This is a genomic window from Marinobacter sp. DUT-1, from assembly GCF_050379415.1.
Taxonomy (GTDB): domain Bacteria; phylum Pseudomonadota; class Gammaproteobacteria; order Pseudomonadales; family Oleiphilaceae; genus Marinobacter.
Genome location: NZ_JBNRLS010000001.1, coordinates 1,025,813 through 1,139,655, shown reverse-complemented (window position 1 = coordinate 1,139,655; position 113,843 = coordinate 1,025,813). Strand labels below are relative to the sequence as shown.

The following is a 113,843-nucleotide window of genomic DNA, read 5'->3' as shown; positions in this document are numbered from 1 at the left end:
GGTGATCATGCTGGCAATCCTGCTGTATGAGCATATCAGCCTGAAAAACCGCAGGGGCAGGGCGTCCGGCGAGCTCAACCACCAGGGTCTGGAGCGCAGTGTCCGGGGTGCGACTAACGATACCACGGCCGAGATCGGCGCCCTGCTGCTGTTACTGGGGCTCTCGGTCAGCATCGGCGGTGTGATCGAGCGCTCCCACATCATGCAGAGCTTCCCCCAGGCCTTCGACAGCGCCTGGTCTGCGATGTTGCTGATGGTGGTGATACTGGTCATCCTCGGTATGATCATGGACGCCTTCGGGGCCGTCATCCTGGTGACCGCCACCGTGGCCGGTATTGCCTATGCCAGCGGCATTCACCCTGTCCACTTCTGGATGGTCACCCTGGTGGCCTTCGAGCTCGGCTACCTGAGTCCGCCGGTCGCCCTGAACCATCTGCTGACCCGGCAGGTGGTGGGCGAGGCGGAAGTCACGGCAGCCCAGCAGGAAACCGGCACCTTCTACCAGCGCCACGAGCGGATCATCCTGCCGCTGATTGCCATGGGGATCTCTTTGCTGGTGGTGGCTTTTGGTCCGCTGATTTTCTACGCCTGATTCGCCGACTTCCAGACCACCTCTGGCGGTGGGGCGGTTCCGAGCCTTGACAGCGGGCTGGCGGTGAGCCAGTCCTGAAGCCTGCTGGCGAGCTTGGGGTTGCCAAGAACCCTGATTTCTCCCGATCGTACCGCCTCGTTGAGCGTTTGTTCGCAGATCCAGATACGGGTCATGGCCCTCAGGGAACTGCGCACGAGCAGATCGACCTCATGGCCCGGATCGTGAAGGCAGAGGTCGATTTCTCCATCACGCGCGACCAGCCACCAGTGCCGGGCACCTTTCGGGGCATCCGCGTATTCAAACTCCACCACCACCTGCCGATTACCGAAAACGTCTGGATTAATGTTCCGGCGCAAGTCCCACATGAGCAGGCCGGCATCCAGATCCCCATCGCTGAGGTCAGACCTGGCCCACCGGTGTCCCCAGGCACCCAGCAGCTCCACCACCGGACGAAGCTCCCGGCCCGCCTCTGTGAGTTCGTATAGGGAGTGACCCTGCTCGGCCGTTGTTCGGATCACGCCCGCCCGCTCAAGGGTTTTCAGTCGTCGGGACAACATGGTGGGCGAGATCAACGGCAGGCCCCGTTGGAGTTCGGAAAACCGGGTGCTGCCGGCGATCAGCTCACGGATGATGAGGAACGTCCATCGTTCGCACAGAAGCTGGGTAGACTGGGCTAGGGGGCAGAATTGTCCATAACTGAGCATCGCAGATCCTCCCCGCCTGGCTGAGTAAGACGACAGGAATGGCTACAGATTGTGTAGTAATTCTATCTATCGGTAATGCTAGTCTTTGATTGTTCGAAGCGCAAAAGGCGCAAGGAGGGCATCATGACTGAATCATTATTCAATCGACTCGGTGGTGTGGAAGGCATCACCAGGATTGCCAATGATGTGGTTGATAACCACGCCGCTAACAAATTGGTTGGCGTCCGGTTTGCCGACGTTGATCTGGCAAAACTCAAGCACGCGGCCGCTACTTTCTTCGTAACCGCGACGGGAGGCCCCTCCGATGCCTATCAGGGCAAGGATATGATCTCGGCACACCGTGGCATGAACATCTCTCCGGCCGAGTTCATGGCCGTTCTGGATGATGCGTTGCTGGCACTGGACAAGAATGGTGTTGGTCAGCGGGAGCAGGAGGAAGTGCTGTACGCCCTGTATGGGCTGCGGTCCCAGGTAGTGGCGGTCTGAACGAACAAGGGGTCAGATGAAAGATTTCATCTGACCCCTTTTTCATTTCGAAACTCAGCTCAGTTTCGGACCCGCTTCCACGATGGAGTCGGCCACGTCGAACTTCTTGAAGTTCTCAACGAACTGCGAAATCAGCTCCTGCGCCTTGCCATCATAGTAGTCCGGGCTGACCCAGGTCTGACGCGGGTTCAGCAGTTCGGTATCGACCCCCGGCACATGCTTGGGGATGTCCAGGTTCAGGGTATCCAGGTGCTCGGTTTCCACATCATCCAGGTCACCGTTCTGGATCGCGGCGATGATGGCGCGGGTGGTCGGGATGCTGAAACGGCTGCCTTCGCCGTAGGGACCACCGGTCCAGCCGGTGTTGACCAGGAAGACCTTGCTGCCGAACTCGTCCATGCGCTTCATCAGCAGCTCGGCGTAGACGCCGGCCGGGCGCGGGAAGAACGGTGCGCCGAAGCAGGTGGAGAAGGTGGACTTGAGCTTGGAAGAAGAGCCCATCTCGGTGGAACCTACCAGAGCGGTGTAGCCGCTCAGGAAGTGGTAGGCCGCCGCTTCACGGTTAAGGATGGACACGGGCGGCAGGACGCCGGTCATGTCGCAGGTCAGGAACACGATGTGGGACGGCTCGCCGGCACGGTTCTCGAGCACGCGCTTCTCCACGTGCTCCAGCGGGTAGGCGCAACGCGAGTTTTCGGTGAGGGAGACGTCGGTGTAATCCGGTACCCGGGTTTCCTCGTCGATCACCACGTTTTCAACGATGGCGCCGAAACGGATGGCGTCCCAGATAATCGGCTCGTTCTTCTGGCTCAGGTCGATGCACTTGGCGTAGCAGCCGCCTTCGATGTTGAACACGGTACCTGTACCCCAGCCATGCTCGTCGTCACCGATCAGGTAACGGTGCGGATCGGCGGACAGGGTGGTCTTGCCGGTGCCGGACAGGCCGAAGAACAGGCAGGTTTCGCCAGTCTCGCTGACGTTGGCGGAGCAGTGCATCGGCAGGACGTCTTTCTCTGGCAGCAGGAAGTTCTGCACAGAGAACATCGCTTTCTTCATCTCGCCGGCGTAGTGCATGCCAGCCAGCAGGACCTTGCGCTTGGCAAAGTTGATGATCACACAGCCATTGGAGTTGGTGCCGTCGCGCTCGGGTACGCATTCAAAGTTGGCGGCGTTGAGGATTTGCCATTCCTGCTTGTCGGCCTGGTTGTAGCTGTCCGGGCGGATAAACAGGTTCTGGCCGAACAGGTTCTGCCAGGCGGTTTCGGTGACCATCTTCACCGGCAGGTAATGCTCGGGGTCGGAGCCGACGTGCACGTGGGCAACGAACTGGTCCTTTTCCGCGATGTAAGCTTCCACGCGATCCCACAGGGCATCGAATTTGTCAGCGTCGAATGGACGGTTGATCGGCCCCCACTGGATATCGTCAGAGGTGCTGGGCTCCTCGACGATGTAGCGGTCCATAGGAGACCGGCCCGTACGATCACCGGTTTTCACCACCAGTGAACCGTTACAAGCCAGCTGGCCTTCGTTACGTGCCAGTGCCAGCTCGACCAGTCGTGCTGTACTCAGATCAGTATAAGTGTTGCTCACTTCGACCTCGCCCTCGGGATGTCTTCGTGATTGCCCAGGCCGTCCCCCCAAAATTGACGGAAATCTGAGCAATCGGGTCAATTCAGGCGCGCTATTATGCCAGAGACGCCGGTAAAAAACGACTGCCCTGGAAGCCGCGCCAGATGGGGCTTCCGGGCAAATATAAGTCCGCGTTCAGTGTAACGTATGACCGGTGAAAAGGTGATCAATGTCATTTCTATCGAAACGATAGTGAGCATGACAAAACTGGCAATCCATTTCGATTACGCCCTGTTCATCGAGAATGCTGTAGCACTCTTCTTTGCCAATGGCTTCCAGGGCGCCAAGGGTCCGCTCCCGGGAACAGCTGCAGCGGAACGCGACCGGCTCGGCGTCAAACAGGCGCACGGTCTCCTCGTGGAACAGGCGGTGCAGCAGGGTTTCGCTGTCCAGCTCGAGAAGCTCGTTGGCCTCGACGGTGCGGGCCAGGTGGTTGACTCGCTCCCAGAGCTCGTCGTCCGCCTCGGTGTGGCCGGGCAGGCGCTGAAGCATCAGGCCGGCGGCGCCATTCTCGTCGGCAAACAGGAACAGGCTGGTGGCAAGTTGCTCGGAGCGCTCGAAGTACTCTTCCAGGCACCCGGACAGGCTGTTTTCTTCCCGGGGCACAACGCCCTGGTAGCGTTGGCCTGTTGCCGGCGTAATGGTGATGGCCATGCGTCCCTGGCCTAGCAGCGCCTCGAAATCCTCTTCACGGATGGAGTTCGCGTCAAACCGGGCCAGACCACGGATGTAGCGGTCGTGGCTGCACTCGGCCATAAGGGTGCTGATCGGCCCGTCGCCCTGGGCCTGCAGTGACAGCGTGCCCTCGAATTTCAGGGAAGAGCTCATCAGCACGCTGGCAACCAGCGATTCCCCAAGCAGCTCTCGCACGGAATCCGGATAGGGCGCCTGGCTACCGATTTCCTGAAAGCTCTCACCCAGCTGTACCCAGGCCCCCCGCACCTGACTGTGCTCGAAGATAAAGCGTTGGAACTGGTCACGGGATGCCATGGTCTGTCTCCTGGAAATTGAATACTGGAATCGGGGTGTAGGGTTGGTGGGTCCCGCCGGAGCGGGACTCAGATACCGTGCTGTTCGCGGAAGCGCCGGATATCCCGGCGGTCCTTCTTGTTGGGCCGGCGCGCGGGAGGTAGCTGGGCCGCCTGCATGGTTTTACGTTGCCAGGCGAGTTCCTCGCGACGTTTCACGCTTTCTTCGGTTTCGTGATAGAGCTTCTGGGCCTCGGGCGCGCCCCGGCGGCGGTCACTGATGTCGTCAATGATCACCACCTTTTCCTGCCAGCCCAGGCGCAAAGTTACCTTGGCGCCGGTTTCCACGATCTTGCCGGGCTTGCTGCGTTGGCTGTTGTAGTGAACCTTGCCGCCCTCGATGGCTTCCTTGGCCAGGGAGCGCGTCTTGTAGAAACGGGCAGCCCAGAGCCATTTGTCGAGTCGTACCTTCTGTTCCTCAGCGTTGGTCGCCGTCATGTCTCCTCACCTGATGAGCGTATGGTCGAATTATAACCGGCTCACCGGTTTGATGGCAGGGGTTGGCGTTGCCGAAGTGCAGGCAGGACTTCGTTGAAATGGTGGATGCTCGGGATCTCCGGATGCCGTTCCCGCGCCGGCTGCCGACTGTCCGGCGCCAGGATGGCCAGGCATTGGCCGATGCCTGCGGTCCGGGCACTTTCAAGTACGGGGAAGCTGTCGTCCACCATCAGGGTAGCCGGAGCGGTGTAAGGAGTTACTGACTTCAGGTCCTGCCAGAACAGGGGGTCCTCTTTGGGTTTTCCCAGGTCGTGGCTGGAAACGATGCTGTCCACGAGACGATCAAGCCCGGTGCGCTCGAGCTTCAGGGCCAGCGGATCGGGGTGGCAGTTGGTCACGATCACCGAGCGCAGCCCGGCAGATTTGAGGGCTTCGAGAAAATCCGTGACATGGGGGCGGTAACCGATGCGGTCACCCACTTCGGCCTTGAGCCCGGTAATATCAACGGACAGTTTCTCGCTCCAGTAATCGGTGCAGTACCAGTTAAGGGAGCCCCGCTCGGCCATGATCATGGGGATCAGGGTGTCTTTGGCCTGCTGCGGATGCAGGTCGAACTGCTCGGCATAGCGCCGGGGCAGGTGCTCGAGCCAGAAGTGATTGTCGAAGTGCAGGTCGAGCAGGGTTCCATCCATATCGAGGAACACTGTCTCAACGGAAGACCAATCCACCATAAACAAAACAGCCTGAAGAGATTTTCTTCAGGCTGCCGGAGAATACCGGCCAAGACAAGCCGGAAAAATACGGATTCGTGGGGATCAGTTGCCCGACTGTTCTACCGTTTCCGGTTTCTTGCCGGTGCGGGTGCAGCCGAGGCAGCGTACGAAGGTGGCCTTGGCCGGGCCAACCACCAGTACTTCGCCGGCTTCACCGGCGTTGCCACCGAGAGCGGAGAATGGCAGGGACACCAGGTAAACCGCGCTGCCAATGATGGTGGTGGCCAGCAGGGCAGGGCGAACAAAGAGCGCGTCTCCGGTCATGGCCAGGGCAGACGGTGTCTCATCGACGGCCTGGGCATGGCCCACGGATGAGAAAGCCATCAGGCAGGCTGCCAGGGTGGCCATGAGTGTGCGGGAAATCTTGCGGGTCATTGTACTGTCTCCTGAACTTTGTCGGCCCTGTAGATGCTCGGTTTTGGCAATGTCGGCATGAGGGTCGGACATTTAAAGGACGACCCTATTGTAGACCGTGAGCATTAATCCTCTGTTAACTATGAATCATATTTGCGCATTTTCAAACGATTTTTCGTTGCAAAATGTGCGTTTTGGGACACTAGCGCTGGCATTTCGGGCAATAGACGGTGGAACGGTTGTTCATCCGGATTTCTTTCAGGGTGGTGCCGCACTCCTTGCACACCTCGCCGCCGCGACCGTAGACCAGCAGGGACTGGGCGAAATAGCCGGGTTTGCCGTCACTGTTCACGAAATCCCGAAGGGTCGTACCGCCCATCAGGATGGCGGCACTGAGGGTTTCCCGGATGGCTTCGGCGAGCCGGTGGTAGCGGTCCGGGCTGATGCGGCCGGCTTTGCGTTTCGGGTGGATACCAGCCTTGAACAGGGCCTCGTTGGCGTAGATGTTGCCCACACCCACCACCACGTGATTGTCCATGATGAAGGACTTCACCGGTGTCTGTCTGCCCCGGGACAGTCGGAACAGCAGGGGGCCGCTGAATTCCGGCGACAGTGGCTCCGGACCCAGATTGGCGATCAACGGATGGCTGGCGGCGGTTTCGGTCCAGAGCCAGCAGCCGAAGCGCCGGGGATCGTTGAAACGCAGGATCACGCCGGAGGCCAGGGTCAGATCAATATGATCATGGCTTTGGGGCGGGGCGTTGTCGGTGATGACCCGCAGGCTGCCGGACATGCCCAGATGGACAATGACGGTGCCGCCATCGAGGTTGATAAACAGGTACTTGGCGCGCCGGTCCACACTGCGGATTACCTGGCCGGTCAGGCGCTCGGCCAGGTCCTCCGGAACCGGCCACCGCAGCCTGCCATTGCGAACGGTGACTTCGGTGATGGTCTGGCCTTCACAATGGGGGGCAATGCCCTGGCGGGTGGTTTCAACTTCGGGTAATTCGGGCACGCAGGGCGGTCTCCGGTGGTCTGCAACGGGCATGGTTACCAAACAGGGCAGACAAGTGTAATCAGTAACAAATTTTCGGCCAAATTCGGTTGTTGCAGCGAACAGCTGTACGCTAAAGTTGTGGTGTTGGTTTGTTTCCCCTTCGAGTGTTTGCGAAATACCCTGATGTATCGCCCGCCGAACGGCTGCAAGCCGCGGATCTGAATTTGAGGAAATACTATGTGGTTCAACGGTCTTCTTGACCTCTCGGTGCCGCAACTGATTCTGGTTGCCCTGGCCCTGACGCACGTCACCATCGTGAGCGTGACGCTTTATCTACACCGCCATTCCGCCCACAATTCGCTGGACCTGCATCCGGCACTGGCGCATTTTTTCCGGTTCTGGTTGTGGTTGACCACCGCCCAGAACACCAAGGAGTGGACGGCGATTCATCGCAAGCATCACGCCAAGTGTGAAACCGAGGAAGACCCCCACAGCCCGGTGGTCCTGGGCATTCGGAAAGTGCTCCTCGAGGGCGCCGAGCTCTACGCCGAGGCGGCAACCCCCGAGACCCTGCAACGCTATGGCCAGCGCACGCCGGAAGACTGGGTCGAACGCAAGCTCTATACCCCTCATAAGCACTGGGGCATCATCCTCATGGCCGCGCTCAACCTTATGCTGTTCGGGGTGCATGGCATCTGGATCTGGGCGTTACAAATGCTCTGGATCCCGGTCTGGGCGGCCGGCGTCGTCAATGGCATCGGCCATTACCTGGGCTACCGCAACTTCGAGTGTGCAGACAATGCCCGCAACATCTCACCGATCGGCATCCTGATCGGCGGCGAAGAGCTGCACAACAACCACCACACCTACCCGAACTCATCCAAGCTGTCACGGCGCTGGTACGAGGTGGACATTGGCTGGGGGTACATTCGCCTGTTCCAGCTGTTCGGTCTGGCCAAGCCCAAGGGTTACCGCCCCATCGCCCATTACGTGCCGGGCAAGCAGGACGTGGATGTGGAAACCGTGATGGCGATTGCCAATAACCGCTTCGACATCATGCGCCAGTACCGCAAGCGGGTGATGGAGCCGGTCCTGCGCCAGCAAAAGGCGCTGATGGATGACGAAATCCGCCCGCGCTACCGCAAGCTCAAGCGCCTGCTGTCACGGGAAGCCACGCTGATCCAGCCCCGGGAGAAAGAGCACCTGGAAACCGTGCTGGAGCGGCATGAGATTCTCAGACAGATTTATGAAAAGAGTCATGAGCTCCAGGCTCTGTGGCGCCAGCGCGGGCTCAAGCCCCAGGAAAAACTGCAGGCACTGATGGACTGGTGCAAGGAGGCGGAAGCCAGTGGCATCCGCTACCTGGAAGATTTTGCCGCGCATCTGCGGGCCTACTCACTGCGGCCGGCAGCCTAAGCACGGCGTTGAACAAGGGGTCAGATGAAAGCGTTCATCTGACCCCTTTTTCGTTCACTCCCCGGACACCCGAAACAGGCAATAGGTCACCTGCCCAGCCGTTTTCTGCCGATGCAGTTGCCAGCCTCCCGGCACCGCCGGCATTGCCAACTCACTTTCGTACTCGACATACACCCAGCCTCCGGGTTTCACCCATTGCTGCGACTCCAGCAGCGGAAACAGTCTTTCCAGCCAGCCCTGCCGGAAGGGCGGGTCCATGAACACAATGTCGAAGGGTGGGCGCTGGCGGTGTGCCAGGTAGGTTTCGACGGTCTGGCAGATGACTTCGCCCTTATCCGATTTCAGCAAACGCAGGTTATCCCGCAGGGCCCGCGCGAGTACCGGGGTGTGATCCACCAGTGTCGTGGCACCCGCTCCCCGTGAGAGGGCTTCCAGGCCGAGGGCGCCGGAACCGGCGAAGAGATCCAGACAGTCCGCGCCCGCAAGGTGATAGTTCAGCCAGTTGAACAGAGTTTCCCGGGTTCGGGCCGGTGTGGGCCGCACGCCGCCGGCATCGGGGAATCGGAGCTTCCGGCTGCGCCAGTCACCGCCGATGATGCGCAGCTCGCCGCTACCGCTCTGAGCGTCGGGTTTGCGGGGCTGTGGGCCAGGTTTGCGACGGGCTGTTCTGCGTTGGGCCATGGGGTGCTCCGGGGTGCTGGGCAAGGTGTTTCGGTGCGCCGTTATGGTACCGGAAAGCCGCTCCCCTGTGGATAAGCCGGCGGCCCCTCACTTAAACCAAGCAGTCTGCTAGAATGTCGGCTTTGTTTTCGCCCGCCCATTTCCAGACAGATGGTAGAACTATGACGGCAGAGTGGATTTCAATCGGCCTTTTGGCCCTCCTGGTGCTCTTCTTTGTGGTGGACATCGCCGGTAACCGCAAGCGGGTACCCCGGCCGAAGCCTGTTCCCCAGCGCAAGCCGGAGGTAGCCAGGGGGCCGGCCCCGGCCGAAGAGCCCGAGGCGAAGAGTTCCGCCGAAGCCGAGGCTCCGGCAGCGCCGGAGACCCCTGCCGAGGCCCCTGCGGAAGAGAAACCGGTGGAAGCGCCTGCTCCGGCGGCGCCCGAGCCGGAACCGGAGCCGCAGGTCAGCGTGCTCGAGCGGATCAGGCAGGGCCTGGGCAAGACCCGCGCCAGCCTGACCGGTGGTCTTGCGGACCTGTTCTCTGTCGGCAAGAAGATTGACGAGGATCTGCTCGAGGAAATCGAGACTACCCTGCTGATGGCCGACGTCGGTGTGACCGCCACCTCCGAAATAATCGATTCGCTGACCGACAAGCTTGAGCGCAATCAGCTCAAAGACGGTGAGGCGCTGCGCAAGGCATTGCGGGATGAGTTGCACGGCCTGCTGAAGGATGTCACCAAGCCCCTGGAGATCGATGTGGGCAAGCAGCCCTATGTGATTCTCATGGTCGGTGTGAACGGCGTGGGCAAAACCACCACCATCGGCAAGCTCACCAAGAAATTCCAGGCCGATGGCAAGTCGGTCATGCTGGCTGCGGGCGATACCTTCCGGGCCGCGGCGGTCGAGCAGCTGCAGGTCTGGGGCGAGCGCAATAACGTGCCGGTCGTTGCCCAGGAAACAGGCTCCGACAGCGCCTCGGTGATCTTCGATGCGATCCAGTCCGCCCAGTCCCGCGGCACGGATGTGGTTATTGCCGATACCGCCGGTCGTCTCCAGAACAAAGAAAACCTTATGAACGAACTGGCCAAGGTCGTTCGGGTCATGAAGAAGCTGGACGAATCCGCCCCCCACGAAGTGATGCTGGTGCTGGATGCCGGCACCGGCCAGAATGCCCTCAGCCAGGCCCAGGTATTCCAGCAGGCCGTAGGGGTTTCCGGTATTACCTTGACGAAACTGGACGGCACTGCAAAAGGCGGTATCGTATTCGCCATTGCCCGTCAGTTGCAGCTGCCGATCCGCTTTATCGGTGTGGGCGAGCAGGCCGAAGACCTGCGCAGTTTCGATGCCGAGACCTTTGTCGACGCGCTGTTTGACTGAGGCCGCATTCTACCCGGAGCAGTAGTCACCGATGATCGAGTTTCGCCAGGTCACCAAACGCTATGACAGCGACCACACGGCGCTGGCGCAGGTCAATTTCAGCCTGAACCGGGGTGAGCTGGCCTTCCTGACCGGCCACTCCGGGGCCGGCAAGAGTACCCTGCTCAAGCTGATCATGGTGATGGAGCGGCCCAGTGCCGGGGAAGTGGTGGTTGGTGGTCAGCTCCTCAACCGCCTGCCGCGCCGGCAGATTCCCTACATCCGCCGCCATATCGGTGTGGTGTTCCAGAACCACCAGTTGTTGTTTGATCGCACCGTCTTCGACAACGTGGCCATGCCTCTTGAGGTGATGGGCGCGTCCCCCCGGGATATCGGCCGCCGCGTGCGGGCGGCGCTGGATAAGGTGGGCCTGCTCAACAAGGAAAAGATGAATCCGATGCAGCTGTCCGGCGGTGAACAGCAACGGGTTGGCATTGCCCGTGCAGTGGTGAACAAGCCTCCGGTGCTGTTGGCGGACGAGCCCACGGGTAACCTGGATCCGGAGCTTTCCGCCGATATCATGAACCTCTTTACCCGGTTCAGTCAGGTGGGCGTGACCGTGCTGATCGCCACCCACGACATCGGCCTGGTGAATGAAATGGACCGCCGCACCCTCACGCTTGATCACGGCCGTCTGATTGCCGGCGGCAGCTCGCCCCTGCAGGGTGCGCCGGGAGGTGTCAGTGGCCACTGACTCACGTCGGAAAGTCGATACTGCCCGGGGTGCCAAAACGGGGCGCTCCCCCTGGAAGGAGCAGGCCCGGAGTTACTTTGATCACCACCGCAAGGTGTCCAGGGACAGTGCGCGCCGTTTGTGGAAGACGCCGGTGGGAACCGGGATGACCTGGACGGTTATGGGTGTCGCCCTGGCATTGCCGGTGGCATTGCTGCTGTTGCTGACCAGTTTGCAGGGCGTGAGTGCTGGCTGGGAGAGCAGTGCCCGGGTCACCGCCTATCTCCAGCTGGAGGTGCCGCTTGAGGATGCCAGGGCTCTGGTGGATGAGATCCGCACCGACAGCCGCATTTCAGACATTGAACTCGTGGACCGGGAGCAGGCGCTGGCGGAATTCCGCGCCAATTCGGGCCTGGAAGATGCCCTGGACTATCTTGAAGAGAACCCCCTGCCGCACACCCTGCTGATCACGCCGGACGAGCGTAGCCGCTCGGCCACCGGGGTGGAGGCGCTGGTCACGTTTGTCCGGGGCCTGGAAGGGGTTGAGCGGGTCCAGGTCGACCTGGGTTGGTTGCAACGGCTCAATGCCATGACCGACCTGCTGGCCCGGGCAGTCTGGGCGCTGGCGATCCTGTTGGCAGCGGCGGTGATCCTGGTCATCGGCAACACGGTGAGGCTGGCGATCGAGAGCCGCCGGGACGAAATCCTGGTGGCCAAGCTGGTCGGCGGCACCGATGCCTTCGTTCGCCGGCCGTTTCTTTATACCGGTGCCTGGTATGGCCTGGGTGGCGGAGTAGTCGCATGGATCCTGCTGCAACTTTCGCTCTGGTGGCTCAGTGGTCCCATCGAACGGCTGGCCGGCCTGTACCGGAGTGACTTTGCCCTGGTCGGTCTTGGTCTTGATGGGGTACTGGCGTTGATTATTGTGGCAATGCTGCTAGGCTGGCTTGGCGCATGGGTCGCGGTGAAGCGTCATCTGGATGACATAGAGCCCGGCGATATTGCCGGTGGATGACCCGGAACGGTGATCCGGGTCGCGGGAAAACCGTATTGAAAACACAGCTTGCGCTGACGTAGTTTGAGAATCAGCGAAAGCAACAGTGAATTTTCCAGATAGTTGATTTAGAACGTTTTACTGGAGAGTTCGGGAACTTATCAAGTTCTTGGCGGTCTAATTTTTAGTTGCTATATTTGCAGGTCGTCAGGTTCGGAGGTAACTGAATGGGTACGAGTTTACAACTGGTTGACAGACTGGTTCCGGGTGCCAATCTCGAGTCTTATATTCAGGCTGCGAGTCGCATCCCAGTGCTCTCAGCGGACGAGGAAAAGGAGCTGGCGGAACGGCTCCATTATGAAGGCGACGTGGAAGCCGCCCGTCAGCTTGTACTCTCTCATCTTCGTTTTGTGATTCACATTGCCCGCAGCTATTCCGGCTACGGGCTGGCCCAGGCCGACCTGATTCAGGAAGGCAACGTCGGGCTGATGAAGGCCGTCAAGCGCTTCAATCCCGAATACGGGGTGCGCCTGGTTTCTTTCGCGGTGCACTGGATCAAGGCCGAAATTCACGAGTTCATTCTGCGTAACTGGCGGATCGTGAAGGTGGCCACCACCAAGGCCCAGCGCAAGCTGTTCTTCAATCTGCGCAGCCAGAAGAAGAAGCTGGCCTGGCTGAGTCATGACGAGCTTAACGCGGTGGCGGCAGACCTGGGTGTGGAACCGCGGGTTGTCCGGGAAATGGAGGGCCGGCTGGCTTCCCAGGACACGGCTTTCGATGGTCCGATGGACGATGATGACGACAAGGCCTATCAGGCACCGGCGCACTATCTGGAAGATCGCCGCAGTGATCCGGCGACCCAGTTGGAGAATGCGGACTGGTCCGAGGATTCCAATGGTCGCCTGATGCAGGCTCTGGAAAGCCTGGATGAGCGTAGTCAGGACATTCTGCGCGAGCGCTGGTTGTCCGAGAGCAAGTCCACGCTGCATGAGTTGGCGGACAAGTATGGGGTATCCGCAGAGCGGATTCGCCAGCTTGAGAAGAATGCCATGAAGAAGATCAAGGTGAAGATGGCTGAAGCGGCCTGATTGGGTTTCGCCAAGCGATTGAAAAAACGCCACCACCGTTCGCGGTTGGTGGCGTTTTTGTTTGTATAATGGCTGGCATTGGCGGGCTGCAAAAGTCATTTGGGAGGGGCTTTCCAGAACACGCTGTGAATACGTCCCTGTACGCTCGGCTCCGCCATCCATGGCTCCGCACGGTTCTGGAAAGCCCCTCCCAAATGCCTTTCGCGACACAGCTGTGAGTACAAGAAATGACAAATCAACATCCTCGAATTGCTTTCCTTGGCATCGGCCTGATGGGCGCGCCCATGACGCGGAACCTGCTGGACGCGGGTTTTCCGATGACGCTTTGGAATCGCACCGCCAGTAAGTGTGAGCCGTTTGCCGGGGAGGCGACGATTGCGGAAACGCCGGCTGACGCGGTTCGCGAGGCGGACATTGTGATCACTATGCTGGAGAACGGTGACGTAGTTGAGGACGTGCTGGTCGGGCAGGGCGCCATTGAGGCGCTGAAGTCCGGTGCGCTGGTGATCGATATGAGCTCGGTTCAGCCCTCTCTGGCCCGTCGGCACGCGGAACTGGCGCGGGAGCAGGGCGCCGTTTATGTGGATGCGCCGGTTTCCGGTGGTACCTTGGGAGCGGCCGAGGCGCGGTTGAGTATCATGGCTGGTGGCTCGGAGGCGGATGTTGAGCGGGCGCGGCCAGTGTTCGAGGCCATGGGCAAATGTACCCGCATCGGGCCGGTAGGTGCCGGGCAGTTGGCGAAGCTGGCGAATCAGGCGATTGTGGGCATCACCATCGGGGCGGTGTCCGAGGCGCTGTTGCTGGCGGCCAAGGGTGGGGCCGATCCGGCGGCGGTTCGGGAGGCGCTGATGGGTGGCTTTGCCGGTAGCCGGATTCTGGAGCTGCATGGGCAGCGGATGATTGACCGGGATTTTGCACCGGGTGCGCCGTCGAGGATTCAGCTCAAGGATCTGCGCATGATTCTGGATGAGGCAAGGGCGGAAGGTTTGACCCTGCCGCTGTCCCAGCAGGTGCATAATGAGTATCTGTCCCTGGTGGCCAATGGCCACAGTGATGTCGATCACAGCGGTCTGCTGCTGGAACTGGAACACCTGAACGGAACCCTGATGGGTTCTCTTGGTCGAGGCCCCAAGGAGTAAGCGTTATGCCCCGTTTTGCCGCGAATCTGTCGATGCTTTTTACCGAAGTGGATTTCATGGAGCGTTTTGCCAAAGCCCGGGAGGCCGGCTTTGAAGGTGTGGAATATCTGTTTCCCTATGCCTTCCCCGCAGCAGATATCGCCCGGGAACTGGAGGTCAATAACCTGACCCAGGTGCTGTTCAATCTGCCGCCGGGGGATTGGGATGCTGGTGAGCGGGGCATTGCCTGCCTGCCGGACCGGGTAGATGAATTCCGGGAAGGTGTCGGCCGGGCGATCGAATATGCCGAGGCACTGGGTTGTCGACAGGTGAATTGCCTGGCGGGGCTCAAGCCCGCAGACCTCGATGAGGAGACGGCATGGAAAACCCTGGTTGCCAATGTCCGCTACGCGGCCGAAAAGCTGGATGCCGAGGGGATCACGCTGTGCCTGGAGGCCATCAATTCCCGGGTGGACATGCCCGGGTTCTTCCTGGATACCTCGGGCAAGGTGCTGGCCCTCATCGAGGAAGTGGAGATGGACAATGTGCGCCTGCAGTACGATCTTTACCATATGCAGATCATGGAGGGCGACCTGATCCGGACCATGGAATGCCTGCTGCCGTGGATTGGTCACATCCAGTTTGCCGACAATCCGGGCCGTCACGAGCCGGGTACCGGGGAGATTAACTTTTCGAATGTTTTCGCGGCGATTGATCGTCTGGACTACGATGGCTGGGTAAGTGCGGAGTACCGGCCTTCCGGGGAAACGGGGGCGTCGCTGGCGTGGTTCTCTGGCCCGGTGTGACCGTCGCCTAAGGCGACACCCTCTTACAAGATCGTAACTGGCCGGACTTTAGTCTTCTCCGTAACCTTACAGTTAATGTTATCCGCTATCAGGAGGGGAACCGGTGAAAGCACTGGTAATCGAAGACGATAAGGACGTAGCCAATTACCTGGTAAAGGGACTGAAAGAATCCGATTTCGTTGTGGATCATGCCGCCGATGGTAAGGAAGGCATGATGATGGCGGCCAGTGAAGATTACGACATCATGATCGTCGACCGGATGCTGCCGGGAATGGATGGTCTGTCCATCATCAAAACCGTCCGCGCCACTGGCAACCAGACCCCGGTGCTCATTCTCAGCGCCCTGGGCGACGTGGATGACCGGGTAGAAGGGCTGCGTGGAGGTGGTGATGACTACCTGACCAAGCCGTTCTCCTTTACGGAACTGCTGGCCCGGATCGAGTCCCTGATCCGTCGCCATCGCCAGGCCGCCGAGACCGAGACCGTATTGCGGGTCGCGGATCTTGAGATGGATCTGCTCGCCCGCACCGTCAAACGTGCCGGCAAGAATATTGACGTGCAGCCGCGGGAATTCCGGTTGCTGGAATACTTGATGCGCAATGCCGGGCAGGTGGTGACCCGGACCATGCTGCTCGAAAAAGTCTGGGATTATCATTTTGATCCCCAGACCAACGTGATCGACGTTCACATCAGCCGCCTGCGCGCCAAGATCGACAAGGAATTCGATACACCCTTGCTGCAAACCATCCGGGGTGCAGGATACATGCTGCGTGAAACTGCTTAGTCAGCTAAGAACCTCTACCTTCCAGCTTGCCCTGCTGTACATGGTGGTTTTTGCCACCTCGGTATTCCTGTTACTGGCCTTCATTTATTGGCGTACAGCGGGCTTTATGACTGCCCAGACCGACCAGACCATTGAGGCGGAAATCGCCGGTCTGGCGGAGCAGTACCGGGGCCGTGGTGTGAATGGCCTGATTACCATCATCCGGGAGCGGGTTGCCCGGGACCCCAATGCCAAATCCATCTATCTGCTGACCACCGATGACTTCCTCAAGCTGGCCGGCAACATTGAGGCCTGGCCGGAAGGCAGCCGTTCGGAGAGCGGCTGGATCAATTTCACCCTGAACGAATCCGTGGGCTGGACCGGCCCGGAGCGGCTGGCCCGTGCCCGGATTTTCGAGGTCCAGGGCGGTTTGCGCCTGCTGGTCGGCCGGGATGTGGATGAGCTGACCAACCTCAAGCGGGTGATCGAAACCGCCATCAACTGGGGCATGGGCATCACCCTGGCTCTGGCCCTGCTTGGCGGCTTCCTGATGAGCCGCAGTACCACCCGAAGGATCGAGGTGATCAACAACACCTCCCGCCGGATCATGAACGGCCACCTGTCCCTGCGCATACCCACCCGGGGTACCGACGACGATTTCGACCAGCTGGCGGAAAACCTCAACCAGATGCTGGACCGGATCGTGTACCTGATGGAGGGGATCCGCCACGTCTCCGACAGCATTGCCCATGACTTGCGGACGCCACTGACCCGCCTCCGCAACCAGCTGGAAAACACCCTGATCACGGTGAACGACGAGGAAGCGCGGGAGCATGTCGGCCAGGCGGTCGCCGAGGCGGACCAGTTGCTGGCCACCTTTAACGCCCTGCTGCGGATTGCCCGCCTGGAAACCCGGGGCAATGCCGCCGACATGAAGGTGGTCTCCCTGGACGAGCTGGTGTCCGATGCCTGTGAGCTCTACGAAGCGCTGGCGGAAGACAAGGAACAGGATTTCGAGCAATCCCTGGCCAAGGGCGTGATGATCGAGGGGGATCGGGACCTGCTGTTCCAGATGATCAGCAACCTGATCGATAACGCCATCAAGTACACGCCGGAAAAAGGCCGGATCGGTATTGTGGTCAAGCGTGAAGGCAACGAGGCAATCTTCGAGGTTCAGGACAGCGGCATCGGTATTCCCGATGATGAAAAGGATCAGGTCTTTCAGCGTTTCTACCGGGTCGGCAAGAGCCGGTCACTGCCCGGTAACGGCCTCGGTCTGAGCCTGGTCAGTGCGGTTGCTGAAATCCATCAGGGGCGTATCGTTCTGAGTGACACATACCCGGGAGAGGAATCACCGGGGCTGACCGTAACGGTCCGGATGCCGGCTTTTACTGCCGCCCGAAGACGGATCAAGGCGACCCAGGCAGAATCGGGGGAAGCTGCCGGTGCGGAGACCAAGGCACCGGCAGAAACATCAGGCCACTGATTACTGGCTGGCACGGAACCGGTTGAAGCGGTCGCGGACCGGACCGATCACTGCATTCGCCCGGCTCTCGACGTCATGCGCCAGGTGCTCGAACTGCGAGCGCCGGCGATCCACCTTCGCCTGAATGCTGTCCCACTCGCCTTCCCAGTGCTTCTGTTCGGCGAACATGAAGGCTGCCAGATTGTGGCGATTGATCTTGCTGGTCACGCCCAGCTGCTCGAGCCTGTAACCCAAGGTATCGACGCCATTGAGTGCCAGCTGCATGAGCTTCTGTGTATTCATGGTCGGATCTCCGTCAGTATCCAATCGATCGAAAATGCTATTCCTGAACGCTAACGCCGTTGCTCTAGGCTGTGCAACCTAATTTGGACCTGGTCAAAGCCTGTCAAAAAGGTAATTCGCTGGCCACAGCGGGGTAATGTGATGTGTGGAGAATGGGTATTGTAGACAGGAAGGAGCGGTAGCAACCGCTTGCTTCTCCCTCCAGCACAGCGCTAGCCTTAACCCCGTTCTTACGGGGTTTTTTTATGGCCGCTTCCCGGGCCAGGGCAACAGAGGAATCACACCCAAATGAATCAGGCATCCGGTAACGGCGGTGCCCGGCCGCGCTATATCACGCCGGAGGGCGAACAGGCGCTCCGCAAGGAACTGCAATACCTCTGGAAGGAGAAACGTCCGCAGGTGACCCAGGCTGTACGAGAGGCTGCTGCCCTTGGCGATCGCTCGGAAAACGCCGAGTATATCTATGGCAAGAAACAGTTGCGCGAGATCGACCGGAGGGTTCGTTTTCTCAGCAAGCGCCTGGAAGAAGTGACCGTTGTGGATCGGCTTCCTGAGCAACGGGACAAAGTGTTCTTCGGCGCCTGGGTAACTGTTGAGGATGAGGACGGCAAGGAACAGACCTTCCGACTGGTGGGCGCGGACGAGTTTGATTTAAGCAAAGGCTATCTCAGCATCAATTCACCCATGGCCCGTGCGTTGATTGGTAAATGTCTTGATGACGAGGTCATCGTCAGGACTCCGGAGGGTGAAACCTCATGGTTTATCACACAGATACGCTATAACTTGACCCCTTAAGTTTTATCGACTCCTTACCGATGCTACTCTTCGCTTCAAGACTTGTACTCGAACCTTGAGACTCGGGCGTGCAGGAATAACCATTAAGAATGACAAGGAGAGCCCCGGGAGTGCTCAGGGTAGTTATCTTCGCTTTGTTGCTTGCCGCTCACGACGTCCTTGCGCAGGCAGAGGTCAGTTCAGAAGCTGAAATCAAGGCGGCGTATCTATACAACTTCACTCGCTTTGTCGAGTGGAAGACGCCACCTGAAACGTCGAACCTTTCCCTTTGTGTACTTGATGACAAAGAGGTTTGGGACGCTATTCAGCCAATTCGCGGTCGCAGCGCGCAGGGACGCACCATTTCCCTCTCTTTTATTGATCAGATCGAGCAGTCTGATGCCTGCCAGGTTATGTTCGTAAACTCCTCGGCTCCTCGTGAACTGTCTGAAATTGCGAAGCGCGCTATCAGCAAGGGCATCCTGACCGTCAGCGACATGAAGGGGTTTATTGATAGCGGTGGTGTCATTGGTTACGTCAAGCAGGGCAACGTCATCAAATTCGAGATCAATCTAAAGGCTGCCAAGGATGCCGGGCTGCTGATAAATTCCCGCTTGCTTGAACTTGCCGTTAGGGTGCTCCGATGACCACTTTGAATTACTGGCGGTCTCTGCCTCTCAAGGCCAAGCTGTTACTTCTGACTCTGTCCGTTAGCTGCCTTGGAATCTTTCTTGTGTGTATCAGTCTGGTGGTCGTCGAACATCAGGTATACAAGAAGCAGCTCGAATCTGAACTCAACACAGTCGCAAGTATTCTGGCGGAGCAGTCGGCGGCGGCGGTGCTCTTTAGGGATCGCAACCAACTGAGCACTATCATTGCCAGCCTCGACCAGATCGGAACCATCGAGCAGGTGTGCATCTATGACGCCGACGGGGGTGTGTTAAGTGCCTTTGAGGACGAAGCAGAAGAGGTCTGTCCGTCCCTGTCTGCTGCGCCGGCTGACGGGTTTTCAGAAGATTATTACTCCATGATGCGGCCGATTCTCATCGAAGGGGAGGCTGTCGGTTTTTTCTTTCTGAAATCCCGGCTCGAAGTTCTGCGTCAACATATCCGCACATTCATTTTCTTTGTGCTGGTTATTTCAATAACGATTATTTCCATTCTTGTGATGATCGCGTTCAGACTGCAGCGTCTGGTTTCACAACCGATTCAGGAGCTTTCTGACGCAGTTGAAACCATCGGCCGGGAAGAGGATTACTCTGTCCGGGTCAGGGTCGCGGGCGATGATGAGCTGGGCCGGCTGGGCATGGCTTTCAATGACATGATCGGTACAATTCAGCAACAGAATCAGCGTATTACTCGTAGCAAGTATGAGTTGGAGCGTGTTGTTGAAACCCGCACATCGCAATTACGCCTTGCAAACAGCGAGCTGGAGGCCTTCAGTTATTCTGTGTCCCATGACTTGAGGCAACCGCTGCGCGCAATTGAGGGATTTGGTCTGGCGCTGGAAGAAGACTGCGCCGATCAGTTGGACGCTACCGGCAAGGATTACCTGCAACGGATACGAGCGGCCACGACGCGGATGGGAAGTCTGATCGACGGTTTGTTGATACTTTCCCGTGTAAGCCGGAAACAGCTCGATGTTGATGTTATCGATCTTTCGACAATGCTCAAGGAGATTGTTGAGGAGCTGAAGGAAGTTGACGAAACAAAGCGCTCGCTTGTCGAGATCGAGGACGGTATCTACGTGGCTGGTGATGAGAGGTTACTTCGTGTGGCTTTCCAGAACCTGCTCCAGAACGCCTGGAAATATTCCTCGCGGCAGCCGGAGCGTCAAATCCGGGTCTCCGCTGAGCGCCAATCCGACACAGTTACCATCCAGATCGATGACAATGGTGTAGGCTTTGATATGAAATACGCGGATAAACTGTTTGTTTCCTTCAATCGTTTGCATTCACCGAGCGATTTCCCCGGGTCCGGTCTTGGGCTTGCAACGGTTTACCGTATCGTCAATCGCCATGCAGGAAGCGTTCGCGCGCAATCTGAAGTAAATAAAGGCGCCTCTTTTTTCGTAGAATTGCCGAGAAGTACAAGCAATCCAGGGTTCCAGTCGAAGCATTGATGGACGGCAAGGAAGGATGGGCAGGAGCCGTCACACTTGTCTTCAATGGGTTAAGAAAGCGGATTTATATTGAATGGATAGAAGATCGATCGTGTTGGTGGAGGATAACCCGGATGATCAGTTTCTTGCGGTGAGAGCACTCTCGGGAATTGTAAATAAAACCGCGATTCACGTGTTGCACGATGGACAGGAAGCATTGGATTGTTTGCTTGGTTCTGACAGCGGCCCCCCCACAATTGATCTCGACTCGATTGCAGTCATCCTCCTGGATATCAAACTGCCCAAAATCAATGGCCTGGAAGTGCTCAAAGCGTTACGGTCATCAACCAATACCCGGTGGATACCAGTCGTCATGATAACGTCGACAGATGAACCACATGAACTTGCCGACGCATACCGCTTCGGGGCAAGCAGCTACCTTACCAAACCGATTGATTACGGAGAGTTCAAGGAGCGCATGGAAGTGTTGGCAAACTATTGGTTGAACGTCAATTCACTTCCTTCAGTCGAGTCAGGTGAATGCCATGAGTGAGACGGTGTTGAAAGCGGTAACGAACCCGTCGCTTCGGATCCTCCTGGTGGAGGATAGCGAGGACGATGCAGTGCTCCTGATGCGAGCATTACGCATAGGGGGCCTTGAGGCGGAATACCGGGTGGTGGATAGCGAGGCCTCGATACAGGAGGCTCTTCAGGAAAGTATCTGGGACATCGTTATTACAGACCACGTGTTACCCGGGTTTACTTCATTTTCCGTTCTTCAGCTTGCAAGGCAGGCCTGCCCTGACTTGCCCGTTATTATCGTCTCCGGCCTGATTGGCGAAGATGAGGCAGTGCGGGCAATGAAGGGCGGCGCCCAGGATTACATCATGAAGGGGAACACCGCCCGGTTGATCCCCGCGATCCAGAGAGAATTGCAGGAAGCCCAGGTCCGCAGGGAGAAACGTAGTGCCGAGTCGACACTCGAGCATCTGGCGTATCACGACAGTCTCACCGGACTGGTAAACCGGCGGGAGTTCGAGCGCCGGCTGTCACTGACCATCGATGAGACGCGCAGTACCGGGGAAAACCATACCCTGCTCTTTCTTGATCTCGACCAGTTCAAAGTGGTGAACGATACTTGCGGGCACTTTGCTGGCGATGAGCTGCTGAAACAGCTTTCAGCCCGTATGAAACGGATCGTCCGGGTGGATGACATCTTTGCCAGGCTTGGAGGCGATGAGTTTGGCATTCTGCTGCGCGGTTGTGATGTTTTTCATGCCAGAGAGATTGCTGAAAAACTCTGCGAAGAGGTGCGGGAATACCGGTTTATCTGGGAGAAAAAGATCTTTTCGATTTCACTCAGTATCGGCATGGCCCAGATAATCCCCCAAACCCGGTCGTCAGGCGAGGCACTGAGTCAGGCTGATCTCGCCTGTTATACGGCCAAGGACCGGGGGCGTGACAATGTCCAGCTTTTCCAGGCCAGCGATCAGGACATGCGTCGCAGACAAAGCGACATGGATTGGTTCGGGCGTTTGCAGGAGGCGCTTCGGTCAGACGTAAACCATTTCGTTCTGTATTACCAGCAAATGCAGGCTCTTTCCGGGAGTAGCAGCGGCAGTTTCCACACAGAATTTCTGGTGCGCCTGAAGTACGATGGCGACCTGGTACCACCGGGTGCATTCATCCCGGGCGCCGAGCGCTTCGGTCTGATGCCCAGGATTGATCGGCGCGTGATTGAGCTGGCCTTCGATGCCGTCAGAGCCAGTAACTTCAGTCAGGAAAATGGTAATACGTATTTTATTAACCTTTCGGGCAGCTCCCTGAGCGATGCAGGGCTCTATCGTTATATCCGGGACAAGGCCTTGGAGTATGGCATCAGGCCGTCCAGTATCTGTTTCGAGATCACGGAAACCACAGCCATCTCCAACCTCAACGAGACTATCGGTTTTATCGATAAACTGCGCGCCGACGGATTCAAATTCGCCCTGGATGATTTTGGTTCGGGAATGAGCTCCTTTTCCTATCTGAAGGCATTGCCCATCGATTACCTGAAAATCGACGGTGGTTTTGTCCGAAACATGCTGGAAGATCCGGTTGACCACGGGATTGTGGATGCCTGTAACCGGATTGCCCACGCAGCCGGCTTGCAGACGATTGCCGAGTTTGTGGAAAACGACGCTATCAAGGATGCCCTGACAGACCTGGGCATCGATTATGCTCAAGGTTATGGCATCAGGAAGCCTATGCCACTGCCACTTGTTGAACGCTGACCAAAGCCGTCGAATAAGGAACCTGTAGCAGTGGTATTCGAATGCGGTGATCTGATCCTTGAGTATCTGGAGAAGTTGGAAGTCGAATACGTTTTCGGTGTTCCGGGGGGAAGTATAGAGCCATTCTATAACGCCCTGGCGAGAAGCCGCCGACGAGGGACTATTCGCCCGGTGACTGCCCGGCACGAGACAGGCGCGGCCTTTATGGCGGATGGTTATGCCCGCGCTTCCGGAAGACTTGGGGTAGTGTGTTCCACAGCAGGCCCGGGGGCCACCAACCTGATCACGGGCGTCGCTGCGGCTTATGCCGACAACGTGCCGGTACTGGTAATCACTGCACAAACTGCTTTGAAGCGCTTTGGCCAGGGATCGCTACAGGAGAGCTCCTGTACAAGTATCGACACTCTGCGCATGCTGGCTGAGTGCACCCGGTACAACTCGCTCGTCTCTCACCCCGATCAGCTCGAACCGAAACTCCTTCAGGCGATCAGCCTTGCATTCGGACCGCGGCCGGGCCCGGTGCACCTGTCAATTCCCAACGATGTGATGAGACATCGTTTGACCCGGGAAGGGGCACCCTGCACGATGAATCCTGTGATTGCACAGGTAGGGGCGCCGCCTGAAACGGCGCTGAGCGAAGCCCTCACGTTGGTCCGTGACGCCCGGAATGTGACCGTAGTGCTTGGTGAGAGGGCGCAAGCGTCTGTGAAGGATTGGGTGAGGTTGGCTGAATACAGAGGTTGGAATCTGGTGACCACTCCCCGTGCCAAAGGGCTGATCAACAGTTACCACCCGCTGAACAAGGGGGTCTTCGGTTTCGCTGGTCATGAAAGCGCGACCCGGGTGTTGAGCGCTGAGTGCGCTGAACGGGTTGTGCTGGTCGGCAGTGGCTTGGACGAAGTGACGACATCAGGCTGGAATCCCGATGGCATGATGAACGAGAGACTCATTCACGTTTCCGATCATCCTGATCATTTGTACCGCTCGGCATTCGCAGCCTCTACCTTGCTGGGGGATCCGGGAGTCGTCGCAAGACGATTGCTGGAATCCATGAAAGAGGAAGCGCAATGCCGTCAGAGCGTTTCCATTAGCGCTGAGGAACTTCCTGCATTTATTGCGCCCGAGCTTCGTACTGGTTGTTTGACCCGGCAGGGGTGTGTGAAACCCCAAGCGCTGATGACGCATTTGTCCGATATTTGTCCGGACAATGCTCATGTTCTGTTTGATAGCGGAAACAGTTATCTCTGGGGCATACATCACTGGAACACCGGTGCTCGGGATAACACCAGGGTTCATGGGCAACCCTTTTATATCGGCATCGGTTTTTCCTCCATGGGATGGGCCATTGGCGCTTCCATAGGCGTAGCGGAGGCGGTCCGGGGTGCGCCGGTGATCTGCTTCACAGGCGATGGCAGTTACCTGATGGCGGGGCAGGAGCTGACCACTGCGTTGCAGGAGAATCTCAATGTGCTGCTGGTTGTGCTCAATGATTCGGCCCTGGGTATGGTTCGACACGGCCAGGCAATCGGGGGAGGAGAAGCAATCGCGAATGAGTTGCCGGTCATCGACTATGCTGCAATGGTCGCGGCAATGGGGATTGAGTCCTATCGCATTGCGTCAATGGAGTCGCTGTTGGAATTGGATATCAAGAGCATCCTGGGGCGCCCGGGGCCATGTTTGCTGGATATAGCGATTGATCCAGACGAGATTCCGCCAATGGGGGCACGCATCAAAGTGCTCACGGGCGCAAACTGATACAGGTGATTGATGAGTTCTGAATATAAATATCACTCGAAATTCTGGCTGGAGGAGCCTGAGCCAGATAATCCGTTTGCAGCGAAGTCCTGCTACTGCCAGGGCTACGATGTCTATGGTCAGATCCTGAAAAACGCAGGATGGTTCGAGTACCTTCTGGTGATGTTTCGCGGTGAAAGACCCTCGACTTCGTGTACCCGGCTTCTGGAAACGCTCGCCATTGCGTTGGCCAACCCTGGTCCGCGTGAAGCCAGTGTCCGCGCGGCGATGAACGCAGGAGTAGCGGGAACCAATCACAGTTCTGCGCTGATGGCCGCACTGGCGGTCGGTGCAGGCCAGTATGGTGGTGCACAGGAGGTGGTTGAGTGTGTGAACGCCTGGAAGTCGTGCGGGACGGATTTTGATAGCTGGGTGCGAGCGCTTACCGATCCTGAAAAACGGGAACACGCGGACATCTGGCTTCCGATGGAGCATGCGCCGGGATTCGATCCGAACGGAGATGTCACTCCCACACCGGTCAGACAGGTCTTGAATCAGCTTTCGGAGCTAGGTCCGGGCGACGGAGCACTCCGTTGGCTCAAAGAACACCGGGAAGATCTCGAGCGGCTTGTCGGATATCCCCTGGCAATGAGTGGTGTCGCTGCCGCCGCCTTAGTAGACCTCAGGCTCAATGCCGATCAGGCAAGTATGTTGTACCTCATTCTGCGCCTGCCCGGAGCCGCCGCCCACGCGATAGAGCAGGGCGAGATGGGCTGGAAAAAGTTCCCGTATTACGGCCCCGGTGTCGAGTTGGAACCTTCCGCTGATAGCCGGCCCAATGCGAGTTCAGAGGCTGGAGGTTGTCGTGACGCATAAACGTTTGCTTGAAACCGAAACACGTTGGCGTACCCGTGTAGGGAAAGCATTTCTTTCAGATCGCATCGTTCTCCACGGCGAGGACCTGCATCGGGACCTTGGCGATTCGGAATGGATTCGGTTGTATCTGCACGCAATACTGGGCCGGGATCCTGGGGAGCGTGTTGCCGACCTGCTGGGATCATACTGGGTGTCAACTGCATATCCGGATCCGTCTATCTGGCCCAATCATGTTACGGCATTGGCAGCGAGTGCCCGCTCAACTGCGTCATTATCGCTGATGGCTGGGCTGAGCGTTTCGGAAGCCTCTATCTATGGACGACGGCCCGAAGTGAGGGCGCTGGATTTCTTTTATCGGGCTGGGGAGTACTGTGACGGTGGGGGCACGCTTGAGGACTTCGTGGAGCGCGAAAAGTCCTCAGGCCGCACCTTGTACGGCTATGGGCGCCCACTAGCTAAAACGGATGAACGTATTCCGTTCATGATGAACAAAGCTCGGGAATACGGCTTTGCCGATGGGCGTTATCTGAAGATGTCTTTTGATGTCTATGAGTATCTGAACGCCCGCTATGGCTTTTCGATGAATATTGCCGCGCTGCACGCGGGTCTGGCAGCCGATATTGGCCTTAACTGCCGGCAGTACCAGTTATTTATGACGCCTTGCTTTCTCACTGGCATGGTTCCTTGTTATCAGGAGGCGATTGCGAGACCGGAGGGGAGTTTTTTCCCTGTCCGGTGCGAGAGTGTGGAGTATGAGGGGCCGCCCAAGCGCGACTGGTTTGACACCAACGGGAGCATTACCTAGAAACGGTAACTGACCTCGCCGATAACCTGTCTTCCCGCAAGCGGGAAGTCACCCGGCACGGCAGGACTGGGTTCAGCGAAGGGGCTGGGTGAACGCGCATCGTCATCCAGCAGGTTGCGCACGATTAGCGAAACATTGAGTTCCCTCCAGACTCTATTGCCCAGAATCGTCAGGTCAATGGTTGTGTAATCGTCGACAGGATCCCTGTCATCACCTGGCCGGCGATATTGTTCACCAACCCAATTAATTTGAGTATTGATCTGCCAGTCTGCGATGGTCTCCCATTCCAGGCGGGCATATACCTGATGTTCCGGTGCATCGCCAACCCGGGCGTCAGTGTTGCGTTCCTCGGCGCGTTGAAATGCATAATTCCCGACCATCGAGAGTGAGTCCGTTATGGCTTTGCGGAGCTCGAATTCCCCACCGTACCCCCGACGCTCACCGGAGTTCTCGTAGCGTGTGGCTACCGGACCCTCAATCGGCTCTGCGTTAATCAGGTCGTCAATTCGGTAATAGAACAGGTTAATCCCATAGGAAAGATCTGAGTCCACAGCATGAGACAGCCCTATTTCATAGGTATCGATGGATTCTGGTTCCAGGTCTGGATTGCCTTCGGTGACGGGGTTATTGGACACATACAGCTCGTTCAGTGATGGCGCTCTGAAAGCACGACCATAAAGGAACTTGGTCGTGATCTTGTCGCTGGTTGCCCATATGAGCGCCGCACGAGGGTTTATCGTGTTGCCAAAGTCAGTGAAGTGGTCAAAGCGAAATCCGCTTACCAGTTGCCAGTTCTGTCTGAATTGCCATTCGTCCTGAATGAAAGCGTAGTAGTTACGTCTGCTTTCCTCTGGCATCCAAACCTGGTCGGGATCTGAGGACACATCGACTACGGAATCCTTGGGTGTGAAGTCGTCATTGTAATTTTTACGTTCAGTCACTTCCTCGAGGCTGGCCCATAAGGCGCCAATTCCCGAGAGAATGCGGTGGTTCCCGGTGGGGTTATAGGTGGAGTTGATCTCAGCACGCCATTGCCGCTCATCGTATCCGGGATTGCCAATGAGTCCGGAGGGGAAAGCACCGTCAAAGGCGCCGGGCGGGAACAGGTAAATATCCCCTTCCGGCTCCTGGGTTACGTTGAAATAGCTGAGTCTGGCCGCGATGTCGAGCCCGTCAGCCACGTCGAGCCAGTTGTAGGTGAAATCGCTGTTGATGCGCTTGGAGGCGAAACGACCACGTGGATCCAGCGCCTGCGCGACACCGGGCCCCGTGCCGATGTTTGATCGGTCCTGCAGTCCCGCACGGAATGTCCATTGTTCTGCATTGGCTTCAACCCGGGCCTCAACCTGATCTACAGAAGTGTTCACCGGACCGGGAGCAAGGGAAGCCGAGGTGCCGAACTGTTGGTCAACCTGCGTTTGGGCATCTTCCTCAATGGTTCTATCCCAGCCGTCCGTTGTCTGATATTCCAGTGAAAGGCTCAGATCAATCTCATTCAGCTGTCCTGCCGTTTCGACCCATCCACCTGCGGTATCAAATTCCCCCGCACGAACACCCGCTTCTGTAGCATCGATGTCTCTGGCGTTTTTGGTGATGATATTTATGACACCAGCGTAGGCATCTGCACCGTATAGGGCCGACCCCGGGCCCCGGATCACCTCGATACGACGGATAGCCTTGATCGGCATGCCTCCCCAGGCATTCCCCCGATTGCCGAACATCGCTGTTGTTACGGGTATCCCGTTAACAAGCATAAGGGCCTGTGGATTGAAGCTGGAAGTAATGCCCCGGAAGATGTATTTCGGTGAATAGGTCTGGTCCGAATAGTTAACGTGCAACCCCGGAACGGTCTCGAGCACCTGGTCGAGATCGTTTGCTCCCATGGCCCGGATCTCCTCTTCACTGATAACAGAGGTGATGGCGGCCGCTTTGTCCAGAGGCGTTTCCGTGCCCGAGGCAATGGAAACAACGCGGATTTGGCTTAGCTGTTCGAGTGAGAGATCCCAAAGATCATTTGCCGGAGACGGCGATTCCGCATGCACAGGTGCCACCGCAAAAGACATCAGAATGGGCCAGACCTTTCGAGCGAAATCACCCGCAGACAGGAATTGAAAGACGTCTCTCATCAATGCTCCCCGTTGAGGGGAATTTGTGTTTTTGCTGCGCCTGGATGCAATTGGTTAGGGTCCTTACCGAAGCCTGAAATCTCGTCTAGTTTACGATTTTCACTTATAAAAATGCAGTCTAGTTTGAGAAAGTCGTTGGACAAGAACTGAAACGATGTTTATTTCTTGAGCTTTGTAAGCACGTCACAAAAATGACACCTGAGCGGCGGTTAACATGATGGTCGTGAGAGTTGACTGAAAATCGTCATCAAGGACCTGGGCAGGGACAATCAGATGAAATGGATTAGCGGCCTGATGATCATGGGTTGGTTGGCTTTCGGCACCCAATGGGCATTAGCGGAATCGGACGGGGCCGAAGGTTTTCAATATGAAGAACGTTCCACTATTGAAACCATCCCCCTGCGTTCCATCGAGGAGGATGCTCTGGCCAACACGGTTGTCGAAGGGGGATTGGCGGCGCCTGCCGAGGGTGTGGCAGTCAAGCCCCGCTCCGACGATGACTTCTATCTGGACCCGCTGTCCCTTCAGCCCCGGGATGAACGGACCGATCTGGGGCGCTCGGAAATTCCGGTGGATATCCGGTTCAGTAATCCCAAGTCCGTACCGGGCCAGACCCACAGCAATAACTACGTGATCCGGCCACCGGCAAATCGCACTTACGATACCCTCAACACCAACCTGATTGGCCGCTGAGGGGCGATCCCTCAGGCGGCGGCCACACCGCTCATTTCGGACTTGCCGAGGACCTTCTCGTAGAAGAATGTCAGAGCCTGCCGAGCCTGGTTCAGGCGCGCCCGGGAAACCCGCATACCTTCACTGAGATAGCTGAGAAACTGCTGCTGATCCTCGTTTTCAAGAGCCTCGGGGTCCTTGGAGTCGTGGAACAGTACGAAACGGGTAATCCAGTGCAGGTAGGTTTGTTCTGCGCGTTGGTTGAGCTGCTGCTCCCGGATGGCAGCGGTCAGACGACGGACGAGGTCCGGCTGAGATTGCTCCAGTGCCTGGGTGATTGTCATGGGTAAAACTCTTCCGCTTGGGATCGTTGTTGTTATGTTGGACGCATCTTATGACAATCTTTTGAACGTCGCAAAAAATTCCTTTTACGGTTTGTAAGGGGCGATTACAAATCGCCCCAGGCCCTTGAACAACGGGTTATTTCAGTGTCTCAAGCTTGTCCACATACTGCTGCATGGCATCTTCCTTCGACATGCCCTTGAGCTTGTCCCAGGCGTCATACTTGGCGCGGCCGACAAAATCCATCATGCCCGGGCGGTTACCGGAGACATCGCCCTCGGTGGCCTGCTTGTACAGGGCGTAGAATTCCAGCTTCATCTCGTTGGAGGGTTTGAAATCGCCTTCGGCGGTCTGGATGTAGTTCACCGCGTCATCGAACTTGGCTTTGAGGTCACTCATGGGGTTCTCCTTGGTTTTGGTCGTTATGTCCTGAGGTGGATGCTGGGAGTATAGACAGTGGGCCCGGGGGCGTCATTGACTGAACCGTCTACGCTCTTTGGAAGCGTGGTCATCTTGTTAGGCAATATGCGCTCAAAAAAACCTATGTGTTCTCAGGGGGTTCCTGGAGCCACATAAAGTTGACTGCTCCGAACACGTTGGATGACCTAGTTCGGCAGCGGTGGTCTCTCAAAATCTCTTAACAAAAGCGAACATTCGAGTCAGGGTTTTCCTCCAGAGCCTCCAAGCTAATCACGGCCATTTCATCTGATCTGATTGGCGGAGCAAATTGCAGACGCTGAATGATTACATGGCAGAGATGGCCATGCTCGGCTAAGCTATTGTTTTATTGATTTATGTGTAGCGCGATTGATGGTTCAAAGTCAGTAATAATGATGCAGTCAAATTTCTGCAATGATAAAGCGCGCTGCCTAATTGCTGTTAAAAACAAAGAGAGGTCTTTCCCATCAAATTACTCGACTATAAAAGAGAAATAATATCAGCGCTTTTGGGGGCTTCCTTGGCAGGCTTAGCCTCACTTGGCGTGGGAATGTATAGCCTGACAAAATCGTTTGAGTATACGCAGAACAAAGAGATCCTATACAGCATTCGAAAGGATGTGGAGTACCTGCGTCGAATTGAGTCCGAGATTGACGAGAACATAAATTCTTTACTCCACGAAAATTATGAAGTCGCCATCGAGTTTGGCGAGCCTTTCGACATGATCGAAGTTATGTCTGAGTCCCCCTCTGAAGATGAGGAGGAAATGACACCTCGGCAAAAACAGATCATGAGTCAAATGATGGGTATCGCAGTTCCAATTCTGAAACTTGAGGCTCCTCGAGAGTTTCTGGTCGTAGATGCTTGGGAGGTCGGTTTCCCAGAGACGAGTAATATTGAGTTCGATTTGCTGAAACAGATAAATGACTACTACAGATCAGTGAAGCGAGTAAACACGACCGTTGAACGCTTAATGGATATGGGCCAAGGGCGTGCCGTCAGCCAAGGCTTTGCAGAGACTCTGACAGTTCATGCAAAAACTCACAACGATGTAGTTGATGATCTTAAAAGCAGGAATTTTGTTTCTCTTAAGAACAAAATTTCCGAGGAAAAAGCCAGGCTGACAAAAATTCGGAGTCGATTGGTTGAAGAGGCAGGGAATTTTTAACAAACCGCAGCAGTACGCGGCCTATGGCCGCCGGACGCCCTTTCCATGGCTCCTTCGTCGCCATTCCACGTTAACCAGAGAAAAGGAGATTGGGTGCTCGTGCTCAAAGGAAAAAAGCTCACTGTTTTCGGGTATTTCTTGGCCGGTGCCATCGTAGCTCTAAGCGGTTGCGCTGACGATAAGAAGGCGGAGTTGAAGCAGAAACTGGCGGACCACATGGTTTTTGCGTGCAAGTCCACCGAGGAATTCAAAAATCCCGTGACTGGATACTCATATTTTGTATTCAAATATAATGAAAACAATCAATATATTACCGCCGGTCATCTCGTCGATTCTCAAGATCAAGATGCCGCTGGAGTCGGGTATATTTATGATGTTCAAAAAGTTCAAAAAAACAGCACCGAAATCTCCTTTGGCCTTAAAAATAGCCGTGAGGATTATTTCGACTTTAGATTAGATAGACAGAGTATGGTACTCACTGTAATGACACCGAACTTCGGCATGAGCTACCTGAAATATAATTGCGATCAGCTAAGTGAGGCAGAGTTTCAGAACTTCCTCAAAGAAAAACGAACCGAGCTCGACGAACTCTTCGAGCAAAGGAAAATTTAGATTTGGTTTTTGGATTGGTTAACAATTGCAGGCACGGCGACGCCCATTACATTGCGCCTTCGGCTCCACTCCGTGGGCGCGCATGCTGCAGGCGATAAAGTCACAGGGATGGTGAGTATGCGCTTTGCGAACATTTTGGGTCTTCTTGTCGTTGGCTTCAGCGGTAATGCATACGCGCGGGGCGGAGTTGGCGGTGATCCAAGCGTACTATTCGGGGTGGTGATTCTGTTTGGAATTGGCGGTCTAGGAATGTGGCTCCATAAAACCTACCCAAATCTATTTCCAACTCTTGGTGGACTGGTCATCTTGCTCGTGGTTAGTCAGTTCCTTGCTGGCGTTCTTATTGCGCTGGGAATTGTCGCGCAGAGCCACATCGTCCACGCAATGGTAATCATTGCATTGGCGTTCGTTTTTGGGCCAGCAGTGTGGTCTAAAATTCAGAACAAGCCTTGAACGACTTTAACAATTCGCATCAGTACGCGGCCGGGTGGCCGCCGGACGTCCCTGACGGGCCGCTGTGCTCCGCTACGTGGCCCCCCTGCTCCCGCGGCATCAATGTGCAACATTGATGCCGCGGGAGCAGGGGGAGTCCATATCATTCGTTATGACGGAAGAGGTATCCGAGTGAGTGTGCTTTTTGTAATAGGTGCTGGAGCTAGTTATGGAAACCCTGACTGTAAACCGTATCCGCCTCCCTTGGGTCCTCGCCTCTATTCTGAGTTGAAGTTGGAGTCACAAGTTGCGAGAGAGCTTGATGAAGAAGTAGTAAAGATTCTGGAAACTGGTGATTTTGAGTCCGGCATGGAGCTTTTATGGGAAAGAGAACCAGTAAAGATAACGCCATTGCAGATTGATTTGGCAAAGTATTTTACAAAGTTCAAAGCTGGTAGTGAAAATTACTACAACCAACTAATCAAAATAATAAAAAAATCAAAAAAGAAACCGGTTATATCCACCACAAATTATGATTTGTTGTTAGAGCAGTGCATTAATGATAACGGTTACTATATAACCTATGGTGGGCTTCCAGTTGAGTTAGACAACATTTCCTTATTAAAAATACACGGCTCATGCAACTTCCTTCCTGATATGAAACCCGATCAAATTCAGGGGGTTGGATTTGTAGTCCCCAAGGAGGGGGGAGGAATTTTAAAAGCCAACATTAAGCCAGCAAGTGCAGATGAGTCCCGATCATTCTGTGAAAGATCAGACTCGATCGCACCCGCAATTGCGGTTTACTCAAAAGGAAAGCAGGTCCTGCATTGTGGTGATTTTGTCAAAGAAGTACAGGAGCAGTGGGCTAAAGAGGTAAATCGAGCTTCAAAAATTTTTGTTATAGGACTAAGAGTTGTCGAACATGACAGGCACATTTGGGATACGCTTGCGGGTTGCAACACGTGGCTTGGATATGTGGGTTTAAAAGAAGACTGTACGGATTTTTTGAGCTGGGCTGAAAAGCATGGAAGGAATAATGCATTTGCCCTAGCAAATAGCTTCGAGGAGTCTCTGCCCGTTATCGAGAGACGCCTAAAGTCATAACAATTCGCGTAGGGTGGACGTCCCTGACGGGCCGCCGCTTCGCTCCGCGGTGGGTATAAATATGGACATGAAGAAGAAATTGGGCCCCGAACCCGATGCATTCGGAAAAGACCCTTTAGGATATAGCATGCTGGGTTGGCACAAATGGGCGCTCGCCCAGGAAATTAATGGTTTTCCAGTTGATCTCCTCAAAGGCCCTACCAGCAAGGATTTGAAGTCACCTGTCCTATGGCTATCGCATACTCAAGCACTGAGCACCGCAGCAATCTCTTTGATTCAAAACCCTCCTGAATTCGAGAGTCTTCCAGAGGATATGCGAGGTGTAGCCCACTGCCAATATCACGCTGTGGCTCTAATGCTAGTTGGATACGGCTTGGAGAGTTGCCTTAAAGCAATGATTATCATAAGGATGGGAGTCGATGCCTACGAAGAAAAGGAAAGGAAACATCGGCATCATAACTTAAGCCGCTTGGCTGACTTCATTCCGGACCTGACGACGCGCGAGAAAGCTGTGCTAGATGGTTTAACCCATTTCACCATGTGGGCTGGACGCTATCCTGACCCTGGATTTGGGGACGTGAGCAAGGCAGAAACTGTGTTCAAAATTTCGGAAGAATTTGAGATTAGCGCCAAAGATCTTTTTGAGGTATCTGCGAAGGTTTCGGCGCACACACTAGTCGTTCTGTCAGAAGCGGCGACCGAAAATTAGGTCCAACAAGGTGGTCAACGGGACGCCAACTGCGCTGCGCTCAGTTGGCGCCCATTACCACTGGCCTTATCGTCCAACCCGAATATCCGCTTTGCGACCTCACCGAACGATAAATTGCTGGCACCAATAGTATGCTCTGGGGTGTCAAATGCTAGTTACTCTTTTAGTGGTACAAAACACTTGGTCCCTTTACGTTGGGCTTGGGAGCACGGAGCTCGAGGCTGGACTAGGGAAAAGCGCGAGAAATTTGCGAACGATCCTGTAAATCATTGGCCCGTTGAAGCGAGTTTGAATCGATGCAAGGGAGCGAGAGGACTGGGTAGCTGGCTGTCACCATCCGGGAGATGTCAGTACGTAGCGCGATTCTTCAGAATCACGAAAAAGTATCGACTAATACTTTCGAGCTCAGAAGAGCAGATGTTTCGCGAGTACGAGTCGTCACTGCCCACCGAATGAACCAGATGTGAATAAATCTTAGTCCGGTTTTAACCCCCCACAGCGCCAAATCTCGATAGGGTGGTTTCAAGCAATCGCAAGACATCAGAGGCGATTGCCCGTTAAGGCGAAAGGAAACCAACCTCAAAGGGAGACGCGCAATGAGCTACAAAGCACGTTTTGCGTATGCCACGGTTCTGACCGCAGCGGTTGCGACGGCCCCGGCGGTGTGGGCGCAGGAAAGCGTCAGCCGTGATCCGGCCGGGCCCTACATCAGTGGTAGTTACGGTGGTTACAAGTCCCACGGCGGTGAGTTCGAGGATGAGAACGATCTGCTGGGTGTTGCGCTGGGCTACCAGTTCACGCCCTTCTTTGCCCTCGAGGCGGAGTACATCGATTTCGGTAACTTCGGCGAGGATGATGTGGATGCCAAGCTCAAGGGCGCGGGACTCAGTGCGGTCGGGCGATTGCCACTGACCGACAGCTTCGGGGTCTACGGCAAGGCCGGTGCGTTCGTCTCCGCCCTGGATGTGGATGCGTTCGACGAGAGCGAGACCTACGACGAGGTCAGTCCCTTTGTCGGCGCCGGTGTGGACTTCCGGGTGACGCCAAAGCTGACGGCGTTCGCGGAATACAATCGCTACAACGTCGATGTTGACGAGGATGACTTCAACGGCCAGGTCACCAATGATGGACCGGAGTTTGATACCGGCCGGGTCGGTCTGAAATATCAGTTCTGATGGTGAAAGGCCTCGGCCAGGGATGGCTGAGCCCCTCTTGTTCTCCACATCAAAAGTGTCAGAAAAATATACAGCTCGATGCCGCCAGCATCCCCGATGATTTTACTTCGGGAAAGCTTTCAGGCGCTTAGAGAGCTGGCACTGAATATGCTGAACTTTTACGGTCCCCCGATCCTATCCCCGGGAGGTGGTCGTTATGGTTCGGCGCTTCTTTTCTTTTCCCCGCCACGCCCGCTCTTTGACGTGTGCTACTGGATTGTTCCTCACCCTGTTTCTGGTGCTGGCCCTTTTACCATTGCGTGCGTCTGGCGCCGAGCTACTGGTGTCTCTCTCATCGGATCGAAGCTCGCCCCAGAGCCTTGAGACAGCGCCGCTACAGGACCAGGTCTATATTTTTGTGGGCGATGCCAATGCGGTGGATCAGGTTCGCTTCTATCTGGACGGTACACTTGTCAAGACTGAAAACCGCGTTCCCTGGGACTTTGCCGGCACTACTCCGGATGATCTGGCCTATGCCTACGACACCCGTAACCTGGTGGATGGCAACTACCAGGTCAGTGCCGAGCTTTACCAGGGTGGTTCGGTGGTACAGACCCTTCAGGGGTTGATGCAGGTTGCCAACCAGCCGCCACCGGAGCCGGGGGGTGAGGCCGGGCAGCTGCATACCGGTTGGCAAGGCAATCCTTCCGGATCGCTGGCAGTGATGTGGTTCTCGCCGCTTGCGGGAACTCCGGCTACGGTGAGCTACCGCCGGGCTGGTGAGAGTGCCTGGGCGCAGGCCAGTGGTACGGTCAGTCACTCCACAGCGGATGGTCAGTATCTGTTGGTCAACCTTGAGGGACTGCTTGCGGATACGCGTTATGAGTTTCGTGCAGCGCTGGCTCCGGACGTTTGGAGTCGGGTATACGAGAGTTATACCGCACCTGCACCGGGGCCCGCGGACTTTGATGCAATTTTTGTTGCCGATACCGGCCTGGTCGGTCGTCTTGACGGGCTGGCCACCGGTACAGAGCAGGTGATTCTGGAGATTGCCCTGCGCAATCCGCGGTTGGTGCTTTTGGGCGGTGACTACGCCTATTTCAATACCGATAAGCGCTATGTCACTCTCGAGCGTTCCATTGCCGCCTGGTTTGACCAGATGTCGGCAATCGCCAGTCAAAGCCCGATGATGCCGACCTATGGCAACCATGAAGTGCTGTTGGGGGAGGGCTTTGACACCTGGGTTAATTACTTTGTGACGCCCGAAGGCTGGAATGGTCGTCGGATGTACAGCTTTGATGCCGGTGAGGCTCATTTTGTATCGATCTTCGGACTGAATGAGTACGAGCAGCTTCCGCAGGATGCGCTGGACTGGTTGAGCGCCGATCTGGCAGCTGCCAGAGGCCGGGGCCAACGCTGGCTGGTACCTTATCTGCACGCGGCCCCATTCTCGGAGGGCACCAATCATTCCTCTGCCCTGCCACTTCGTGACCAGCTCGGGCCGATCTTTGAGGCTGCGGGTGTCCAGGTGGTACTCACTGCCCACGATCAGTCCTATGAACGAACCTATCCGCTGGTCAATGTGCCTGCCACGAACACGCCTACGTCAGACAATCGCCATTGTTATGGTCCAGAGGATGGTGTGAGCTGGCTGAAGGTTGCCCCCGGTGGCAAGCTGAGCAATATCTCTCTCGACTTCTCGCCCTGGCGTACGTCCGAGCCGCCTGCGTGGACGGTGTTCCGGAATAATACCCTGCACCATTTTGCCCACCTTTCGGTAACGGCCACGGGCACGTTCGATGTGGATGTGTTCGGAGTTGAAGGCGATGGTTCTGTGCCGCTGCAGATAGACCGGGTCAGGTATTCGTTCAATGGCTGTGCGCCGGAGATGGTGGCGCAGCCTCGGCAGGTTGCATTGCTTGCCGAGCCGGGTGAGGTGGTCTCTGAAAGTCTGAATGTAACCGGTGGCGATGGCGCTGCACTTGATTTTGACATCAGCCAGGTCCCGGGCTGGTTGTCGCTTTCTCAGGTCTCAGGAGTGACGCCGGCAAGTATAGAGTTAGTGGCAGATGCCTCCGGTTTGGCGGTCGGTGAGTACCGCGGCATCTTGCAGATCACTGCCGGGGAAGACAATGCCACCTGGGTGCCGGTGGTGTTGCGGGTTGGCGCTTCCAGTTATGGTCTCTGGGTGTCAAACAGCCCCGAGCGGACGGGAGCCGTTCCCCTGGAAGGCGCCATATTGCAGGGTGAACAATACATTTTCACCAGTCCGGATACCGACGTTAGCCAGGTGCGTTTTTACATGGACGATCCGACCGGTACCGGCGTTGTCACCAAAACCGAGAATGTACCCCCGTTCGATCTGGCCGGCACTGCCGCCGATGATACCGCTTATCCCTATGACACCGGGACGCTGGCGGATGGTGGCCATGAACTGGGCGCCCGCCTCACAATTTCCGGGGGGCTTGAGGTTCTGGTGTCGGCCGGATTCATGGTGGCCAATGATGTCCCGCAGCTGGATGCCACCCCGGGCAGCGTTCTGTTCGGACTAACGCCGCCTCAGTCACTGGCTCAGCAGGATGTCCTGGTACAGATGACCGATGGCAGTAACCCGAACTACAGCGCGCGCAGCACGGCGGCCTGGCTGGGCGTCGAGCCCCTTGCCGGAGTGCTACCTGAAACGCTTGTGCTGACCGCCGATGCCTCGGCGCTTTCCCCCGGCCAGTACCAGGCGGATGTAGTGATTGAAGCAGGGACCGGAGAGCAACTGAGTGTCCCGGTCAGTCTCGTCTATGACCAACCCTCGCTCTACTCCCTGGCGGTATCCCTGGCGGCGGACCGGAGCAACCCGGTGCCGCTTGACGGCTCAAGCCTGAGCGGTGAGGTGTACATCTTTGTGCCTGACCTCGACGGCATGAAGAGGGTGGCGTTCTATCTGGATGATCCGGACCGACTGGGCAGCCCGATCAAGGTGGAAAACCGTGCCCCCTGGGATTTCGCGGGCACGGTTACCAAGCCTCCGCGTGATGCATACGGATTCAGCCTTGAGGGATTGGCAGGCCAGCACGTTATTACCGCGGTGATCACGGACGCTGGTGGCGACGAAGTAGTGCATGGAGTATTTGACGTCAGTCCCTGACGGGACTGACGTACGAGGGCTGTTACTGTACGTTCTCCAGCTCACCAAACCGGTCAGCAAACAACGCAGACGACAGATACCGCTCCGCCGAATCCGGCAGCACCACCACGATGTTCTTGCCCCGGTGCTCCGGCTGCTTGCTGACGCGAATCGCGGCGGCTACGGCGGCACCACAGGAAATCCCGCACAGGATGCCTTCTTCCTGCATGAGTCGATGAGCCATGTCCATGGCTTCTTCATTGGTTATTGCTTCCACCTGATCCACCAGATCCAGATCCAGGTTTTTGGGTACGAAGCCGGCGCCGATGCCCTGGATTTTATGGGGGGCAGGCTTGGGCTCCTCGCCATTCAGGGTTTGGGTGATGATCGGGGAATCGGTGGGCTCCACGGCGACCACGGTGATGTCCTTGCCCTTGGTGCCCTTGATGTAGCGAGCCACACCGGTGAGCGTACCACCTGTGCCGACCCCTGAGACGAAAATGTCCACTTCGCCGTCGGTGTCGTTCCAGATTTCCGGGCCGGTGGTGTCCTCATGGATACGGGGGTTGGCCGGATTCTGGAACTGCTGGGGCAGGAAGTGGTTGTCCGGGTCGGACGCGAAGATTTCCTCGGCCTTGGCGATGGCGCCGGGCATGCCTTTGGCCGGCTCGGTCAGCACCAGTTCGGCGCCCAGGGCCTTGAGTACCTTACGGCGTTCCAGGCTCATGGACGCGGGCATGGTCAGGATCAGCTTGTAGCCACGGGCGGCGGCGACGAAGGCCAGGGCGATGCCGGTGTTGCCGCTGGTGGGCTCGACGATGGTCATGCCGGGTTTCAGGGTGCCGCGTTTCTCTGCATCCCAGATCATGGCCGCACCGATCCGGCACTTTACCGAGTAGGCCGGGTTGCGGCCCTCGATCTTGGCCCAGATGGTGGCGCCGTCACTGACGCGGTTGAGTTTGACGAGCGGCGTGTTGCCGATGGACAGGGAGTTGTCCTGATAGATTCGTGCCATGGCGTTATCCTCCTTTTTGAGGCCATCATAGCACCGGATCGCCAGCCGTGGGGCCAGTGCCGCCCGTCCTTTTTTCAGCCCAGTTCGCTATTGAGCCAGGCCGAGAGCTGGGCGCCGGGCATGGCACCGCTCTTGCGGGCAATTTCGTGCCCGCCCCGGAACAGGATCAGGGTGGGAATGCTGCGAATGCCATACTGGCTGGAAGCTTGCGGAGCCTGTTCGGTGTTGAGCTTGGCAAAGGCGACTTTACCGGCCCAGTTGCGGGCCGCCTGCTCGAACTCCGGTGCCATGGCTTTGCACGGGCCGCACCAGCTGGCCCAGAAGTCGACCAGCACGGGCAGGTCGGACTGGCCGGTAAAGCCGGCCATGGAGGCATCATCAAGATTGGCCACATCGCCATTGAGCAATGGCTTCTTGCAGGCACCACAGTTGGGCTTGTCTCCCAGGCGGGCGGCCGGTACGCGGTTGGTCCTCAGGCAATGGGGGCACTTGATCTGGAGTGGATCAGACATCGGGTACTCCTCGGAAAGTGGGTCTGATTACCAGATAGTTCCGCCGGTGCCTGAATTCAAGCCCGGCTCATTGATTGACGTCGCGCCCGGTGTAATAGGAAAAGTCCGGCTTCTGAGGATGGTGCTGGTCGTCGGTCATATAGGCGGAAGTCAGTACGAACTCGGCGGTGGCCCGGTTGCAGGCCACGGGAATGTTCCACAGGGCGGCAATGCGCAGCAGGGCCTTGATGTCCGGGTCGTGGGGCTGGGGTTCCAGCGGATCCCAGAAAAACACCAGCAGGTCGATCTCGCCCTCTGCAATCTTGGCGCCTATCTGTTGGTCGCCGCCCAGCGGGCCGCTCAGCAGGCAGTTGAGATCGTCCCGCCCGAGGCTCTCCCGCAACAGCCGACCGGTGGTGCCGGTGGCATAGAGGCGCAGGGGAGCCAGCCTGGTCCGGTTTTCGTTTGCCCAGTCCACCAGCTCCTTCTTCTTGTTGTCGTGCGCCACAAGGGCGACGGATTTTACGGCCATTTGCGGTAAAGTCTCCTGTTATGAATCAAGGTTGGCAGTCAGTGTTCCACAGCCTGACGCCAGACGAAATAGGAAAGAAGGTTTATGAGCACCACGCAGTTTGACTGGCAACACACTCCGGCGGCGGTTTGGCGCCGCCACCGCTCGGGTCTGCGGGCGATCCGGCGGCTGGACCCGATCAGCTGGAGCGATCTCAAGGGCATCGACCGGCAGAAGCAGGCGCTGGCCCGCAATACCGAACGCTTCCTGGCCGGTGAGCCCTCCAACAACGCGCTGCTCTGGGGCTCCCGGGGCACCGGCAAGTCGTCGTTGATCAAGGCCCTGTTGAACCGGTATCGGGATCAGGGGCTCCGTATGATCGAGGTGGACAAGGACGACCTGGTGAACCTGCCCGAGATCGTCGATGACATCTGTGATCTGCCGTTTCGGTTCGTCATCTTCTGCGACGACCTGTCGTTCGATGTCGGTGAATCCGGCTACAAGGCCCTGAAGAGTGTGCTGGAAGGCTCCCTGGAGTTGCCGCCGGAAAACGTCCGGGTGTACGCCACTTCCAATCGCCGGCACCTGATGCCGGAGTTTATGAGCGACAATCTCAAGAGCGAGGTACGGGACGGCGAACTGCATCCGGCGGAGGCGATCGAGGAGCAGGTGTCGCTCGCGGACCGGTTCGGCCTGCAGCTGTCGTTCTATCCGTTCGCGAAAGATGTCTATCTGGAGGCCATCGACGCCCTGTTTCCGGAAGTGCAGGACCGGGATGCCCTGCACCTGGAAGCCATCCGCTTTGCCACCGGCAAAGGCGTGCGCAACGGGCGTACCGCCCAGCAGTTTTTCCGGCAGGTGGCCGGAGACAGCCGGTTCCGCTGAGCTACTGCCGCCTGGCCATCTTGATGAAGTGGTGATGGACGATACGGATGCCCAGGAACACCAGGGCCATGACTACAGGGATGGCAATGCCCAACACCAGGGTCTTGTTGAAGGCTACGCCGCTGTCGTAAAGCGCGTCCAGTCCCAGTTTCAGCAGGCCGATCAGGTAGTAGGAGATAGCCACCACGGAGAAGCCTTCCACGGTGTGCTGCATCATCAGCTGGATACGTGACCGGCGGTCCATGGAACTGAGCAGCTGCTGATTCTGGCTCTGGATGGCCAGCTCCACCCGGGTGCGCATCATGTCCGAGGCCCGGTCCACGCGCCGGCTGAGATCTTCAACCCGCTCGCTTACGGCCTCGCAGGTTTTCACCGCCGGCGTCAGCCGCCGGGTCATGAATTCGGTCATGGTCAGGTGGCCGGAAAGCTCGTCTTCCCGCAACTCCTCCAGTCGGGTCAGCACCAGGCGATGGTAGGCCCGGGTGGCAGAGAAGCGGAAGGTGGAATGGGCACGGAAGGCCTCGATCCGGGCGGCGATGTTACTCAGCTCACTCAGCAGCTTCTGCTCGTCCACGTCCTGGTTGTCGGCCAGGGCCTGGGTGATGATTGCCAGCTTCTGGTCCATGTCGTTCAGGGACGGGGTGATTTCCCGGGCCACGGGCAGGGCCAGCAGGGACATCAGCCGGTAGGTCTCGATCTCCATCAGGCGCTGAGTGAGGCGGCCCAGCTGGCTGTTGGACATGTGGTGGTTCTGGACCATGAACCGACCGAAGCCGTCACTGTGCAGCTTGAAGGTGCCCCAGATCCTGGCCGCGCCTTCCTGGGGGCTGCTACCCACCAGGCGCAGGCCCTCGAAATGCTGGCGGACAAAGGCAAGGTCGCTGGCGGCATCGTGGGATGACGGGCGGATGTCCACGTGGAAGGCGGCAATCACGGTGCCTGCCAACTGCTCCAGCCAGCCCTCGGGCAACGGTGTGATCCCGGTCTCGGTGAAAGGATCGGCACTGCTTTCGGCCAGATTGGTAAACGTGTAGGAGGCGAACTCCATGTGCATTTCCCGGCGCACCTTCAGGGTGCCGAAGGTCTGCTCGAAACAGCCAACCTCCTCTTCGGGAACCGGGTAGCCCAGCAGTCGGTGGAGTTCCTGCAGGTGCCGGAACTGCTCCCGGCGCTGCTCCGGTGTGGTCAGGATGGCCATCTGGGTCACCCGCGCCGGCGTAGGCAGTACCTGAAAGGGCCGGGAATGGAGTTCGTTGTACAGGTCATCCCGCAGGGGATGGATGTCGAGATGTTCCAGTCGTGTGCTCACAGCAGAATCCGGGCTTATCTGGGCTTGACCGGGATGATAACCCGGAAACGCACCCCGTCAATGCCACCATGGTTCTCATTGGCAGCTTCGACCCGGCCACCATGGTACTCGGCAATCAGTCGCACGATCAGCAGACCCTGCCCCAGGTGGCCCTCGCCGCTGCCTGCCCGGTGGGATACAAAGGCGCCGAAAATGTCGGCAGAGCCATCCTCCGGCAAGGCCGAGCCCTGGTTGAACACGGACAGTTCCAGGTGTTCCGGTTGCTGTGTCAGGGCGACCTCGATCAATCCATGCTCGGGGGTGAAGTCCCGGGCGTTGTCCACCAGCTTGTCCAGCAATTGCACCATATGTTCCGGGGAACCGGTCAGGTTACAGCCGTGTTCCGGGCCCACGTATCGAATCTGGTGGGTGCTGTCCAGGCCCTGGTAGGCGGCCGTGGCGCCGGCGGCCACTTCGGCCAGGTCAAAGGGTTCCCTGTCAGCCTGGTCGAAGCTCTGTTCCAGTCGTGCCGCTTCGCTCATGCCGTGGAGGATCTGGCGCAGACGTTCCGTGGCGTTTGAAGCGCGCTCCAGGTACTGCTGGCGCTCCGCCTCGGACTGGGCATGGGCGAGATTTTCCAGGGAGGAGCGCACGATCGCGACGGGGGTCTTCAGCTCGTGGGACAGTCGGCGGGAAAAACTTTCCAGATAGCGGTTATAGCCATGCAGCCTTTCCACCATTTGGGCAAAGTGTGCCTGCAGCTGGCCCAGTTCATCGCGGCTACTGGTCTCGGGGAGGGTACCGGTGATCCGGCCGTCCTCGTCCACGGTGGCGCTCACCAGCCGCTGCAGGCGGGCAATGCGCCAGGACAGCCAGCTGGCGTAGCCAAGCAGAACCAGGGTCAGGGCAACGATGATCAGGGTGCTGCGGGCAATCACCGAGCCCAGGGTAGAGCCGGAAAGGGTCAGCAACTGGTCCAGGGATTGTTCCAGAATGAGGGTCCGGTCCCCGAAAACCGGCTTGGTGACCAGCAGCCATCGGCTGTCATCCGGGTGCCGGAAAAGGCCCTGTTCCGGCAGGGAGCGGGCCTCCAGCTGGCGGGCCTGGTCAGGGAGGACCCCGGGCTCCGGTTGGTAGATCTGGATCAGGTAACGCAGGACGTTGAGGCTGATCTGTTCCAGGACCTGCACGGGACTGAGGCTGTCGAATTCCGGTGACAAATTATTACCGTGCTTGCGGGCTTCGGCAATCACCCAGCCGGCCGGCTCGACAATCCGGGCCTGCTGGCCCGGATCGAGCTGCTGTTCCAGCCGGCGTTCCAGCGCGGGGCGTGGCCCGACCAGTACCGGTAGTGGCTCGAGTGACGTCGCCAATGGGGTTTCCCCGTCACGGTGCGCAGAGAAACCCAGCCGGCTGTTTTCCGGTGGTTGCGGTAACTGGAGCTCCAGCTGCCAGCCCTCGCCGTGCTCTTGCCATGCGCCTTTCACACGGTAATCCGGGCGCGGTTCCCGGCTGTCCGTCTGGCCATAGAGCTCGCCGGGTGCCGACGGTCGAATCAGCCAGGCCTGGTGCCCCGGTGACTGGTCCACCGCTGTGGCTGGTGTCTGTAGCCAGAGTTTCAGGTAATCGTGAGGTTGTTCAGGCATCGCGGGGCTGAAGAACCGGGGCTGGCGCCCGCTCAGGCGGATCAGCAGATACAGGTATTGGCCATTGCTGGCTGCCTGCCACCGGAGTTGCAGTCCGTTGTCGGTCCGGGTGCCTTGCCAGGGCTGGGACGCGGCAGAGTCGTCGTAACCGGGCCATTCGGAACCGTAGCCATCCGCTGTGAACGGTTGAGTCAGGGGTGCAACATAGATGACCGGCGTTTTGGCGGGGATTGCCGGCTCGCCCAGCAGCCGGTCTCCGGCCAGCTCCGCCAGTTGATCGGCGCGGGAGTCCAGTTGTCGGATAGCCTGTTCCCGCAGTGCCGTATCCAGTTCGAGCACGAATTTCAGGCCCGCCCAGGGAATCAGTAGCATCAGCAGGCTGGCAACAAGAAGCTGGCGCTTGAGACTCAAGGGTCAGACCTCATGGGCGTTCCAGCGATAGCCCATGCCGTAGGCGGTCTGGATGCCGTCGAACTGGTCATCCACCTGCTGGAATTTGCGGCGGATGCGCTTGATGTGGGACGTCACGGTGTTGTCATCGAGCACGGTGCTGGCGGCGTCCATCAGCTGATCCCGGCTGCGGACATGGCCGGGGTGACGGACCAGTGAGTGCAGCATCCAGAATTCGGTGACGGTCAGGTCAATGGGCTGGTCGTTCCAGGCTACGGTCATCCGGTCCACGTTCAGGGTGAGCCGGCCCCGCCGGAGCAGCTCATCCGGTTTCTGCAACGCTTCGGCCCAGGCATCGGCCCGGCGCAGGAGTGCGGTGATCCGGGCCAGCAGATGATCGATGCTCATGTCCTTGGTGACATAGTCATCGGCGCCCAGCCGCAGTCCATGAACCGTGTCGATGTCGCTGTCCCGGGCCGTCAGGAAGATGATCGGCAGGGTCATCGACAGCTGCCTGAGATCCTGGCACAGCAGGAAACCGCCTTCCGGCTCATCGCCAAGCCCGACATCAATGATGGCAAGATCCGGCAATTCCTGGTGCAGCGCCTGAAAAGCCGAAGTCCGGTCCCCGTAGGCTGAGACCCGGTAGCCTCGGCGCTCGAAGGCGGCCCGGTAATTGTCCCGGATCGCCGGTTCGTCTTCGATCAGCACAAGGTGTTTCTTCATGGTCATCGACCGGTTGCCTGAATGGAGTTCCTATTTAACCATGGCAACCGGCCAGAACAAGGTCCAGGGGCCTGTTGCCACAATTGATCATTATTCGTCGTCGTATTGTCGCACTCTGCCACGGCCTGAACCTTTCGGGTTGGTGAAATAGCGGTCATCCACGGAATTGATCGGGAAAGGACCTTGTGATGATGCTATCAACGACCCTGCTCAGACTTTCAGTGCCGGCAAAAACCACAACCCGGGCCCGGCTACGCCGGTTCATGGAGGGCATTACTCTTTGGCTGGCGTTTCTGTTGCTTCTGTTCGTTCAGCCCCTTTACGCCGAAGCGAATGTGGCCGACGAACTCCAACCGGGGCTGCTGCATTTTACCGATAGCCGGGGCAATTGGCAGGCGCCCGCGCTGGTGCTTGAAAGTGACTTTGATGTCACGGTCAGCGGACTGATTTCCGACACCCGCCTAACCCGGCGCTTCCGCAACACCAGTGACGACTGGCGCGAAGGCGTCTTTGTGTTCCCACTGCCAGAGAAAGCGAGCGTTTATGCCCTGGCCATGACGGTGGGTGAGCGTACGATTATCGGCGAAGTACGGCCGAAAGAGCAGGCCCGACACGAGTATGCGGAGGCGCGGGACAGCGGCCGGCAGGCTGCGACGGTGGAGCAGCAGCGCCCCAATCTGTTCACTTCCCGGGTAGCCAATATCCCGCCCGGGGAAGACATCACCATCGAGTTGCGCTATCAGCAACCGGTGGATTACCGGAACGGTCAGTTCTCGTTGCGACTGCCCACCACACTGACACCGCGATACATGCCCGGGCCACTGCTGCCGACGGGCGAGGTCTCTGGCTGGAGCGAGGGCTGGGCAATTGCCACCAGGGACGTGCCGGATGCCGATGCCATCAGTCCGTTCACGGTGCGACCGGAGGACGTTTCCGCCGATAGCCACCGGGCCCGGATCAGCGTGTCTCTCAATGCCGGACTGGAACTGGCGGACGTCACCAGCCCCGGCCACGACCTGGAAACCCGGGCCGATGGCCGGCAGGTCCATGTGTCGCCGTCGGAAGGGACAGTGCTGATGAACCGGGACTTCGTGCTCCGCTGGCGCCCCGTTCGTGGCAGTGAGCCGGTGGCAGCGGTCTTCCACGAGCAGTTCGGCGGCGAGGATTACCTGATGACCATGGTGGTGCCCGGGGCCGCTCCGGATCAGACCTTGCCCCGGGAACTGGTGTTCGTGATCGATACCTCCGGTTCCATGGCCGGCGAATCGATACGCCAGGCGAGGCAGGCGCTCGGGCGGGGTCTTGATACCCTCTCCAGCGAAGACCGGTTCAATGTCATCCAGTTCAATTCACAACCCCATGCCCTGTTCATGGCGCCGGTGCCGGCCAATGGCAATAACCTGGCCCGCGCCCGTCGTTATGTCAGCCGGTTACAGGCCGAGGGGGGTACGGAGATGAGCTCGGCCCTGTCGCTGGCGCTCAGCGGTGACCGCGTCGACGGAACAGAGGATGCCGCACGGGTCCGGCAGGTGGTATTCATCACCGATGGTGCCGTGGGCAACGAGGCGGAGCTGTTCCGGCAGATTCACGAGCAGTTGGGCAACCGGCGTCTGTTCACCGTCGGGATCGGTTCGGCCCCCAACATGCACTTCATGCGGGAGGCGGCCCGTTGGGGGAGGGGTACCTATACCGCCGTCAGCAATCCGTCGGATCTCGGTGGCCCGTTGGAGGCCCTGTTCTCGGCCATGGAAGCGCCGATGCTGACAGGGCTTCGGACCGAATGGCCGGCGGCCGGGGCGGAAGTCTACCCGGAACGCCCGGGCGACCTGTTCCGGGGTGAACCGCTGGTCCAGGTCGTTCGCGGTGTGCCGCCGGAGGGGCAGCTATCGATAACCGGCCTGGCACCGGATGGCAGGCGCTGGGAGCGTAAACTGGACCTTCGGCAGTCTGCCGGGGGTGCCGGGCTGCACCGGCGTTGGGCCCGCGCCAAGATTGACAGCCTGCTGGACCGGGCCAGGGTTCAGGGCGAGCAGCCGGACCAGAAGCAGATTGTCCGGCTGGCGATGGCCCACAGCCTGATGTCGCCATTTACCAGCTTCGTGGCGGTGGACAGCACACCGGTGCGCTCGGGCGATGATCCGTTATTCGCTGACAGCGTGCCTACCCTGTTGCCGGCCGGTACCTCGGCCGGAATGTTGCGATATCCCCAGACGGCCACAATTTCACCGCTACTCATTGCCTTGGCGCTGGTCGGCTTGATGTTCAGTGGCGCGATCGTGCTCCTGCGCGGGAGGGTAGCGTTGTGAGCCGGATCCTTTTGTTGCTGCTCAGTTCGTCCGCCACCTTGCTGGTGTTCGGGCTGTGGATTCCCATCAAGGCGGTGGTCGCCCAGGAACTGCTGGCACTTGCCTGGGCGGAAAGCCAGGCCCGGCAGACCGAAACCCGACCCTGGCCCTGGGCGGACACCTGGCCGGTGGCCAGGATGGCGCTGCCGGAACTGGACCGGTCCATGATTGTGCTGGAGGGTGCCCACGGCGAGAGCCTGGCCTTCGGTCCGGGCCGGGTGCTTGGCGGGTTGCCCGGTGAGGGCCCGGTCATCATTGCCGGCCACCGGGATACCCACTTCCGGCAGCTCAACGAGCTGGCGCCGGGAAGCGATATTCGCCTGCAGGGAAAGGATGGCCAGTGGCAGGACTACCGGGTTGAGGCTTCCCGGGTGGTGGACAGTCGCCGGGAGCAGATTGACACCCAGCGCCTGTCCCCTGACACGCTGCTGCTGGTGACATGCTACCCGTTCGAGAGCCTGGATGCCGGCGGGCCGCTGCGTTATGTGGTAACAGCAAGGCGCCAGGCCCCGGCACCGGGTAACTCGCTGGAACAAATTGATACTGTTGCAGGGCTATAGCCTTGGCGTACACTTGTGCGCCAGTTTTATGTAACAGAGAAGCTGTACCTGATGGGTGTTTTGAGAAAGCTGTTGGCGTGGCTGAGCGTGCCGGTAATCAGCCTGTTTGCAATGGTCCTGTACCTTGCCCGCCCGTTCAATCCGGATAACAACCGTATGCTGGGGTGGGTTGTCGCCCGCTTTGGACGCTGTATCCTGGGCATGGAACGCCCGGTGGAAGGCCGGGAGAACATGCCCCGGGATCGGCCCACCGTGGTGATCGCCAATCACCAGCATAACGATGACCTGTTCGTCATGGGGGATCTGCTTCCTCCCCGGACGGTCACCGTCGGCAAATCCTCTCTGGTCTGGTTGCCGTTTTTCGGTCAGGTATTCTGGCTCGGGGGCAATGTCATCCTGAACCGGGGCCGATCCAGGAAAGCCATAGCGGCGATGCAGCTGGTTGGCGAAACCATCGCCCACGACCGGAAAAGCCTGTGGGTGTTCCCCGAAGGTACCCGTAGCCATGGCAAGGGGCTGGGCAGCTTCAAGAAGGGTGCCTTTTATGCCGCGATTGCCTCCGGTGCCCCCATTACGATGGTCTGCGCCAGTGAATACGCCGACAAGACCTGCGGCCTGCTGGGGCGCCGTGAACCGGTGGCCATTCGCATCCTCCCTCCGATCGAAACAACGGATCTCAAGCCCGAGGATGTGCCCGAGCTGATCGAGCGCTGCCGGTCCCGGATGGCCGAAGCCATTACCTCCATCACGCCCGCCTCTGGTGCCGGAAGTGCTTGAAGCACCGCAGGAAACAGGGCAGTCTTTGCGTGGACTGACCGTTTCTTGAAGCATCCTCAGGGAGAGGCGAGAGATGAACCTGATATATTTTCTGATTATTGGTGGTGTGGCCGGCTGGCTGGCCGGGCTGATCATGAAAGGGCGTGGCTTTGGTGTACTGGCCAACATTGGTATCGGTATTGTCGGCTCGTTTATTGGTGGCTTCCTGTTCGGGCTTCTGCAGTTGGCGGCCCACGGCGCTCTCGGCCGGCTGGTGACGGCGACCGTGGGGGCCGTTCTGTTGCTGGCCATCGTTAACAAGATCAAGAAGGGTTAAGCATGATTGTCCCGGTAACCGGTGTCTTTGCCGCTGTAATCGGTTTGCTCCTGCTGGTGCTTTCGGCCCAGGTGGTGAGGTTCCGGCTCAAGTACCGCAAGGGCCTTGGCGTTACCGAGGACCGGGCTTTCGAAGCGGCGGTTCGCGCCCATGCGAATCTGGTTGAGTATGCGCCTCTGGGTTTGCTGATGCTGGGGCTTGCGGAACTCAATGGTGTGCCCAGTGGTTTCGTGTACTGGACCGGCATGGCCCTGGTGGTGGGGCGAATCCTGCACGCCTGGGGCATGATCAATGGCCATGGGGGGCCTCACCCGGCCCGGATGATCGGCATCATCCTGACCTGGCTGGCCATTCTGGTGGCATCATTGCTGTTGTTCTGGAACGTCTGGCAGGTATACGGCGGCTGATCCGTCAAAAAGCAAGCGGGGGCCCATGGCCCCCGTTTTCCGTTGTGGCATGGTCTCCCGGGATTACAGGGCCTGGGCCATTTCCTGGGTCAGGTATTCCAGTTCCACGCGCCGGTTGGCGGAGTGATCCTCGAGAGTGGCCAGCGGCCGGGTTGATCCCCAGTGTGCCAGCTGGATCTGGTTTTCGCCCACGCCTTCCCGGATCAGGATCCGGGCGGTGGTGCTGGCCCGCAATCGGGACAGGAACTGGTTGTAATCCTCAGTGCCGAAGTTGTCGGCATGGCCATGGATTCGTACTTTCAACCCCGGATATTGCCGGAGGTAGGCGGCGTGCCGGCGGATGATCTCCAGATCATCATGGTCCAGAGAATGCTTGTTGAAACCGAAATGAAATTTCATTCGATGAGGTCGTTGCCCCGCAGTGGTGGCCATCGCCGCCGTAAAACCTGATGCCAGCGCCGCTTTGGCCAGCAGTTCCGGGTTGTCCAAAACGAGTACGGTCATGTGCAGTTTCCTTGGTTCCAGTATCCGGTTTTTGTTGTTATTCCTGTTCACTATTGGCGGTGGCAGGAATAACGGCAATTGGCGAAAGGTCGATAGGACGCGGGTGCATCGTCTGGCTGCCACCGATTTAATGTCATTTATATGACTCAGGTGTGACAGTGTCCCGCACCGGCTCCGCTATCTGTGGGGCTGTCCACATTTCTCGGCTTAAGCCGGTGTAACCGTCGCCACAAGACCTATTACACCGGGAAATGCGGGCAGGGCTGTGGTAAAAAAGCAGATTTTCAGGGACAGAATATGATGAATTGTGACCGCCGATGCTGATTATCCCTGCCGAGAACGCCGTTAACTGGAAACGCCCGCCCCTGGTTACTCTGGGGCTGATGTTCGCCTGCCTGCTGGTTTTCCTGTTTTACCAGGGCGGAGACAGCCGCAAGATCGAGCAGGCGGTTGAACAGTATCTATCCCACGATCTCCAGGAGCTGGAAGCGCCGGTCTACGAGGATTACCTGCAACGGCAGATCCAGTTCCGGGGTGAGGAAGAACGTGTCTATGACCTTCGGGAATTCCAGCAGCTGCAGGAGGAGAACGCAGACTTCTGGATCGCCATCAGCCTGATGATGGACCGCGACTTCTACCACTACCTGCTGGAGAACCGCGATATCCTCTGGGCACCGTCGCAGCGGGCATACTGGCTGGATCAGCGGACCGCGATCGAGCGGGACTTCATCAGCCAGCTCAGTGCCCAACAGCTGGGCCTGGTGCCCGCCGATCTCAAACCCTATACCCTGATTACGTACCAGTTCCTGCATGGTGGCTGGGGCCATATCATCGGTAACCTGCTGTTCCTGTTCCTGCTCGGCTTCACGGTGGAGAAGGCGCTGGGCCCGGGGCGGTTTCTGGTGGCCTACGTGGTGTGTGGTGCCATTTCCGGCCTGGTGTTCACGGCCTTTTCCGCGGGAAGCCCGCTCCCCCTGGTAGGGGCTTCGGGGTCGATCTCGGGTCTGATGGGCATGTACGTTGCCATCTACGGTTTGCAGAAGATCCGGTTTTTCTATTTTCTCGGCGTGTACTTCAACTATTTCCGGGCACCGGCGCTGGCCATGCTGCCGGTCTGGCTGGGCAAGGAAATCTACGATTACTGGTTCGCCGGAGCGACCGGTGTCGCCTACATGGCCCACGCCGGCGGCCTGGTAGCGGGGGCCGGCCTGGTCTGGCTGTTCGGACGCAGCTGGCTGCATGTGCGGGAGGAATTCTTCGAGCCGGAGGAAGCCGAACAGGATGCCCGCTTTACCACCAGCTATGCCCAGGCCATGGCGAGCCTGGGCCGGATGGAATTCGATCTGGCCCGCCGGCAGTTTGAGGCCCTGCGCCAGCATTATCCGGATCGGCCCATCTTGCTGGAGCACCTGTACCAGCTGGCCAAGCTGAGGCCGGACCTGCCCGCCTACCGGGACCGTACCCGGGAACTGATGGAAGATGCCCTTAGCCGGCGTCAGCCAGAGCAGATGGTTGAAGTATGGGAGGAATATCTCGGCAAGGGCGAGCATCACCAGCCGTTGGCCGCCGAGGACCACAACCGGGTGCTGTTTACCAGCTTGAAACAGCAGAATTTCAAGGCCGCCGAGAAGGCGTTCGAACGGTTGCGGGCGACGGGAGATGAATTGCTGACGTCAGAGGCCTGCCGGCTGCTGGTAAGCGAGTTCGAGAAGCGGGAGATGGAGCCGAAGGCGCGGCATTATCGGCAGTTGCTGACCTGAGCGGAGGGGCTGGCGGTGAAAACGGGGTCAGAAGAAAGCGTTCTTCTGACCCCTACGTCAGACCAACCTCGCGAGTTCGTCTCCAAACCGGGGTCAGATGAATGCTTTCATCTGACCCCAACTTCACGTTCATCCCTCACTCCGTTACAGCAAAGCTCGCCTTCGGCCCCTTCAGCGGCTCCTGCTTCTCCGCCTGTTCCAGATACGTCCCGATTTGCCCATGCAGCGGATGACTCGGGCACTTTTTCTGGATAAACGTCAGGAAGGCCGTCGCCTTCTCCCACTGTTGCAGGCCGTTGGCCAGGATTTGCGCCACCAGCAGATACGCCGGGGCCAGCTGGTCGCTGTCCGGGAACCGTTTGTGGAAATCCTGGAGCAGGCGCAGGGCGGGTTTGAAGCGGCCACGGTGATACATGGCGCGAGCGCAGCGGACAGACAGCTCCGGGTCCTCAAGCCGGAAGGTGGGTTCGGCCTCCTGCAGCAGGGAAACCAGTTTGGCAATGCTCTCGCCGTCGTTGCTGTTCGCCAGCCAGTTGAGAATCCGGGCATGATAACGATGCAGCTCTGGCACATCCTTGCGGGCCATCAGCAGCTTGTACAGCTGGGCGATTCTCAGAGCATTTTCCGGGTCCCGTTTCAAGGCTTCCCTGAGCATGGACTGCACCCGGTCGTAATTGCCGTCCTTGAGGTTCATGTCGATATCGGCATCAAAGCGGGCGCTCCTGTCCCGACTCTGCGCCTGGGCAAGGGTCTCACCATCCTGAACGTCTGCCGCAAAACCCAGCTCCTCCTGGTACTGGAACAGCAGGTAACCGAGCATATGGAACAAGATCAGGGTGAAGGTACTGTTCAGGAAGCCGGCCAGGGGCTGGGAGAACCATAGCGGGAAGTGGTTCAGGGCGAAATCCTGTGCGGCACCGGAGGCCAGGGTGAGCAGGATCAGATAGCCGTAGAGCAGGAAGTAGGGTGTCCCGATGCGGGAAATCAGCAGAGCCAGGTTCATGGGATTCACGGCCGCCCCCACCGAGCGTTCCATGGCCAGAACCATGATGCTGGCGGGCAGGGCCAGCACGACAAAGGCGATGGCCAGCATTCCCAGGATTGGGCCGCCGAGCATGGCCGCGGCCCCGACGAGACCACCCATCACCACGAACACCAGAAGTTGCAGAACCACGATATCAAAGCCGCTGCCGGTAAAGGCTACGGCCACAGGCGGTGGTTTCATGTGGCCTTCGGCGGTGTGATTGATCACAGCGTAGGTATACTTGAACAGAGCCAGGGCGAGCACAATCCAGATCAGGATGCCGATCAGGTTTGCCGGGGCGATTACCGGCACCAGGGTGCAGATGGCAATCACGATCAGCGGATCACTGTGGAACGGGTAGCGGAAAAACGCGCCGATCCGGTTCCAGAACGGGACCGCCTCGGTGGCCGCACCGAGGTAGCGCATCGCCTTGCTGCAATGCGGACAGAGCGCCTTGCGCTGGCGGGTATCGGCATCGGGCATGCAGCGGCTGCAGTAGTGGATCTGGCATTCGCCGCAGTGCCATTTGGCGGGTTCACCGGGGTGGTAGTGGCAATCGTGTTTCACAGCGGGTCGGGTTCCTGGTCCGTCAGAGTCAGGCGGGTCATGATGACAGAACTGAACGGGCCGCGCAGCTACCTGGTTAACAGGTAGACTGTCAGCTCACACTCTCCGTATTGAACGGAAGACATTCGGGTCCGGAGGAGTCTTGCAACACGATAACCTGCAACAGCCGGCTGATTCCGTTGGCGGGCATCAGCCCTACCGCTGGCGCGACATCTTTCTGCTGGCACTCAAGCACAAACCGCGTCTGGTGCGCGCCAACCTGCTGGCGATCCTGGCAACGGTCATGGCCGTACCGGTGCCCCTGTTGCTGCCGGTACTGGTGGACGAGGTTCTGCTGGACGAAGCCGGGCCGGTACTTCCGGTCATGGATGCCATCCTGCCTGCCGCGTGGCAGGAGCCTGTGGTCTACATTGGGTTGATGGTGGTGGCAGCGCTGCTGCTCCGGTCCGCCGCACTGTTCTTCAATGTCCTGCAATCCCGGGAATTTTCCAAGGTTTCCAAGGATGTCGTGTTCCGCATGCGCTCCCGGCTGCTGGGCCGGCTCCAGCGTGTGGCCATGTCGGAGTATGAGACCCGTGGTTCCGGGGCCATCAGTAGCCACTTCATCACCGATCTGGACACCATGGACCAGTTCCTCGGTACCACCATCAGCCGGTTCCTGGTGGCCAGCCTGACCGTAATCGGTACCGCTGTTGTATTGCTGTGGGTGCACTGGCAACTGGCGTTGCTGATTCTACTGTTCAACCCGCTGGTAATCTTCGCCACCATCCTGATCGGCAAGCAGGTCAAGGAGCTCAAGCGTCGGGAGAACAGCGCCTACGAGGAATTCCAGGGCGACCTGACCGAAACCCTGGACGCCATTCACCAGCTCCGGGCGGCCAACCGGGAAAAACACTACCTGCGACTGTTGATCGACCGGGCGCGGGTGGTCCGGGATCATGCCATTCGCTTCCAGTGGCGAAGTGATGCGGCCACCCGGGCCAGTTTTGCCCTGTTCCAGTTCGGTGTGGACGTGTTCCGGGCCGCGGCGATGGTCACGGTTCTACTCAGCGACCTGAGCATCGGCATGATGTTCGCCATCTTCGGCTACCTGTGGTTCATGCTCACTCCGGTCCAGGAAATGCTGAACATGCAATACGCCTGGTTCGCCGCCAACGCTGCCCTGGGGCGCATTAACCGTTTGCTGGAACTAAAGGAGGAGCCGCGCTATCCCGCACTGGAGGACCCGTTCCGTGGCCACCACACGGTAAGCCTGACGCTGCGGGATATTCATTTCGGTTATGACGACGAGCAGGTGTTGCAGGGCATTAACCTCCATCTTGATGCCGGTGAAAAAGTGGCGGTGGTCGGTGCCAGCGGTGGTGGCAAATCCACCCTGGTGCAGATCATCCTCGGCATGTACACGCCGCAGCAGGGTGAGGTGCTGATCAACGATGTGCCGGTGCAGCGGATCGGGCTGCCGAGGCTGCGGGAACATGTGGCCACCGTGCTGCAGCATCCTGCCCTCTTCAACGACACCGTCCGGCAGAATCTCACCCTGGGCCGGGACAAGCCGGATGCCGAGCTGTGGGAGGCGTTGCGTATTGCCCAGCTCGACACCATGGTGGCGGCCATGCCCAAGCAGCTGGATACCGTGATCGGCCGTCAGGGTGTCCGCTTGTCAGGGGGGCAGCGCCAGCGCCTGGCCATTGCCCGGATGGTACTGTCCGATCCGTCGCTGGTGATTCTGGACGAGGCCACCTCGGCGCTGGATGCCGAGACCGAATATCAGCTGCATCGGGACCTGGAGGGTTTTCTCAGGCAACGGACCACCCTGATCATCGCGCATCGGCTCAGTGCCGTGAAACAGGCGGATCGTGCCTGCGTGTTCGAGGATGGCCGAATCATCGAGGAGGGGCGGCATGAGGAGCTGATTGCCCGGGAAGGTATCTATGCCCAGCTGTACGGGGAGCGCCAGACCTGAGATCCGGGCCGGCGGTGAGCCTGTTCTTTCTCTGCAACTTTCGGTGTCGACCTTGGTCTGATATTCACGGAAGTGATCCCGAACATTCACCGGCCATCGGTTGAAGTCCTGCCAATAGCTGCAATAGTTAAAGGTGACTTCACAATGCCGTGCCTTGTCATCACCCTGTTTGGTCTGTCGCGGAGCGCGTTCTTGCAAGCAGTATGATGAAAGGGCTCCCGAGAAGCCTTCCGGAATGTTCGGATAACGACGAAAAGGAGGCACCACATGTCGAATGAAAGTCTTGGAAAAGACAGCCTGAATAGCCTTTCCGCCCTGGATGCGGGTGGCAAGACCTTCCATTACTACAGCCTGCCCGAGGCAGCCAAAACCCTGGGCGATCTCAACCGCCTGCCGTTCTCCCTAAAGGTCTTGATGGAGAACCTGCTGCGTAACGAGGATGGCCTCACGGTCGACCGGTCCCACATCGATGCCATGATGCAGTGGCTCAAGGATCGCAGATCCGATACCGAGATCCAGTTCCGTCCGGCCCGTGTGCTGATGCAGGACTTCACCGGGGTGCCCGGTGTGGTCGATCTGGCGGCCATGCGTGAAGCGGTCAAAAAGGCCGGCAAGGATCCGGCGTTGATCAACCCTCTGTCGCCGGTGGACCTGGTGATCGATCACTCGGTGATGGTGGACAAGTTTGGTGATGCGTCCTCGTTCAAGGATAACGTGGCCATCGAGATGGAGCGCAACCAGGAGCGATACGAGTTCCTGCGCTGGGGCCAGCAGGCCTTCGACAACTTCCGGGTGGTGCCACCGGGTACCGGTATCTGTCACCAGGTGAACCTGGAGTACCTGGGCAAGACCGTCTGGCAGAAAGACATGGACGGCAAGACCATCGCCTATCCGGACACCCTGGTGGGGACTGACTCCCACACCACCATGATTAACGGCCTGGGCATCCTGGGCTGGGGTGTTGGCGGTATCGAAGCCGAAGCCGCCATGCTCGGTCAGCCGGTTTCCATGCTGATTCCCGAGGTGATCGGTTTCAAGATTACCGGCAAGTTGCGGGAGGGCATCACCGCAACGGATCTCGTGCTTACCGTCACCGAAATGTTGCGCAAGAAAGGTGTGGTGGGCAAGTTCGTCGAATTTTACGGCGATGGCCTGAAAGACATGCCGGTGGCGGACCGGGCCACCATTGCCAACATGGCCCCGGAATACGGTGCCACCTGTGGTTTCTTCCCCGTGGATGAGCAGACCCTCACCTACATGCGCCTGACCGGTCGCGATGACGCCCAGCTGGAGCTGGTGGAAGCCTACGCCAAGGCCCAGGGCCTGTGGCGCGAGCCGGGCCATGAGCCGGTGTATACCGATACTCTGGAATTGGATATGGGCGATGTCGAGGCCAGTCTGGCCGGCCCCAAGCGTCCTCAGGATCGGGTCGCCCTGAAAAACATGAAAGCCTCCTTCGAACTGCTGATGGAAACCGCCGAGGGGCCCGCCGAAAACAGGGAAGCCAACCTGGAATCTGAAGGTGGCGGTACCGCTGTGGGTGCGCAGGATGCCTATTTTGAACATCCGGCCAGTCAGCCCTTGCACATGAACGGGGAAAAGAGTCGCCTGGACCCGGGCGCCGTGGTGATTGCCGCGATTACCTCCTGCACCAACACCTCCAACCCCAGCGTGATGATGGCCGCCGGCCTGATCGCGAAAAAAGCGGTGGAGAAGGGGCTGAGCACCAAGCCCTGGGTGAAGACCTCGCTGGCCCCGGGTTCCAAGGTGGTTACCGACTATCTGGCGGTGGCCGGTCTGCAGGAAGATCTGGACAGGCTCGGCTTCAACCTGGTGGGCTACGGTTGCACAACCTGTATCGGCAACTCCGGTCCGCTCCCGGAGGAAGTGGAGAAGGCCATTACGGATGGTGACCTGACGGTCGCGTCGGTGCTCTCCGGTAACCGCAACTTCGAGGGCCGGGTGCATCCGCTGGTGAAAACCAACTGGCTGGCGTCGCCGCCGCTGGTAGTGGCTTACGCGCTGGCCGGTAACGTACGCGTCGACCTGAGCAAGGACGCGCTGGGTAACGACAAGGACGGCAACCCGGTCTATCTGAAAGACCTGTGGCCGAGCCAGAAGGAAATCGCGGAGGCCGTGGAGCAGGTGAAAACCGACATGTTCCGCAAGGAATATGGCGAGGTGTTTGAGGGCGACGAGACCTGGAAGTCCATCAAGGTGCCCGAGAGCAAGGTGTACGAGTGGTCCGACAAGTCCACCTATATCCAGCATCCGCCGTTCTTCGAGGGTATGGGCGAACAACCGGATCCTATTGAGGATGTCCGGGATGCCAATATCCTGGCGCTGCTGGGTGACTCGGTGACCACCGATCACATCTCACCGGCCGGTTCCTTCAAGCCGGACACTCCGGCCGGCAAATACCTGCAGGAGCATGGTGTGGAGCCGAAAGATTTCAACTCTTACGGCTCCCGTCGGGGTAACCACGAAGTGATGATGCGCGGCACCTTCGCCAACGTGCGCATCAGGAACGAGATGCTCGATGGCGTGGAAGGCGGATTCACCAAGTTCGTGCCCACCGGCGAGCAGATGGCCATCTACGATGCCGCCATGAAATACCAGGAAAGCGGCACGCCGCTGGTGGTCGTTGCCGGCAAGGAGTACGGTACCGGCTCGAGCCGCGACTGGGCGGCGAAAGGTACCCGCCTGCTCGGGGTCAAAGCCGTGGTGGCGGAATCCTACGAACGCATCCACCGCTCCAACCTGATCGGCATGGGGGTAATGCCTCTGCAGTTCCCGGAAGGTGTGGACCGCAAGAGCCTGAAGCTCACCGGTGAGGAAACCATCAGCATCGAGGGTCTGTCCGGCGACATCAAACCGGGCCAGAGCCTGAAGATGACGGTGAAGTACAAGGATGGCTCTACCGACAGCTGTGAACTCAAGTCGCGGATTGATACCGCGAATGAGGCGGTGTACTTCAAGCATGGGGGGATCCTGCACTACGTGGTGCGTGAGATGCTGAAGACCGCCTGACGGAGTGAAAGTGGGGTCAGATGAAGGCCTTCATCTGACCCCATCTTCACCCCGTGTTTTACCCTTCGATTTCAGGTAAGCTGGCGCCCTTCCCGACAACCCGTTGAACGAAGACAAGGTCCCATGGCTGAATCCTCCCGAGACGACATCAAGGCCAAACTCAACCTCGAAACCTCCCGCATCAACTGGCACGAACTCCAGACCTACTTTGCCCGGGGGCAGGTCGTGCGCGTGGCGCCGGAGCTGGATTTGCTGGAGGTTGCCGCCGAACTCACCGCCGATAACAAGGCGCAGTTCGAGCAGTGGATGCAGAAAGGGCAGGTGGGGGATGTAGCCCCTGACGTAGCCCGGACCTGGTACGATCGCAATGCCGAGCTCTGGGCCGTGGTTGTGGCGCCCTGGGTGCTGGTACAGGACCGCTCGGGCCACGTACTGCACTAAGCCTGAGTCTTTCAGCCATTCCCGCATCCCGCCCGGGACGTTTCCCCCTTATTCCAGCTTGAGGACACCATGCTCACCGGAGCCCTGCTGATACTGGCACCGTTGTTTCTCGGTTTTGCCATTCCCCTGGCCAATCGCCGGCTGATGACGTTTATCCATTACACCGTCGAGACCCTCGTGTATTTCATCCTGGCGTTACTGGGCCTGGGACTGGGTCAGATGGAGGGGTTGGCGGCCCAGTTGGGCAACATGGCGGTACAGGTCACCGCCCTGGTCGCTTTGCTGTTCGTGGCCAACATGCTCGGCCTGTGGCTGTTTCACCGTTGGCAGCCGATGCAGGTCGAGCAGGATGACAGCGAAGGGCGGCCCGGGTATCGGCGCCTGTTCCTGGCAGGGTTGAAGCCCTTGGTGGCGGTGATTGCCGGCCTGGTTGCCGGTTATTTTCTGCTGCCGGCCCTGCCCATGACCGACCAGGTGGCCACCTGGGCACTGATGCTCCTGCTGTTCCTGATCGGTCTGCAGCTGCGCAATGCCGGGCTGTCCCTGCACAAGCTGTTGATGAACCGGCAAGGGCTGGGCATGGCGTTGTCCGTGATGGCCAGCTCCCTGGTCGCCGGGGTAACGCTGATACCGGTCCTCGGACTGCCTTGGCATGATGTGCTGGCTCTGGCTTCGGGATTTGGCTGGTACTCCCTGTCGGGTATCGTCATCGGTGATGCTCTCGGCCCGGCCTGGGGTGGGGTGGCCTTTCTCAACGATGTGCTGCGGGAGATCATCGCACTGGCGATCATTCCCCTGTTGATCGCGGCCCGCCCGGCGATGGCCATCGGCTATGGTGGCGCAACAGCCATGGACTTCACGTTGCCGGTGATTCGCAGTAGCGGGGGGCTGGCGTGTGTGCCGGTGGCCATCGCTTCGGGGTTCCTGCTTTCATTCTTCTCGCCCGTGCTCATGGGCGTGTTCCTGTCGCTCGGATAAGGTCGACTGCCAACGGATTGCTAACAGGGATTTTACCGCTGTAATGGCAGACAGTAAGATGAGAACCTATAAGAATATGAGCAAAGTGTAATTTTCTGGTCCGGAGTTTCTGATGCACCGCCGCCACTTTCTGGGAGCCTCTCTGGCAGCCGGTTTTGCCGCCCTGGGGCTCAGTGGTTGCGGTACTGCCCGCCCGCTCCGATTCGGAATTCACCCATGGATCGGCTATGAGCCACTGTACCTTGCCGAGGAGTTCGGCTGGCTTCCCTCTTCCGTGACGCTGGCAAAAGGGCAATCGGCACTGGACTCCATGGAGCTCCTGGAATCCGGTGACATTGACGGCGCCGCACTGACTCTGGATGAGGCCATTCGGGTGCATGTTCAGGGCACCGAATTGCTGGTGGTGGGGGTAACGAATGTTTCCGTGGGCGCCGATGTGCTGGTGGTGAAGCCGGAGATCGAAAACCTTGATCAGTTGCGAGGGCGTCGGATTGGAGCGGAAATGTCTAGCGTTTCCGGCACCTTACTGTTGAATCTTCTGGATAGGGCCGGCATTGCAAGGGATAAGGTGACGATAGTCGATCTCCCGATGGATGAGCATTTATCCGCCTGGAGGCGGGGAGATCTGGACGCCGTCGCCTGCTATGAGCCGACTGCATCAACCATCGTTGGCCTTGGCGGTGTGAGGCTCTTCGACAGCAGCCAATTGCCCGAGACAATCTTTGACGTGCTTGTGGTGACGCGGGCATTCGCCGCGTCGGGAGAAGTGGCTGTTCGTGCTTTACTGGAGGCGCATTTTGCCGGCCTCCGCCACCTTGTGCGAAACCAGTATGACTCCATCTACCGGGTCGCTACCCGACAGGGCACCTCGCCGGCGGCCGTCAGGTCCGCGCTGGCCTCGGTCATGTTGCCGGACCTGGCCTCGAATCAGCGGTACCTGGCGAAGAATGGCCGGATCGAACGGGTTGCCCGCAAGCTCTCGCGGATGCTGGCCCGGGAGGGGCAGATTGCCCGGGCGCTGGAAGTGACCCGTTTTGCCAGCAGTGACTTCCTGCCCAGGAGTGGTTCGTGAGGAAGTGCCTCATCGGGTGCCTCGCGCTCGTCACTCTGTCATTGTCCTTCTCCGGGACCGTCATTGCACAGGGCGTTCAGGAACTGAGGTTTGGCGTCTATGCCTATCGGCCCGAAGCCATTATCCAGGAGCGATATCAACCTCTGACAGATTATCTGTCCGGAAGGATCGGGGTCCCTGTAAAGCTCGAGGTGCTTGATCATGAAAGGATGCGCAGTGCTCTGGTCTCAAACCAGCTGGATTTCTTCCTCACCAACCCCAGCCAGTTTCTGATCATCCGCAGCGAACGCAGCCTTTCCGGCGTATTGGCGACCCTGGTGCGCAGGGAGGGCGAGGTCGCAACGGCGAGCCTTGGCGGCGTGATTTTTACGACAGCCGGTCAGGACGACATCACCAGCCTGGCGGATGTCCAGGACAGGACGATTGCCTCGCCCGGGCGCCATTTTCTGGGCGGCTTCCAGGCCCAGGCGCTGGAATTGAGGGAGGCCGGCGTAGATGTGTTCAGAGACAACCGGATCAAGCTGGTTCGAAGCCATGACCGGGTGATACGGTCGGTGCTCCGGGGAGACGCTGAGATTGGCTTTGTGAGGACCGGTATCCTCGAGGAGTTGGCGGAGGACGATCCTTCTTTGCTGGACCGTATCAAGATCCTCAATCGTCAGAATCTGGTTGGCTTTCCCTATGTTGTCTCCACACGTCTGTATCCGGAATGGCCGGTTGTCGCTCTGCCCCATGTGGACAGCAACATTGTCCGCCGGGTGGCGTCGGCTCTGTTCGCGATCGAGGAGGATTATCCGGCGGCACTGAGTGCCGGTATTGCCGGTTTCGCCCCGCCCGCCGACTACCAGCCTGTGGAATACCTGGCCCGGGAACTACGGGTTGAACCCTATGACCAGATACCGAGTCTGACCTGGCCGGAGCTGGTTCGACAATACTGGGGCTGGTTGGCCGCCATTGCGATCCTGGTTTTGTTACTGACCGGTTCCATGTTCTGGTTGGGCCGGAAGAGACGGCAGCTGGCGGCCGAGCAGCAGCGACTGCGCCGCCTGATCCTGAGCTGGCCTCAACCCATGTTGATGCTCCGCGATGGCACCTATGTAGACAGCAATCGCGCTGCTCTGGAGCTGCTGGGGTTTGCCGTACCACAATCGATCCTCGGCAAGGACATTGCCGCGTTCTCGCCGCGGATGCAGCCGGATGGCGAAGTTTCGCGGCAAAAAATGCAAAAGCTTCTGAGTCGGGTGCGCCGGAATGAGGTGGTGCAGGTCGAGTGGGCGTTCCGGCGTTCTGACGGCTCGCAAATCTGGGTCGATATGACGCTGGCGCCGGTTCATGAAAAGGGCGATATACAGCCCTATGTCCTGTGTTCCTGGTATGACGTCACGGACCGAAAGGAAGCCGAGCAGCGCCTGCGTCTGGCGGCCAGTGTGTTTGATCATGCCCGTGAAGCCATTTTCATCACCGACCTCCATGGTTCGGTGATCGACGTCAACGATGCCTATGTGGAGATTACCGGCCGGACCCGTACCAGCACGATTGGTGGCCTGCCACCATTGCCTCTGGAGGAGGGGGCCGGAGTGTTCTCCAGCGCCCGGAGAAACGGCTTCTGGTCCGGCGAGTTTGTCAGCAAGCGTCACAATGGTGAGCGTTTTAACATGGCGTTGACGATCAGCGGGGTCAGGAACGAACAGGGTGCCATCAGCCACTTCATGGGCATTTTCTCTGACATCACACAGCTCAAGGCTCATGAGAAGGAATTGCGCACCATGGCGCATTACGATGCGCTGACCCATCTGCCGAACCGGGTACTGTTTGCCGACCGGATGAGCCAGTTCATGGCCCAGGCCCGGCGCCAGGGGGATTCATTGGCAGTGGTCTACATTGATCTGGACCAGTTCAAGCCGGTCAACGATGCCTTTGGCCACAAGGCAGGTGACGAGCTATTGATTGAGGTGGCCGCCCGTATGCGAGCCGAGTTGAGGGAAGAGGACACCCTGGCTCGAATCGGAGGCGATGAATTTGCGGCGCTGGTTGTGAATATCGAGGAACCGGCCGTGCTGACAAGTCTGCTGGCACGACTGCTGCGTGCCGTCTCGGTACCGGTCCTGGTGGCGGGTCACCGGGTACAGGTATCAGCAAGTATTGGTTATGCCCTTTACCCCCAGGCTCAGGAGCTGGACGGTGATCAGTTACTGCGTCAGGCTGACCAGGCCATGTACGAGGCCAAAAAGCAGGGACGTAACCGTTACTGCGGGTTCGATGCGGGTTCCTGATCTCCGTTCACAAGCCGGGACACTGGCCGCCAGGCGAGCGCCTTGTTCCATTGGTCAACCAGCCGACGGATGGAGCTGAGGGTATCCAGGGTGGTCTCGCCATCGGTGGTGGCGATCTCCCGACGGACGATCATGGCTAGCAGCTCTGATTTCAGCTGATGGTAGATTGTCTCCTCCTCGTCCATGGTGCCCGGCAGAGGCTCATCTGCAGCCACCAGAGTTCGCAGGGTGCCGATGTACCGCTCCAGGGATTCGGACAGCCGGACCATGCCTGGCTGGTCCTGGGCCTCCTTGAGTTTCAGCAGTTCCGCCGCCAGGTCTGTGGCTTCCATCAGGTACCGGCAGGTGCGGATGCTCAGGGTCAGGGCATCCACGGTTGAGGGGTGCATCTTTTCGGCCCGGACTCTCGAGACGTAATCGACGATGGCCGTGTTCAGGCTCCGGCAGGCGTCCGCCTTGGGCTGGATCTGTGCCGGCCTCAGGTCTTCCCGGTCCAGGCAGACCCTGAGCAGCCCCCGGATCAGGCCGATCAGGCGCTTCATTTCCTCATCCACCGCGGCGACCGCCAGTTCCGGCGTGGCTACCAGGGTGTTATCCAGGTGCCGTGGCTCGGCGTTATCCTCTTCCTTGCTGCGGAACAGCCGTCCCAGAAAGCGGGCAAAGTGGGGCGTAAACGGCAGCATCAGCAGTGCCCCGAGGACATTGAACAGGGTGTGGAACAGAGCCAGGGACACCGCGACATTGGCGTCCAGCTCAAGCCAGCGGGCCATCAGGGCCACGACCCAGAGCATGACCGGCAGAATGAGCAGGGCGATGACGCCGGTTGCTGCGTTGAAAAGAATGTGACCGATGGCCAGGCGTCGGGCATTGGCGGTGGCCTTAAGGGCGGACAGGGCAGCAGTGGACGTGGACCCCAGGTTGGCGCCGATCACGGCGGCAGCAGCGCTGTTCAACGGGATCAGCCCGCCGGCGGCCGCGGTCAGGACGATGGCCAGGGCCGCGCTGGAGGACTGGGTCAGCACCGTGGCCAGAAAGCCGATCAGGATGAACATCGGCAATCCGTAGCCCATATCCACCAGGGTCTGGCTGTCGATTCCCACGGTCAGGGATTCCAGCGACGTTTTCAGGATCGACAGGCCCAGGAAAAACAGGGCGAAGCCGGCCAGCGCCTGGCCCAGTGCCTCGCTACGGGTGTTATTGGTGGCCAGCTTGAGCCCCATGCCGAGACTCAGCAGGGGCAGGGCAAAGGCCTCGATATTGAAGCCGAAACCCACGAGGCTCACCAGCCAGGCGGTCATGGTGGTTCCGATGTTCGAGCCGAAAATGACCCCCAGGGACTGGGAGAGCCCAAGCAGGCCGGCGTTCACGAAGCCGATGGTGGCGACCGTAACCGCGCCGGAGGACTGCACGATACCGGTGATCAGAAAACCCGCCGCCAGGCCTCGCAGGGGTGTCTTGGTCCAGCTTCCCAACAAGTGACGGAGGTGGCGTCCGGCGGCATTCTTCAAGCCATCGGTCATCATCTCCATGGCCAGCAGGAACAGTGCCAGCCCGCCGAGAATCTGGAAGACGGTCGCGGTCATCGCTCGGGGAAGAAAGTCCGGAGGCTGTTGGCATAGGTCTGCGTCAGAACCTGGTCCAGCGGCAAGTCCTTGACCTCGGCGATCTTCTCGGCCACAAAGGGCAGATAGAACGGCGCATTTTCCCGGCCCCGGTAAGGCACCGGCGTCAGGAACGGGGCATCGGTTTCCAGCAGGATCTGTTCAATGGGCGCCATGCGCACGATATCCCGTACGTTCTCTGCCTTGTTGAAGGTGGTGATGCCGTTGAAGCCCAGGCACCAGTCCTGATCCAGAGCATAGCGGGCCAGGCCCGGGCCGGAAGTGAAGCTGTGAATGACGCCACGGCGTTTCAGGGTGGTCTCGAACTCCTTGAGGATGGTGATGGTGTCCTCGTCCGCTTCACGACTGTGGATTACTACCGGCCGGTCGGTGTCACAGGCAATCTGCAGTTGACGGCGGAAGACGTCCCGCTGCACCTGGCGGTCGGCGTTGTCGTAGAAATAATCCAGGCCGATCTCACCCACCGCCACGATCTTGTCGTCAACGGCGTGGGCGCGGATCTCTTCCTCCACCGAACCGGTGTAGGTTTCCGCCTCATGCGGGTGGATCCCCTGGGTGCCGTAGACCCAGGGTGCGACCTGGCTCAGTTCCCGGACTTTGGGCAGGTTCTCCGGTGACACCGCGATGGTGATCACGCGTTCAATGTTCACCCTCTGGCTCTGCTCCAGGGTTTCCTCCAGTGGGCGGTCCTTGAGGTAATCCAGGTGACAGTGGGTTTCGATGATCGGGTGATCGAAAACCGGAATCTCACGACGTTTCTTGCTCATTGCTTTGACTGAACTCCATCGCAACCTCTGGTCTGGCTGCTATTCTGGGAACTTGATCCCGCAAGTTTACCAGTTTGTGCGATTGTTAACCTGTTTCGGACTATGACTATGGGAAAGGCTTTTATGGATGTATCGGCGTTCGCCAATGCCTGGTGTTTTGATCCCGACAGGCCCCGGTTCCGGGACTACCCCACGTTGCTGGACGATGACGGGGAGATCCCCGCCCTGGAAGCCAGCCTGGAGGAGATCGGCGAATATCAGCGCCGGCTCTGGGCCAATCGCAAGCGGGCTCTTCTGGTGGTGGTTCACGGGCCCGACACCAGCGGCAAGGACAGCCTGATCCGTACCCTCGCCACCTATGCCGATCCTGCTGGCTTCCATGCCTGGTCGTTCAGCCGGCCGCAAGGGGCGGAAGTCCGCCATGATTTTCTATGGCGGGTCACGCCCTACCTGCCGGGTCTGGGCGAGATGGTCGCGTTCAACCGGAGTCATCACGAAGCGGTCATTGCCGAGCGGGTCTGGCCGGTCCATGCCGCGGACAGTTACAACTGGGATAACCGCTACCAGTCCATCTGTAATTTCGAGCGCCACCTGGTGCAGGAGGGCACGAAAATCCTGAAAATCTGGCAGAACCTGTCTGAAGACGAGCACCGCCGGCGCCTGCTCAAACGCCTGGACAAGCCCCGCAAGCGTTGGAAATTCGATAAATCCGATATTGATGGCTGGGCCAGACGGGCGGAGTATGGGGCCTTTGCCGAGCAGGCGGTGGCGGCAACCCATACCCGGGAAGCACCCTGGTTTGTGGTTCCCGGAGACCGGAAACCCCAGGCCCGGGCGATTGTGGCCGCTATGCTGGCGGAACAGCTCAAGCAACTGGCCCCGGACTATCCGGCGGAAGATGACGCGGTGCTCAAGGAATACCGGCAATTGTTGGCCAAGAACGGGGTCAGCTGAAAATAACGGACGCGGAGGCGTGCATGCACATTGTAGTAGTCGGTGGTGGTGTGGTCGGAGTAACCACAGCCTGGGAATTGAACCGTCGGGGCCACCAGGTAACGGTTATCGAGCGCCATGATATTGCCGGCAATGAAACCAGCAAGGGCAACGCTGCCCAGCGCTCCTACGGGGTGGTTTACCCGTGGGCGGACCCCTCGATGGTGTTCAAGGCATTGCCATGGCTGTTCAAACAGGACGGTCCTTTGAAGCTGCGGATGCCGCCATCGGTGGAAGCGGTGAAGTTCATGTTTGCCACCCTCCGCTATGCCTGGTCGCCGGGCCTGTTCGGTCTGAACCGGCGGGCCATGCTGCGTTTGGGCATTCACAGCCGGGAGCGCTTCCTGAAGCTGGAGGAAGAGCTGGACCTCGACTTTGACGGTGACCATAAGGGGCTGCTCCATCTTGCCAGCACGCCGGAGGCGTTGGAGGGGTATCGCGCCGTACATGACTTGCTGACCGAGCTTGGTATCCCGTCGCGACTGCTCACACCGGAACAGGTACGGGAAGTGGAGCCCGGCATGGTCGGCGGTGGGCCTCTGTACGGTGCTCTGAGCTACGAAACCGACGGCACCGGCGACTGCCACCTGTTTTCCCGGGCTCTGGCGGGGGCCTGCGAGGAGAAGGGGGTGAAATTCCGCTACAACGTTGAAGTGGATAACCTGATCGCCGATGAACACCGGGTGGATGCGCTCGCCCTGCGCAATGCCGATGGCGAGCGGGAGATCCTCAAGGCGGACGCCTTTGTGATAAGTGCCGGTTGCTGGTCACCGACACTGGTGCGGCCTCTCGGACTGGATCTGCCCATCTACCCGATCAAGGGCTACAGCATCACTGTGCCGCTAAAGAATCAGGAACACGGGCCGGTCAGCACCATCCACGATGACAACTACAAGGTGGTCTCCACCCGGCTGGGCGACCGGTTGCGGGCCACCGGATTTGTGGAGCTGGCGGACTTCAACCGGGACATTCCGGAAGCCCGTATTGCCACCATTCGCAAATCGGTGGAATCCCGCTATCCCGGTTGTGCCGACCTGGACGCGGCAGAGACCTGGACCGGCTTCCGGCCCATGACCCCGGACGGCCCGGCCATCATTGGCCGGGGCCCGAGAGAGAACCTTTATCTGAACACCGGCCACGGCACCTTCGGTTGGACTCTGTCCGCTGGCAGCGCCGACGTCATTGCCCGGGTGATTGACGGCGAAGCTTCACCGGTCAACCTGGACGCGTTCCGGCCGGGACGCTTTCAAGAGTAGGGTTATTTCTTCCTGAGGATCCGTTCGATGTTGCCGCACAGGGTGTGGACGAATCCGATGTCCCGCTCCGACAGCAGTGGCAGGCGTTCGAACACCCATTGCGACAGCTTGCCTTCCGGGGGCGTACCGACCTCGGGCAACAGGTGCTCAAGGCGTTCCCGCAGGGCGCCCAAACCGGCCTCGGCGGGTGCGGGCTTGACGCTTTCTGCTGCGCCGCTGACGGACAGCCCTGACATCTCCCAGGCATAGAGCATGACCGACTGGGCCAGATTCAGGGAGGGATAGGCCACCTTCATCGGAATGCCGGTGAGCAGGTCGCACAGGGCCAGTTCCTCATTGGCCAGGCCCCGGTCCTCGCGCCCAAACACCAGGGCGGCGGCGGCCACGGAATCGCCCTTGTCAGTCAGCACCGTGCGCAAGCGGTCCGGGGTGTGCCAGTCCTGGCGGTTGTGACGGGGCTTGGCGGAGGTGCCCATCAGCAGGTCTACGGAGTTTCGCACTGCCGCCAGATCAGGGAAAATGCGTGCGTTATCAAGAATATGATCGCTGCCGTGGGCCAGCCAGTGGGCTTCCGGACGGGTGTGCAGGTCGGAATTCACCAGCCACAGTTCGCCGAACCCCATGGTACACAGGGCACGGGCAGCCGCTCCGACGTTTTCAGGAACCTTGGGTTCGACAAGTACAAAGGCCAGTTGCATGACATTTCCTCCGGCCGCGAGTTTACACGAGCCGACCACATCTTTTTATAGCCGATGGCAGGCGTTGAACGACTGGCTTGCAGGCCACGCAGAATTCTGGCGGCCGGCACCGTTCATGGAGCCGGCCCCGGCCTGGGCACAGGCGCGTCCAGAGCTGTCGGCCTGGCTTGAGGGCCTCAGTGATGAGGACTGCGATTACTACGAACAGCACCTGAGCGAGTTTGCGAGGCGGATCAGTGGCTGGCTTCCGGGCCTGGCCGATTATGAGCAGAGAATAGCGGTACCGGTTCTCTCTCCCTCCCCGGAAACCGTGGCCGGGACAACCCTGCCGGAGGTGGCTGCCACCGACATGCCCGGTCGCAAGCGGCTGCAGGCGGGGGCGTTCGCGGCTTCAGTGATCCCCTTGAACCGACCAGTGCTGGACTGGTGTTGCGGCAAGGGTCACCTGTCACGGACCCTGGCACGGCAATGCCCGGAACCGGTGCAGGGCTTCGAGTGGGACCCGGCGTTGGTGGATGACGGCAACCGGCTGGCCCGCCAGTTTGCCGATGACGTGACCCTGCATTGCCAGGACGTGATGGCGCAAGACCTGTCCTGGCCGGCCGGCAGCCATGGCGTGGCCCTGCATGCCTGTGGTGACCTGCATCGCCAGCTGATCCGCCGGGGTAGCGCCGCCTGCGCACCGCGCCTGAGCCTGTCGCCCTGTTGCTACCACCTGACCGCTCACTCTGAGTATCAACTCCTCTCCGTGCAGGCGAAGGCACACCCGCAGGCACTCAGGCTGACCCGGAATGATCTGAGGTTGGCAGTTCAGGAAACCGTTACCGCCCCTGCCGGGGTGCGGGCGCAGACCGCGCTGGTCAGCCAGTGGCGACTGGGGTTTGACGCCCTGCAAAGGCATGTGCAGGGCTCTGACCAATACCTTCCGGTGCCCTCCCATCCGCCCCGGTTGGTGAATGAGGGTTTTGAAGCCTTCTGCCGATGGGCGGCCCGGAAAAAACAGCTGGAATTGCCCGATCGGGTGGACTGGGACCATTGGCTGTATGCGGGCCGGCAGCGGTTCGGACAGGTACGCCGCCATGAATTGTTACGTCACCTGTTCCGCCGGCCTCTGGAGCTCTGGCTGGTACTGGATTATGCCGTGGCCCTGGAAGAACAGGGTTACCGGGTGCGGCTGGGGAGCTTCTGTGACCGCTCACTGACTCCGCGTAACCTGCTGCTGGATGCGGTCAGGGTTTGCGATACTCCACCCGCTCCACGCAACCGTCCCTGAAGTACACATAGGTGAGTTCATACAGCGCGCCGTAATAGCGGGTCTGGTAGATCCAGACCTCCCGCGGGCTGGTGTGCACTTCCGGGGGATTGCCAAACGCCCGCCGGACGTGGTCCCGGGTCATGCCCTGCACCACTTGCTCCCGGACCAGGTACCGTCGCAGATCCGTGGAGTTGATGAAGCGACAGGTAGAGGCCTCCTCGGGCAGTTCGGTCTTCTTGTCCTCAAGCCCGGAATCCCTGCTGGCCGGCTCGGGCAGGTTCTGGTTGATACTACCGCCGATCCGATTGTCCTGGATCTCGATTGCCCGGGCATCACTGCCGCAGGGCTGGTCCGAGAAGGTCACCGAGCCGTTGCTTTCGCATCGGTAGACCTCGGCCAGGGCACTGCCGGGAAGGGCCATCAACAGGATTGTCAGTGCCAGAGCGCGATTCATGTTGTTGTCGCCAGTGATGATTTCGTTGATACCAAAAAGAAAGGCGCCCGCAGGCGCCTTTCGTCCGTTCCGGCGTCGCGTTAGCGGCGAATCTGGATACGGGCTTCAACGCGACGGTTGGCTGCACGGCCTTCCGCGGTATCGTTGGAGGCAATGGGCGCTTCCTCACCATAACCCGTGGCGTTCACACGTTCCGGATCCACACCCAGTGGGCCTGTCAGGCGTTCGGCAACGGCTTCCGCGCGACGCTGTGACAGGAGCTGGTTGTAGTCGGCGTCACCTACCCTGTCAGTGTGACCGGCAATCTCAACGATGGTTTCCGGGTTCTCCTCGAGGAAATCGGCCACGCGGCTGATTTCAGCATCGTAGGCATTGCCGATCACCGAGCTGTTGGTGGGGAACCGCACTTCGATCTCGAAAGTTTCGATGGTCTCGACCACACCCACACAGCCGGTAGCATCCACTTCCGCGCCAGCGACGGTGTTCGGGCACTGGTCCTTGCTGTTCACAACGCCATCGTTGTCGCTGTCCAGCTCACAGCCACGGGCGTCAACCTCTGCGCCTCGAGGCGTGTTCGGACAGTCATCCCGGGCATCGGCCACGCCGTCCATATCCGCATCCGGCTCACAGCCGGTGCTGTCCACAACTGCGCCCGCAGTAGTTCCAGGGCACTGGTCGCTGCTATCGGGTACGCCGTCGTTGTCGCTGTCGGCTGGCGCGGCTTCACCAACGGTGCGGTTGAACGCAAAGCTGATACCGAGGGACACCATGGTGTCGAAGGTGCTTTCGTCAATGCCGTGGAACTCGCGCAGATCGCCGCGCAGGGAAATATTGTCGCTGACGTTGTAGCGAACACCGGCCCCGACATTCACCCGGGATTCGTCGTGGTTGCTGCCAGAGGTACGGGGAGCTGCTGCATCCTCCCCAAAATCAGCATGACCTGCGCCGAGGGACACATATGGGTTCCAGGCCTGATCCTGACCTGCGAAATAGTACGTGCCATCCAGTCGGATCTCATCGAAATCGGAAGATCCCGGAGCGCCCTTGCGATCGGCATCGGCACGGGAGTACACGGCCTCAACAGCCCAGTGGGGGGTGAAGCGATATTCTGCGCCCACTCCAAAGGTACCGGTTTCGCTCAGGTCCCGCTTGTCATCGAAATACTGGAAGCCGGCGAAAGGGTTGAGATAGATGGTTTCCTGGCGCTCTTCTGCCAGCGCCGGTGTGGCCAGGCTGGCGGTGAGGGCGGCTAAAGCTATCGGGCGCATGACGTTCATGCTGAACCTCCTGTTCGGTCGTCGTTCTTGCTACTGCTTTCTTGCAGAAAATTAGGGCTTTACCTGAAAACTAGGCCAGTAAGACAAAAAAGACAAAGAAATGAAACATTTTGTTACCGCCGCAATTGTACGGGGTTACGGTGTGGGCAGGATGGTGGATCAGGCCAATGTGGTGAAGTACAGGTGCGCGCTTCTCTTGCTGAAGCTCAACGTGTCACCGTTATCGAAGCGGACTTCGAACGAGCTTTCGTCTTCACCGACAACACTGCCAGCCCCGAAAATGGCATGGCTCACCCGCTGACTGTGCCAGACCGGCGCCTGCCGATCATCGGTTGCCTGCGCGGTGCCTTCGAGAGTGACACCTTCCCGCTGGGCATAGCGCTGGCTGACTGGGGTAAGTGGTGCCTCCAGCCTGATGGGTGAAGTGGTCCGGCCGTCAGAGTCCAGATGCTGCCCCAGTTCCTCCGAGAGCTCGAAACAGCACTCCTCCACAAACCGACTGGGCCCCTGGTCGCCATCGAGATGGGGGCGTTTGCTGACCGGCCGGCTGATCAGATGCAGGAACTCCCGCGTCCGGGTCATGGCCACGTACAACAACCGGCGCTCACTCTCCAGGAACGCCCGGGCATCGTCGTTGGACCGGGGGGAATAGGGCAGGTACTTCTCTTGCAGGCCGGGAATGATCACCACCGGCCATTCCAGCCCCTTGGTCCGGTGAATGGTTGACAGCAGCACGCCGCCTTCCTTGTTCTCACCGGCCTGCTGTTTCAGGGTTTTCAAATGCGTCAACGCCCCCTCGGCATCCACATCCAGGCCCTTCAGGTACTGCCGGAACCCCTGCACGGTATCGATCCGCTCCTCGGCACTCTCATGGGTCAGCGCCAGGCTGCGGATGCCCTCGTACAGGTCGGTGTGCTCGGCATAGACACTGATCAGCCCCGCCACCGGCCCCTTGAACCCGGACAGCTGGCCCAGCACCTCGCCCAGCTTGCGCAGCTTGCGGGCAGGCATAGGCGCCAGGGCATCGAAATCCATGGCCAGAATCCGCTCATGCCAGGCCTCGCCGAAACCGGCCAGAAACTGCGCCAGATTCTCCAGCTCCGGCTCCTTCAGCCCGACATGGGGAAACCGCAGCAATAACCGGGCGAGCTCCAGCCGATCCGCATCCGGCAAGTGCGTCAGCTTCCCGGTCACTATCATCAGCAGTGCAGTAATGGCCTGGACCTCGCGGCTGAACAGCGCCCCCTTGCCGGCATCGATCCGGTAGGGGATCTGCCTTGCCAGCAGCTTCAGCTCGATTGGCACACTCTGACTCCAGACCCGGAACAGAATCGCTGTCGCCGACAGAGACTCTTCGGATTGGTTCTTCAGAATCTGCAGCACCTGGTCGCTGTCACTCTCCACCCGGTGCAGATGGATGGCGGTGTTCGGCGTCGACGGATGGGAGTGGCAAAGCACATCCTTGCGACCGGTGTTGTGACAGATCAGATGATTGGCCAGCAGCGCCACCCGATGGCCATAACGGAAGGTATAGCTCAGCGTCTGCTCCAGCGGACTCTCGAACTCATCACTGAATCGCTTGAGAATAAACTCCGGCTTCGCGCCCCGGAACTCATAGATCGTCTGGTCCGGATCCCCCACCACCGTCACCCGCGCCCGGTCACCGGCGACATAGCGCAGCAGCAGGTGCTGGATCTCATTGGTATCCTGGTACTCATCCACCAGAATCAGATCCATCTTGTTGCCCACCAAACGCTGCAGCGGCGGATTCTGGTGAATCGCCATCACCGGCTCATACAACATATCGGCATAACTGATCCGGCTCTGGGACTTACGCCATTGCTCGAAGCTGTGGAACAGATCGATCAGGTACCGGTGTTTGTCCGAATACCCCAACTCCTCGAACACAATCTCCGCCGGCGACAGCGTCGTCTTCACCAGGTCAATAAAGCCGGTGGCCGTCTCCACAAAATCCTTCTTGTTGCGCCGGATTTCATCCGCCAGATCCTCCGGCGCCAACCGCCGCGTCAGCTGCCAGGCCTGAAAACTGATCTCCTGCTCGGTCAGAATCTTGTCCGAAAACCCTGGCAGATAACCTTCCCGCACAAACCGCTTGTACAGCCGCAGCCCCATGGCGTGATACGTCCGGATCTCCGGCAACGCCAGCCCCGACTGATGACACACCTCCTGCAATTTACGCCCGAAATCCACCCGGGCACTGCGGTTGAACATCAGCACCAGCATCCGGTCCGGATCATGCCCCTGTTCCAGCAAATACCGGATCCGCCAGGCCAATGTCGACGTCTTGCCACTGCCCGCCACGGCGGTAATCACCGAATGCTCGTAGCCGGCGGTAATAATCGCCCGCTGCTCATCGGTCAGAAAATCCGGCAGGTTGGATGTGTCAGGAATTTGGGGGTTGGTCGGCATGGCCGGTATTGTACTGGGCAACTGGTAGTGCGGATACCGGTCCCGCATAATTGAAAACAATTGTTGATGCCTCACGGCCTATGACTCACAGGCATGACAGTGAGTTGGGAGAGCCCCTTCCAAAACTGTGCGGAGCCATGGATGGCGGAGCTCAAGCGCCACATGGACGTGCCGCCAGGAGCGGGTTTTGGAAGGGGCTCTCCCAACTTACTGCCCCCGCAACCAGAAGGTCTAAGAAAGATGGAAATGTCAGAACCAGTAAACGTCCTGGGCGAAAAACTGGAAACCTGCGGCACCGACCCCGAAACCGGCTTCTACCGCGACGGCTGCTGCAACGTAGGCCCCGATGACCTCGGCCTCCACGCCATCTGCGCCGTCGTCACCGACGCCTTCCTCGAATTCTCCAAAGCCCAGGGCAACGACCTCAGCACCCCCAGACCGGAATTCGGCTTCCCCGGTCTGAAAGCCGGCGACAACTGGTGCCTCTGCGCCGCCCGCTGGCAGGAAGCGTTCGAAGCCGGTTGCGCCCCCAGAGTCCGGCTCCGGGCGACCCACCAGGCCGCCCTCGAAAAATGCGACCTGAACAACCTCAAAGCCCACGCCGCAGACCTCAACTGATGACCCGGTCCGCCGGTGACAAAGCCAAAGGGCGTCAAGCCTGGTGTTCGCTGGTTGAGCACCTTGGCGCCCTCGGCGAGCGAAGACTGGTCCTCGTCGAGGGCGACCGTGACCGTGCGCTGGCATGGCTTCAACAAACCCTGCCCGAACTCCACCAGTCACCCGGTATCTGGACCGGCCCCAGTGATGACAATCCCTCGCCAGGCCTCACTCCGGTACCGCCAGCAAAAGCCAGAGACTGGCTGGGCCGCGAACTGGCAGTAGTTGTCTGGGACGGCTGGCAGGGTAACCCGCCGGATGGCCTGGCAGCGATTACCGGCACCCTCAAGGCCGGGGGCCTGTTGTTCTGGCTGATGCCGCCGCTGGCCGACTGGGACCAGTTTGCGGATCCCGACTACCGGCGCACCGGCCTCGACAACGCCGAGCATCACCCATTTGCTTGCCGCATGGTCTCCATTCTCGGCAACGATCCCGGCGTGATTCGGATTGACGCCCAAGATCCCGGGCGTACCCGGACACCGACACTGCAGGCGCCAGACAACCCCTTCACCGTGGCTACCACCCATGACCAGCAGCGCCTGATTGAACAATTGATCCACTTCGGCCAGGGCCGGCGCCGGCGCCCTCTCGTGGTCACCGCAGACCGGGGCCGCGGTAAATCCGCGGCGCTGGGTATCGCCGCTGCCAGACTGTTACAACAGGGCCGCAAGCACATTCTGGTGACAGCACCCACCCGCGAGAGCGTTGATACCCTGTTCCACCACGCCCGGCAAACCCTCGGGAACGATCTGGCAGCTGACGATGGCAACGGCCTCGTCACCCGGACCGGGGCCCAACTGCGTTTCCTGCCGGTGCAGGAATTGCTGGCCGGGAGACCGGCGGCCGAAGTGGTCCTGGTCGACGAGGCGGCAGCGATCCCGCCCCAGGTTCTCGAGGCTATCCTGCTGGGATGGCCGAGGGTGGCGTTCTGTTCCACAGTCCATGGCTACGAAGGCGCAGGCCGCGGCTTTGCCATCCGGTTCCGCTCCGTGCTGGACCGCAAAACCCCGCATTGGCAATCCGCCACCCTGACCGAGCCAGTGCGCTGGGCCGCGGGGGATCCACTGGAGGCGCTGGCCTCCAATCTGTTCCTGCTATCCGCTTCCGGCATGGTCCGGGACGATGCCCGGGTTCCGACCAAAGCCATCCGGATTGATCGGTGGTGCCCCGCCGACGCGCCGGAGCCCGAACTCGCCGAGGCGTTTGGCCTTCTGGTTGACGCCCACTACCGGACCACCCCGACCGATCTTCGCCAGTGGCTGGATGATCCGTCTGCGGTCAGCTGGTGCGCCTGGCACGAAGGCCACATCGTCGGGGTGCTCTGGGGCGCCATTGAGGGCGGACTGAGCGCGGAACTGTCACAGAACGTTACGCGGGGGCAGCGTCGTATCCGGGGCCATCTACTGGCCCAGTCTCTCGCTTCCCACAGTGGATTTCCGGAAGCCTCAACCCAGAAAACCCTCCGGGTAGTCCGGGTTGCCGTTGCCAGTCCGGCTCGCCGCAGTGGTATCGGCAAACGCCTGGTGGCAGCGGCTCGGGACTGGGTGGCAGAGCAGCAGTTGGATAGCCTGGGCACCAGCTTTGGTGGCAGCCCGGAGTTGCTCGCCTTCTGGCAGTCCTGCGGGCTGAGCGTAGTTCGCGTCGGGTTCCAACGGGAGCATACCAGTGGTGAGTATCCGCTGCAGATGCTGAGCGGATCGAGTCCCCAGGGAGTCGAGCTGGTCGATCGACTGAGGGGGCGGCTGGCCCGGCACTGGCTGACACTGGTCCCGCGGCACTGGTGCGGAATGCCCGCGGAACTGCTGGCGGCCATCAGCGACGACCTTCCGGCAACCCGCATCCTGAATGATGATGACCGGCGTGATCTGGACAACTTTGGCCACGGACACAGGGGCTTTGATCTTTGCCTTCCGGTACTCCGGGAGCTCGGGCAGGTACCGGGCGTCATGAACTGGCTGAGGACGCGACAAGACCTGGCCCTGTGGACAGCAGCGGTGCTTCAGGGCCGCTCCTGGGCTGATGCGCAGGCCGCCGGCTTGTGTCGCGGCCAGAGGGACGGCGAGGACCGACTGCGCGCACTGGTGCGGGAACTCCTGGAGAACGGGCCGGAGATGTGACCCGCTCGATTTAATTCCCGCCGTGCCCTGCGCAGAATAGGCCCACATTTCAAAACAGAGATTGTTGATATGGCCAAGGGATCCGGCTCCTTCCACGCACTGTTCCTGCCTCTTTTGCTCTCGCTGCTGGTGTCGGGATGTGCCACCCGGGATGAACCCAGCAACCTCGCCCGGGAAACGGCCACCGAGACCGCTACGCCGCTGATTCGGGCAGCGGCAGCCGGCAACCTTGAGGACGTCAAAACCCTGGCAGAAGCCGGCCACTCACTCAATACCCTGACCGAGCGGGGCTCCCCCCTGATGGCGGCCGTGCGCGCCGGACGTGACCGGGTGGCCTGGTACCTGCTCAGTGAGGGAGCGGATCCGGATCTTACCGCGCCGGGTGAGTCGACGCCCCTGATGGTCGCGGCCGGTGACGGCAGTCGTCGGCTGGTCCAGCTGCTGCTCTCGGCCGGTGCCAGTGTCAATGCGGTGGATGAACGAGGGTATACGCCGGTGATCCGGGCGGCCGAGCAGGGCAATCTGTCCGTGGTCAAGGTGTTGCTGGCCGCCGGGGCAAACGTCAATGTCAGTCAGGGGGGGAAATCGTTGCTGATGAAAATTGTCGGCAGCGGGGACCTGCTGACGGCGGAAATGCTGCTGGCGGCCGGCGCCGACGTCAACTACCGGGCCGAAGACGGAAGTACCGCCCTGAGCCGGGCCCGGGCCATCAACAGCCGGGATCTGGAGATGTTGCTGGTCCAGGCCGGAGCTCGGCCGTAGTTCCTTACTGCAACTGCATCGGGTCGGTTTCGTCGTCCCACTCCGGTTTAAAGTGGGCGGCCACGACATCCTCTGGTACATCGGCCACCGAGGCATGGGACCAGACCGGCTTCTGGTCCCTGTCCACCATTCTGGCCCGGATGCCTTCGGGAAGGTCCGGGCGCCGGCTACACTCAAGAGCCATGGCCAGTTCCATCCGGAACACGTCTTTCAGGGACATCTGCTGGGCTTTCTTGAGCTGGGTCCACACCAGCCAGGCGGAGACCGGGCAGCCGCCGCGCAGGTTGTCGATGCAGGCGCGCCACCAGTCACTGTCAATGTCCGACCCAAGCAGTTGATCCACCACGGCGGGCAGTTCCTCACCGGCACTGAGGCGTGAAATTGCCTGTTCGTGCTGTTCCAGGTTGCTTGCTGGCAGCGCCCGGTAATCCGGTGCAGGCATCTGGTTGAGCAGTCGGAACAACCGGTTGTCATCGGCAGCGGCCTCGCCGGTCCAGTGCTGTTCCTGCAACCGGGAGAGCAGGGTGTCCCGGTCTTCAGGCAGCAATGCCATATCCGCCAGGCCTACCCGCAGGGTATCGGTAACGTTGAGCCGGGCACCGGTCAGTCCCATGAACAGGCCCAGGCGTCCCGGCAGGCGGTTGAGGAACCAGCTGGCCCCGACATCCGGAAACAGGCCGATGGAGATCTCCGGCATGGCCAGAGTGAGGTCTGGCGTCACCAGTCGGTAACGGCAGGCGGACAGCAGGCCCAGGCCGCCACCCATGACCACGCCATGACCGATGCCGACAACCGGCTTGGGGAACCGGTGCAGGCTGTAATCCAGCCGGTATTCCCGGGTAAAGAAGCGGGAGGGGGCTTCATCGTCACCGTGACCGGTCATGGCGTCATAGAGCAGGCGGATGTTGCCGCCGGCGCAGAAGGCCCGGTCACTGGCCCCTTGCAGCACCACCAGGCAGATCCTGTCATCCGTTGCCCAGCGATCCAGGGCATTCTGGGTCTGCTCCACCATGGCTTCGCTCAGGGCGTTGAGGGTGCCGGGCGAGTTCAGGGTGAGCAAGCCAAGAAAGCCTTCACGGCAGGGTAGTTCCTGGACCTCTACGGACATGGGGTGTGTCTCCGGGTTGGATAAAACAGAAATCTGGGTATTCTACGTTGTCGTACTTTCCCACTAACCCGCGAGTGCGGTAAAGGGGACGATTGTCGAAATGAGCGCCTTGATCTATCACATTTGAGCCAGGCGCGCTCTGTGCTATAAGTGCATTACAGTCGAGTTTTAATAACACCTGACGGCATTTTCACGCCGACAACGATGAGAGGGTAGTAACTATGAAATTCAAGAACTTCGCGATTGCAGGACTGATGTCTGCTGCTGTTGCCCTGCCGACCCTGGCCTCTGCCGCAGGCGACGTTGAGGCTGGCAAGGCCAAGGCTGCCGTCTGTGCCGCATGCCACGGCCAGAACGGTATGGCCCAGATCCCGACCTATCCGAACCTTGCCGGACAGAACGAGCAGTATCTGGTGTCTGCACTCAAGGCGTACAAGAACAAGCAGCGTTCCGGTGGCCAGGCTGCCATCATGCAAGGCCAGGCTGCAGCCCTGAGCGATGAGGATATCGCCAACCTGGCAGCTTACTACGCCAGCCTGCCGGCAGGTGGTCAGTAAGCTCCGGCTTGATGTCAGTGGGGCCGCTCAGGCAGCCCCACTGACAATACGGTAACAGGGCTGGTAGGCCTGAAGACCGGGCAGCTTCATCCGGTTCTGGGCCACAAATTGCTCCAGCATGGCTTCCAGAGGCTTGATCAGCGAGGGATCCCCGGCGATCTCGAACGGCCCTTTCTCCTGAATCTGGCGAATCCCGCTTTCCTTCACATTTCCCGTGACGATCCCGCTGAATGCCTTGCGCAGGTTTGCCGCAATCATGTGCACGGGCTGGTCCCGGTGCAGTTCCAGTGACCGCATGCTGTCGTGGTTGGGCTCGAAAGGCAGCTGAAACACCGGATCGATCTTCAGCATCCAGTTGAAGTAGTAGGCGTCCTGCATGGCGCGGCGGAACGTCTCCACCTCTTTCATGCCCTTCCTCATGGCCTGGGCGACGCGGGCCGGATCATCAATGATGATCTCGTATTTGCTGGCGGCCTCGTCACCAAGGGCGTTGCGGATGAACTTGTCGATCATCTCGAAGTATTCCGCGTTTTCCTTCTCGCCGGTGAAAATGACCGGGAACGGCAGGTCTGAATTGTCCGGATGCAGGAGGATGCCGAGCAGGTACAGGATTTCCTCGGCGGTACCTACGCCGCCCGGGAAGACAATCACACCGTGGCCGCAGCGCACGAAGGCCTCGAGGCGCTTTTCGATATCCGGCATGATCACCAGTTCATTGACGATCGGGTTCGGTGCCTCGGCACCGATGATGGCCGGCTCAGTGATGCCCACATAGCGGCCATTCTTCACCCGCTGCTTGGCATGGCCGATGGTGGCGCCTTTCATCGGTCCCTTCATGGCGCCGGGGCCGCAGCCGGTAATAATGCTCAGCCCGCGCAGGCCCAGCTGGTGGCCGACTTCCTTGCTGTACTGGTACTCCGCCTGGCTGATGGAGTGGCCACCCCAACAAACGACCATATCCGGTTGGCGCCCGGCTTCCAGTACGCCGGCGTTGCGCAGGATGTGAAACACCAGGTTAGTGATGTCTTCGGGATTATCCCGGCGGAACCCGGCAATGGTCTGGGGAATGGAGTGGGTGTACACGATATCCCGGAGCACGGAGAACAGGTGCTCGCGGATGGCCCGCAGCATTTGGCCATCGACAAAGGCATAACCGGGGGCGTTGACCAACTCCAGCTTCAAGCCGCGGGGCTGGGGCACCAATCTCACATCGAAATCGGCGTGGGCCTCCATCAGGGCCTTACAGTTGTCGGTCTCCACGCCGGTGTTCAACACCGCAAGGGCGCACTGGCGGAACAGCTGGTATAGACCGCCCTCGCTCCGGTCCTTGAGCCGGTTGACTTCATGATTGGAGAGGATTTCAAGGGCGCCCTCCGGGGAAACCAGGGCGTTGTTCGTGGGTTCTGTCATTTAATGGTGAAACTCCTGAAGGTTTCGGCAATGCCGGATTTTGAGGCACTCTGACAAAACGGTACACTAAGCGCTTTCCTCTTTGTACGCCACCCGACAATACTCCGATCTATGAAATTACTGATACGTCCCGCTCCGGAAGTTGCCATTAAGAGTAAGCCCGTTCGTCGGCAGCAGATGAAACAACTCCGCCAGAACATTCGCAAACTCCTGGCCCGACTCGATCACGAGATCGTCGTGGAGGGCAGCTGGGATCGGGTGGACGTGGAGGTTCCGGATGATCGGGGTCTCTATGGCCCGGTTATTGACGCCCTGTTGCGCATCCCGGGCATTTCCAGCATTCAGGAAATCGCGGTGTATCCCTTCCGGTCCCTGGAAGATATCGGTGAGAAAGCCGTCGCGGCCTTTGCTGGCCGCCTGGATGGCAAGACCTTCGCTGTGCGAGCCAAACGTCTGGGCACCCACGACTTCCGGTCCATCGATATCGAGCGCTCGGTGGGGGCGGCACTGTGCAAAGCTTTCGATACCGCCGGTGTCGATCTGAAATCACCGCAGGTGGAGGTACGGATCGAAGTCAAGGAGGACGGTTTTCACATCGCCCGACGCAAGCATCAGGGACTGGGCGGCTACCCGCTGGGTTCGGTGGAAAGCGTTATGACCCTGATCTCGGGTGGCTACGACTCCTCCGTGGCGGCCTACCTGATGATGCGCCGTGGCCTGCGCAGCCATTTTCTGTTCTTTAACCTCGGTGGCACTGCCCATGAGGTCGGTGTTCGCCAGGTGGTGCATTACCTGTGGGAGCGCTATGGCGCCTCCCACAACGTGAAGTTCATTTCCGTGCCGTTCGAAGGCGTGGTGGCCGAGATCATGCGCTCGGTGAACAACCGCCACTGGGGCGTGGTGCTCAAGCGTCAGATGCTCAAGGCGGCGGCCGAAATTGCCCGTGAGCTCAACGTCGCCGGGCTGGTGATGGGGGATGCGGTGGCCCAGGTGTCCAGTCAGACCCTGTCAAACCTGAACGTGGTGGACCGGGCCAGTGACGAAGTGGTGCTGCGGCCGCTGATCGCCATGGACAAGCAGGAAATCATCCGCATTGCCCATGACATCGGCACCGAGTCCTTCGCCCGCAACATGCCGGAATACTGTGGCGTGATCTCCCAGAAGCCGGCAACCCGCGCCAAGCTGCACCGGGTCGAGGCCGATGAGGCGAACATGGACGCCGGGGTACTGGTCCGGGCAGTCGAGGAGCGGACCGAAACCCCGGTCAACCGTCTGCTGGAGACGACGGTCACGCCGGAAGAAGTGGAACTGGTGGAAACGCCGGCGGTGAACGACGTCATCATCGACGTGCGCCATCCGACGGAAGAGGAACGGTCACCGCTGGACCTGACCAACAACCAGGTCCTGAAGATCCCGTTCTATGAACTTAATCAGCAGATTGAGGAACTGCCGCAGAATCGTCAGTACCTGCTGTACTGCGACCGCGGCACCATGAGCCGGATGCACGCCGGCCACCTGAAGGCCGAGGGGCACGACAATGTCAAGGTTTATGCCCCGGCCTCGTAATTGGTGAGTCTCAGCCTTCCAGTCCCCTGAAGAACTGCTGCACGTTGGTGCTCAGGGCCTCAAGGTCGTAGCCGCCCTCCTGCACAATCAGCGTGGGCAGGCCCAGCCGGCGGATGTGGGTGCTTAGCCGGTGGAAACCTTCCGAGGATACCGATACCTTGGCCTGGGGGTCGTTCTTGTAGATGTCAAAGCCCAGGGTGAGGATCAGGGCATCAGGCTGGAACAGCTTGATGGCGGCCAGGGCCTCGTCCACTTTGGCGAAGAAATCCTCCTCACTGGAGCCATGGGGCATGGGCATGTTGATGTTGTAGCCGTAGCCTTCGCCCTCGCCACGCTCGTCCTCGAAGCCGCTTACCACCGGGTAGAAGTTGGTGGGGTCGCCATGGATGGAGATGTAAAGGACATCGCTTCGGTCATAGAAAATTTCCTGGATACCCTGGCCATGGTGCATATCGGTATCAAAGATGACGATTTTCGGGAACCGGGATTTCATGTGTTCGGCGGCAATGGCAGCGTTGTTCAGGTAGCAAAAACCACCGGCCGCGTCCCGGCGAGCGTGATGTCCGGGCGGTCGGCATACCGCATAGGACGTCCTGTCGCCGGCAATCAGTGCATCGGCCGCACCCAGGGCGCTCTGGGCTGACCAGTAAGCTGCGTGCCAGGTGTGTTCACCAATCGGACAGCTGCCATCGGCCTGGTAGCGGGCCGCCTCGGCGAGAATACCGGTCAGGTGATTGGGAGAGCGGACGAAAATGTTCGAGATCACCTCGTCACCCCAGTCATCCATCTGTTTCCACCGGCGGTGGGCGGACTCCAGAAAGCGGAGGTAGCCCAGATCATGAACCTTCGATATCGGGCCGGCACCCTGGTCCGCCGGTTGCAGAACCGAAATACCCATCTCCTTCAGGCCGTCCAGCATTTGACCGGTACGATCAGGCACTTCCTGCGGCTGACGCATCTGCCCACGAGTAAAGTAGGTCTGGGGAATATGCTGATCCTGTGCGGGATGGAAAAACGCTTTCATTGTCCGGCCTCCTGGGATGGTAATGCTCCGAGTATAGGCACAGTCGGAGGATGTTCAAAAGCCCGCCCTTGACTTTACAGGCTACGCTACAACACTCACTATGAAAGACATGAGCCACTGACGCAATGCCGTCCCGGAAGGGGCGCCGCCAAATACCGAAAGAGGAGCCGAGATGATCGAGTCACCCCTGTTGGAAAAGCTGACTGGCTACATTGGCGGTCGCTGGACAGACAACGCCGAAGGTAACACTTTTGATGTCTACAATCCGGCAACCGGCGAAGTCATCGCACAAGTACCGTCAATGCCGGAGCGGGATGTCGAGGCTGCCGTGGCCGCCGGCAAGGCGGCGCTGAAGCTCACCACCCCCTACTCCATCGAGACCCGCAGAAAGTGGCTGGAAGACATTCGGGACAGTCTGAAGGAAAACCGCGAGGAAATCGGCCGTATTCTCTGCATGGAACACGGCAAACCGTGGAAAGAGGGTCAGGGCGAAGTGGATTACGCCGCGGGCTTCTTCGATTACTGCGCCAAGCACATCCAGGCCCTCGATGCCCACACCATCCCCGAGAAGCCCAAGGACTGCACCTGGACCGTGCACTACCGGCCGGTTGGGGTGACCGGCCTGATTACGCCGTGGAACTTCCCCATCGGCATGATCGCCAAGAAGCTGTCCGCGGCCTTGGCGGCCGGCTGCCCGTCCGTGATCAAGCCGGCCAGCGAAACCCCGCTGACCATGATTGCCCTGTTCAGCCTGATGGACAAACTGGACCTGCCGGACGGCATGGTCAACCTGGTGATGGGCAAGGCCAGCGTGATCGGCAAGGTTCTGTGTGAAAGCCCGGACGTGCCCATGCTCAGCTTCACCGGCTCCACCGAAGTGGGCCGCAAGCTCATCGTCGACACCGCCGACCAGGTCAAGAAACTGGCTCTGGAGCTGGGTGGTAACGCGCCGTTCATCGTGTTCGAAGACGCCGACCTGGACGCCGCAGCCGATAACCTGATCGCCAACAAATTCCGGGGCGGTGGCCAGACCTGCGTGTGCGCCAACCGTATCTTCGTCCACGAGAAAGTGGCCGACGCTTTTGGCGAGAAACTGGCAGAGCGCGTGAACAAGATGACCGTTGGCGACGGCATGAATGAAGGCGTCGATATCGGCCCGCTCATCAACAAACAGGGCTTCGACAAGGTCAAACGCCACCTGGACGACGCCCTGGAAAAGGGTGCGAGCCTGGTGGCCGGCAAGCAGCCGAGTGAGCTTGGTGACGGCCTGTTCTTCCCGCCCACAGTGGTGCTCGGTGTCAACCGGGAGATGTGCTGCTACCAGGAAGAAACCTTCGGTCCGCTGGTTCCGATGGCCCTGTTCCGCACCGAAGAGGAAGTCATCGACGCCGGTAACGACACCGAATTCGGCCTGGCGTCCTACGTCTTCACCGCCGACGCCGACCGCGCCCAGCGCGTGGCCGCCGGCCTCCGTTTTGGCCACGTCGGCTGGAACACAGGCACCGGCCCGACCCCGGAAGCGCCATTCGGTGGCATGAAGGCATCCGGTATCGGTCGTGAGGGTGGTCTGGAAGGCCTGTTCGAGTTTGTGGAGCCGCAAACCGTGCCGCGGGGTTTCTGATTCCGCTAGCTCTCTGATTCTGAGATGTCGCACGGGGGAGGTTCCCCTTCAGGACACGCTACGAGCACATCCATGTGCGCTTGACTGTGGCCATCCCTGGCCACAGACAGTCCTGAAGGGGAATCTCCCCCGCGCTCTTTCTGACTGACGGAGAGGGCTTTTCCGGCGGCTCTCACTTGTACAACCACCTTCCAGTTAAAGAGGGCTATCCCAAGCCCCGACAACCCCTGTTATCTCCTGTTATACTCCCAAGCCTGTTTATTTAACCAGTAGCGAACCGAATCTCTATGGACGTCTCCCACATCATCGATCCCCTGAACGATGCCCAGCGTGAAGCTGTCACCGCCCAGAACGACCACCTGCTCGTATTGGCCGGCGCCGGCAGTGGCAAAACCCGGGTACTGGTGCACCGGATTGCCTGGCTGATGACCGTGGACCGGGTGCCACCGACGGCCATCCTGGCGGTGACCTTTACCAACAAGGCAGCGAAGGAGATGCGCTACCGGGTCGAGCAGATGATGCAGATCCCGACCCGGGGGCTGTGGATCGGAACCTTCCACGGAATTGCCCACCGGTTGCTGCGAGCCCACTGGCAGGATGCCGGCCTGCCGGAGAACTTCCAGGTACTGGACAGTGACGATCAGCTGCGGCTGATCAAGCGGGTGATGCGGGAGAACCAGATCGACGAGAGTCGCTGGCCACCGAAGCAGGCCCAGTGGTTTATCAACAGCCAGAAGGATGAAGGCCTGCGGGCGGACCATATCCAGGAGAATCCCGGCGACCACTTCACCTCCACCATGCTGAAGATCTACCGCCAGTACGAGAAGCTGTGCCAGCAGGGTGGGCTGGTGGACTTCGGCGAATTGTTGCTGCGTTCCCATGAACTCTGGCTGTACAAGCCTGAGCTTCTGGCTCATTACCAGCAGCGCTTCCAGCATATGCTGGTGGACGAATTCCAGGACACCAACACCATCCAGTATGCCTGGCTGCAAGTGTTGGCCAGCAACCGCGTGCCTTTGACCATTGTGGGAGACGACGACCAGTCCATCTACGGCTGGCGCGGTGCGAAAATCGAGAACATCCAGCAGTACCAGCGGGACTTCCCCAACGCCCGGCTGGTGCGTCTGGAACAGAATTACCGATCCACCCAAACCATCCTCAAGGCCGCCAACTCGGTGATCGCGAACAACCAGGGGCGTCTTGGCAAGGAACTGTGGACCGATGGGCCCGAGGGTGAGCCGATCAGCCTGTATGCTGCGTTCAACGAGCAGGACGAGGCCAACTATATCGCCGATTCCATCAGTGCCTGGGTGGACGAGGGTAACCTGCGCAGTGAGGCCGCGATCCTCTACCGTTCCAATGCCCAGTCCCGGGTGTTGGAAGAAGCGTTGATGCGCCAGGGCATTCCGTACCGGGTCTATGGTGGTCTGCGTTTCTACGACCGCCAGGAAATCCGCAACGCCCTGGCCTATCTGCGCTTGGTGCATTACCACCGGGATGATGCCGCTTTCGAACGGGTGGTGAATGTGCCTACTCGCGGTATCGGTGCCAAGAGCCTGGCGGAACTGCGGGAATACGCGACCGAACAGGGCATCTCCCTGTGGGAGTCCGCCGAGCGCCTGCTGGCGGCGGGTCAGGTTAAGGGACGGGCGAAAACCGGTTTGCAGTCGTTCCTCGACATCATCAATGGCCTGTCCGAGATGGTGGACCATGCCTCCCTGCAGGGCCTGATGAAACAGGCGATCGAGGTCAGCGGGCTGAAGGACTATCACGCCAGCGAGAAGGGCGAGAAAGGCCAGGCCCGGGTGGAGAACCTGGAGGAACTGGTCAGCGCTCTGTCGGACTTCGAGGTGGAAGAGGGCGTGGATCCGCTGGCGGAATTCATCGCCCAGGCCGCCCTGGATGCCGGTGAATCCCAGGCGGACGGCCATGAGGACAGCGTGCAGCTGATGACTTTGCATTCCGCCAAGGGCCTGGAATTTCCGCTTGTGTTCATGGCCGGTGTGGAGGAGGGCCTGTTCCCCCACAGCATGTCCCTGGAAGAGCCGGGCCGGATGGAAGAGGAGCGCCGCCTGTCCTATGTCGGTATCACCCGGGCCATGAAAAAGCTGGTGCTCACGTACGCCGAGTCCCGGCGGTTGTATGGTCAGGAGAAATTCCACGCACTGTCCCGGTTCGTGCGCGAGATCCCGGGCGACTGCCTGCAGGAAGTCCGCCTGCGAAACACCGTGACCCGCCCGGCCTTGGTGGAACGCCCCAACGAAAGCCTGTTCAGCCAGGATTCAGCCCAGCAGGCCGGGTTCAGCCTTGGGCAGCGGGTTCGGCACCCGAAGTTTGGTGAGGGGATCGTGATGAACTGCGAGGGCAGCGGGCACCATACCCGGGTGCAGGTGAACTTTGATGATGGCGCCAAGTGGCTGGTGTTGGCTTATGCGCCGCTGGAGGCTTGCTGAGGTTTTTTTGGGGGGGTAGCAGAGGGCTGGTGAGGCTTTCCGGCATGAAAAAGGGGTCAGAAGAAAGCGTTCTTCTGACCCCACTTTCGGGTCTGACTCCGCGGTAAAAACGGGGTCAGATGAAAGCCTTCATCTGACCCCTTGGGTTTCTCCGAGCTTGGGGCAGGTGCCGGGTAGGCCTTTCCAAAACTGTGCGGAGCCATGGATGGCGGAGCTCAAGCGTCACATGGACGTGCCGCAAGGAGCGTGTTTTGGAAAGGCCTACCCGGCACCTGCCTTCCCCCACATCCAGAATGTCTACATCAGCACCGCGTAAATCACCCCCGCCAACACAATTCGATAGATCACATACGGCCACATCCCCACCGTGTTCAGCCACTTCAGGAAGAAGTGAATGGCAGTAATGGCCATCAGGAACGACGTCACTCCACCAATCAGAAATCCACTCCAGTCTACCATCACATCGGAAGTAGCGACTTCCAGCAGCTTCACTGCCGAAGCCAATACGATGATGGGAATGGCCAGCAGGAAGGAGAACCGGGAGGCGGTCTCCCGGGTCATTCCCAGGAACAGGCCGGCGGTGATGGTGACGCCGGAGCGGGAGGTGCCGGGTACCAGGGCCATGGCCTGGGCGATGCCCACCAGGACTGCATCTTTCCAGTTGAGCTTGTCCAGGGTGCGTTGGCGTTTGGGCAGCCAGTCGGCGATACCGAGCAGGATGCCGAATACCAGGGTGGTTACAAAGATCACCGAGGCGCCCCGGAGTTCGTTGTCGATCATGTCCAGCAAGGCCAGTCCGGCCAGGCCCGCCGGGATGGTGCCGATCACCAGGTACCAGGCCAGGGCACCCTGGCCGACAAGCCTGCGCTGAGCCACGGAGATCAGTCCGTCCCGGGCGATGCCGAACACGTCCCGCCGGAAGTAGAGTACCACTGCCAGGAGCGTGCCCACGTGAACTGACAGGTCGAACCCCACGCCCTGATCGGTCCAGCCGAAGAACGCCGGGGTCAGGATCAGGTGGGCGGAGCTGGAAATGGGCAGGAATTCGGTCAGTCCCTGGAGAAGGCCAAGGAACAGGGCCTGGAAAAGATCCATTCTGTGGGTTCCGTTCGGTTCAGTGCTTCAAATGTGGGCGGAATATTAGCAGGGCGGGGGTGGGCTGAACAGATTACCGGGCTGATACCAGCGTCGGGCAACGATGCTCCGGCGCTGGCATCCGTGTTTCACTCAGGGAAATGGTCCCGGGTCTTGTTGGCGATGCGCACCAGAACCAGCATCAGCGGCACCTCCACCAGCACCCCGACCACCGTTGCCAGCGCAGCCCCGGACTGCAGGCCGAACAGGGCGATAGCCGCAGCGACGGCGAGCTCGAAGAAGTTACTGGCACCAATCATGGCGCCGGGTGCGGCAATGCAGTGGCGCACTTTCCACAGCCGGGCCCAACCATAGGCCAGGAAGAAGATCAGGAAGGTCTGCACGATCAGCGGTACGGCAATCAGCGCAATGTGCAACGGATTGTTCAGGATTACCTCGCCCTGGAAGGCGAACAGCAGCACCAGGGTGACGATCAGCGCCCCCGGCGTAACCGGCCCCAGCCGCTTCATGAACACCCCGTCGTACCAGCGCTGGCCATGGCGGGCAATCAGGGTGCGGCGGGTCAGGTAGCCAGCGGTAAGCGGAATGACGATGTACAGCACCACCGACAGCAGCACCGTATCCCAGGGCACCTGAATGTCAGAGATGCCCAGCAGAAACACCACAATCGGCGCGAAGGCAAACAGCATGATGATGTCGTTCAGGGACACCTGCACCAGGGTGTAGGCGGCATCGCCCTTGGTAAGATAACTCCAGACAAACACCATGGCGGTGCAGGGCGCGGCGCCCAACAGGATCGCGCCGGCCAGATACTCGCTCGCCAGCTGTGGCGAAATCAGCGGCTCGAACACCACGGTCAGGAAAAACCAGGCAATCGCAAACATGGTGAACGGCTTGATCAACCAGTTCACAGTAGTAGTGATGGCCAGACCTTTTGGTTCTTTGCGAACACCGACAACGGCACTGAAATCGATCTGCGCCATCATCGGAAAAATCATCGCCCAGATCAGGATGGCGATGGGGATGGACACCTGGGCGTATTCGAAGCGGGACAGGGTTTCCGGCACCGACGGCGCCAGTTGCCCCAGCGCCACGCCGGCCACAATCGCCAGTGCCACCCATACCGACAGGTAGCGTTCGAAAATCCCCATGCCGCCGGATGAAGCTTCAGCGGTCAGTTCGTTACTGCTCATGGCGCATCCTTAAATGGAACGTTGGTTCACGCGCTTGGACAAGGCCTCCGCGCTTTCCTTGCGCTCGGAATAGCGGTCGGTCAGGTAATCACTGCGGTCCCGCACCAGCAGGGTGAACTTTACCAGCTCTTCCATGACATCCACGATGCGGTCGTAGTAGGGCGAGGGCTTCATGCGGTTGTTGTCGTCGAATTCCATGAACGCCTTGGGCACCGACGACTGGTTCGGAATGGTGACCATGCGCATCCACCTGCCCAGAACTCGCAACTGGTTGACCGCATTGAACGACTGGGAACCCCCGCACACCTGCATCACAGCCAGGGTCTTGCCCTGCGTCGGCCGAACCGCGCCCAGCGACAGGGGAATCCAGTCGATCTGGGTTTTCATGATCCCGGTCATGGCCCCGTGGCGTTCCGGGGAGCACCACACCATGCCCTCACTCCATTGCACCAGCTCCCGCAGCTCCTGAACCTTGGGGTGGGAGGCGTCCTCGGCATCGGCCAGGGGCAGGCCACGAGGATTGAAGACCCGGGTTTCCGCGCCCATGGCCTCAAGCAAGCGGGCCGCTTCTTCCACCGCCAGGCGGCTGAAGGAGCGCTCACGGAGGGAGCCATACAGCAACAGAATTCGTGGCGGATGTGAAGATGACGTTGCCTCAAACAGTCGGTCCGTAGTGGGGGCGCTGAACAGTTCCGGATCGATGTTGGGGAGGTCTTGGATGTTCATTTTGTTGGCGGATTCCTTTACTCAGGGCGATGTTGCACATAGTATGCACAAAAATAGATATACATAAAATCAAATATGCGGAATGTGAGATATGAAGCGCCGTGTTTTGTTCGTCTGTACCGCCAACAGCGCCCGCTCGCTGATGGCGGAAGCCCTGCTTCGGCACATGGCCGGTGACCGGTTCGAGGTGGCCAGTGCCGGTACTGAGCCTTCCCGGCCTCACCCTCTGGCACTACAGGTGTTGCAGGAAGCGGGTATTCCCACCGACGGGCTGTACAGCAAGTCGCTGGCGGAGTTGCAGGGTCAGGACTGGGATTACGTGATTACCCTGTGTGAAAAGGCCGCCCGGGAGTGCACGTTGGTGGCTTCCGGAGCCCAGCAGATTGCCTGGGACTTCCCGGACCCTGCCGAAGCTAACCGCCACGCCACTTTTGCCCTGACCCTCAAGGAACTGAAAGAGCGCATCGGCCTGTTCACCCTGGTTCACCAGAAAGAAACCGGCCTGAAGCAGGCAAGCTACAACCCGGTGACCATGTTCAAGGCGATGGGAGATGAGCTTCGCCTGGCTGCGCTGTTGCTGATCAAGGACCAGGAAAAACTCTGCGTGTGCGAACTGACCGAGGCCTTTGAGGTGTCCCAGCCAAAAGTCAGCCGCCATCTGGCCTCACTCCGGGATGCCGGCCTGCTGGAAACGGAGCGCCGGGGCCAGTGGGTTTATTATTACCTTAATCCGCGACTGCCAGAGTGGATTGCGCAGGTTCTGGATGAAACCGCACGGAACAATGCGGCACTGATCGAGCAGCCGCTGGCCAGATTACAGGCCATGGCGGATCGGCCGGTAGTGCAGTGCCCCTGACTATCCACGCACAGATTAGCCAACGCGCAAGGAGAACATCATGAGCAAGATCAAGGTAGGAATTAACGGATTCGGCCGAATTGGCCGGTTGGCGTTGCGTGCGGCCTGGGAGTGGCCGGACATGGAATTTGTCGCCATCAACGACCCGGGCGCTGATGCCGGGACCCTGGCGCACCTGCTCAATTTTGACAGTATTCATGGCCGCTGGAGCCATGAGGCAGCTGCCGACGGCAAGGACATGGTTATCGAGGGTCAGCGTATCCGGGTGACCCATAACAAGGGCATCGATGAGACCGACTGGTCCGGTTGCGATCTCGTGATCGAGGCCAGTGGCGTTAACAAGAAGGTCAGTGTCCTGCAGGCCTATCTGGATCAGGGCGTGAAGCGGGTTGTGGTCACTGCGCCGGTCAAGGAAGCGGGGGCCAAGAACATCGTGGTAGGCGTGAACGACGACATCTTTGATCCGGCCAATGATCGGATCGTGACCGCCGCCTCGTGCACCACCAACTGCCTGGCACCGGTGGTCAAGGTGATTCACGAAAAACTGGGTATCAAGCACGGCTCCATCACCACCATCCACAGCCTGACCAATACCCAGACCATCATCGATGCGCCCCACAAGGACCTGCGTCGGGCCAGGGCCTGTGGCAGTTCCCTGATTCCCACCACCACCGGATCGGCCACCGCCATCATCGAGATTTTCCCGGAACTGAAAGGCCGGCTGGATGGCCATGCGGTGCGGGTGCCGTTGACCAATGCCTCACTCACCGACTGCGTGTTCGAGGTTAATCAGGCCACCGATAGGGAGACTGTCAACGAGCTGCTGAAAGAGGCGGCGGAAGGCGAGCTGAGGGGCATCCTCGGTTACGAGGAGCGTCCACTGGTGTCCATCGATTACAAGACCGATCCGCGCTCGTCCATCGTGGATGCCTTGTCCACCATGGTGGTCAACGGCACCCAGGTGAAGATCTATGCCTGGTATGACAACGAGTGGGGTTACGCCAACCGCACCGCGGAACTGGCGCGCAGGGTAGGTTCTGCGTGATATGACGGCCGCAATTCGACAGTATCTGGTCATCACCGGTAACTACTGGGCGTTTACCCTGACGGATGGGGCCCTTCGGATGCTGGTCGTGCTGCACTTCCATCAGCTCGGCTACTCGCCGCTGGAAATCGCCCTGTTGTTCATCTTCTACGAGTTCTTCGGGGTGGTGACCAACCTGGTCGGTGGCTACCTGGGGGCCCGCATGGGCCTGAACCGCACCATGAATACCGGGCTGTTCCTGCAGATTGTTGCTCTGGCCATGCTGGCGGTGCCGGCGGCCATGCTCACGGTACCGTGGGTAATGGCGGCGCAGGCGTTGTCCGGCATTGCCAAGGATCTGAACAAGATGTCCGCCAAGAGCGGCATCAAATTGCTGGTCCCGGACGAGCAGCAGGGCACCCTGTACAAGTGGGTGGCCATTCTGACGGGCTCCAAGAACACCCTGAAAGGAGTGGGTTTCTTCCTTGGCGGTGTGCTGCTGATGGCGGCCGGCTTCAAGGGCGCGGTGATCCTCATGGCGGTGGTGCTGGGGCTAGTGTGGCTGGCCAGCCTGTTCCTGCTCAAGCAGGAACTGGGCAAGAGCAAGGCAAAACCGAAGTTCACCGATATCCTGTCCAAGAGCCGGGCGATCAACGTGCTCTCTGGCGCACGGATGTTCCTGTTCGGCGCCCGGGATGTATGGTTTGTAGTGGCTCTCCCGGTCTACCTGCACACGGTGTTCGGCTGGGACTTCTGGAAAGTGGGCGGCTTTATGGCCACCTGGATTATCGGCTATGGCTTTATCCAGGCCCTTGCGCCGCGCATCACCGGGAACAGGGAAGGCAAACAGCCTGCCGTGCTCTGGGCTGCGGCCCTGGCGCTGATTCCCGCAGCAATCGCCATGGGCCTGACGGCGGGCTGGTCACCGCAGGTTGTCATTGTTGGTGGCCTGCTGTTATTTGGCGTGCTGTTTGCCGTCAACTCTTCCCTGCACAGCTATCTCATTGTTAGCTATGCCCGTGGCGATGGCGTGTCGCTGGATGTGGGTTTCTATTACATGTCGAATGCTGCCGGGCGTTTGCTGGGCACCATTCTGTCCGGCTGGGTGTATCAGGCCTACGGATTGGAGGCATGCCTGTGGATATCGTCCGGTCTGGTGGCCACGGCTGCGCTGCTATCCATGATGTTGCCCGAGCGGCGGCCAGTGGCAGTCTGAGCGGGCCTCAGAACCGAATGGCCAGCCCTGCGGCGGCTTCCACCTGCAGGTAGCCGCTGCTTTCGAATCTGAGTTCGCAGCCACCTGAGCAGAACGCGGAACCTCCGGAATTCAGAGCTGTATAAATGCCGCGCAGATCCAGCCGCAGGCGCAGTTGTTCAGTCAGAAAAAACTGATAGCCACCACCGAGGGACAGGGCGGCCCGGTGGTGAGTTTCGTACCCCGAATCGTCCGGTTCGAGCCGGGTAACGCCGAACACACCAGAGACAAAACCGCCGTGATTCTGGCCACCCGGGAAATACAGCCCGCCGAACTGGAGTTGGTAGATTGTAAGGTCGATGGAATCCACGCCCGGCGCGAACAGACCATTGTCCAGTCTGGCCGAGGTGCTCTGCCGCCCGAAATAGAGTTCTCCCTGTTTTCCGGCCTCTGCAAGATCAAAATTGAACACCAGCCCCTGGCTGGCGGAATCCCGGAAGTCGATCTGGTCTGAAGTGCTGGCGCCGGCGGTCTCGATATCCACCGAACTGCTCATACGAAAACCTGCAAATGGCGCAAGGCTCACGTCCGCTAATCCCGGAGTCGGTGTCAGGCTCAATGCGAAGAGGACAGCTATGGGAGTTCGGAGATTCATGCGGTTGCTCCGGTGCTGGGTGGCTGGTGGTTGTGTAGATTCCGTGTAACGATATTACCACTTCAAATCACCAGGCCTTGCCAATCATTTGCCAGGCACCAAAGTAGCATGGGCGAAACAACCTCCGTGAAGCTAGGCTTGGTCCATCGCTCGCATAAAAGACAACAAGAATGATCGACCTGCTAAGACGCTATCCCTTACCTGTTATTGTGCTGGCTCAGCTGTTCGGCACCTCGCTCTGGTTCAGTATCAATGGCGTCTGGTTGTCGCTGTCTGCGGAACTGGGCCTGACGGAAACCGATCTGGGCCGGCTGACGCTGGCGGTTCAGGCGGGGTTTATCGCCGGTACCCTGACCATCGCTGTGACCGGTCTGGCGGACCGCTTTGGTGCGAGCCGGATCTTTGCCCTGTCGAGCCTGTTGGGTGCCCTGGTCAATGGTGGGTTTGTTTTCGCCGCCGGTTGGCCACCACTCGATTTCCTCCTGCGGTTCGCCACCGGTCTTTGTCTCGCCGGCATCTATCCCCTGGGTATGAAAATGGTCATCGCCTGGACCCCAAAATACGCCGGTGCCGCACTGGCCTGGCTGGTGGGCATGCTCACTCTCGGTACGGCACTGCCACACCTGATGCGCGGTGCAACGCTCGGCATGCCCTGGGAGTGGCCGTTGATGGCGGCGTCCTGCCTCGCTCTGGCCGGAGGGCTGCTGGTGTTCCTGCTGGGCGACGGGCCGCACCTGCCGAAAAGCAGTGGCCGGCTGCCCCTCAGCCAGGGGCTGGCGGCGCTGCGGATACCGAGGTTCCGGGCGGTGGCCGGTGGCTACTTCGGCCATATGTGGGAGCTTTACGCCTTCTGGACACTGACACCCTTGCTCATTGGCCGGGAACTGCAGCGTCTGGGGCAGGGTGAGGCATTGGTTCCCTGGCTGTCGTTCGCGGTGATCGGCATTGGCGCTGCGGGCTGCGTCGGTGGCGGCCGGCTTAGCCGAACCCTGGGCAGCGAATGGGTGGCCCGGCGGGCGCTGATGGTGTCCGGGGCTTTTTGCCTTCTGTATCCCTGGTTGAACGGGCTGGCCCCGGTCTTGCTGATCGGGTTGCTGGTTGTCTGGGGGATTGCGGTGGTGGCAGATTCGCCACAGTTTTCGGCACTGGCGGCGGCAACGGCACCGAAGGAATCGGTGGGTTCTTCGCTGGCGGTAATGAATGCGGTCGGCTTTGGGCTGACCCTGCCCGCCATCTGGCTGACCAGCGGATTATGGGGCCAGTTGGATGTCTGGGTGGTTCTGCTGCTGGTGCCCGGGCCAGTGCTCGGGCTGTGGTCGCTGTCCAGAGCGCTACCTGACGCTAAGTCTGGTTAATGGGCGTGACCCTGATGAAGCACGATATGTCCAAACCGAGAGTGCTAGTGCTGTCCGGTTACGACGCCGCCAGTCATAAGCGCTGGCGTGAGCAACTGGCGGCACTGTTGCCGGAATTCCACTGGCACGGCCTGGCATTGCCTCCGAGGTTCTTCCGCTGGCGTATCCGGGGCAATCCACTGAGCTGGCTGAATGAGCCGCTCCTGCAGGAACACTGGGATCTGATTATCGCTACCTCCATGGTGGATCTGGCCACCCTGCGCGGTCTGCACCCGCGTCTGGCAAGTACGCCCTGCCTGCTGTACATGCACGAAAACCAGTTCGCCTTTCCGGTATCGAGTGGCCAGAACCGCAGTGCCGATCCACAGATGGTGAACCTTTACAGCGCGCTTTCTGCCGATTGTGTGGTGTTCAACAGTGGCTGGAATCGGGACAGTTTTCTGGATGGTGTCGATACTTTCGTCCAAAAACTGCCTGACAGAGTGCCCGAAGGGCTGATCGAAACTTTGCGTGGTAAGTCCCGGGTGATACCGGTACCGATTGAGGACCGTCTGTTTGCCGATGATCGTGGCGTGAACTGGGCCCGGCCCCACCTGCTCTGGAACCATCGCTGGGAATATGACAAGGGCCCAGATCGCCTGTTGAAACTCCTGCAGGTTCTCGACAGGCGATCCATTCCGTTTCGGCTCAGTGTTGTCGGCGAGAGTTTCCGGAAGCATCCACCGGCATTTGGCCAGATTCGTGAGGCGTTTGGTGACCGGATAGAACAGTGGGGATTCCTCGAAAGCCGGGGTGATTATGACCGGTTGCTCAGCATGGCGGATATGGTTGTCTCTACGGCTCTGCATGATTTTCAGGGGCTGTCGATGCTGGAGGCCATGGCATCCGGGTGTGTGCCCCTGGCCCCCGACCGGCTGGCCTACCCGGAATATGTGCCGGACATCTGCCGATACCAGAGTCACGAACAGGCCGCCGACGCGGAAGCGGAAGCCGCTGCAAACTGCCTGGAACAGCTGATTCGATGCCAGCCAAAAGCCTGCAGGCCGGATGCCTGGCGGGCATCGGTGCTGGCAGTTCAATACCGCTCTCTCTTTGATGACCTGATCCATGCCGGGAAGAGCGACCTTACTTTTTCATCAGGGCTTTGATAGACTTCGCGCCCTCTTTTCGGCTGATGCCTGATTTTCATCAAAGATACTGAAACCAGACTGTGACGATCCTTCCACCCTAGTAGTCAGACTTCCCTTCCCTCTCGATAGTGCAGCAAGGCTTGGGCATCCAGCCGGTGCGCGGTCATCGGCCACGTGTATTCGTTACGCTCGATATCTTGCTCGTGGAACAGCGATTGTCATGGCTTTTCTCCAGACTCTGGCTTCACAGGAATCGGCCTGGTGTCTGTTGCCCGGCTTTTGAAACCTTTAATCGGATTACACGAATATGCTCAGCAGTATACGAAACAACTGGTTCTCCAATGTTCGGGGCGATCTGCTCGCCGGTATCGTTGTGGCCCTCGCCCTGATCCCGGAGGCCATCGCCTTTTCCATCATTGCAGGTGTGGACCCGAAAGTGGGGCTTTATGCTTCCTTCTGTATTGCTGTGGTCATTGCGTTCGTGGGCGGTCGCCCAGGGATGATTTCAGCTGCCACCGGCGCCATGGCGTTGCTGATGGTCACGCTGGTGAAAGAGCATGGCCTCGAGTACCTGCTCGCCGCGACCCTGCTCACGGGGGTGTTCCAGATTATTGCAGGCTACCTCAAGCTCGGGGCACTGATGCGCTTTGTCTCCCGCTCGGTGGTGACCGGGTTCGTCAACGCTCTGGCGATCCTGATCTTCATGGCCCAGCTGCCCGAACTGACCAATGTCACCTGGCATGTCTACGCCATGACCGCTGCGGGTCTGGCGATCATCTACCTGTTCCCGCTGGTTCCGGTGGTCGGCAAGGTCCTGCCGTCACCGCTGGTGTGCATCATCTCTCTCACCGCCGTTGCCATGATCCTGGGTCTGGATATCCGCACCGTCGGCGATATGGGTGAATTGCCGGACACTCTGCCGGTGTTCCTGTGGCCGGATGTGCCGCTCAACCTCGAGACGCTGATGATTATCCTGCCGTATTCCCTGGGGCTTGCCGTGGTCGGCCTGCTGGAATCCATGATGACCGCGACCATCGTGGACGACCTGACCGACACCACCAGCGACCGTAATCGCGAATGCAAGGGCCAGGGTGTGGCCAACATCGGTGCCGGGCTACTCGGTGGCATGGCCGGTTGCGCGATGATTGGTCAGTCCATCATCAACATCAAGTCCGGCGGTCGTACCCGGCTCTCCACCTTTACCGCCGGTGCTTTCCTGTTGGTGATGGTACTGGTGCTGGACCAGTGGCTGGTCCAGATACCCATGGCGGCGCTGGTGGCGGTGATGATCATGGTGTCGATCGGTACCTTCAGTTGGGAGTCCATCAGAAATCTCCGGGAACACCCGCTCTCAACCAACATCGTCATGGTGGTTACCGTGATCGTGGTGGTGGCGACTCACAACCTCGCCTTCGGTGTACTGGCTGGCGTGCTCCTGGCCGCCCTGTTCTTCGCCAACAAGGTGGGTCATTACATGCTGGTGACGTCGGACTATGACCAGGCGTCCGATACCCGACGTTACAACGTGGTGGGTCAGGTGTTCTTCAGCTCTTCCGAAAAGTTCATTGAATCCTTTGACTTCAAGGAAGCTGTCGACAATGTGGTGATCGACCTGAGCCGGGCTCATTTCTGGGATATAACGGCCGTGGGTGCACTGGACAAGGCGGTCGTCAAGTTCCGCCGGGAAGGTGCCGATGTCGAGGTGGTTGGCCTGAATGAGGCCAGTGCCACCATCGTCGACCGTTTCGGTGTACACGACAAGCCTGATGCTGTGGATCAGTTGATGGCTCACTGACCAGGGGCTGGTCGACCCATCGAACGCCTGGCCGCTTGCGGCAGTGAGAAGCCCTGCCTAGACTCATGACTGTTGGACGGTTATGACAGGGAGAAGTGGCCATGGCGTTCCAGACCCTTGATGGCAACGAAGCTGTGGCCTCGGTGGCCTATCGCCTGAGTGAGACCATTGCCATCTATCCGATCACCCCGGCGTCGGTGATGGGAGAACACGCTGATGACTGGGCGGCTCTTGGCCGGCCCAATCTCTGGGGGCAGGTTCCCAGCGTGGTGGAAATGCAGTCCGAAGCTGGCGCCGCCGGGGCCGTGCACGGGGCCCTGCAGTCGGGTTCGCTGGTGACCACCTTCACCGCCTCCCAGGGGCTGCTGTTGATGCTGCCCAACCTGTTCAAGATAGCCGGCGAGCTCTCGCCGTTCTGCATGCACATTGCCGCCCGCAGTGTTGCCACCCATGCCCTGTCGATCTTCTGCGACCATTCCGACGTGATGACCGCCCGCGGCACCGGTTTCGGGCTGCTGGCCTCCGGGTCAGTTCAGGAAGCCCAGGATCTCGCTGCCATCGGTCACGCGGTCACCCTGGAGGCACGGGTGCCGGTGATGCATTTCTTTGACGGCTTCCGGACCTCCCATGAGATTTCCAAGATTGCCGCCCTGAGCGATGAGCAACTGCAGGGCCTGGTGTCCCATGAAGGGGTGGATGCCCATCGGGCGCGCCGCATGACCCCGGACCGGCCGGTGGTCCGGGGCACCTCCCAGAATCCCGATGCCTTTTTCCAGTCCCGGGAGGCCACAAACCCGTTTTACCAGGCTTTCCCGGAGAAGCTGGAAGCGGTGATGGAGCGGTTCGCCGAGGTCACTGGGCGGCGGTACCAGCTGTTCGATTATGTGGGTCATCCCGAGGCGGAACGGGTGGTCATCCTGATGGGGTCCGGGGCGGAGTGCGCCCATGAAACGGTGGACTGGCTGCTTGAGCAGGGGGAGAAGGTGGGTGTGCTCAAGGTGCGCCTGTTCCGGCCCTTTGCCACCGACCGTTTCCTGGCCGCGCTGCCCGACACCGTGGAGCATCTGGCGGTACTGGACCGGACCAAAGAGCCCGGGGCCCAGGGCGAGCCGCTGTTGCTGGAGGTCAGCGGGGCACTGATGGAAGCCTGGAGTCGGGGCGAGCGGCAGACCCTGCCCCGGGTGATCGGAGGCCGGTACGGTCTGTCTTCCCGTGAATTCACCCCGGCGATGGTGAGCGCCATTTTCGACGAGCTGAAGGCGGAGGGGCCGAAAACGCGTTTCACCCTCGGTGTTCGTGACGATGTTACCCGATTGTCGCTGGAGGTGGATGAAGAACTGGATATCGAATCGCCGAAAACCCGCCGGGCCCTGTTCTTCGGGCTGGGGGCCGACGGCACTGTCAGCAGCAACAAGGCCAGCATCAAGATCCTGGGCGAGGGCACGGACCTGTTTGCCCAGGGGCATTTTGTCTATGACTCCAAGAAATCCGGGGCCACCACGGTTTCCCATTTACGGTTTGGCCCCTTGCCAATCCGTTCCAGTTACCAGATCCGCAAGGCCCAGTTTGTGGCCATTCATGCACCCCAGTTCCTCGAGCGCTTCGATGTCCTTGAGCACGCTGCTGACGGCGCAACGGTACTGCTGAATGTTCCCTGGTCAAAGGATGAGACCTGGGACCGTTTGTCGGTCGAAGTCCAGCGGGTGCTGGTGGAGCGCAAGGCCCGCCTGTACGTGATTGACGCAGCGGAAGTTGCGGAGAAAGCGGGGCTGGAGCGGCGCATCAACACAGTGATGCAGGTGTGCTTCTTCGCCCTGGCCGACATTCTGCCGAAGGACGAGGCAATCGCCCGCATCAAGGACGCCATCCGCGAGACCTGGGGTCGTCGCGGGCCGGAGGTGGTTCGCCGCAACGTGGAGGCGGTGGATTCCGCACTGGACAATCTGCATGAAGTGCCGGTGCCGGACGAGGCAACAGCCACACGCCCCCGGCCGCCCAGGGTGCCGGAGGATGCGCCGGACTTCGTACAGAAAGTCACTCGGCTATTGATGGACGGCCAGGGTGACAAGCTGCCCGTGAGCGCCTTCCCGCCGGATGGCACCTGGCCCAGCGGGACCAGCCAGTACGAGAAGCGCAGCATCGCCCAGGAGATTCCGATCTGGGAGTCCGATCTGTGCGTGCAATGTAACTTCTGCGCGATGATCTGTCCCCATACCGCCATCACCAGCAAGGTCTTCGACCCGGAGGCGGCGCGAAATGGTCCGGAAACCTTCGAGACTGTTCCCGAAACCCACACGGCGGAACTGGAAGGCCTGGACTACCGTATTCAGGTGGCGCCGGAGGACTGCACGGGTTGTGGCCTGTGTGTGGAAGTATGTCCTGCCAGGGACCGCACACAGCCCAAGCGCAAGGCCATCAACATGCAGCCTATGGAGGCGCATCGCGAGGCGGAGGCGGAAAACCTGAAGTTCCTGCGCAGCTTGCCGGATGTTCCCAGGGACCGTATTCCCCGGGATTTCAAATCGCTGCCGTTGTTGATCCCGTTGTTCGAATACTCCGGCGCTTGCGCCGGCTGTGGCGAGACGCCCTACATCCGCCTGCTCACCCAGTTACTGGGTGACCGTCTGCTGCTTGCCAATGCCACCGGTTGTTCCTCCATTTATGGCGGCAACCTGCCCACCACACCGTATACGGTGAATGCCGACGGCCGGGGGCCGACCTGGAACAATTCGCTGTTCGAGGACGCGGCGGAACTGGGTCTGGGAATGCGTCTTGGGCTGGACAAGCTGGTGGGACGGGCCCGACAGTTGCTGGATGGCATGAGCGAACGTTTGCCTCAAGAACTTTACAACGACCTGACCGGCCCCTGTGCCACCCTTGACGAGTCGGCCATGGCGGCACGGCGCAAGGCGGTCTCAAGATTGCGGGACTGGCTGGCCGACCAACAGGGGCCGGAGGCGCAGGAACTGGCCAGTCTGGCCGATGAGCTGTGCCCGAAGAGCGTATGGGTCATTGGTGGTGATGGCTGGGCCTATGACATCGGTTATGGCGGCCTGGATCATGCCCTGGCTTCCGGCCAGAACCTCAAGCTGCTGGTGCTGGATACCGAGGTGTATTCCAACACCGGGGGCCAGCAATCCAAGGCCACGCCCATGGGCGCGATTGCCAAGTTTGCGGCTGCCGGCAAGGAAACCCGCAAGAAAGACCTGGGCTTGCTGGCCATGAGTTATGGCCACGTTTACGTGGCCCAGATTGCTATGCAGTCCCACAGTAACCAAACCACCAAAGCCCTGCAGGAGGCTGAAAGCTTCGATGGCCCCGCGCTGATCATTGCCCACAGTCCGTGCATCGCCCATGGCTACGACCTGGTGCACTCACCGGCACAGCAAAAGCGGGCGGTGGACAGCTGGGCCTGGCCGATCTACCGCTTCGATCCCCGGCGCATTGACCAGGGCCTGCCGCCCCTGCAGCTGGATTCGGTGCGTCAGAAAGTCCCGATGAAAACCTACATGCAAGAGGAAGCCCGCTTCCGCATGTTGGAACTGCGGGACCCGGAAAGGTATGAAAAGCTGGTCGCCGCCGCCACTGAGGCAGCGCAGGACCAGCGGGAACTCTACAAGCAGCTGGCGGGCATCCATTTCGAGCCTCACGAACATCCGGAATCCGGACAGGGGGAGGGCAAACCACATGACTGAGCTGACAACCCGATGGCTCGGGCTGAATCTGCGCTCGCCCCTGGTGGTGGGTGCCAGCCCGCTGACCGATGATCTTGATGCCTTGAAAGCGTGTGTCGATGCCGGCGCCGGTGCCGTGGTGATGCATTCGCTGTTCGAAGAGCAGCTGGTGGCGGAGCAGATGGCGGCCCATCGCTTCATCGATTCCCGGATCAACATGGACGCCGAGGCGTCCTCGTTTTTTCCAGGATCGGAGATGTTCGAGATGGGCTCCGGCAGTTACCTCAAACGTCTGGAACTATTGCAGGGCGCGCTGAATGTGCCCGTGGTTGCCTCGCTTAATGGCGTTTCCCCTGGCGGCTGGGTCCAGCATGCGGGGGAATTGGAAAGCGCCGGTGCGTCGGCCATCGAGCTCAACCTCTACGATCTGGCCACGGATCCTGCCGATACCGCCGCGACACTGGAACAGCGCCAGCTGGAAGTGGTGCGCTCGGTGGTCGAGCAGGTCAACATCCCCGTCAGCGTCAAACTGTCGCCTTTCTATTCCGCACTACCGGCCTTTGTGGCCGGCGTGGAAGCCGCCGGAGCCCGGGGATTGGTGTTGTTCAATCGATTCTATCAGCCGGATATGGATCTGGATGAGCTGGCATTGAGCCGGGACGTGGTGTTGTCGTCCAGCGCTGAACTGCCGTTGCGGCTACATGGAATTGCCATGCTGTTTGGCCGAACCGGACTAGAAATGGCCGTTTCGGGTGGGGTCCACCGTGGGGACGATGCGGCAAAAGCGATCCTGTCGGGCGCCACGGCCGTTCAGGTGGTCTCGGCCTTGCTGGCTGAAGGGCCCGAGGCTCTGGCCAGGATCACTGAGGAGATGCAGAACAGACTGTCGGCAATGGGCTACGACTCACTGACCGAAGCCCGGGGCGTTCTTTCCCTGGAAAATGCTCCGAACGCTCAAACGTGGGAACGATTGAACTACGCCCGTCTGTTACACGGCTGGCAATGACGGTCAAAGGCCCTGCTCGGGCACTTCCCGGATCCGGCCATGCTCATCGATCGCCACGTAGACAAACAGCCCCTCGGTAACTTTTCTGGGGTTCTTGGCGGTGCGGTCCAGGGTCCAGACTTCCACATTGATCTTCATGGAGCTGCGGCCGATATCCACCAGTTCACAGTAACAGCCAACCTGGGAGCCCACCCGCAACGGCGACAGAAACTCCATCCGGTCCATGGCCACGGTGGCATTGCGGCCCTGGGAAATCCTGCCTGCCATGGTGGCGGCGGCCAGATCCATCTGTTTTACCAGCCAACCTGCAAACACGTCGCCGTTGGCGTTGGTGTCGGCGGGAAGGGGGATTACCTGGATCGTGAGTTCGCCCCGGGGGGCGGGTTTGTCATCGTCAAAAGCCGTCATGGAGTCTGCCTTTATAGGTACTGGAATTGTTTTAACCCCGCATGTTAATGGCCTGAACGCGGGCTGCAAGAAAATTTGTGAGTTGGCGACTATATTTCAAAGGCTGTAACAAAGTTGTCACAGAGTGCCCCTAGGATGCAGTCATCGGTAAAGCACATCCGACACAACGTCCTAACCAAATAATGGAGACTTGACGTGATGAAACTGAACAAAGCATTCGCCACTGTTGCGCTGGCTGGCTCCGTAGCCGCCATGTCCGCACCGGCCATGGCCCGTGACACCATCAGCATCGTGGGTTCCTCCACTGTTTACCCGTTCGCTACCGTGGTGGCCGAGCGTTTCGGCACCAAGACCGACTTCGCCACCCCCAAGCTGGAGTCAACCGGTTCCGGCGGCGGCATGAAGCTGTTCTGCCAGGGTATCGGTACCCAGCACCCGGACATCACCAATGCTTCCCGTCGTATGAAGCCGTCCGAATTCGACATGTGCCAGAGCAATGGCGTCAAGGATATCACCGAGTTCCGTATCGGTTCTGATGGCATCGTGATTGCGAGCTCCAAAGAAGCGCAGAACCTGGATCTCACTCTGGAGCAGCTGTTCCTGGCCCTGGGCAAGGAAGTGCCGAACCCGGAAAACCAGAAGGAGCTGATCCCGAACCCGTACAAGAAGTGGAGCGAGATCGATTCTGACCTGCCGAACGTTGCCATTCGTGTGATGGGTCCGCCTCCGACTTCCGGTACCCGTGACTCCTTCAATGAGCTGGCCCTGCAGGGTGGCTGTGAAGATCTGCCCGCCGTCGCCGACATGAGCGAGGACGACATGGAAGCGGTTTGCCAGAGCATCCGCGAAGATGGCGCCTTCATCGAAGCGGGCGAGAACGACAACCTGATCGTGCAGAAGCTGATCGACGACGAAGGCATGTACGGCGTCTTCGGCTACAGCTTCCTGGAAGAGAACGCTGACCGTCTGCAGGCGGCGACTCTGAACGGCAAGGTGCCGACTGCTGAAGGTATCGCTGCTGATGAGTATCCGGTTGCCCGCTCCCTGTTCTTCTACGTGAAGAAGGCCCACGTCGGCGTTATCCCGGGTATGTCCGAGTACGTTGAAGAGTTTGTCAGCCCGGCGGCCATGGGCCAGAACGGCTACCTGAAGAGCGTTGGCCTGATCGTTCCGCCGCGTGACGCTCTGATGGACCTGCAGGACAAGGCAGCCAACATGCCGAACCTGCAGAAAGAAGAGCTTATGTAAGCCAGTTACACAGTCAAGTAGCTGACAAGGGTGCGAGTCCTCACGGGCTCGCACCCTTTCGTACGTAAAAAGTACCAAGTGCGAAACTCATTCTGAATCTTTACACTTGTTGCCTATTTGAAGCGTCAGACAGGATAATCCATGCAACCTGCCAATCTCCTTCTACTGACCCTGGTCCTGGCCGTCGTCGCATACGGTCTGGGCTATGCCCGGTCCCGGGCGCTGGCGATGCCCCTGGGCGGGATACGTCATCTCAAGTCCCTGCCATTCTATTATGGTGCCCGGGCAGCGCTATGGTGCGGCATCCCCGCGCTGGTCGTGCTGGCATTGTGGGCGGCATTCCAGGGTAAGGTCATTCAGATGCTGGTGATCGGCTCCCTGCCGCCGGAAATGATTCCCGCGGATGAAGGCAGTGCCAGTCTGCTTTTGAGCAAAATCAGCAACGTGGCCAGTGGTGCATTGCCTCCCGGGTTCGTTGAGGCGCCGATTGCAGAGGCGGCCGAGCGCTTGAAGGCGTTGCGGGACCAGAGTCGGCTGCTGATGACGGCCCTGGTGATTTCGGTGGCGGTGCTGGCCGGCTTTCTGGGCTGGCTGCGAATTCGGCCGAGGATCAACGCCCGGGAACAAGTGGAGTCCATTCTCAAGTGGGTATTCTTTGCCTGCGCCGCGCTGGCCATTCTTACGACTCTCGGCATCATCTTCTCGGTTGCTTTCGAGACTTTCCGGTTCTTTGAAAAGATCTCGTTTTTCGAGTTTTTCTTCGGTACCAGTTGGAGCCCCCAAACAGCTCTGAGGGCAGACCAGATCGCTGCCGAGGGTGCATTCGGCATGATTCCGCTGTTTACTGGCACTCTGCTGATTTCCGCGATTGCCATGGTAGTGGCGGTTCCGGTGGGGCTGCTCTCGGCCATTTACCTGTCAGAGTATGCCAACAAACGGGTGCGCAGCATCGTCAAGCCGCTCCTTGAGATGCTTGCTGGCATCCCCACCGTTGTTTATGGCTTCTTTGCAGCACTGACCGTGGCCCCGTTCATCAGTGATCTGGCAGCTTCCCTGGGTATTGAAGCGTCGTCCCAGAGCGCCCTGGCCGCCGGTGGGGTAATGGGCATCATGATCATTCCTTTCGTGTCCTCGCTCTCGGATGACGTGATCAATGCGGTGCCACAGTCCCTGCGGGATGGCTCCCTGGCCCTGGGTGCCACCCAGTCGGAAACCATGAAGAAGGTCATTTTCCCGGCGGCGCTGCCGGGCATCATGGGCGGCATTCTGCTGGCAGTGTCCCGTGCCATTGGCGAAACCATGATCGTGGTGATGGCAGCCGGCCTGGCGGCCAACCTGACCGCCAATCCCCTGGAAACCGTCACCACGGTGACCGTGCAGATCGTGACGTTGCTCACCGGTGACCAGGAATTCGACAGTGCCAAGACGCTGGCCGCCTTTGCCTTGGGCGCCATGCTGTTCCTGGCGACGCTGTTGCTTAATGTGGTTGCCCTGAAAATCGTACGCAAATATCGGGAACAGTATGACTGACCAACGCTCTCAGGCGGAGATCGTCCGCCAGTCCCTCAAGCGCCGCTATCGCAAGGAACGTCGGTTCCGGGCCTATGGCATCGCGGCAATCGCGGTAGCTCTCGCCGCCCTGGTGATCCTGTTTACCGACATCATCGGCAAGGGCTATACCGGGTTCATGAAGACGACCCTGACGATGGAAGTCCAGATTGATGGCGAAATGATGTACCTGGACGATGCCACCGACGAGCGCCAACTGAAAATGGCGGATTTCGTCGAGCCTCTCGTTCAGGCTTTGATCCGGGAGATTCCATCCGCAACGGAAACCGATCGGGATGCGGTGCGCGATCTCATCAATCCGTACGCCTCGGTGACGCTGAGGGATCGACTGAAGGAAAATCCGGAGTGGCTGAACACCACCCGGACCATGACGTTCCTGGCCCATACGGACGTGGATGTCTACGCCAAGCACGCTGGCGACGAGGCCTATTCCATCAAGCTGAGCGAACAGCAGCAGGCATGGGTGGATCAGTTGCAGGAAGACGGTGTGGTGGAGACCTCGTTCAACGATGTCTTTTTCCAGAACGGTGACTCCCGGGACCCTTCCAAAGCCGGTATTCTTGGCGCCGTGGTGGGTTCCCTGCTGACCATGTTCGTGACTCTGATCCTGTCGTTCCCGATCGGTGTGGCGGCAGCCATCTATCTGGAAGAGTTCGCGCCCCAGAACAAGCTCACCGATTTCATCGAGGTGAACATCAACAACCTGGCGGCGGTACCGTCCATTATCTTCGGCCTGCTGGGTCTGGCCGTATTTATCAACCTGTTCGGCATGCCCCGTTCGGTGCCGGTGGTGGGTGGTCTGGTGCTGACATTGATGACCCTGCCGACCATCATCATTTCGAGCCGGGCGGCGATCAAGAGTGTGCCGCCGTCGATTCGCGAGGCCGCAGAAGGCATCGGCGCTTCCAAGATGCAGGTAGTCCTGCACCACGTGTTGCCACTGGCCATGCCGGGAATGCTGACCGGCTCCATCATCGGCATGGCCCAGGCGCTGGGCGAGACCGCGCCGCTGCTGCTGATCGGCATGGTGGCGTTCATCGTGGATGTACCGGATGGCTTCTTTGACTCGGCCACGGTGCTGCCGGTGCAGGTCTTCCTGTGGGCGGGTAGTCCGGAACTGGCCTTTATCGAACGCGCGTCTGCAGCGATTATGGTGCTGCTGACCTTCCTGATCAGTATGAATGCATTGGCCATCTGGCTGCGTAAGCGTCTTGAGCGCCGGTGGTAAGGAGAATTTCCATGAATACCCTGAATACAACGGTAACCAGTGAAGCTGAAATGCCAGAAGAAAATGTTGTTCCTGTCCAGGAAGAGAAGCCGGCGGAAACCGTGATCGAGGAGGGCAAGACAGTGGGCCGTCCCTTCTCGGACGACGCCAAGTTCAAGCTACGCAATGTCGAGGTGTTCTACGGCCAGGACCGCGCTATCAAGAACATCAGCCTGGACATCGCCCGCAATGAGGTGATTGCCTTTATCGGCCCGTCCGGCTGCGGCAAGTCCACCTTCCTGCGCTGCCTGAACCGGATGAACGACAGTATTGATATCTGTCGGGTCAAGGGCTCGCTGCATCTGGATGACAATGACATCTACGATCCCAAGCGGGATGTGGTGGAGCTGCGTGCCCGGGTGGGTATGGTGTTCCAGAAACCCAACCCGTTTCCGAAATCGATCTACGACAACGTTGCCTATGGCCCCCGTATCCACGGCCTTGCCAACCGGAAGTCGGATCTGGACGAGATCGTCGAGAACAGCCTGCGTAAAGCGGGCCTGTGGGAAGAGGTCAAGGATCGCCTGGATGCCACCGCGACCGGTATGTCCGGTGGCCAGCAGCAGCGTCTCTGCATTGCCCGTGCCATTGCGGTCAGCCCGGAGGTTGTCCTGATGGACGAGCCTTGCTCGGCACTGGACCCCATCGCCACAGCCAAGGTCGAAGAGCTGATCGCCGAGCTGTCAGAGAGCTACACGATCGTGATCGTGACCCATTCCATGCAGCAGGCGGCCCGGGTGTCCCATCGCACGGCCTACTTCCATCTCGGCCATCTGGTGGAAGTGAACGAGACCAACAAGGTATTTACCTCGCCGGAACATGAACTGACCGAGTCCTACATCACCGGTCGCTTCGGCTGATTCCGGATCTGGGGAATTTTGGAGAAAGATAGTATGCCTACAAAGAAGGATGATGTTTACGGGGATCATATCTCCCACAAGTTCAATGACGAGCTCATGGAGCTCAAGACCGAATTCCTGAAAATGGGTGGTATGGTCGAAGCCCAGGTGGAGAATGCCATCCAGGCCCTGGTGGACGGCGACGGCCACCTTGCCGAGCAGATCCGCGCCAAGGACAAGCAAGTGGACAAGATGGAGATGGATCTGGATGAGGAAGCGACCCTGATCATCGCCCGTCGCCAGCCCACAGCCCGGGACCTGCGACTGGTCATATCCGTGATCAAGATGGTGGCCGACCTGGAGCGGGTCGGCGATGAAGCCAAGAAGATCGCCAAGCTCGCGATCAAGCTTTCCGAGGAGGGCCAGGCGCCGCGGGGCTACGTGGAGGTGCGTCACATCGGCACCCATGTCCTCGGCATGCTGCACGACTCCCTGGATGCCTTCGCCCGGCTTGATTCCGAGCAGGCGCTGCGCATCATGAAGGAAGACAAGCGCGTGGATGAAGAGTACCAGGCTGCGGCCCGGACTCTGCTGACCTTCATGATGGAAGACACCCGTAACATCTCGCGCTGCATGTCCGTGATGTGGGTGCTACGAGCCCTCGAGCGGGTAGGGGATCACGCCTGCAACATCGCCGAGAACGTGATCTTCATGGTCAAGGGCGAGGACGTGCGCCACACGCCGGTGGAAGAAGCCGAGCGGGTGGTTGGTCGCTGACTCGGGGTTTGCTCCCAGGTCGGGGTCAGATGAAGGCCTTCATCTGACCCCTTTTTCATGCTCAAGCCTCGGGATTTGCCGCCAGGTTGGGGTCAGAAGAAAGCCTTCTTCTGACCCCGTCTTCACGCTTCTTACCCCGGCTTCATGTCACCCCTCAGGCCTGCTTCATCTTATCGGTATACGGCGGCCAGCCAAACGGCTTGCCGGCCAGCAGGTGCAGGTGGATATGGAACACCGTCTGCCCGGCATTCTCCCCGCAGTTCATAACCGTCCGGTAGCCATCCTCGGCAAAGCCCATTTCCTTGGCCAGCTTGCCGGCCACGTAATACAGGTGCCCTACCAGTTCCCGATCACCTTCCTCGATGTCATTGATGGAGGCAATCGCCTTCTTCGGGATTACCAGCAGGTGCACCGGCGCCTGGGGGTTGATGTCTTTGAACGCCAGGCTGATGTCGTCTTCGTACACGATGTCCGCGGGGATTTCGCGGTTGATGATCTTGGAGAAAATCGTCTCTGCCATGGTGACTCCTTGTTTGTTTTCAGTAGTGATCGTTTAAAGCTGGCCCAGGCCCGGTAGCCGTTCGGTAAGCTGCTTGAGGACCGCTGGCAACTGGTCGTCTATGCCCATGGCGTAACGGGCGACCCGATTGCGGGCAAAGGGCAGGGCGCGGGCAGTGCCCAGGCCCAGGTTGCGCAGCAGGTGGACCGGTGGAATACGATTGCTGAACAGATGGTAGAACAGATCCATGGTCATCATCATCCGCCGGTTGGCTGGGCGGCGTTCCTGCTCGTAGCGGGCGAGCCAGTGCGGATTGGCGGGATCACCATCGGCACGGACCGCTTCCCGAATCATGGCCTGGAGGCTCTGGGCGTCCTGGAATCCGAGGTTCACGCCCTGACCTGCCAGCGGGTTGATGGTATGGGCTGCATCGCCCGCCAGAACCTTTCTCCCGGAAAAATAATGCTTGGCGTGCTGACGGGCAATGGGAAAGCTGGCCCGCGCATCAATGTGGGTCAGTAGCGGCAGATCTTCGGGGAAAGCACTCTGGATCTCGGCCCTCAGGGCCTCGTCGTCCAGGCTTTTCAGGTGTGCCAGCTGCTCGGGTGAATCGTACCAGACCAGTGACGCCCAGCTCTCCCCGGGGAAGGCCTCACCGGCACTGTGCAGTGGCAGGAAGGCCCGGGGCCCGGATGGGTAGAAGCCCTGCCAGGTGATGTCCTCCACTGTACCTCGATAACGCACCGAAATGACCATGGCTTGCTGGCCGTACTGGTCCCGGGTGACACCGATCCCGGCCATATCACGGATGCGGGACTGGGCACCATCGGCACCGATCACCAGTCTGGCGCTCAGCATCTGGCCATCTTCCAGTGTGATAGTCGCCTGTTCCTCATCCTGGGTCACACTGGCAACACCGGAGCCCGCCAGGATGGTCACGCCCGGCTCGCCCCTGGCAGCCTGCCAGAGCGCTTGCTGAGTGACGGAATTTTCCACGATATGCCCCAGGTGCGGAGCACCCAGATCCATGGCGTCGAAGGTTACTTCCGTCAACCGGCGAGGCACCAGTCTGCTGAGGGGGTGCGGGGTTTCGTCCCAGACCGCCAGGCGACGGTAGGGTGTGGCTCGCATGTCCAGAATGCGGGACCAGGCGCCCAGGCTGTCCAGGTAGCGTTCGCTACCAACACTCAGGGCCGATACGCGGATATCGGGGGCTGTTCGGGGGGTGAATTCGGGCGCGGAAGCCCGGTCGATCATGGCGACCGAAAGGCCCTCCCGGCCGAGTCCGGTGGCAAGTGCAGCACCGACCATGCCGGCGCCGACAATGACAATATCAAATGCTTGAGTCATAGCGGGTTCCTGTCTGATGCCGTCAGTTTACGCGATGGAGGCATTCAGACAAGCGACCCGGATCAACCCGGGGTCGGGTTGTCAGTAGCCGGCGGCTCCGGACACCCGTTTTTCATCCAGCTCACGGTGCCGGCGGCGTTTCACCAGCCAGGCTGGTTTGCGGGCGCCGGGTTTTACGAAGCCCTGGTTCAGTACCATCGGCTGAACCATATTCAGGAAGTCCGAGGTCTTCATATGCACTGATTCGGTATGGCTGCCGGCTGCGAAGGCCAGCTCTGGCTGTTCCGTCAGGGATTCGGCGCAATAGACGGTCATGCCGAACAGGTTGCCAAACGGTGGCATGGCACCCACTTCGCAGTCCGGGAAGCGATCCTGGAATTCCTGTTCATCGGCCAGGTCGACAAAATCGGTATCGAGAATCTGTGACAGGCGGTCCCAGCGGATACGCCAGGTGGCGGGCATCACCAGCATGGCCATCTTGCCATCGAGCTCGATGATGACGGTCTTGACGACGCGGTCGCCTGCGATCTTGACGTGGTGGGCCAGTTCCTGGGCCGTGAACGCCGGGGGGTGAGACAGGCACATGTATTCCACACCTGCCTGGTCGAGGTAATCCTTCAACTGCTGTACCGGCATAGCGACAACCTCCTACCAGCAATGACAGCGTCCCGGAGCCGTTGAACGTTGAGGAACCTGGCTCCGCCGGGGTTCGGCAAGGTGCCGCTTCAACACCTTGCCTTTACTGCTCATCTTAGTTGAGGTTACGCAGTTTGCGAGTAACCGGATGTATCAATTGCGATACGGTTCACTCGGTTTTATAAAGATGAACGTCGCGCTGGGGGAACGGAATGCTGATGCCCTCCGCGTCGAAGGCCTTCTTGACGTTCTCCTGCATATCCCAGTAATACGGCCACAAGTCGTCGGTCTTCACCCATACCCGGAACATCAGATCAACCGAGCTCTCGCCGAGGCCTGCAACACAGATGCGGGGAGCTGGCTCGACCAGGCTGCGCTCGTCCTCTTCCATCAACCGTTTCAGGATGGATTTGGCCTTATCGATGTCATCGCCATAACCAATTCCGAACGTCATATCACACCGGCGCTTATCATAGATGCTGACATTGACAAGGGTGGCATTGGACAGGCTGCCATTCGGGATGACGATTCGGCGGTTATCGAACGTGTTGACGATGGTGTAGAGGATACTGATTTCATCAACGGCGCCCAGGTAACCCTCGGCTTCAATGGTGTCACCCACCTTGAAGGGCTTGAAAATAAGGATCAGTACACCACCGGCAAAGTTAGCCAGGCTCCCCTGAAGGGCCAGGCCGACCGCCAGACCGGCAGCACCGATAACGGCGATGAAGGACGTGGTGGCAATGCCCACCATGGAAGCCACGGAGATCAGCAGAAGGATCTTGAGGATTGCCCCGATCAGCCCGCAGAGGAACTTGTTGAGGGTGGGATCTTTCTGGCCGAGCTTGTTATCAAGAATCGCTATGAACTTGTTGATCAACCACATGCCGATCACCAGGGTGATGATCGCCAGCACCACCTTGGGGGCATACGTCATCACCAGGGCCAGTGCCTGGTCGAGCAGTTCGGATGCGCGCCCGTTGGCGCCAATGAGGTCTTCCATCAAGGGACTCCTTGTTCCTTAGAGTTTTTCAGAGTGAGTTCAGGCTTCGAAAAAAGCTGATAAAACCGGTACCTTCCAGCGTTGGTTATAGCAGACATTTTCGTCAGGCGTATAACAGCTAGAGGGTCCGGTGGGTCTGGTGTTTTACGCAGACCGCGCCAGGCTGGCTTGCTCGATGATGACCTCGGGGCCTCCACGGACAAGAATCCGCCCCTCTTTCTGGCTGAGTTGGTAATCGTACATGGGGTCGTAATAGTCGGTCAGGAGCGCTTCGATCCAGGCATCGTGGCCGTGCAGGTCGCCTTGCTGCTCCTGGGTCGAAAGGGCGGTTTCCATCAGAGCCCGGAGTTGCTTGTGGCGCTCGCCGCCGAGGCGTTTGCGGATGCGGTCCATGGCGGACAACAGGTAGTCGCGGAAGTTCAGCCAGCCCGCCGCTTCGCCGTCCCGGGCTACGTAGTCGGCATGCATGTCTTCCACATAGTCCTTGCGGATGATGGCGATACGCTCTTCCATCGGCTGTTCCAGAACCAGGAGGGGCGCGCTGGCCATACGTTCCCGCAGGCTTTCCGGCAGCGCACAGCGGCCGATGAGGCGGCTCTCGTCCTCCAGGTAAATCGGTCCGCCGATCAGGTGGTGGGCCCTGAGCATGGCCACCGACAGGCGGTTTTCGAAATCGATCTGGGAAGGCTGGGGTGTGACCCGGCGGCCGAAACTCGAGCCACGATGGTTGGCCAGACCCTCGAGATCCACCGGGTTGGGCAGTTGGTGCAACACCCGGGTCTTGCCGGTACCGGTACGCCCGCTCAGCACCCGGAACTCGCTCTTTTCGATCAGTTCCTCGAGGCTGTCGATCAGGAACCGGCGGAGGGCCTTGTAGCCGCCCTTGACCAGTGGGTAGTCGATGCCTGATTCCTTAATCCATTGCTGGGTCAGGCGCGAGCGTAATCCGCCACGGAAACAGAACAGGTAACCGTCCGGATGGCGGGCAACAAACCGTTTCCAGGCCTCGATGCGCTGGGCCTTGATATCGCCGGAGACCAGCTGGTGGCCCAGTTCAATGGCCTTGTCCTGGCCCTTTTCCTTGTAGCAGATCCCGACCCGGTGCCGTTCCTCATCGTTCATCAGTGGGGCATTCTCGGCACTGGGAAAGCTGCCCCTGGCAAACTCCACCGGTGCCCGGACATCCATCAGCGGCACGTCGTTGAGGAATAGGGACAGGTAGTCGTCGGTGTCGGATCGGGTCGCCATTTCACGGACCTGGAGGTTGAAAATGTGAGGCGAGAGTATAACGGATCCGGTGTCTTTCTGCCCATTGGGCGCTGCCGCTGGACCTTCGGGCGGGTACAATACCCGACCTTTTGGATCCGGAACTGGAGGGAGGATGTCACCGGAACGGTTGAA

Annotated in this window: 104 protein-coding genes (2 of these 104 running past the window's edge); 65 read left to right on the top strand and 39 right to left on the bottom strand. The window is 59.6% G+C overall.

The features are described from left to right. Positions 1-592: the final stretch of a TRAP transporter large permease subunit gene (locus ACQUTG_RS05230; protein WP_428918362.1), read on the top strand. The gene continues 1,472 nt to the left of window position 1, outside the view; only the last 592 of its 2,064 coding nucleotides appear in the window; the start codon falls outside the window, past its left edge; it ends in the stop codon at positions 590-592. Here the strand turns inward: ACQUTG_RS05230 and ACQUTG_RS05225 are convergent. Next, positions 583-1,296 (bottom strand): winged helix-turn-helix transcriptional regulator, encoded by a 714-nt coding sequence (locus ACQUTG_RS05225; protein ID WP_428918361.1) that lies wholly within the window; start codon positions 1,294-1,296, stop codon positions 583-585. The two genes, ACQUTG_RS05230 and ACQUTG_RS05225, sit on opposite strands and share 10 nt — an antisense overlap. Positions 1,297-1,419: 123 nt before the next feature. On the opposite strand from ACQUTG_RS05225, the gene ACQUTG_RS05220 reads away from it, so the two are divergent. Continuing rightward, entirely contained in the window at positions 1,420-1,782 is a 363-nt protein-coding gene (locus ACQUTG_RS05220) for a group I truncated hemoglobin (protein WP_428918360.1), read from the top strand. Positions 1,783-1,836: 54 nt separating this feature from the next. On the opposite strand, the gene ACQUTG_RS05215 is transcribed toward ACQUTG_RS05220, so the two are convergent. The 6 genes from ACQUTG_RS05215 to mutM form a co-directional block, all read right to left on the bottom strand. After that, positions 1,837-3,372 (bottom strand): phosphoenolpyruvate carboxykinase, encoded by a 1,536-nt coding sequence (locus ACQUTG_RS05215; protein ID WP_428918359.1) that lies wholly within the window; start codon positions 3,370-3,372, stop codon positions 1,837-1,839. Positions 3,373-3,546: 174 nt separating this feature from the next. After that, on the bottom strand, positions 3,547-4,401 hold the full coding sequence (hslO, locus tag ACQUTG_RS05210) for an Hsp33 family molecular chaperone HslO (protein ID WP_428918358.1): 855 nt from the start codon (positions 4,399-4,401) through the stop codon (positions 3,547-3,549). A gap of 68 nt (positions 4,402-4,469) precedes the next feature. After that, positions 4,470-4,877, bottom strand: coding sequence for a ribosome-associated heat shock protein Hsp15 (gene hslR / locus ACQUTG_RS05205; RefSeq protein WP_428918357.1), 408 nt, complete (start codon positions 4,875-4,877; stop codon positions 4,470-4,472). A 41-nt stretch (positions 4,878-4,918) separates the two neighbouring features. Continuing rightward, on the bottom strand, positions 4,919-5,608 hold the full coding sequence (gene yrfG / locus ACQUTG_RS05200; protein ID WP_428918356.1) for a GMP/IMP nucleotidase: 690 nt from the start codon (positions 5,606-5,608) through the stop codon (positions 4,919-4,921). 84 nt (positions 5,609-5,692) lie between these two features. Further along, the gene (locus ACQUTG_RS05195) at positions 5,693-6,025 is read right to left on the bottom strand and encodes a hypothetical protein (RefSeq protein WP_113861591.1); all 333 of its coding nucleotides are present in this window, start codon (positions 6,023-6,025) and stop codon (positions 5,693-5,695) included. Between the two features lie 181 nt (positions 6,026-6,206). Then, entirely contained in the window at positions 6,207-7,019 is an 813-nt protein-coding gene (gene mutM / locus ACQUTG_RS05190) for a bifunctional DNA-formamidopyrimidine glycosylase/DNA-(apurinic or apyrimidinic site) lyase (protein WP_428918355.1), read from the bottom strand. Between the two features lie 219 nt (positions 7,020-7,238). Here mutM and ACQUTG_RS05185 point away from each other — a divergent pair, with 219 nt between their 5' ends. Next, the gene (locus tag ACQUTG_RS05185) at positions 7,239-8,417 is read left to right on the top strand and encodes a DesA family fatty acid desaturase (protein ID WP_428918354.1); all 1,179 of its coding nucleotides are present in this window, start codon (positions 7,239-7,241) and stop codon (positions 8,415-8,417) included. Between the two features lie 54 nt (positions 8,418-8,471). Here the strand turns inward: ACQUTG_RS05185 and rsmD are convergent, their stop codons facing one another. Continuing rightward, complete coding sequence (gene rsmD / locus ACQUTG_RS05180) at positions 8,472-9,098, bottom strand: 16S rRNA (guanine(966)-N(2))-methyltransferase RsmD (RefSeq protein WP_428918353.1); 627 nt, start codon at positions 9,096-9,098, stop codon at positions 8,472-8,474. Between the two features lie 161 nt (positions 9,099-9,259). Between rsmD and ftsY the strand changes: the two genes are divergently transcribed. The 8 genes from ftsY (at position 9,260) to ACQUTG_RS05140 (ending at position 17,423) form a co-directional block, all read left to right on the top strand. Next, the gene (gene ftsY / locus ACQUTG_RS05175) at positions 9,260-10,456 is read left to right on the top strand and encodes a signal recognition particle-docking protein FtsY (protein ID WP_428918352.1); all 1,197 of its coding nucleotides are present in this window, start codon (positions 9,260-9,262) and stop codon (positions 10,454-10,456) included. A 31-nt stretch (positions 10,457-10,487) separates the two neighbouring features. Then, a complete protein-coding gene (gene ftsE / locus ACQUTG_RS05170; protein WP_372986696.1) occupies positions 10,488-11,189 on the top strand; it encodes a cell division ATP-binding protein FtsE in 702 nt (233 codons plus the stop codon). Beyond that, positions 11,179-12,183 (top strand): permease-like cell division protein FtsX, encoded by a 1,005-nt coding sequence (gene ftsX, locus ACQUTG_RS05165; protein ID WP_113863906.1) that lies wholly within the window; start codon positions 11,179-11,181, stop codon positions 12,181-12,183. The genes ftsE and ftsX overlap by 11 nt, the downstream gene beginning before the upstream one ends. Positions 12,184-12,389: 206 nt before the next feature. Further along, positions 12,390-13,250, top strand: coding sequence for an RNA polymerase sigma factor RpoH (gene rpoH / locus ACQUTG_RS05160; protein WP_428918351.1), 861 nt, complete (start codon positions 12,390-12,392; stop codon positions 13,248-13,250). A gap of 227 nt (positions 13,251-13,477) precedes the next feature. After that, positions 13,478-14,389 (top strand): NAD(P)-dependent oxidoreductase, encoded by a 912-nt coding sequence (locus ACQUTG_RS05155; RefSeq protein WP_428918350.1) that lies wholly within the window; start codon positions 13,478-13,480, stop codon positions 14,387-14,389. Between the two features lie 5 nt (positions 14,390-14,394). Then, positions 14,395-15,174 carry a hydroxypyruvate isomerase gene (hyi, locus tag ACQUTG_RS05150; protein ID WP_428918349.1) on the top strand — a complete coding sequence of 260 codons (780 nt, stop codon included), beginning with the start codon at positions 14,395-14,397 and terminating at the stop codon, positions 15,172-15,174. Positions 15,175-15,277: 103 nt separating this feature from the next. Beyond that, the gene (locus ACQUTG_RS05145) at positions 15,278-15,958 is read left to right on the top strand and encodes a response regulator transcription factor (RefSeq protein WP_091998009.1); all 681 of its coding nucleotides are present in this window, start codon (positions 15,278-15,280) and stop codon (positions 15,956-15,958) included. Beyond that, positions 15,945-17,423 carry an ATP-binding protein gene (locus ACQUTG_RS05140; RefSeq protein ID WP_428918348.1) on the top strand — a complete coding sequence of 493 codons (1,479 nt, stop codon included), beginning with the start codon at positions 15,945-15,947 and terminating at the stop codon, positions 17,421-17,423. Before ACQUTG_RS05145 ends, ACQUTG_RS05140 begins: the two co-directional genes overlap by 14 nt. Here ACQUTG_RS05140 and ACQUTG_RS05135 read toward each other — a convergent pair whose 3' ends face one another. Beyond that, the gene (locus tag ACQUTG_RS05135; protein WP_428918347.1) at positions 17,424-17,705 is read right to left on the bottom strand and encodes a hypothetical protein; all 282 of its coding nucleotides are present in this window, start codon (positions 17,703-17,705) and stop codon (positions 17,424-17,426) included. A gap of 288 nt (positions 17,706-17,993) precedes the next feature. On the opposite strand from ACQUTG_RS05135, the gene greB reads away from it, so the two are divergent. The 8 genes from greB to ACQUTG_RS05095 all read left to right on the top strand — a co-directional run bounded on the left by greB (position 17,994) and on the right by ACQUTG_RS05095 (position 26,268). After that, positions 17,994-18,500, top strand: coding sequence for a transcription elongation factor GreB (gene greB, locus ACQUTG_RS05130; protein ID WP_428918346.1), 507 nt, complete (start codon positions 17,994-17,996; stop codon positions 18,498-18,500). A gap of 110 nt (positions 18,501-18,610) precedes the next feature. Continuing rightward, on the top strand, positions 18,611-19,126 hold the full coding sequence (locus ACQUTG_RS05125; RefSeq protein ID WP_428918345.1) for a YfiR family protein: 516 nt from the start codon (positions 18,611-18,613) through the stop codon (positions 19,124-19,126). Beyond that, a complete protein-coding gene (locus ACQUTG_RS05120) occupies positions 19,123-20,601 on the top strand; it encodes a sensor histidine kinase (protein WP_428918344.1) in 1,479 nt (492 codons plus the stop codon). The genes ACQUTG_RS05125 and ACQUTG_RS05120 overlap by 4 nt, the downstream gene beginning before the upstream one ends. A gap of 73 nt (positions 20,602-20,674) precedes the next feature. Continuing rightward, on the top strand, positions 20,675-21,133 hold the full coding sequence (locus ACQUTG_RS05115; protein ID WP_428918343.1) for a response regulator: 459 nt from the start codon (positions 20,675-20,677) through the stop codon (positions 21,131-21,133). Next, a complete protein-coding gene (locus ACQUTG_RS05110) occupies positions 21,126-22,853 on the top strand; it encodes a putative bifunctional diguanylate cyclase/phosphodiesterase (protein WP_428918342.1) in 1,728 nt (575 codons plus the stop codon). The genes ACQUTG_RS05115 and ACQUTG_RS05110 overlap by 8 nt, the downstream gene beginning before the upstream one ends. A gap of 30 nt (positions 22,854-22,883) precedes the next feature. Continuing rightward, positions 22,884-24,608 carry a thiamine pyrophosphate-binding protein gene (locus ACQUTG_RS05105; protein ID WP_428918341.1) on the top strand — a complete coding sequence of 575 codons (1,725 nt, stop codon included), beginning with the start codon at positions 22,884-22,886 and terminating at the stop codon, positions 24,606-24,608. Between the two features lie 12 nt (positions 24,609-24,620). Then, positions 24,621-25,463: a citryl-CoA lyase gene (locus tag ACQUTG_RS05100; protein WP_428918340.1), complete on the top strand. Its 843-nt coding sequence runs from the start codon at positions 24,621-24,623 to the stop codon at positions 25,461-25,463. Next, on the top strand, positions 25,453-26,268 hold the full coding sequence (locus ACQUTG_RS05095) for a citrate/2-methylcitrate synthase (protein WP_428918339.1): 816 nt from the start codon (positions 25,453-25,455) through the stop codon (positions 26,266-26,268). The genes ACQUTG_RS05100 and ACQUTG_RS05095 overlap by 11 nt, the downstream gene beginning before the upstream one ends. On the opposite strand, the gene ACQUTG_RS05090 is transcribed toward ACQUTG_RS05095, so the two are convergent. Then, positions 26,265-28,394, bottom strand: coding sequence for a TonB-dependent receptor plug domain-containing protein (locus ACQUTG_RS05090; protein ID WP_428918338.1), 2,130 nt, complete (start codon positions 28,392-28,394; stop codon positions 26,265-26,267). The genes ACQUTG_RS05095 and ACQUTG_RS05090 overlap by 4 nt on opposite strands. A gap of 273 nt (positions 28,395-28,667) precedes the next feature. Between ACQUTG_RS05090 and ACQUTG_RS05085 the strand changes: the two genes are divergently transcribed. Further along, entirely contained in the window at positions 28,668-29,087 is a 420-nt protein-coding gene (locus tag ACQUTG_RS05085; RefSeq protein ID WP_428918337.1) for a hypothetical protein, read from the top strand. Positions 29,088-29,098: 11 nt separating this feature from the next. Here the strand turns inward: ACQUTG_RS05085 and ACQUTG_RS05080 are convergent, their stop codons facing one another. Together ACQUTG_RS05080 and ACQUTG_RS05075 are read right to left on the bottom strand one after the other, a co-directional pair. Further along, on the bottom strand, positions 29,099-29,410 hold the full coding sequence (locus tag ACQUTG_RS05080; RefSeq protein ID WP_428918336.1) for a site-specific integrase: 312 nt from the start codon (positions 29,408-29,410) through the stop codon (positions 29,099-29,101). 136 nt (positions 29,411-29,546) lie between these two features. Next, complete coding sequence (locus ACQUTG_RS05075; RefSeq protein ID WP_428918335.1) at positions 29,547-29,807, bottom strand: acyl-CoA-binding protein; 261 nt, start codon at positions 29,805-29,807, stop codon at positions 29,547-29,549. Positions 29,808-30,366: 559 nt separating this feature from the next. Here ACQUTG_RS05075 and ACQUTG_RS05070 point away from each other — a divergent pair. From ACQUTG_RS05070 to ACQUTG_RS05035, 8 genes are all read left to right on the top strand, one after another. Continuing rightward, on the top strand, positions 30,367-31,014 hold the full coding sequence (locus ACQUTG_RS05070) for a hypothetical protein (protein ID WP_428918334.1): 648 nt from the start codon (positions 30,367-30,369) through the stop codon (positions 31,012-31,014). A gap of 45 nt (positions 31,015-31,059) precedes the next feature. Further along, positions 31,060-31,626, top strand: a complete 567-nt coding sequence (locus tag ACQUTG_RS05065; RefSeq protein ID WP_428918333.1) for a hypothetical protein — start codon at positions 31,060-31,062, stop codon at positions 31,624-31,626. 117 nt (positions 31,627-31,743) lie between these two features. Continuing rightward, a complete protein-coding gene (locus ACQUTG_RS05060) occupies positions 31,744-32,079 on the top strand; it encodes a hypothetical protein (RefSeq protein WP_428918332.1) in 336 nt (111 codons plus the stop codon). Between the two features lie 171 nt (positions 32,080-32,250). Further along, on the top strand, positions 32,251-33,165 hold the full coding sequence (locus tag ACQUTG_RS05055) for a hypothetical protein (RefSeq protein ID WP_428918331.1): 915 nt from the start codon (positions 32,251-32,253) through the stop codon (positions 33,163-33,165). Between the two features lie 61 nt (positions 33,166-33,226). Then, complete coding sequence (locus tag ACQUTG_RS05050; protein ID WP_428918330.1) at positions 33,227-33,874, top strand: hypothetical protein; 648 nt, start codon at positions 33,227-33,229, stop codon at positions 33,872-33,874. A gap of 141 nt (positions 33,875-34,015) precedes the next feature. Then, positions 34,016-34,330, top strand: coding sequence for a GmrSD restriction endonuclease domain-containing protein (locus ACQUTG_RS05045; protein ID WP_428918329.1), 315 nt, complete (start codon positions 34,016-34,018; stop codon positions 34,328-34,330). A 140-nt stretch (positions 34,331-34,470) separates the two neighbouring features. Then, positions 34,471-35,049 carry a porin family protein gene (locus ACQUTG_RS05040; protein WP_428918328.1) on the top strand — a complete coding sequence of 193 codons (579 nt, stop codon included), beginning with the start codon at positions 34,471-34,473 and terminating at the stop codon, positions 35,047-35,049. A gap of 322 nt (positions 35,050-35,371) precedes the next feature. Further along, entirely contained in the window at positions 35,372-38,167 is a 2,796-nt protein-coding gene (locus ACQUTG_RS05035; protein ID WP_428918327.1) for a fibronectin type III domain-containing protein, read from the top strand. A 22-nt stretch (positions 38,168-38,189) separates the two neighbouring features. Here ACQUTG_RS05035 and cysK read toward each other — a convergent pair whose 3' ends face one another. The 3 genes from cysK to ACQUTG_RS05020 form a co-directional block, all read right to left on the bottom strand. After that, on the bottom strand, positions 38,190-39,161 hold the full coding sequence (gene cysK / locus ACQUTG_RS05030; protein WP_428918326.1) for a cysteine synthase A: 972 nt from the start codon (positions 39,159-39,161) through the stop codon (positions 38,190-38,192). Positions 39,162-39,235: 74 nt separating this feature from the next. Then, positions 39,236-39,673 carry a thioredoxin TrxC gene (trxC, locus tag ACQUTG_RS05025; RefSeq protein WP_428918325.1) on the bottom strand — a complete coding sequence of 146 codons (438 nt, stop codon included), beginning with the start codon at positions 39,671-39,673 and terminating at the stop codon, positions 39,236-39,238. Positions 39,674-39,740: 67 nt separating this feature from the next. Next, positions 39,741-40,184 (bottom strand): methylglyoxal synthase, encoded by a 444-nt coding sequence (locus tag ACQUTG_RS05020; protein ID WP_428918324.1) that lies wholly within the window; start codon positions 40,182-40,184, stop codon positions 39,741-39,743. Positions 40,185-40,268: 84 nt separating this feature from the next. Between ACQUTG_RS05020 and ACQUTG_RS05015 the strand changes: the two genes are divergently transcribed. Next, complete coding sequence (locus ACQUTG_RS05015; RefSeq protein ID WP_428918323.1) at positions 40,269-41,048, top strand: ATP-binding protein; 780 nt, start codon at positions 40,269-40,271, stop codon at positions 41,046-41,048. A 1-nt stretch (position 41,049) separates the two neighbouring features. Here ACQUTG_RS05015 and ACQUTG_RS05010 read toward each other — a convergent pair whose 3' ends face one another. The 3 genes from ACQUTG_RS05010 to pdsR are packed head-to-tail and all read right to left on the bottom strand — an operon-like array spanning position 41,050 to position 45,098. Continuing rightward, positions 41,050-42,357, bottom strand: coding sequence for a DUF3422 family protein (locus ACQUTG_RS05010; RefSeq protein ID WP_428918322.1), 1,308 nt, complete (start codon positions 42,355-42,357; stop codon positions 41,050-41,052). Positions 42,358-42,371: 14 nt separating this feature from the next. Continuing rightward, positions 42,372-44,393, bottom strand: coding sequence for an ATP-binding protein (locus tag ACQUTG_RS05005; protein ID WP_428918321.1), 2,022 nt, complete (start codon positions 44,391-44,393; stop codon positions 42,372-42,374). A 3-nt stretch (positions 44,394-44,396) separates the two neighbouring features. Further along, positions 44,397-45,098, bottom strand: a complete 702-nt coding sequence (gene pdsR, locus ACQUTG_RS05000) for a proteobacterial dedicated sortase system response regulator (protein WP_428918320.1) — start codon at positions 45,096-45,098, stop codon at positions 44,397-44,399. 188 nt (positions 45,099-45,286) lie between these two features. Between pdsR and ACQUTG_RS04995 the strand changes: the two genes are divergently transcribed. From ACQUTG_RS04995 to ACQUTG_RS04975, 5 genes are all read left to right on the top strand, one after another. Continuing rightward, positions 45,287-47,404 carry a marine proteobacterial sortase target protein gene (locus ACQUTG_RS04995; RefSeq protein ID WP_428918319.1) on the top strand — a complete coding sequence of 706 codons (2,118 nt, stop codon included), beginning with the start codon at positions 45,287-45,289 and terminating at the stop codon, positions 47,402-47,404. Continuing rightward, positions 47,401-48,003, top strand: coding sequence for a class GN sortase (locus ACQUTG_RS04990; RefSeq protein ID WP_428918318.1), 603 nt, complete (start codon positions 47,401-47,403; stop codon positions 48,001-48,003). The genes ACQUTG_RS04995 and ACQUTG_RS04990 overlap by 4 nt, the downstream gene beginning before the upstream one ends. A 51-nt stretch (positions 48,004-48,054) precedes the next feature. After that, complete coding sequence (locus ACQUTG_RS04985; RefSeq protein ID WP_428918317.1) at positions 48,055-48,780, top strand: lysophospholipid acyltransferase family protein; 726 nt, start codon at positions 48,055-48,057, stop codon at positions 48,778-48,780. A gap of 73 nt (positions 48,781-48,853) precedes the next feature. Beyond that, positions 48,854-49,096 carry a GlsB/YeaQ/YmgE family stress response membrane protein gene (locus tag ACQUTG_RS04980; RefSeq protein ID WP_428918316.1) on the top strand — a complete coding sequence of 81 codons (243 nt, stop codon included), beginning with the start codon at positions 48,854-48,856 and terminating at the stop codon, positions 49,094-49,096. A gap of 2 nt (positions 49,097-49,098) precedes the next feature. Continuing rightward, on the top strand, positions 49,099-49,503 hold the full coding sequence (locus ACQUTG_RS04975; RefSeq protein ID WP_428918315.1) for an MAPEG family protein: 405 nt from the start codon (positions 49,099-49,101) through the stop codon (positions 49,501-49,503). Between the two features lie 63 nt (positions 49,504-49,566). On the opposite strand, the gene ACQUTG_RS04970 is transcribed toward ACQUTG_RS04975, so the two are convergent. Beyond that, positions 49,567-50,007, bottom strand: coding sequence for an OmpA family protein (locus ACQUTG_RS04970; RefSeq protein WP_428918314.1), 441 nt, complete (start codon positions 50,005-50,007; stop codon positions 49,567-49,569). A 317-nt stretch (positions 50,008-50,324) separates the two neighbouring features. Between ACQUTG_RS04970 and ACQUTG_RS04965 the strand changes: the two genes are divergently transcribed. Beyond that, on the top strand, positions 50,325-51,767 hold the full coding sequence (locus ACQUTG_RS04965) for a rhomboid family intramembrane serine protease (protein ID WP_428918313.1): 1,443 nt from the start codon (positions 50,325-50,327) through the stop codon (positions 51,765-51,767). Between the two features lie 136 nt (positions 51,768-51,903). Here ACQUTG_RS04965 and ACQUTG_RS04960 read toward each other — a convergent pair whose 3' ends face one another. After that, positions 51,904-53,358 carry a hypothetical protein gene (locus ACQUTG_RS04960; RefSeq protein WP_428918312.1) on the bottom strand — a complete coding sequence of 485 codons (1,455 nt, stop codon included), beginning with the start codon at positions 53,356-53,358 and terminating at the stop codon, positions 51,904-51,906. A gap of 142 nt (positions 53,359-53,500) precedes the next feature. Between ACQUTG_RS04960 and ACQUTG_RS04955 the strand changes: the two genes are divergently transcribed. The 6 genes from ACQUTG_RS04955 (at position 53,501) to ACQUTG_RS04930 (ending at position 63,115) form a co-directional block, all read left to right on the top strand. Next, complete coding sequence (locus ACQUTG_RS04955) at positions 53,501-55,321, top strand: ABC transporter ATP-binding protein (protein WP_428918311.1); 1,821 nt, start codon at positions 53,501-53,503, stop codon at positions 55,319-55,321. A 267-nt stretch (positions 55,322-55,588) separates the two neighbouring features. Beyond that, complete coding sequence (gene acnA / locus ACQUTG_RS04950; protein ID WP_428918310.1) at positions 55,589-58,351, top strand: aconitate hydratase AcnA; 2,763 nt, start codon at positions 55,589-55,591, stop codon at positions 58,349-58,351. Positions 58,352-58,474: 123 nt separating this feature from the next. Beyond that, the gene (locus ACQUTG_RS04945; RefSeq protein ID WP_428918309.1) at positions 58,475-58,792 is read left to right on the top strand and encodes a DUF2288 domain-containing protein; all 318 of its coding nucleotides are present in this window, start codon (positions 58,475-58,477) and stop codon (positions 58,790-58,792) included. 69 nt (positions 58,793-58,861) lie between these two features. Next, positions 58,862-59,770 (top strand): lysine exporter LysO family protein, encoded by a 909-nt coding sequence (locus tag ACQUTG_RS04940; protein ID WP_428918308.1) that lies wholly within the window; start codon positions 58,862-58,864, stop codon positions 59,768-59,770. Positions 59,771-59,882: 112 nt separating this feature from the next. Then, positions 59,883-60,842, top strand: coding sequence for an ABC transporter substrate-binding protein (locus ACQUTG_RS04935; RefSeq protein WP_428918307.1), 960 nt, complete (start codon positions 59,883-59,885; stop codon positions 60,840-60,842). Then, positions 60,839-63,115: a diguanylate cyclase domain-containing protein gene (locus tag ACQUTG_RS04930; RefSeq protein ID WP_428918306.1), complete on the top strand. Its 2,277-nt coding sequence runs from the start codon at positions 60,839-60,841 to the stop codon at positions 63,113-63,115. The genes ACQUTG_RS04935 and ACQUTG_RS04930 overlap by 4 nt, the downstream gene beginning before the upstream one ends. On the opposite strand, the gene ACQUTG_RS04925 is transcribed toward ACQUTG_RS04930, so the two are convergent. Then, positions 63,088-64,698 (bottom strand): Na/Pi cotransporter family protein, encoded by a 1,611-nt coding sequence (locus ACQUTG_RS04925; RefSeq protein WP_428918305.1) that lies wholly within the window; start codon positions 64,696-64,698, stop codon positions 63,088-63,090. The two genes, ACQUTG_RS04930 and ACQUTG_RS04925, sit on opposite strands and share 28 nt — an antisense overlap. Next, positions 64,695-65,504, bottom strand: coding sequence for a TatD family hydrolase (locus ACQUTG_RS04920; protein ID WP_428918304.1), 810 nt, complete (start codon positions 65,502-65,504; stop codon positions 64,695-64,697). Before ACQUTG_RS04920 ends, ACQUTG_RS04925 begins: the two co-directional genes overlap by 4 nt. A 108-nt stretch (positions 65,505-65,612) precedes the next feature. Between ACQUTG_RS04920 and ACQUTG_RS04915 the strand changes: the two genes are divergently transcribed. Together ACQUTG_RS04915 and ACQUTG_RS04910 are read left to right on the top strand one after the other, a co-directional pair. Then, positions 65,613-66,458 carry a polyphosphate kinase 2 family protein gene (locus ACQUTG_RS04915; protein ID WP_428918303.1) on the top strand — a complete coding sequence of 282 codons (846 nt, stop codon included), beginning with the start codon at positions 65,613-65,615 and terminating at the stop codon, positions 66,456-66,458. 23 nt (positions 66,459-66,481) lie between these two features. Beyond that, a complete protein-coding gene (locus tag ACQUTG_RS04910; protein ID WP_428918302.1) occupies positions 66,482-67,753 on the top strand; it encodes a D-amino acid dehydrogenase in 1,272 nt (423 codons plus the stop codon). A 2-nt stretch (positions 67,754-67,755) separates the two neighbouring features. Here ACQUTG_RS04910 and ACQUTG_RS04905 read toward each other — a convergent pair whose 3' ends face one another. Continuing rightward, a complete protein-coding gene (locus ACQUTG_RS04905) occupies positions 67,756-68,451 on the bottom strand; it encodes a tRNA/rRNA methyltransferase (RefSeq protein WP_428918301.1) in 696 nt (231 codons plus the stop codon). Here ACQUTG_RS04905 and ACQUTG_RS04900 point away from each other — a divergent pair. After that, complete coding sequence (locus tag ACQUTG_RS04900) at positions 68,450-69,724, top strand: methyltransferase (RefSeq protein ID WP_428918300.1); 1,275 nt, start codon at positions 68,450-68,452, stop codon at positions 69,722-69,724. The genes ACQUTG_RS04905 and ACQUTG_RS04900 overlap by 2 nt on opposite strands. Here ACQUTG_RS04900 and ACQUTG_RS04895 read toward each other — a convergent pair. From ACQUTG_RS04895 to ACQUTG_RS04885, 3 genes are all read right to left on the bottom strand, one after another. Continuing rightward, positions 69,681-70,160 carry a DUF4124 domain-containing protein gene (locus ACQUTG_RS04895; RefSeq protein WP_428918299.1) on the bottom strand — a complete coding sequence of 160 codons (480 nt, stop codon included), beginning with the start codon at positions 70,158-70,160 and terminating at the stop codon, positions 69,681-69,683. The two genes, ACQUTG_RS04900 and ACQUTG_RS04895, sit on opposite strands and share 44 nt — an antisense overlap. 80 nt (positions 70,161-70,240) lie before the next feature. After that, positions 70,241-71,437: an OmpA family protein gene (locus tag ACQUTG_RS04890; RefSeq protein ID WP_428918298.1), complete on the bottom strand. Its 1,197-nt coding sequence runs from the start codon at positions 71,435-71,437 to the stop codon at positions 70,241-70,243. Positions 71,438-71,596: 159 nt separating this feature from the next. Beyond that, a complete protein-coding gene (locus ACQUTG_RS04885) occupies positions 71,597-73,915 on the bottom strand; it encodes an ATP-dependent helicase (protein ID WP_428918467.1) in 2,319 nt (772 codons plus the stop codon). 198 nt (positions 73,916-74,113) lie between these two features. On the opposite strand from ACQUTG_RS04885, the gene ACQUTG_RS04880 reads away from it, so the two are divergent. From ACQUTG_RS04880 to ACQUTG_RS04870, 3 genes are all read left to right on the top strand, one after another. Then, positions 74,114-74,485: a DUF2237 family protein gene (locus ACQUTG_RS04880; RefSeq protein WP_428918297.1), complete on the top strand. Its 372-nt coding sequence runs from the start codon at positions 74,114-74,116 to the stop codon at positions 74,483-74,485. Further along, complete coding sequence (locus ACQUTG_RS04875) at positions 74,485-76,641, top strand: tRNA(Met) cytidine acetyltransferase TmcA (RefSeq protein ID WP_428918296.1); 2,157 nt, start codon at positions 74,485-74,487, stop codon at positions 76,639-76,641. The genes ACQUTG_RS04880 and ACQUTG_RS04875 overlap by 1 nt, the downstream gene beginning before the upstream one ends. 69 nt (positions 76,642-76,710) lie before the next feature. Then, positions 76,711-77,403: an ankyrin repeat domain-containing protein gene (locus ACQUTG_RS04870; protein WP_428918295.1), complete on the top strand. Its 693-nt coding sequence runs from the start codon at positions 76,711-76,713 to the stop codon at positions 77,401-77,403. A gap of 4 nt (positions 77,404-77,407) precedes the next feature. Here the strand turns inward: ACQUTG_RS04870 and ACQUTG_RS04865 are convergent, their stop codons facing one another. Beyond that, positions 77,408-78,511 carry an enoyl-CoA hydratase/isomerase family protein gene (locus ACQUTG_RS04865; protein ID WP_428918294.1) on the bottom strand — a complete coding sequence of 368 codons (1,104 nt, stop codon included), beginning with the start codon at positions 78,509-78,511 and terminating at the stop codon, positions 77,408-77,410. A gap of 221 nt (positions 78,512-78,732) precedes the next feature. Here ACQUTG_RS04865 and ACQUTG_RS04860 point away from each other — a divergent pair, with 221 nt between their 5' ends. Continuing rightward, positions 78,733-79,068, top strand: a complete 336-nt coding sequence (locus tag ACQUTG_RS04860; RefSeq protein ID WP_239035771.1) for a c-type cytochrome — start codon at positions 78,733-78,735, stop codon at positions 79,066-79,068. Positions 79,069-79,095: 27 nt separating this feature from the next. Here ACQUTG_RS04860 and ppnN read toward each other — a convergent pair whose 3' ends face one another. Further along, positions 79,096-80,478, bottom strand: coding sequence for a nucleotide 5'-monophosphate nucleosidase PpnN (gene ppnN, locus ACQUTG_RS04855; protein ID WP_428918293.1), 1,383 nt, complete (start codon positions 80,476-80,478; stop codon positions 79,096-79,098). Positions 80,479-80,589: 111 nt separating this feature from the next. On the opposite strand from ppnN, the gene thiI reads away from it, so the two are divergent. Continuing rightward, positions 80,590-82,044: a tRNA uracil 4-sulfurtransferase ThiI gene (gene thiI, locus ACQUTG_RS04850; RefSeq protein ID WP_428918292.1), complete on the top strand. Its 1,455-nt coding sequence runs from the start codon at positions 80,590-80,592 to the stop codon at positions 82,042-82,044. A 10-nt stretch (positions 82,045-82,054) separates the two neighbouring features. On the opposite strand, the gene ACQUTG_RS04845 is transcribed toward thiI, so the two are convergent. After that, positions 82,055-83,068 (bottom strand): histone deacetylase family protein, encoded by a 1,014-nt coding sequence (locus ACQUTG_RS04845; RefSeq protein ID WP_428918291.1) that lies wholly within the window; start codon positions 83,066-83,068, stop codon positions 82,055-82,057. A gap of 172 nt (positions 83,069-83,240) precedes the next feature. Between ACQUTG_RS04845 and ACQUTG_RS04840 the strand changes: the two genes are divergently transcribed. After that, positions 83,241-84,689 (top strand): NAD-dependent succinate-semialdehyde dehydrogenase, encoded by a 1,449-nt coding sequence (locus tag ACQUTG_RS04840; protein ID WP_428918290.1) that lies wholly within the window; start codon positions 83,241-83,243, stop codon positions 84,687-84,689. A 287-nt stretch (positions 84,690-84,976) separates the two neighbouring features. After that, a complete protein-coding gene (gene uvrD, locus ACQUTG_RS04835) occupies positions 84,977-87,142 on the top strand; it encodes a DNA helicase II (protein ID WP_428918289.1) in 2,166 nt (721 codons plus the stop codon). A 297-nt stretch (positions 87,143-87,439) separates the two neighbouring features. On the opposite strand, the gene ACQUTG_RS04830 is transcribed toward uvrD, so the two are convergent. From ACQUTG_RS04830 to arsH, 3 genes are all read right to left on the bottom strand, one after another. Then, complete coding sequence (locus tag ACQUTG_RS04830) at positions 87,440-88,237, bottom strand: undecaprenyl-diphosphate phosphatase (protein ID WP_428918288.1); 798 nt, start codon at positions 88,235-88,237, stop codon at positions 87,440-87,442. Positions 88,238-88,365: 128 nt separating this feature from the next. Then, positions 88,366-89,430: an ACR3 family arsenite efflux transporter gene (arsB, locus tag ACQUTG_RS04825; RefSeq protein WP_428918287.1), complete on the bottom strand. Its 1,065-nt coding sequence runs from the start codon at positions 89,428-89,430 to the stop codon at positions 88,366-88,368. A gap of 9 nt (positions 89,431-89,439) precedes the next feature. Next, the gene (gene arsH, locus ACQUTG_RS04820; RefSeq protein WP_428918286.1) at positions 89,440-90,156 is read right to left on the bottom strand and encodes an arsenical resistance protein ArsH; all 717 of its coding nucleotides are present in this window, start codon (positions 90,154-90,156) and stop codon (positions 89,440-89,442) included. Positions 90,157-90,247: 91 nt separating this feature from the next. On the opposite strand from arsH, the gene ACQUTG_RS04815 reads away from it, so the two are divergent. From ACQUTG_RS04815 to arsJ, 3 genes are read left to right on the top strand one after another with little or no spacing between them, the layout of a single operon-like run. Beyond that, entirely contained in the window at positions 90,248-91,012 is a 765-nt protein-coding gene (locus ACQUTG_RS04815) for a metalloregulator ArsR/SmtB family transcription factor (protein ID WP_428918285.1), read from the top strand. A 40-nt stretch (positions 91,013-91,052) separates the two neighbouring features. Continuing rightward, entirely contained in the window at positions 91,053-92,057 is a 1,005-nt protein-coding gene (locus ACQUTG_RS04810; RefSeq protein WP_428918284.1) for an ArsJ-associated glyceraldehyde-3-phosphate dehydrogenase, read from the top strand. Between the two features lies 1 nt (position 92,058). Then, positions 92,059-93,252: an organoarsenical effux MFS transporter ArsJ gene (gene arsJ / locus ACQUTG_RS04805; protein WP_428918283.1), complete on the top strand. Its 1,194-nt coding sequence runs from the start codon at positions 92,059-92,061 to the stop codon at positions 93,250-93,252. A gap of 7 nt (positions 93,253-93,259) precedes the next feature. Here arsJ and ACQUTG_RS04800 read toward each other — a convergent pair whose 3' ends face one another. Next, on the bottom strand, positions 93,260-93,787 hold the full coding sequence (locus tag ACQUTG_RS04800) for a hypothetical protein (RefSeq protein ID WP_428918282.1): 528 nt from the start codon (positions 93,785-93,787) through the stop codon (positions 93,260-93,262). A 269-nt stretch (positions 93,788-94,056) separates the two neighbouring features. Here ACQUTG_RS04800 and ACQUTG_RS04795 point away from each other — a divergent pair, with 269 nt between their 5' ends. The 5 genes from ACQUTG_RS04795 (at position 94,057) to ACQUTG_RS04775 (ending at position 102,846) form a co-directional block, all read left to right on the top strand. Next, on the top strand, positions 94,057-95,241 hold the full coding sequence (locus ACQUTG_RS04795; RefSeq protein ID WP_428918281.1) for an MFS transporter: 1,185 nt from the start codon (positions 94,057-94,059) through the stop codon (positions 95,239-95,241). Positions 95,242-95,267: 26 nt separating this feature from the next. Further along, positions 95,268-96,389, top strand: coding sequence for a tRNA-queuosine alpha-mannosyltransferase domain-containing protein (locus ACQUTG_RS04790; RefSeq protein WP_428918280.1), 1,122 nt, complete (start codon positions 95,268-95,270; stop codon positions 96,387-96,389). A gap of 289 nt (positions 96,390-96,678) precedes the next feature. Further along, positions 96,679-98,166 (top strand): SulP family inorganic anion transporter, encoded by a 1,488-nt coding sequence (locus tag ACQUTG_RS04785; RefSeq protein ID WP_428918279.1) that lies wholly within the window; start codon positions 96,679-96,681, stop codon positions 98,164-98,166. Positions 98,167-98,267: 101 nt separating this feature from the next. Further along, on the top strand, positions 98,268-101,861 hold the full coding sequence (gene nifJ / locus ACQUTG_RS04780; protein ID WP_428918278.1) for a pyruvate:ferredoxin (flavodoxin) oxidoreductase: 3,594 nt from the start codon (positions 98,268-98,270) through the stop codon (positions 101,859-101,861). Further along, a complete protein-coding gene (locus tag ACQUTG_RS04775) occupies positions 101,854-102,846 on the top strand; it encodes a dihydroorotate dehydrogenase-like protein (protein ID WP_428918277.1) in 993 nt (330 codons plus the stop codon). The genes nifJ and ACQUTG_RS04775 overlap by 8 nt, the downstream gene beginning before the upstream one ends. A 3-nt stretch (positions 102,847-102,849) precedes the next feature. Here ACQUTG_RS04775 and ACQUTG_RS04770 read toward each other — a convergent pair whose 3' ends face one another. Further along, positions 102,850-103,254 carry an acyl-CoA thioesterase gene (locus ACQUTG_RS04770; RefSeq protein WP_428918276.1) on the bottom strand — a complete coding sequence of 135 codons (405 nt, stop codon included), beginning with the start codon at positions 103,252-103,254 and terminating at the stop codon, positions 102,850-102,852. Between the two features lie 195 nt (positions 103,255-103,449). Here ACQUTG_RS04770 and ACQUTG_RS04765 point away from each other — a divergent pair, with 195 nt between their 5' ends. The 5 genes from ACQUTG_RS04765 (at position 103,450) to phoU (ending at position 108,954) form a co-directional block, all read left to right on the top strand. Beyond that, positions 103,450-104,502, top strand: a complete 1,053-nt coding sequence (locus tag ACQUTG_RS04765) for a substrate-binding domain-containing protein (RefSeq protein ID WP_428918275.1) — start codon at positions 103,450-103,452, stop codon at positions 104,500-104,502. Positions 104,503-104,643: 141 nt separating this feature from the next. Continuing rightward, complete coding sequence (pstC, locus tag ACQUTG_RS04760) at positions 104,644-106,032, top strand: phosphate ABC transporter permease subunit PstC (RefSeq protein WP_428918274.1); 1,389 nt, start codon at positions 104,644-104,646, stop codon at positions 106,030-106,032. Continuing rightward, positions 106,025-107,299, top strand: coding sequence for a phosphate ABC transporter permease PstA (gene pstA, locus ACQUTG_RS04755; protein ID WP_428918273.1), 1,275 nt, complete (start codon positions 106,025-106,027; stop codon positions 107,297-107,299). The genes pstC and pstA overlap by 8 nt, the downstream gene beginning before the upstream one ends. Before the next feature lie 11 nt (positions 107,300-107,310). After that, positions 107,311-108,198: a phosphate ABC transporter ATP-binding protein PstB gene (pstB, locus tag ACQUTG_RS04750; RefSeq protein WP_428918272.1), complete on the top strand. Its 888-nt coding sequence runs from the start codon at positions 107,311-107,313 to the stop codon at positions 108,196-108,198. 33 nt (positions 108,199-108,231) lie between these two features. Then, the gene (gene phoU, locus ACQUTG_RS04745) at positions 108,232-108,954 is read left to right on the top strand and encodes a phosphate signaling complex protein PhoU (protein ID WP_372986243.1); all 723 of its coding nucleotides are present in this window, start codon (positions 108,232-108,234) and stop codon (positions 108,952-108,954) included. 154 nt (positions 108,955-109,108) lie between these two features. On the opposite strand, the gene ACQUTG_RS04740 is transcribed toward phoU, so the two are convergent. The 5 genes from ACQUTG_RS04740 to mnmH form a co-directional block, all read right to left on the bottom strand. After that, entirely contained in the window at positions 109,109-109,474 is a 366-nt protein-coding gene (locus tag ACQUTG_RS04740) for a histidine triad nucleotide-binding protein (protein WP_428918271.1), read from the bottom strand. Positions 109,475-109,507: 33 nt separating this feature from the next. After that, positions 109,508-110,803 carry an FAD-dependent monooxygenase gene (locus ACQUTG_RS04735; protein WP_428918270.1) on the bottom strand — a complete coding sequence of 432 codons (1,296 nt, stop codon included), beginning with the start codon at positions 110,801-110,803 and terminating at the stop codon, positions 109,508-109,510. Positions 110,804-110,884: 81 nt separating this feature from the next. Next, complete coding sequence (locus ACQUTG_RS04730) at positions 110,885-111,439, bottom strand: aminoacyl-tRNA deacylase (protein ID WP_428918269.1); 555 nt, start codon at positions 111,437-111,439, stop codon at positions 110,885-110,887. Positions 111,440-111,608: 169 nt separating this feature from the next. Next, positions 111,609-112,442, bottom strand: coding sequence for a mechanosensitive ion channel family protein (locus ACQUTG_RS04725; RefSeq protein ID WP_428918268.1), 834 nt, complete (start codon positions 112,440-112,442; stop codon positions 111,609-111,611). A 144-nt stretch (positions 112,443-112,586) separates the two neighbouring features. After that, positions 112,587-113,690 carry a tRNA 2-selenouridine(34) synthase MnmH gene (mnmH, locus tag ACQUTG_RS04720; RefSeq protein ID WP_428918267.1) on the bottom strand — a complete coding sequence of 368 codons (1,104 nt, stop codon included), beginning with the start codon at positions 113,688-113,690 and terminating at the stop codon, positions 112,587-112,589. Positions 113,691-113,823: 133 nt separating this feature from the next. Between mnmH and ACQUTG_RS04715 the strand changes: the two genes are divergently transcribed. After that, positions 113,824-113,843: the 5' portion of a 50S ribosomal protein L11 methyltransferase gene (locus ACQUTG_RS04715; RefSeq protein WP_428918266.1), read on the top strand. The gene runs 640 nt beyond the window's last position; only the first 20 of its 660 coding nucleotides appear in the window; the start codon lies at positions 113,824-113,826; its stop codon lies off the right edge, out of view.

Bases quoted from the DNA above. Each gene is read 5' to 3' on its own strand.
- acnA (WP_428918310.1), top strand. From the start codon at position 55,589: ATGTCGAATGAAAGTCTTGGAAAAGACAGCCTGAATAGCCTTTCCGCC.
- yrfG (WP_428918356.1), bottom strand. From the start codon at position 5,608: ATGGTGGATTGGTCTTCCGTTGAGACAGTGTTCCTCGATATGGATGGA.
- ACQUTG_RS04910 (WP_428918302.1), top strand. From the start codon at position 66,482: ATGCACATTGTAGTAGTCGGTGGTGGTGTGGTCGGAGTAACCACAGCC.
- ACQUTG_RS04800 (WP_428918282.1), bottom strand. From the start codon at position 93,787: ATGAGCAGTTCGGTGGATATCGAGACCGCCGGCGCCAGCACTTCAGAC.
- ACQUTG_RS04725 (WP_428918268.1), bottom strand. From the start codon at position 112,442: ATGGAAGACCTCATTGGCGCCAACGGGCGCGCATCCGAACTGCTCGAC.
- ACQUTG_RS04975 (WP_428918315.1), top strand. From the start codon at position 49,099: ATGATTGTCCCGGTAACCGGTGTCTTTGCCGCTGTAATCGGTTTGCTC.
- ACQUTG_RS05195 (WP_113861591.1), bottom strand. From the start codon at position 6,025: ATGACCCGCAAGATTTCCCGCACACTCATGGCCACCCTGGCAGCCTGC.
- ACQUTG_RS04830 (WP_428918288.1), bottom strand. From the start codon at position 88,237: ATGGATCTTTTCCAGGCCCTGTTCCTTGGCCTTCTCCAGGGACTGACC.
- ACQUTG_RS05020 (WP_428918324.1), bottom strand. From the start codon at position 40,184: ATGGCCGTAAAATCCGTCGCCCTTGTGGCGCACGACAACAAGAAGAAG.
- ACQUTG_RS05090 (WP_428918338.1), bottom strand. From the start codon at position 28,394: ATGAGAGACGTCTTTCAATTCCTGTCTGCGGGTGATTTCGCTCGAAAG.
- ACQUTG_RS04810 (WP_428918284.1), top strand. From the start codon at position 91,053: ATGAGCAAGATCAAGGTAGGAATTAACGGATTCGGCCGAATTGGCCGG.
- ACQUTG_RS04895 (WP_428918299.1), bottom strand. From the start codon at position 70,160: ATGAATCGCGCTCTGGCACTGACAATCCTGTTGATGGCCCTTCCCGGC.
- hslO (WP_428918358.1), bottom strand. From the start codon at position 4,401: ATGGCATCCCGTGACCAGTTCCAACGCTTTATCTTCGAGCACAGTCAG.
- ACQUTG_RS04840 (WP_428918290.1), top strand. From the start codon at position 83,241: ATGATCGAGTCACCCCTGTTGGAAAAGCTGACTGGCTACATTGGCGGT.
- pdsR (WP_428918320.1), bottom strand. From the start codon at position 45,098: ATGAAGAAACACCTTGTGCTGATCGAAGACGAACCGGCGATCCGGGAC.
- pstB (WP_428918272.1), top strand. From the start codon at position 107,311: ATGAATACCCTGAATACAACGGTAACCAGTGAAGCTGAAATGCCAGAA.
- ACQUTG_RS04815 (WP_428918285.1), top strand. From the start codon at position 90,248: ATGAAGCGCCGTGTTTTGTTCGTCTGTACCGCCAACAGCGCCCGCTCG.
- ACQUTG_RS04730 (WP_428918269.1), bottom strand. From the start codon at position 111,439: ATGCCGGTACAGCAGTTGAAGGATTACCTCGACCAGGCAGGTGTGGAA.
- ACQUTG_RS04925 (WP_428918305.1), bottom strand. From the start codon at position 64,698: ATGACCGCGACCGTCTTCCAGATTCTCGGCGGGCTGGCACTGTTCCTG.
- ACQUTG_RS05050 (WP_428918330.1), top strand. From the start codon at position 33,227: ATGGACATGAAGAAGAAATTGGGCCCCGAACCCGATGCATTCGGAAAA.
- ACQUTG_RS05040 (WP_428918328.1), top strand. From the start codon at position 34,471: ATGAGCTACAAAGCACGTTTTGCGTATGCCACGGTTCTGACCGCAGCG.
- ACQUTG_RS04785 (WP_428918279.1), top strand. From the start codon at position 96,679: ATGCTCAGCAGTATACGAAACAACTGGTTCTCCAATGTTCGGGGCGAT.
- ACQUTG_RS04740 (WP_428918271.1), bottom strand. From the start codon at position 109,474: ATGGCAGAGACGATTTTCTCCAAGATCATCAACCGCGAAATCCCCGCG.
- ACQUTG_RS04795 (WP_428918281.1), top strand. From the start codon at position 94,057: ATGATCGACCTGCTAAGACGCTATCCCTTACCTGTTATTGTGCTGGCT.
- ACQUTG_RS04965 (WP_428918313.1), top strand. From the start codon at position 50,325: ATGCTGATTATCCCTGCCGAGAACGCCGTTAACTGGAAACGCCCGCCC.
- ACQUTG_RS04945 (WP_428918309.1), top strand. From the start codon at position 58,475: ATGGCTGAATCCTCCCGAGACGACATCAAGGCCAAACTCAACCTCGAA.
- cysK (WP_428918326.1), bottom strand. From the start codon at position 39,161: ATGGCACGAATCTATCAGGACAACTCCCTGTCCATCGGCAACACGCCG.
- ACQUTG_RS04985 (WP_428918317.1), top strand. From the start codon at position 48,055: ATGGGTGTTTTGAGAAAGCTGTTGGCGTGGCTGAGCGTGCCGGTAATC.
- ACQUTG_RS05120 (WP_428918344.1), top strand. From the start codon at position 19,123: ATGACCACTTTGAATTACTGGCGGTCTCTGCCTCTCAAGGCCAAGCTG.
- ACQUTG_RS04845 (WP_428918291.1), bottom strand. From the start codon at position 83,068: ATGAAAGCGTTTTTCCATCCCGCACAGGATCAGCATATTCCCCAGACC.
- ACQUTG_RS04995 (WP_428918319.1), top strand. From the start codon at position 45,287: ATGATGCTATCAACGACCCTGCTCAGACTTTCAGTGCCGGCAAAAACC.
- ACQUTG_RS04790 (WP_428918280.1), top strand. From the start codon at position 95,268: ATGTCCAAACCGAGAGTGCTAGTGCTGTCCGGTTACGACGCCGCCAGT.
- ACQUTG_RS05060 (WP_428918332.1), top strand. From the start codon at position 31,744: ATGCGCTTTGCGAACATTTTGGGTCTTCTTGTCGTTGGCTTCAGCGGT.
- uvrD (WP_428918289.1), top strand. From the start codon at position 84,977: ATGGACGTCTCCCACATCATCGATCCCCTGAACGATGCCCAGCGTGAA.
- ACQUTG_RS04940 (WP_428918308.1), top strand. From the start codon at position 58,862: ATGCTCACCGGAGCCCTGCTGATACTGGCACCGTTGTTTCTCGGTTTT.
- ACQUTG_RS04900 (WP_428918300.1), top strand. From the start codon at position 68,450: ATGACATTTCCTCCGGCCGCGAGTTTACACGAGCCGACCACATCTTTT.
- ACQUTG_RS04880 (WP_428918297.1), top strand. From the start codon at position 74,114: ATGTCAGAACCAGTAAACGTCCTGGGCGAAAAACTGGAAACCTGCGGC.
- ACQUTG_RS04920 (WP_428918304.1), bottom strand. From the start codon at position 65,504: ATGAGCAAGAAACGTCGTGAGATTCCGGTTTTCGATCACCCGATCATC.
- ACQUTG_RS05225 (WP_428918361.1), bottom strand. From the start codon at position 1,296: ATGCTCAGTTATGGACAATTCTGCCCCCTAGCCCAGTCTACCCAGCTT.
- hslR (WP_428918357.1), bottom strand. From the start codon at position 4,877: ATGACGGCGACCAACGCTGAGGAACAGAAGGTACGACTCGACAAATGG.
- ACQUTG_RS05100 (WP_428918340.1), top strand. From the start codon at position 24,621: ATGAGTTCTGAATATAAATATCACTCGAAATTCTGGCTGGAGGAGCCT.
- pstA (WP_428918273.1), top strand. From the start codon at position 106,025: ATGACTGACCAACGCTCTCAGGCGGAGATCGTCCGCCAGTCCCTCAAG.
- ACQUTG_RS05015 (WP_428918323.1), top strand. From the start codon at position 40,269: ATGAGCACCACGCAGTTTGACTGGCAACACACTCCGGCGGCGGTTTGG.
- ACQUTG_RS04935 (WP_428918307.1), top strand. From the start codon at position 59,883: ATGCACCGCCGCCACTTTCTGGGAGCCTCTCTGGCAGCCGGTTTTGCC.
- thiI (WP_428918292.1), top strand. From the start codon at position 80,590: ATGAAATTACTGATACGTCCCGCTCCGGAAGTTGCCATTAAGAGTAAG.
- nifJ (WP_428918278.1), top strand. From the start codon at position 98,268: ATGGCGTTCCAGACCCTTGATGGCAACGAAGCTGTGGCCTCGGTGGCC.
- greB (WP_428918346.1), top strand. From the start codon at position 17,994: ATGAATCAGGCATCCGGTAACGGCGGTGCCCGGCCGCGCTATATCACG.
- ACQUTG_RS05065 (WP_428918333.1), top strand. From the start codon at position 31,060: ATGGCTCCTTCGTCGCCATTCCACGTTAACCAGAGAAAAGGAGATTGG.
- ACQUTG_RS04865 (WP_428918294.1), bottom strand. From the start codon at position 78,511: ATGTCCGTAGAGGTCCAGGAACTACCCTGCCGTGAAGGCTTTCTTGGC.
- hyi (WP_428918349.1), top strand. From the start codon at position 14,395: ATGCCCCGTTTTGCCGCGAATCTGTCGATGCTTTTTACCGAAGTGGAT.
- trxC (WP_428918325.1), bottom strand. From the start codon at position 39,673: ATGTCTGATCCACTCCAGATCAAGTGCCCCCATTGCCTGAGGACCAAC.
- ACQUTG_RS04770 (WP_428918276.1), bottom strand. From the start codon at position 103,254: ATGACGGCTTTTGACGATGACAAACCCGCCCCCCGGGGCGAACTCACG.
- ACQUTG_RS04915 (WP_428918303.1), top strand. From the start codon at position 65,613: ATGGGAAAGGCTTTTATGGATGTATCGGCGTTCGCCAATGCCTGGTGT.
- ACQUTG_RS04885 (WP_428918467.1), bottom strand. From the start codon at position 73,915: ATGCGGGACCGGTATCCGCACTACCAGTTGCCCAGTACAATACCGGCC.
- ACQUTG_RS05080 (WP_428918336.1), bottom strand. From the start codon at position 29,410: ATGACAATCACCCAGGCACTGGAGCAATCTCAGCCGGACCTCGTCCGT.
- ACQUTG_RS04735 (WP_428918270.1), bottom strand. From the start codon at position 110,803: ATGACTCAAGCATTTGATATTGTCATTGTCGGCGCCGGCATGGTCGGT.
- ACQUTG_RS04860 (WP_239035771.1), top strand. From the start codon at position 78,733: ATGAAATTCAAGAACTTCGCGATTGCAGGACTGATGTCTGCTGCTGTT.
- ACQUTG_RS04970 (WP_428918314.1), bottom strand. From the start codon at position 50,007: ATGACCGTACTCGTTTTGGACAACCCGGAACTGCTGGCCAAAGCGGCG.
- ACQUTG_RS05185 (WP_428918354.1), top strand. From the start codon at position 7,239: ATGTGGTTCAACGGTCTTCTTGACCTCTCGGTGCCGCAACTGATTCTG.
- ACQUTG_RS05115 (WP_428918343.1), top strand. From the start codon at position 20,675: ATGGATAGAAGATCGATCGTGTTGGTGGAGGATAACCCGGATGATCAG.
- ACQUTG_RS04870 (WP_428918295.1), top strand. From the start codon at position 76,711: ATGGCCAAGGGATCCGGCTCCTTCCACGCACTGTTCCTGCCTCTTTTG.
- ACQUTG_RS04775 (WP_428918277.1), top strand. From the start codon at position 101,854: ATGACTGAGCTGACAACCCGATGGCTCGGGCTGAATCTGCGCTCGCCC.
- ACQUTG_RS05155 (WP_428918350.1), top strand. From the start codon at position 13,478: ATGACAAATCAACATCCTCGAATTGCTTTCCTTGGCATCGGCCTGATG.
- ACQUTG_RS05085 (WP_428918337.1), top strand. From the start codon at position 28,668: ATGAAATGGATTAGCGGCCTGATGATCATGGGTTGGTTGGCTTTCGGC.
- ftsY (WP_428918352.1), top strand. From the start codon at position 9,260: ATGACGGCAGAGTGGATTTCAATCGGCCTTTTGGCCCTCCTGGTGCTC.
- arsJ (WP_428918283.1), top strand. From the start codon at position 92,059: ATGACGGCCGCAATTCGACAGTATCTGGTCATCACCGGTAACTACTGG.
- ppnN (WP_428918293.1), bottom strand. From the start codon at position 80,478: ATGACAGAACCCACGAACAACGCCCTGGTTTCCCCGGAGGGCGCCCTT.
- mnmH (WP_428918267.1), bottom strand. From the start codon at position 113,690: ATGGCGACCCGATCCGACACCGACGACTACCTGTCCCTATTCCTCAAC.
- pstC (WP_428918274.1), top strand. From the start codon at position 104,644: ATGCAACCTGCCAATCTCCTTCTACTGACCCTGGTCCTGGCCGTCGTC.
- arsH (WP_428918286.1), bottom strand. From the start codon at position 90,156: ATGAACATCCAAGACCTCCCCAACATCGATCCGGAACTGTTCAGCGCC.
- ACQUTG_RS05135 (WP_428918347.1), bottom strand. From the start codon at position 17,705: ATGAATACACAGAAGCTCATGCAGCTGGCACTCAATGGCGTCGATACC.
- ACQUTG_RS05110 (WP_428918342.1), top strand. From the start codon at position 21,126: ATGAGTGAGACGGTGTTGAAAGCGGTAACGAACCCGTCGCTTCGGATC.
- phoU (WP_372986243.1), top strand. From the start codon at position 108,232: ATGCCTACAAAGAAGGATGATGTTTACGGGGATCATATCTCCCACAAG.
- ftsE (WP_372986696.1), top strand. From the start codon at position 10,488: ATGATCGAGTTTCGCCAGGTCACCAAACGCTATGACAGCGACCACACG.
- ACQUTG_RS04890 (WP_428918298.1), bottom strand. From the start codon at position 71,437: ATGAACGTCATGCGCCCGATAGCTTTAGCCGCCCTCACCGCCAGCCTG.
- rsmD (WP_428918353.1), bottom strand. From the start codon at position 9,098: ATGGCCCAACGCAGAACAGCCCGTCGCAAACCTGGCCCACAGCCCCGC.
- ACQUTG_RS04980 (WP_428918316.1), top strand. From the start codon at position 48,854: ATGAACCTGATATATTTTCTGATTATTGGTGGTGTGGCCGGCTGGCTG.
- ACQUTG_RS05220 (WP_428918360.1), top strand. From the start codon at position 1,420: ATGACTGAATCATTATTCAATCGACTCGGTGGTGTGGAAGGCATCACC.
- ACQUTG_RS04875 (WP_428918296.1), top strand. From the start codon at position 74,485: ATGACCCGGTCCGCCGGTGACAAAGCCAAAGGGCGTCAAGCCTGGTGT.
- ACQUTG_RS05075 (WP_428918335.1), bottom strand. From the start codon at position 29,807: ATGAGTGACCTCAAAGCCAAGTTCGATGACGCGGTGAACTACATCCAG.
- arsB (WP_428918287.1), bottom strand. From the start codon at position 89,430: ATGAGCAGTAACGAACTGACCGCTGAAGCTTCATCCGGCGGCATGGGG.
- ACQUTG_RS04905 (WP_428918301.1), bottom strand. From the start codon at position 68,451: ATGCAACTGGCCTTTGTACTTGTCGAACCCAAGGTTCCTGAAAACGTC.
- rpoH (WP_428918351.1), top strand. From the start codon at position 12,390: ATGGGTACGAGTTTACAACTGGTTGACAGACTGGTTCCGGGTGCCAAT.